107 protein-coding genes, 1 tRNA gene and 1 rRNA gene (1 of these 109 cut by a window edge) are annotated in these 113545 nt (G+C 66.0%); 55 read left to right on the forward strand and 54 right to left on the reverse strand.

Annotated elements, in window-relative coordinates:
* The 4 genes from CFB40_RS00005 to CFB40_RS00015 all read right to left on the reverse strand — a co-directional run.
* Positions 1-104: ribosomal RNA gene (locus CFB40_RS00005) — 16S ribosomal RNA — on the reverse strand; the annotation flags it as partial.
* Positions 105-280: 176 nt separating this feature from the next.
* Complete coding sequence (locus CFB40_RS37690; RefSeq protein WP_143329793.1) at positions 281-463, reverse strand: hypothetical protein; 183 nt, start codon at positions 461-463, stop codon at positions 281-283.
* A gap of 213 nt (positions 464-676) precedes the next feature.
* A complete protein-coding gene (locus CFB40_RS00010) occupies positions 677-1207 on the reverse strand; it encodes a cytochrome b (protein ID WP_175237668.1) in 531 nt (176 codons plus the stop codon).
* Positions 1207-2301: a catalase family peroxidase gene (locus CFB40_RS00015; protein WP_089430374.1), complete on the reverse strand. Its 1095-nt coding sequence runs from the start codon at positions 2299-2301 to the stop codon at positions 1207-1209. The genes CFB40_RS00010 and CFB40_RS00015 overlap by 1 nt, the downstream gene beginning before the upstream one ends.
* 156 nt (positions 2302-2457) lie before the next feature.
* On the opposite strand from CFB40_RS00015, the gene CFB40_RS00020 reads away from it, so the two are divergent.
* Complete coding sequence (locus CFB40_RS00020; RefSeq protein ID WP_089430375.1) at positions 2458-2979, forward strand: sigma-70 family RNA polymerase sigma factor; 522 nt, start codon at positions 2458-2460, stop codon at positions 2977-2979.
* Complete coding sequence (locus CFB40_RS00025; protein ID WP_089430376.1) at positions 2976-3734, forward strand: anti-sigma factor family protein; 759 nt, start codon at positions 2976-2978, stop codon at positions 3732-3734. Before CFB40_RS00020 ends, CFB40_RS00025 begins: the two co-directional genes overlap by 4 nt.
* Before the next feature lie 248 nt (positions 3735-3982).
* Here the strand turns inward: CFB40_RS00025 and CFB40_RS00030 are convergent, their stop codons facing one another.
* The 4 genes from CFB40_RS00030 to CFB40_RS37695 all read right to left on the reverse strand — a co-directional run bounded on the left by CFB40_RS00030 (position 3983) and on the right by CFB40_RS37695 (position 6698).
* Positions 3983-4543 (reverse strand): hypothetical protein, encoded by a 561-nt coding sequence (locus CFB40_RS00030; RefSeq protein WP_256976491.1) that lies wholly within the window; start codon positions 4541-4543, stop codon positions 3983-3985.
* A gap of 680 nt (positions 4544-5223) precedes the next feature.
* Positions 5224-5541, reverse strand: a complete 318-nt coding sequence (locus CFB40_RS00035) for a hypothetical protein (RefSeq protein WP_089430378.1) — start codon at positions 5539-5541, stop codon at positions 5224-5226.
* A 76-nt stretch (positions 5542-5617) separates the two neighbouring features.
* Positions 5618-6334 carry a hypothetical protein gene (locus tag CFB40_RS00040; RefSeq protein WP_143329794.1) on the reverse strand — a complete coding sequence of 239 codons (717 nt, stop codon included), beginning with the start codon at positions 6332-6334 and terminating at the stop codon, positions 5618-5620.
* 70 nt (positions 6335-6404) lie between these two features.
* Positions 6405-6698, reverse strand: a complete 294-nt coding sequence (locus tag CFB40_RS37695; RefSeq protein ID WP_143329795.1) for a hypothetical protein — start codon at positions 6696-6698, stop codon at positions 6405-6407.
* A gap of 479 nt (positions 6699-7177) precedes the next feature.
* Between CFB40_RS37695 and CFB40_RS00045 the strand changes: the two genes are divergently transcribed.
* Positions 7178-7254 (forward strand) — tRNA-Val (locus tag CFB40_RS00045).
* A gap of 308 nt (positions 7255-7562) precedes the next feature.
* Positions 7563-8066 carry a DUF2628 domain-containing protein gene (locus CFB40_RS00050; RefSeq protein ID WP_089430380.1) on the forward strand — a complete coding sequence of 168 codons (504 nt, stop codon included), beginning with the start codon at positions 7563-7565 and terminating at the stop codon, positions 8064-8066.
* 100 nt (positions 8067-8166) lie between these two features.
* On the opposite strand, the gene CFB40_RS00055 is transcribed toward CFB40_RS00050, so the two are convergent.
* Together CFB40_RS00055 and CFB40_RS00060 are read right to left on the reverse strand one after the other, a co-directional pair.
* Positions 8167-9048 (reverse strand): sigma-70 family RNA polymerase sigma factor, encoded by an 882-nt coding sequence (locus tag CFB40_RS00055; protein WP_089424105.1) that lies wholly within the window; start codon positions 9046-9048, stop codon positions 8167-8169.
* On the reverse strand, positions 9048-9524 hold the full coding sequence (locus CFB40_RS00060) for a carboxymuconolactone decarboxylase family protein (RefSeq protein ID WP_089430381.1): 477 nt from the start codon (positions 9522-9524) through the stop codon (positions 9048-9050). The genes CFB40_RS00055 and CFB40_RS00060 overlap by 1 nt, the downstream gene beginning before the upstream one ends.
* A gap of 562 nt (positions 9525-10086) precedes the next feature.
* Here CFB40_RS00060 and egtB point away from each other — a divergent pair.
* The 5 genes from egtB to CFB40_RS00085 all read left to right on the forward strand — a co-directional run bounded on the left by egtB (position 10087) and on the right by CFB40_RS00085 (position 13776).
* A complete protein-coding gene (gene egtB / locus CFB40_RS00065) occupies positions 10087-11310 on the forward strand; it encodes an ergothioneine biosynthesis protein EgtB (protein ID WP_089430382.1) in 1224 nt (407 codons plus the stop codon).
* Positions 11294-12307 (forward strand): L-histidine N(alpha)-methyltransferase, encoded by a 1014-nt coding sequence (gene egtD / locus CFB40_RS00070; RefSeq protein WP_089430383.1) that lies wholly within the window; start codon positions 11294-11296, stop codon positions 12305-12307. The genes egtB and egtD overlap by 17 nt, the downstream gene beginning before the upstream one ends.
* Before the next feature lie 296 nt (positions 12308-12603).
* Positions 12604-12906, forward strand: a complete 303-nt coding sequence (locus CFB40_RS00075; RefSeq protein ID WP_046550033.1) for a hypothetical protein — start codon at positions 12604-12606, stop codon at positions 12904-12906.
* A gap of 43 nt (positions 12907-12949) precedes the next feature.
* Positions 12950-13204, forward strand: a complete 255-nt coding sequence (locus tag CFB40_RS00080) for a hypothetical protein (RefSeq protein ID WP_089430384.1) — start codon at positions 12950-12952, stop codon at positions 13202-13204.
* A 188-nt stretch (positions 13205-13392) separates the two neighbouring features.
* Positions 13393-13776 (forward strand): hypothetical protein, encoded by a 384-nt coding sequence (locus CFB40_RS00085; protein WP_089430385.1) that lies wholly within the window; start codon positions 13393-13395, stop codon positions 13774-13776.
* A 256-nt stretch (positions 13777-14032) separates the two neighbouring features.
* Here the strand turns inward: CFB40_RS00085 and CFB40_RS00090 are convergent, their stop codons facing one another.
* The 8 genes from CFB40_RS00090 to CFB40_RS00125 all read right to left on the reverse strand — a co-directional run bounded on the left by CFB40_RS00090 (position 14033) and on the right by CFB40_RS00125 (position 25781).
* Positions 14033-17059: a type III restriction-modification system endonuclease gene (locus tag CFB40_RS00090; RefSeq protein WP_089430386.1), complete on the reverse strand. Its 3027-nt coding sequence runs from the start codon at positions 17057-17059 to the stop codon at positions 14033-14035.
* Complete coding sequence (locus CFB40_RS00095) at positions 17059-19077, reverse strand: site-specific DNA-methyltransferase (RefSeq protein ID WP_089430387.1); 2019 nt, start codon at positions 19075-19077, stop codon at positions 17059-17061. The genes CFB40_RS00090 and CFB40_RS00095 overlap by 1 nt, the downstream gene beginning before the upstream one ends.
* A 334-nt stretch (positions 19078-19411) precedes the next feature.
* Positions 19412-20542 carry a porin gene (locus tag CFB40_RS00100; RefSeq protein WP_089424113.1) on the reverse strand — a complete coding sequence of 377 codons (1131 nt, stop codon included), beginning with the start codon at positions 20540-20542 and terminating at the stop codon, positions 19412-19414.
* Positions 20543-20815: 273 nt separating this feature from the next.
* Positions 20816-21493, reverse strand: coding sequence for a response regulator (locus CFB40_RS00105; RefSeq protein ID WP_041492705.1), 678 nt, complete (start codon positions 21491-21493; stop codon positions 20816-20818).
* Between the two features lie 13 nt (positions 21494-21506).
* Entirely contained in the window at positions 21507-22874 is a 1368-nt protein-coding gene (locus CFB40_RS00110; RefSeq protein ID WP_089430388.1) for a sensor histidine kinase, read from the reverse strand.
* 88 nt (positions 22875-22962) lie between these two features.
* On the reverse strand, positions 22963-23820 hold the full coding sequence (locus CFB40_RS00115; protein WP_089424115.1) for an ABC transporter permease: 858 nt from the start codon (positions 23818-23820) through the stop codon (positions 22963-22965).
* A gap of 37 nt (positions 23821-23857) precedes the next feature.
* The gene (locus CFB40_RS00120) at positions 23858-24655 is read right to left on the reverse strand and encodes an ABC transporter ATP-binding protein (RefSeq protein WP_039351969.1); all 798 of its coding nucleotides are present in this window, start codon (positions 24653-24655) and stop codon (positions 23858-23860) included.
* 121 nt (positions 24656-24776) lie between these two features.
* Positions 24777-25781 carry an ABC transporter substrate-binding protein gene (locus tag CFB40_RS00125; protein ID WP_089430481.1) on the reverse strand — a complete coding sequence of 335 codons (1005 nt, stop codon included), beginning with the start codon at positions 25779-25781 and terminating at the stop codon, positions 24777-24779.
* A 316-nt stretch (positions 25782-26097) separates the two neighbouring features.
* Between CFB40_RS00125 and CFB40_RS00130 the strand changes: the two genes are divergently transcribed.
* Positions 26098-26349: a response regulator transcription factor gene (locus CFB40_RS00130; protein WP_179255026.1), complete on the forward strand. Its 252-nt coding sequence runs from the start codon at positions 26098-26100 to the stop codon at positions 26347-26349.
* 19 nt (positions 26350-26368) lie between these two features.
* A complete protein-coding gene (locus tag CFB40_RS00135) occupies positions 26369-26833 on the forward strand; it encodes a CPBP family intramembrane glutamic endopeptidase (protein ID WP_256976493.1) in 465 nt (154 codons plus the stop codon).
* A gap of 132 nt (positions 26834-26965) precedes the next feature.
* On the opposite strand, the gene fliR is transcribed toward CFB40_RS00135, so the two are convergent.
* The 9 genes from fliR to CFB40_RS00180 all read right to left on the reverse strand — a co-directional run bounded on the left by fliR (position 26966) and on the right by CFB40_RS00180 (position 32905).
* Positions 26966-27748, reverse strand: a complete 783-nt coding sequence (fliR, locus tag CFB40_RS00140; protein WP_089430389.1) for a flagellar biosynthetic protein FliR — start codon at positions 27746-27748, stop codon at positions 26966-26968.
* Between the two features lie 23 nt (positions 27749-27771).
* Positions 27772-28044, reverse strand: a complete 273-nt coding sequence (gene fliQ / locus CFB40_RS00145; protein ID WP_039351961.1) for a flagellar biosynthesis protein FliQ — start codon at positions 28042-28044, stop codon at positions 27772-27774.
* Positions 28045-28064: 20 nt separating this feature from the next.
* Positions 28065-28826 carry a flagellar type III secretion system pore protein FliP gene (gene fliP / locus CFB40_RS00150; RefSeq protein WP_046550042.1) on the reverse strand — a complete coding sequence of 254 codons (762 nt, stop codon included), beginning with the start codon at positions 28824-28826 and terminating at the stop codon, positions 28065-28067.
* Between the two features lie 36 nt (positions 28827-28862).
* Positions 28863-29426, reverse strand: a complete 564-nt coding sequence (gene fliO, locus CFB40_RS00155) for a flagellar biosynthetic protein FliO (RefSeq protein ID WP_089430390.1) — start codon at positions 29424-29426, stop codon at positions 28863-28865.
* Positions 29423-29914, reverse strand: coding sequence for a flagellar motor switch protein FliN (gene fliN / locus CFB40_RS00160; protein WP_069246732.1), 492 nt, complete (start codon positions 29912-29914; stop codon positions 29423-29425). The genes fliO and fliN overlap by 4 nt, the downstream gene beginning before the upstream one ends.
* Positions 29907-30905: a flagellar motor switch protein FliM gene (gene fliM, locus CFB40_RS00165; RefSeq protein ID WP_089430391.1), complete on the reverse strand. Its 999-nt coding sequence runs from the start codon at positions 30903-30905 to the stop codon at positions 29907-29909. Before fliM ends, fliN begins: the two co-directional genes overlap by 8 nt.
* A gap of 22 nt (positions 30906-30927) precedes the next feature.
* Entirely contained in the window at positions 30928-31464 is a 537-nt protein-coding gene (gene fliL / locus CFB40_RS00170; RefSeq protein ID WP_089424119.1) for a flagellar basal body-associated protein FliL, read from the reverse strand.
* A 228-nt stretch (positions 31465-31692) separates the two neighbouring features.
* Positions 31693-32415 (reverse strand): LrgB family protein, encoded by a 723-nt coding sequence (locus tag CFB40_RS00175; protein WP_039351943.1) that lies wholly within the window; start codon positions 32413-32415, stop codon positions 31693-31695.
* A 13-nt stretch (positions 32416-32428) separates the two neighbouring features.
* Positions 32429-32905 carry a CidA/LrgA family protein gene (locus tag CFB40_RS00180; protein WP_089424120.1) on the reverse strand — a complete coding sequence of 159 codons (477 nt, stop codon included), beginning with the start codon at positions 32903-32905 and terminating at the stop codon, positions 32429-32431.
* Between the two features lie 140 nt (positions 32906-33045).
* On the opposite strand from CFB40_RS00180, the gene CFB40_RS00185 reads away from it, so the two are divergent.
* Positions 33046-33972, forward strand: coding sequence for a LysR family transcriptional regulator (locus tag CFB40_RS00185; RefSeq protein WP_085041246.1), 927 nt, complete (start codon positions 33046-33048; stop codon positions 33970-33972).
* Between the two features lie 39 nt (positions 33973-34011).
* Here CFB40_RS00185 and CFB40_RS00190 read toward each other — a convergent pair whose 3' ends face one another.
* Positions 34012-35571, reverse strand: coding sequence for a DHA2 family efflux MFS transporter permease subunit (locus tag CFB40_RS00190; RefSeq protein WP_089430392.1), 1560 nt, complete (start codon positions 35569-35571; stop codon positions 34012-34014).
* A gap of 177 nt (positions 35572-35748) precedes the next feature.
* Positions 35749-36240 carry a MarR family winged helix-turn-helix transcriptional regulator gene (locus CFB40_RS00195; protein WP_089424123.1) on the reverse strand — a complete coding sequence of 164 codons (492 nt, stop codon included), beginning with the start codon at positions 36238-36240 and terminating at the stop codon, positions 35749-35751.
* Positions 36241-36414: 174 nt separating this feature from the next.
* Between CFB40_RS00195 and CFB40_RS00200 the strand changes: the two genes are divergently transcribed.
* Positions 36415-36699, forward strand: coding sequence for a multidrug ABC transporter ATPase (locus CFB40_RS00200; protein WP_011350474.1), 285 nt, complete (start codon positions 36415-36417; stop codon positions 36697-36699).
* A 276-nt stretch (positions 36700-36975) separates the two neighbouring features.
* Positions 36976-38547, forward strand: coding sequence for an efflux transporter outer membrane subunit (locus CFB40_RS00205; RefSeq protein ID WP_089424124.1), 1572 nt, complete (start codon positions 36976-36978; stop codon positions 38545-38547).
* Positions 38548-38569: 22 nt separating this feature from the next.
* Here CFB40_RS00205 and CFB40_RS00210 read toward each other — a convergent pair whose 3' ends face one another.
* From CFB40_RS00210 to gspG, 8 genes are read right to left on the reverse strand one after another with little or no spacing between them, the layout of a single operon-like run.
* Positions 38570-39358: a type II secretion system protein N gene (locus CFB40_RS00210; RefSeq protein ID WP_089424125.1), complete on the reverse strand. Its 789-nt coding sequence runs from the start codon at positions 39356-39358 to the stop codon at positions 38570-38572.
* A 32-nt stretch (positions 39359-39390) separates the two neighbouring features.
* Positions 39391-39897, reverse strand: coding sequence for a type II secretion system protein GspM (gspM, locus tag CFB40_RS00215; RefSeq protein ID WP_069249188.1), 507 nt, complete (start codon positions 39895-39897; stop codon positions 39391-39393).
* On the reverse strand, positions 39894-41255 hold the full coding sequence (gspL, locus tag CFB40_RS00220) for a type II secretion system protein GspL (protein WP_089424126.1): 1362 nt from the start codon (positions 41253-41255) through the stop codon (positions 39894-39896). Before gspL ends, gspM begins: the two co-directional genes overlap by 4 nt.
* Positions 41256-41281: 26 nt before the next feature.
* Positions 41282-42412: a type II secretion system minor pseudopilin GspK gene (gene gspK / locus CFB40_RS00225; RefSeq protein WP_089430482.1), complete on the reverse strand. Its 1131-nt coding sequence runs from the start codon at positions 42410-42412 to the stop codon at positions 41282-41284.
* A 2-nt stretch (positions 42413-42414) separates the two neighbouring features.
* Positions 42415-43074 (reverse strand): PulJ/GspJ family protein, encoded by a 660-nt coding sequence (locus CFB40_RS00230; RefSeq protein ID WP_039351910.1) that lies wholly within the window; start codon positions 43072-43074, stop codon positions 42415-42417.
* A gap of 7 nt (positions 43075-43081) precedes the next feature.
* Positions 43082-43483: a type II secretion system minor pseudopilin GspI gene (gspI, locus tag CFB40_RS00235; RefSeq protein ID WP_046550081.1), complete on the reverse strand. Its 402-nt coding sequence runs from the start codon at positions 43481-43483 to the stop codon at positions 43082-43084.
* Between the two features lie 2 nt (positions 43484-43485).
* Positions 43486-44055 carry a GspH/FimT family pseudopilin gene (locus tag CFB40_RS00240; RefSeq protein WP_089430393.1) on the reverse strand — a complete coding sequence of 190 codons (570 nt, stop codon included), beginning with the start codon at positions 44053-44055 and terminating at the stop codon, positions 43486-43488.
* Between the two features lie 38 nt (positions 44056-44093).
* Positions 44094-44546 (reverse strand): type II secretion system major pseudopilin GspG, encoded by a 453-nt coding sequence (gene gspG / locus CFB40_RS00245; protein ID WP_011350483.1) that lies wholly within the window; start codon positions 44544-44546, stop codon positions 44094-44096.
* 175 nt (positions 44547-44721) lie between these two features.
* Here gspG and CFB40_RS00250 point away from each other — a divergent pair, with 175 nt between their 5' ends.
* A complete protein-coding gene (locus tag CFB40_RS00250; RefSeq protein ID WP_039351532.1) occupies positions 44722-45132 on the forward strand; it encodes a type II secretion system protein N in 411 nt (136 codons plus the stop codon).
* A 35-nt stretch (positions 45133-45167) separates the two neighbouring features.
* Here the strand turns inward: CFB40_RS00250 and gspF are convergent, their stop codons facing one another.
* From gspF to gspD, 3 genes are read right to left on the reverse strand one after another with little or no spacing between them, the layout of a single operon-like run.
* On the reverse strand, positions 45168-46385 hold the full coding sequence (gene gspF / locus CFB40_RS00255) for a type II secretion system inner membrane protein GspF (RefSeq protein ID WP_069246748.1): 1218 nt from the start codon (positions 46383-46385) through the stop codon (positions 45168-45170).
* A gap of 4 nt (positions 46386-46389) precedes the next feature.
* Positions 46390-47889 carry a type II secretion system ATPase GspE gene (gene gspE / locus CFB40_RS00260; protein ID WP_039351516.1) on the reverse strand — a complete coding sequence of 500 codons (1500 nt, stop codon included), beginning with the start codon at positions 47887-47889 and terminating at the stop codon, positions 46390-46392.
* Positions 47886-50228, reverse strand: a complete 2343-nt coding sequence (gene gspD / locus CFB40_RS00265) for a type II secretion system secretin GspD (protein ID WP_089430394.1) — start codon at positions 50226-50228, stop codon at positions 47886-47888. Before gspD ends, gspE begins: the two co-directional genes overlap by 4 nt.
* Positions 50229-50594: 366 nt before the next feature.
* Between gspD and CFB40_RS00270 the strand changes: the two genes are divergently transcribed.
* Both CFB40_RS00270 and CFB40_RS00275 read left to right on the forward strand, forming a co-directional pair.
* The gene (locus CFB40_RS00270) at positions 50595-51044 is read left to right on the forward strand and encodes a lytic transglycosylase domain-containing protein (RefSeq protein WP_069246751.1); all 450 of its coding nucleotides are present in this window, start codon (positions 50595-50597) and stop codon (positions 51042-51044) included.
* Between the two features lie 159 nt (positions 51045-51203).
* Positions 51204-52517 (forward strand): GTP-binding protein, encoded by a 1314-nt coding sequence (locus CFB40_RS00275; RefSeq protein ID WP_089424129.1) that lies wholly within the window; start codon positions 51204-51206, stop codon positions 52515-52517.
* Between the two features lie 118 nt (positions 52518-52635).
* On the opposite strand, the gene CFB40_RS00280 is transcribed toward CFB40_RS00275, so the two are convergent.
* Entirely contained in the window at positions 52636-52914 is a 279-nt protein-coding gene (locus tag CFB40_RS00280) for an HU family DNA-binding protein (protein WP_006401505.1), read from the reverse strand.
* 388 nt (positions 52915-53302) lie between these two features.
* Between CFB40_RS00280 and mnmC the strand changes: the two genes are divergently transcribed.
* The 7 genes from mnmC (at position 53303) to CFB40_RS00320 (ending at position 62190) form a co-directional block, all read left to right on the forward strand.
* Positions 53303-55249 (forward strand): bifunctional tRNA (5-methylaminomethyl-2-thiouridine)(34)-methyltransferase MnmD/FAD-dependent 5-carboxymethylaminomethyl-2-thiouridine(34) oxidoreductase MnmC, encoded by a 1947-nt coding sequence (gene mnmC / locus CFB40_RS00285; RefSeq protein ID WP_089430395.1) that lies wholly within the window; start codon positions 53303-53305, stop codon positions 55247-55249.
* Between the two features lie 671 nt (positions 55250-55920).
* A complete protein-coding gene (locus CFB40_RS00295) occupies positions 55921-57135 on the forward strand; it encodes a cation:proton antiporter (protein WP_089424132.1) in 1215 nt (404 codons plus the stop codon).
* A gap of 14 nt (positions 57136-57149) precedes the next feature.
* The gene (locus tag CFB40_RS00300) at positions 57150-58265 is read left to right on the forward strand and encodes a YbdK family carboxylate-amine ligase (protein ID WP_006490006.1); all 1116 of its coding nucleotides are present in this window, start codon (positions 57150-57152) and stop codon (positions 58263-58265) included.
* Between the two features lie 508 nt (positions 58266-58773).
* Positions 58774-59412 carry a MarR family winged helix-turn-helix transcriptional regulator gene (locus CFB40_RS00305; RefSeq protein ID WP_027788730.1) on the forward strand — a complete coding sequence of 213 codons (639 nt, stop codon included), beginning with the start codon at positions 58774-58776 and terminating at the stop codon, positions 59410-59412.
* Positions 59413-59440: 28 nt separating this feature from the next.
* Positions 59441-60151 carry a glutamine amidotransferase gene (locus tag CFB40_RS00310; protein ID WP_089430483.1) on the forward strand — a complete coding sequence of 237 codons (711 nt, stop codon included), beginning with the start codon at positions 59441-59443 and terminating at the stop codon, positions 60149-60151.
* A gap of 215 nt (positions 60152-60366) precedes the next feature.
* Positions 60367-61479 carry an NADH:flavin oxidoreductase/NADH oxidase gene (locus CFB40_RS00315; RefSeq protein WP_089430397.1) on the forward strand — a complete coding sequence of 371 codons (1113 nt, stop codon included), beginning with the start codon at positions 60367-60369 and terminating at the stop codon, positions 61477-61479.
* A gap of 180 nt (positions 61480-61659) precedes the next feature.
* Positions 61660-62190 (forward strand): SET domain-containing protein, encoded by a 531-nt coding sequence (locus CFB40_RS00320; protein ID WP_089424134.1) that lies wholly within the window; start codon positions 61660-61662, stop codon positions 62188-62190.
* A 136-nt stretch (positions 62191-62326) separates the two neighbouring features.
* Here the strand turns inward: CFB40_RS00320 and CFB40_RS00325 are convergent, their stop codons facing one another.
* Both CFB40_RS00325 and CFB40_RS00330 read right to left on the reverse strand, forming a co-directional pair.
* Positions 62327-63811: a sensor histidine kinase gene (locus tag CFB40_RS00325; protein WP_089424135.1), complete on the reverse strand. Its 1485-nt coding sequence runs from the start codon at positions 63809-63811 to the stop codon at positions 62327-62329.
* A gap of 118 nt (positions 63812-63929) precedes the next feature.
* Positions 63930-64622: a response regulator gene (locus tag CFB40_RS00330; RefSeq protein ID WP_006401494.1), complete on the reverse strand. Its 693-nt coding sequence runs from the start codon at positions 64620-64622 to the stop codon at positions 63930-63932.
* A gap of 122 nt (positions 64623-64744) precedes the next feature.
* Here CFB40_RS00330 and CFB40_RS00335 point away from each other — a divergent pair, with 122 nt between their 5' ends.
* Positions 64745-64975: a DUF3717 domain-containing protein gene (locus CFB40_RS00335; protein WP_039351485.1), complete on the forward strand. Its 231-nt coding sequence runs from the start codon at positions 64745-64747 to the stop codon at positions 64973-64975.
* 92 nt (positions 64976-65067) lie between these two features.
* Here the strand turns inward: CFB40_RS00335 and CFB40_RS00340 are convergent, their stop codons facing one another.
* Entirely contained in the window at positions 65068-65376 is a 309-nt protein-coding gene (locus tag CFB40_RS00340; RefSeq protein WP_089424290.1) for a 4a-hydroxytetrahydrobiopterin dehydratase, read from the reverse strand.
* Between the two features lie 175 nt (positions 65377-65551).
* Positions 65552-66445, reverse strand: a complete 894-nt coding sequence (gene phhA, locus CFB40_RS00345; protein ID WP_089430484.1) for a phenylalanine 4-monooxygenase — start codon at positions 66443-66445, stop codon at positions 65552-65554.
* A gap of 139 nt (positions 66446-66584) precedes the next feature.
* On the opposite strand from phhA, the gene CFB40_RS00350 reads away from it, so the two are divergent.
* A complete protein-coding gene (locus CFB40_RS00350) occupies positions 66585-67070 on the forward strand; it encodes an Lrp/AsnC family transcriptional regulator (protein WP_006408082.1) in 486 nt (161 codons plus the stop codon).
* 66 nt (positions 67071-67136) lie between these two features.
* On the opposite strand, the gene CFB40_RS00355 is transcribed toward CFB40_RS00350, so the two are convergent.
* Positions 67137-67670: a class IV adenylate cyclase gene (locus tag CFB40_RS00355; RefSeq protein ID WP_089430398.1), complete on the reverse strand. Its 534-nt coding sequence runs from the start codon at positions 67668-67670 to the stop codon at positions 67137-67139.
* A 236-nt stretch (positions 67671-67906) separates the two neighbouring features.
* Positions 67907-68806 carry a LysR family transcriptional regulator gene (locus CFB40_RS00360; RefSeq protein WP_089424136.1) on the reverse strand — a complete coding sequence of 300 codons (900 nt, stop codon included), beginning with the start codon at positions 68804-68806 and terminating at the stop codon, positions 67907-67909.
* Positions 68807-68975: 169 nt separating this feature from the next.
* On the opposite strand from CFB40_RS00360, the gene CFB40_RS00365 reads away from it, so the two are divergent.
* The 25 genes from CFB40_RS00365 (at position 68976) to CFB40_RS00490 (ending at position 98247) form a co-directional block, all read left to right on the forward strand.
* Positions 68976-70661, forward strand: coding sequence for a GMC family oxidoreductase (locus tag CFB40_RS00365; RefSeq protein WP_089430399.1), 1686 nt, complete (start codon positions 68976-68978; stop codon positions 70659-70661).
* Positions 70662-71129: 468 nt separating this feature from the next.
* A complete protein-coding gene (locus tag CFB40_RS00370; protein ID WP_021160426.1) occupies positions 71130-71909 on the forward strand; it encodes an ABC transporter ATP-binding protein in 780 nt (259 codons plus the stop codon).
* The gene (locus tag CFB40_RS00375; RefSeq protein ID WP_089424138.1) at positions 71906-72661 is read left to right on the forward strand and encodes an ABC transporter ATP-binding protein; all 756 of its coding nucleotides are present in this window, start codon (positions 71906-71908) and stop codon (positions 72659-72661) included. Before CFB40_RS00370 ends, CFB40_RS00375 begins: the two co-directional genes overlap by 4 nt.
* Positions 72662-72738: 77 nt before the next feature.
* Complete coding sequence (locus CFB40_RS00380; protein WP_089424139.1) at positions 72739-73938, forward strand: ABC transporter substrate-binding protein; 1200 nt, start codon at positions 72739-72741, stop codon at positions 73936-73938.
* A gap of 128 nt (positions 73939-74066) precedes the next feature.
* Positions 74067-74951 carry a branched-chain amino acid ABC transporter permease gene (locus tag CFB40_RS00385; protein ID WP_089424140.1) on the forward strand — a complete coding sequence of 295 codons (885 nt, stop codon included), beginning with the start codon at positions 74067-74069 and terminating at the stop codon, positions 74949-74951.
* On the forward strand, positions 74951-75925 hold the full coding sequence (locus CFB40_RS00390; protein WP_174974714.1) for a branched-chain amino acid ABC transporter permease: 975 nt from the start codon (positions 74951-74953) through the stop codon (positions 75923-75925). Before CFB40_RS00385 ends, CFB40_RS00390 begins: the two co-directional genes overlap by 1 nt.
* Before the next feature lie 1125 nt (positions 75926-77050).
* Positions 77051-78208, forward strand: coding sequence for an ABC transporter substrate-binding protein (locus tag CFB40_RS00395; RefSeq protein ID WP_089430401.1), 1158 nt, complete (start codon positions 77051-77053; stop codon positions 78206-78208).
* A 207-nt stretch (positions 78209-78415) separates the two neighbouring features.
* The gene (locus CFB40_RS00400; RefSeq protein ID WP_089424144.1) at positions 78416-79471 is read left to right on the forward strand and encodes a branched-chain amino acid ABC transporter permease; all 1056 of its coding nucleotides are present in this window, start codon (positions 78416-78418) and stop codon (positions 79469-79471) included.
* Between the two features lie 4 nt (positions 79472-79475).
* Positions 79476-81260, forward strand: a complete 1785-nt coding sequence (locus CFB40_RS00405) for a branched-chain amino acid ABC transporter ATP-binding protein/permease (protein WP_089424145.1) — start codon at positions 79476-79478, stop codon at positions 81258-81260.
* Positions 81260-82015, forward strand: coding sequence for an ABC transporter ATP-binding protein (locus CFB40_RS00410; RefSeq protein ID WP_089430402.1), 756 nt, complete (start codon positions 81260-81262; stop codon positions 82013-82015). Before CFB40_RS00405 ends, CFB40_RS00410 begins: the two co-directional genes overlap by 1 nt.
* 589 nt (positions 82016-82604) lie before the next feature.
* Positions 82605-84575 carry a tRNA uridine-5-carboxymethylaminomethyl(34) synthesis enzyme MnmG gene (gene mnmG / locus CFB40_RS00415; protein WP_089430403.1) on the forward strand — a complete coding sequence of 657 codons (1971 nt, stop codon included), beginning with the start codon at positions 82605-82607 and terminating at the stop codon, positions 84573-84575.
* Positions 84572-85258, forward strand: coding sequence for a 16S rRNA (guanine(527)-N(7))-methyltransferase RsmG (gene rsmG / locus CFB40_RS00420; protein ID WP_089424148.1), 687 nt, complete (start codon positions 84572-84574; stop codon positions 85256-85258). Before mnmG ends, rsmG begins: the two co-directional genes overlap by 4 nt.
* 56 nt (positions 85259-85314) lie before the next feature.
* On the forward strand, positions 85315-86094 hold the full coding sequence (locus tag CFB40_RS00425) for a ParA family protein (protein ID WP_089424149.1): 780 nt from the start codon (positions 85315-85317) through the stop codon (positions 86092-86094).
* 31 nt (positions 86095-86125) lie between these two features.
* On the forward strand, positions 86126-87019 hold the full coding sequence (locus CFB40_RS00430) for a ParB/RepB/Spo0J family partition protein (protein ID WP_027788713.1): 894 nt from the start codon (positions 86126-86128) through the stop codon (positions 87017-87019).
* Between the two features lie 10 nt (positions 87020-87029).
* Complete coding sequence (locus tag CFB40_RS00435) at positions 87030-88160, forward strand: SLC13 family permease (protein ID WP_089430404.1); 1131 nt, start codon at positions 87030-87032, stop codon at positions 88158-88160.
* A 566-nt stretch (positions 88161-88726) separates the two neighbouring features.
* On the forward strand, positions 88727-89251 hold the full coding sequence (locus CFB40_RS00445; protein WP_089430405.1) for an ATP synthase subunit I: 525 nt from the start codon (positions 88727-88729) through the stop codon (positions 89249-89251).
* A gap of 109 nt (positions 89252-89360) precedes the next feature.
* Entirely contained in the window at positions 89361-90212 is an 852-nt protein-coding gene (gene atpB, locus CFB40_RS00450) for a F0F1 ATP synthase subunit A (RefSeq protein ID WP_039351439.1), read from the forward strand.
* 75 nt (positions 90213-90287) lie between these two features.
* The gene (gene atpE / locus CFB40_RS00455) at positions 90288-90557 is read left to right on the forward strand and encodes a F0F1 ATP synthase subunit C (protein ID WP_006482730.1); all 270 of its coding nucleotides are present in this window, start codon (positions 90288-90290) and stop codon (positions 90555-90557) included.
* Positions 90558-90686: 129 nt separating this feature from the next.
* Positions 90687-91157: a F0F1 ATP synthase subunit B gene (locus CFB40_RS00460; RefSeq protein WP_039351436.1), complete on the forward strand. Its 471-nt coding sequence runs from the start codon at positions 90687-90689 to the stop codon at positions 91155-91157.
* A gap of 2 nt (positions 91158-91159) precedes the next feature.
* Positions 91160-91699 (forward strand): F0F1 ATP synthase subunit delta, encoded by a 540-nt coding sequence (locus CFB40_RS00465; RefSeq protein WP_011350524.1) that lies wholly within the window; start codon positions 91160-91162, stop codon positions 91697-91699.
* A gap of 44 nt (positions 91700-91743) precedes the next feature.
* On the forward strand, positions 91744-93285 hold the full coding sequence (atpA, locus tag CFB40_RS00470) for a F0F1 ATP synthase subunit alpha (protein ID WP_021160444.1): 1542 nt from the start codon (positions 91744-91746) through the stop codon (positions 93283-93285).
* A gap of 69 nt (positions 93286-93354) precedes the next feature.
* A complete protein-coding gene (gene atpG, locus CFB40_RS00475; protein WP_039351431.1) occupies positions 93355-94230 on the forward strand; it encodes a F0F1 ATP synthase subunit gamma in 876 nt (291 codons plus the stop codon).
* A 66-nt stretch (positions 94231-94296) separates the two neighbouring features.
* Positions 94297-95691, forward strand: a complete 1395-nt coding sequence (gene atpD, locus CFB40_RS00480) for a F0F1 ATP synthase subunit beta (protein ID WP_039322510.1) — start codon at positions 94297-94299, stop codon at positions 95689-95691.
* Between the two features lie 151 nt (positions 95692-95842).
* Positions 95843-96268, forward strand: a complete 426-nt coding sequence (locus tag CFB40_RS00485) for a F0F1 ATP synthase subunit epsilon (protein WP_006477288.1) — start codon at positions 95843-95845, stop codon at positions 96266-96268.
* A gap of 251 nt (positions 96269-96519) precedes the next feature.
* Positions 96520-98247 carry an AMP-binding protein gene (locus CFB40_RS00490; RefSeq protein WP_089430406.1) on the forward strand — a complete coding sequence of 576 codons (1728 nt, stop codon included), beginning with the start codon at positions 96520-96522 and terminating at the stop codon, positions 98245-98247.
* A 722-nt stretch (positions 98248-98969) separates the two neighbouring features.
* Here CFB40_RS00490 and CFB40_RS00500 read toward each other — a convergent pair.
* Positions 98970-99770, reverse strand: a complete 801-nt coding sequence (locus tag CFB40_RS00500; RefSeq protein WP_089430407.1) for a transporter substrate-binding domain-containing protein — start codon at positions 99768-99770, stop codon at positions 98970-98972.
* A gap of 149 nt (positions 99771-99919) precedes the next feature.
* On the opposite strand from CFB40_RS00500, the gene hemE reads away from it, so the two are divergent.
* From hemE to CFB40_RS00520, 4 genes are all read left to right on the forward strand, one after another.
* On the forward strand, positions 99920-101014 hold the full coding sequence (hemE, locus tag CFB40_RS00505) for a uroporphyrinogen decarboxylase (protein WP_278190121.1): 1095 nt from the start codon (positions 99920-99922) through the stop codon (positions 101012-101014).
* A 454-nt stretch (positions 101015-101468) separates the two neighbouring features.
* Positions 101469-103730 carry a primosomal protein N' gene (locus tag CFB40_RS00510; RefSeq protein WP_089430408.1) on the forward strand — a complete coding sequence of 754 codons (2262 nt, stop codon included), beginning with the start codon at positions 101469-101471 and terminating at the stop codon, positions 103728-103730.
* A gap of 383 nt (positions 103731-104113) precedes the next feature.
* Positions 104114-108046 carry a trifunctional transcriptional regulator/proline dehydrogenase/L-glutamate gamma-semialdehyde dehydrogenase gene (gene putA / locus CFB40_RS00515; RefSeq protein ID WP_089424157.1) on the forward strand — a complete coding sequence of 1311 codons (3933 nt, stop codon included), beginning with the start codon at positions 104114-104116 and terminating at the stop codon, positions 108044-108046.
* An 84-nt stretch (positions 108047-108130) separates the two neighbouring features.
* On the forward strand, positions 108131-109270 hold the full coding sequence (locus CFB40_RS00520) for a branched-chain amino acid ABC transporter substrate-binding protein (protein ID WP_089424158.1): 1140 nt from the start codon (positions 108131-108133) through the stop codon (positions 109268-109270).
* Between the two features lie 225 nt (positions 109271-109495).
* Here CFB40_RS00520 and CFB40_RS00525 read toward each other — a convergent pair whose 3' ends face one another.
* The 6 genes from CFB40_RS00525 to CFB40_RS00545 form a co-directional block, all read right to left on the reverse strand.
* The gene (locus tag CFB40_RS00525; protein ID WP_089430409.1) at positions 109496-109903 is read right to left on the reverse strand and encodes a hypothetical protein; all 408 of its coding nucleotides are present in this window, start codon (positions 109901-109903) and stop codon (positions 109496-109498) included.
* The gene (locus tag CFB40_RS37710; RefSeq protein WP_143329798.1) at positions 109900-110295 is read right to left on the reverse strand and encodes a hypothetical protein; all 396 of its coding nucleotides are present in this window, start codon (positions 110293-110295) and stop codon (positions 109900-109902) included. The genes CFB40_RS00525 and CFB40_RS37710 overlap by 4 nt, the downstream gene beginning before the upstream one ends.
* Positions 110296-110383: 88 nt before the next feature.
* On the reverse strand, positions 110384-111109 hold the full coding sequence (locus CFB40_RS00530) for a M35 family metallo-endopeptidase (protein WP_089424160.1): 726 nt from the start codon (positions 111107-111109) through the stop codon (positions 110384-110386).
* A gap of 4 nt (positions 111110-111113) precedes the next feature.
* On the reverse strand, positions 111114-111659 hold the full coding sequence (locus CFB40_RS00535) for a hypothetical protein (RefSeq protein ID WP_089424161.1): 546 nt from the start codon (positions 111657-111659) through the stop codon (positions 111114-111116).
* Positions 111660-111669: 10 nt separating this feature from the next.
* Positions 111670-112329, reverse strand: a complete 660-nt coding sequence (locus CFB40_RS00540) for a PAAR domain-containing protein (protein WP_089430410.1) — start codon at positions 112327-112329, stop codon at positions 111670-111672.
* Positions 112330-112501: 172 nt separating this feature from the next.
* Positions 112502-113545, reverse strand: partial view of a class I adenylate-forming enzyme family protein gene (locus CFB40_RS00545; RefSeq protein ID WP_089430411.1) — the 3' portion only. 465 nt of this gene lie beyond the right edge of the window; 1044 of the gene's 1509 nt are visible here — the last part of the coding sequence; its start codon lies off the right edge, out of view; it ends in the stop codon at positions 112502-112504.

Consider the following 113545-nt stretch of genomic DNA (forward strand, 5'->3'; position numbering starts at 1 on the left):
TCGCCACTCGCCACCAGGTGCAAGCACCCGTGCTGCCGTTCGACTTGCATGTGTAAGGCATGCCGCCAGCGTTCAATCTGAGCCAGGATCAAACTCTTCAGTTTAAACCTGTTACTGTTTTCGGTTCAGTTAAGAACCGGTCGCTCACTCAAAGCTGACAGGAATATGAATTGCTTCATAAACCTGACTTACTTTAGTGTGAGACTCTTGATACTTTCGCTATCTGATCCGAGGATCAGCTCGCTTTCATCAAGCGCCCACACTTATCGGCTGTTAATTTTTAAAGAGCATTCTGCGAGGAACTTCGTGTTTCCCAGCAGCGCTGCGTTTTCAGCAGCAGAGAAGCGAGATTATCAACCGTTTTTTTAAATCCGTCAACAACTTTTTTAACTACTTCGTTGCGACGACTGCGGTTTAATTCCATTTGCGCTGGAGTTGTTAAAACCGACATCAACAGCAGCACTTCTCTTTTCCCCCGCGCTGCGTTTCCGTTAGCGCGAAAGAGGCGTGATTCTAAGCACCCGCCCCAGTCTCCGCAACCCCTTTTGTGAAATTATTTTGACATGGGGTGCCGGAGGCCCTGAACGGCTCTATTAGTCATATATAAGCGGCACGGCAGGAGCCGCCCCGGTTGCCCGTGAACAGCCCCGCCGCATCGAACGCAACCCACCGTCGCTCACCGCCCTACCATCGCCCTCACCACGCCGTCCCGTCGAATCAGCCCGTGATACAGCGCCGCGGCAAAGTGCGCGAGGAACGTCGCGAAGAACAGATATGCCAGCACCCGGTGCGCGACCCGGAGCCAGGCAAACGTCACCGGATCAGCCGACACCAGCGCCGGCAGCTGCACACCGCCGCCCAACGTCACCGGATACCCGCCCGCCGACAGCATCGCCCATCCGATCAGCGGCATCGCGAGCATCAGCGCATACAGCACGAGATGCGACCCGTGCGCAGCAACCTTCTGCCACCACGGCAGATCCTCGGGCAATGCCGGCGGCTTCGACAGAATCCGCACCACGATCCGCACGCAAACCAGCACGAGCACGGCAATACCCAGAGGCTTGTGGATCGCCACCAGAAGCGCATGCCGCTCAGAGACAGACGCCACCATCCCCACCCCGATGAACAGCATCGCGATGATCATCGCGGCCATCACCCAGTGCAGCACCCGCGCCGGCAAGCTAAACGTCGTCGAAGCCTTCATCACCGTCCCTCCCCACTCAATCGCGCCACGCCCGCTACCCCGGCCTCTTCACTCGTCCTGCGCAGATACGAATCCGCGTAAGCCGCCGACCGCGCCGGCAGCAACGGATCTCCCGACACCTGAATCCCCTGCGGCAGCACCGTCGGGTCGTAATTCACGTCGCGGCACGGCCCGCTGTCCTGCGCCTCCACGTGGTCGAGCACGAGCGTGCCCGCATCGATCGTCGTGCGCTGCGCGGGCCAGACCTTCGTCGCGTCGTCCACCGGGTCGCCTGGCTCCGCCAGCGTGACCAGCAGCTTCCACTTCTGCGGACCGGCAGCGATCCGCTGCGTCACGTCCTGCTGCAGCACGTTCGGGTCCGCCGCCGTCGCGACGTCGCCGGCGCCGGCCGTCTGCTCCGGCACGACGCGCCATCGCACCGCCTGGCGCTTGCCCGCCGCGTCGACGAAGTAGAACGCGTTCAACCCGTAATAGCTCTCGGTGACGTAACTCGCGCTCGGCTTCGCACCTTTGATCCACTGCAGGAACGCGGCCGTCTCCGGATGCGCGCCGAAAAACGCCTTCACCTTCGCCGGGTCGGGCTTGCCCGTCTTCGGATCGGGCCGGGTCGCCATCAATTGCGCGTAGAACGCCTGCGGCGTCGCCACCGGAAACACGGGCATCGCGTTCATCCCGGTGCGCCATTGCTCGCCGTCCGGCGCGGTGAGCCTCAGCGCGAGGCTGCGGATCGGCACGCTGCTGTCGGGTGCATACGGATTCCCGCCCGGCAACGCGAACCGCCCGACCACCGGCGTGCGCACCGCCTTGAAGAACGGCGCGACCGAATACGCGCTCGCCGCACCGTTGCCTTCGAAGTAACCGGTCACGCACACGCCCTTCGCGTGATTGCGCCGGAAGCCCGGGTGAATGCCGCCGCCGGCCGTCTGCAACGCGTCGACGATCCGGTGCGGAGTCAGACGCGCCGGCGCGAGCCAGCCGCCGACATACCCGAACGCCACGGCCACGCCGGCCACCGCGCCGCCGATCGCGGCCCAGCGCCACCACCCGCGCCCGGGCTCGCGCCGCGGTGAAGAAGAGGAAGAAGATCGCTCCATATATAGACTCCCGACCATCAGGTCATTGTCGAACCCGCGTAGGACGCCGCCCACGCCGCTTTATTCCACGAAAAGTTTTTTCGTATGCTGGTGGAATAAGCGGCGCCCACCGGCGTCCTACGTGGCATCTCGACCCATTCGGCAACCGGCCCGGCCATGCCCTCCACCGCCCTCGACGACGAAGCACTGCGCGAACTCATCCCCAGGCTGCGACGCTTCGCGCTCTGGCTCGCGCGTGACGTCCACGCGGCCGACGATCTCGTCCAGTCGACGCTCGAGCGTGCGCTGTCGCGCTGGTCGAGCCGCCGCGACGACGCGTCGCTGCGCAGTTGGCTCTTCACGATCCTGTACCGGCAGTTTCTCGACGGCAAGCGCAGCGCGAAGCGCTACGCGTGGCTGCTTGGGCGCATCCGCGACGACGACGAAGCGCACTGGCCGTCCGCCGAACGCGAATTCGCGGCGCGCGCGACGCTCGAAGCATTCGGCCGGCTCCCCGACGAGCAGCGCAGCCTGCTGCTGCTCGTCGCGGTCGAGGGCTTCACCTATCAGGAAGTCGCCGACCTGCTCGACGTGCCGATCGGCACCGTGATGTCGCGGCTCTCCCGCGCGCGCCAGGCGCTGCGCCAGCTCAGCGACGGCGAGCTTCCCGCTCCTTCTCTCCGGTTGATGAAGAAATGAACACGCCTCCGAACGAACACGACCTCCAGGCCTACGTCGACGGCCAGCTCGACGACGATGCGCGCGCCGCGGTCGAGCGCTATCTCGCGCTGCATCCGGAGCGCGCGGAACAGGTCAGGCAATGGCAGCAGGATGCGCAGCGGTTGCGGGCCGCGCTCGAGAGCGTGCGGATGCCGGCGGATAACCCCGCGCTCGACCCGGCGGCGATTCGCGGACGGCGCATGGAGCGCACGCGGATGCGGTTCGCGATGGCGGCTTCGTTCGTGTTCTGCGTCGGGCTCGGGACGTTCGGCGGCTGGCAGGCGCGCGGGTGGAACGCGCCGCCGCCCATCGCGCCGATGAGCGATGCGGTCGAGGCTTACCGGATGATGGTGGTCGATCAAACGGCCAAGGTCGATTACCGGCCGACCGGTGCGGGAGATTTGCAGGGGTGGCTCACCCGGCGCGTGGGGGCTTCGGCGAAGCTGCCGGATTTGAGCGCGGCGGGGTTCAGGCCGGTCGGCGGGCGGTTGTTCACGACCGATAGCGGCGCCACGGCTGCAATGGTGCTCTATGAGGACGAGGCCGGAAGGACGCTGAGCTTCTATATGCGGCCAGCGGAATCGAAACATCGGCTGCTGCCGGCCGGGCAACGCGTAGATGGTGCGTTGCTCGCGCGATATGGATCGGTGAACGGGCTCAACTATGCGGTGGTCGGGCCGGCCGGGAGTCTCGCGGAGAAAGCGGTCGTGCAGGCGCTCGATCAGCAGACTTGAAGTGGCAGGATGCGCGCCCGGCTGGCGATTGGTGGCAGCCGCCGGCGCCTTTAGTGGGGCGGCCCGGCGGGCTTGAACGGGCGCCCGCTCACCATTCGCCTGCACAGCGTTTCGACTGGCTTTCCCGGGCTGTTATTCACACCGAGGCCACGCCGGCGCCCTCACCTTTGGAATCACAGGGTTTCGAGTCGCCGCGGAACAGGATATCCACATCGATCACCGGTAAGCGATCTGGTTTCCAAGGCGGGCTACGATCCTGTCCGTCCAGATAGAGTCGTCACCGAGACCTGGCTGCCGGCAAGCATCTTGTTCGTCCGGCGCACGAACACCCAGTGCCAAACCCAGAGGAAAACCGCGACGCCGCCAGCGATCGAGCCAATGGTATTGGGTATCAACGAAAGAACCTGGGCAAGACACCACCCGATGCCGCTGATCCGGCCGAACGAGCGCAACCCCGACAGAGCCGGATTGATACGAGACTCCGCTTCCAGGGACTTCGCAACGTTGGAAATAATGAAGAAGTCCTCGATGAAGTTGTAGGGCAAGAGGAACATCAGCCAGACGCTGTTGGGTTCGGCCGCACGCGATCCTCGGTTGACCGATTTCAGGGTCGTCCTGAGGTCGCTCGCGTAGGCATAGACCAGCGCCAGGAAAACCGCGATGACGACGATGCTGCCGATCGCCCCAAGCACCGCTATTTCGCCGAGAACGCCTCCGTCTTCGGAGGGATGGACAACGGGATAGGCGAGCCCAAAGGCAATGGGGATGCTCAGAATGGCCTTGAGAATGGTCCGTGCAGTTGCGCTCATGTGTATCGGCGGGAATCGGTGCGTTGTCACCGGCAGCATAGCGAACGGTCATCCTCGCCGGGCGACTTTGTCCTGGCATATGCCGCCTTCTCTCGCGACGCTCGCCGAGTCGGTGCCTGAACCGCACCGCGAATCGTGGAGTCGAGTTGTATGAAAGTGCGATATCCACGACCCGTGAGGTAACGCGAACATCCTCGCCGAATTCGCGTACCCTCACCCGTTGAATGCACAGGATTTCGAGTGCGTTGGCTGATCGATATCCACAAGGCATTCCATCACTACGGATCGCACGAGCACGCTCCACATCGCCTGCGCTATTCCGGAAAATCCCTGTCGGACAAGGCGTTCGGGCTGATTCGCATGGTCGAATGCATGGCGCTCACCTGTCTGACGCACAGCGATTCGACTCGTTGGGTGTGTGAGTTGTCCACATACACGCTGTGGACAAGCGCACAAACACGTTGCACGTTCCGCATGGACCCCGCTCTCAGGGCTTGCTTCTCTCCGTCCAGTTGCGTGCTCGAACATTCTGATCGGCTTGTCGAGGTCAACATTCACCGAGATCCGCACCCAGCTTGTGATTCGGGCAAACGCGCACCTTGTGTAAGCACAGCGTTTCGCATCGTTTTATGCCGCAGTTGTCCACACGTGAAGGCTGACGATCTTCATCACCTCCGAAGTCACTTGGTCAGATAAACCCCGAGAATCTCGCCGGTTTCCGGAGAAACGACGTACTTCATCGACGTCCCGAGCGGACTCGCGTTGCCGAGCCCGCGCATGCCCGGCGGCATCTTCGCCATGAACGTCACGCTGATGACCTGATCCTCAGGCGTCGGATCCGCCGTGGCTTCACTTTCGTCTTCGATGCAGATCTCGAAGTTGCGCAGGTCCTGACCGGTCTTCGCAAAATCCTCATAGGCGGACTTCAGGCCGAGCAACGTCGCTGTATTGAGCCGAACGGAACATCGATCGACCACGCCGAAATTCAGTTTGCTCATGGTGATCTCCGGATATCACGGGTTAGGGCCGATGTCGTACTGCGCGATCATGCCCATCACGATTGCCCTGTTGCGTTCACGTCCGCGTGTCGTCCTTGCGCAGACCGCTACGTTCCAGCACCTCTCGCAGGCACACCGGACACACGAGCTCACCGGCGTCCCACATCTGCACGAACGTCGCCCGCTCACCGATGCGAAACGTCGATTCAACGATGTCGATGTCCGGCCCGAGCACCTTGCGCAAGAACGCTTCGTCGAACCAATGCGTGGCCCCATGCTCCACGCTGGCATTGATCACCCGCACGACGTGACAATCGCGTATCACGTCGATCGACAAGATAGCGGCCTCGATATCCGGTGAGGTTCGCGTCGGTCGGATCAACCCGTGCAACTCGCAGCGCGCGAAGCCGCGGGGCCAATTCGCATTCGCCGCGACGACGGACGTGTCGAACGCCTGCTCTTTCGTCGTCGGTTTATAGGGCACCTCGCCGGAACGCACGAGCAGCTCGTCCAGGCATGCCGAACACAGACGCTCCCGCAAGCGCTCCAGCGCCGCGATCTTCGGAAACGCCGTCACGTGCGCAACGTCGTCGATAAAGGTCGCATCGACCTCGTGCTCGGCAAGTTCAGCACACAGCATCCACATTTCCAGGCTGTATTTCCGTCGGTCGAGCGAAACCTTCACGAGCTCGCCCGACATGAACTGCCCGCGCTGCCGGATGCGCGCGGCGATGCCCTTCGATGTCGTGATGCCGTTGTCGCGTCCGTGCCGACCGCAGTGCATGGGGCCCATTACCCGCTCCGGTTGCGGGCAGCGCTCGCGTTGCCCAAGTCTTGCTTCGGTTTCATCGTGTCGGTCGTCATCATTCCCTGTAGTCGAGATCGAACTTCACGTTGAATCGCTCGCCTTTGTAGCAGAAACACAGGACATCGGCTTCCGGCATCGACACGCGTTGCTCGAACACGATGTCGCACGGGTGTTGTTGCAACCGGCGTACGACGGCATCGATCTCGAGTGCGTCTAGCCGGGCCAACGAAGAAATACTCATCTGTCGTGAACCTGTGCGCCAGTCCTTCGCATCCTGAATGCCGGCGATTCTACAGACACAGCGGCTCGCGCATCGTCCGATGCCCTCATAGCTCGCCGCTTCGTTCATCCGATCACTGCACGCAGTGCATATCCTGCGCGGATCACAGTCGGCGGACTGTGCTTATCCAAAGGTGTTAACAGAGTTCGTATACATACGTAGTGATAGTTAACAAACCCGGTGCCTCACAGTGGATAACGTCCCTAACCCCATGAATTCTCGACGGGAAGCAGAATGCATAACCCTGGGTGCGCGACGTGAACAGCTCCCGGCAGCACAGAACAACTTTTCGTCGATTCACAGCCGCGGCGACATATCCTCAATCGTTCCACTGTGAATCCAGAGGCTTGCCGGAGGGTTATCCAGAGGGCTATGTGGATAACACCACAGCGCATCGACGCGTTTTGCTGTGATGCAAACAGGTGAAGCCAACGTTCCCGGCATCGCCACGCAACATCGATCGTCGGCCTCCGCGCACCTTGATTCAAAAAATTTTCACGAAGGGGCTTGTGCTCCTCAAAAACCCTCTCTATAATTCGCGGCTTCTTAGGCTCGTAGCTCAGTTGGTTAGAGCACCACCTTGACATGGTGGGGGTCGTTGGTTCGAATCCAATCGAGCCTACCAACGAACAAATGAAGGGGTCTGGCAGCACAACTTGCCTACAGGCAATGCGGCTCGTCAACATACAAACGCCACGCGGCAACATCGCGTGGCGTTTTTCTTTTTCCGGCCGAAACAACGCATGTCGCCCCGATGCGTTGCGCGATCCGCGGCATCGCATCCTTCCTCACCGACACCTCGATCCGCCATACAACGGCCACTGTGCTGCGCGTAGAATCGTGTGCGCATCGAAGCAGCGGTTCCGACCGTCGCCCGACCTCCAGCACATCAAAACAACGACGCGCGATCCGCGCGACTGAGAGCACACGACCATGTCCGACGTCACGACCGCCACGTCATCCGCGAGCAACGACGAGATCGCCGCTTACGTCGGAAAGAAAGCCGCCTGGTTCGAAAGGAAGTGGGAGATCGCCGCATCGCGAAAGAATCGGCAGTCGTGGAACTGGGCAGCCTGTTTCCTCGGCCCGGTGTGGATGGCGTATCGCTGCATGTACTGGCAGGCGGCGGCCGTCCTTGGCGCGACGCTCGCGATTACTCTGGTCGAGCTGCTGTACTTCCCGAGTTACTTCGAATCGAGCATGCTCGACCCGGTCACCATCGGGATCGCGGTCACGCTCGGCTGGTGCGGGAACAGCCTCTACAGGACGCACGTCGAACGCAGGATCGAAAAGCTGCGCCCGAGCGCGACGTCCCGCGAATCGTTGCTCGCGCTGCTGGAAGCGCAGGGCGGCACGAACTGGCTCGCAGCAGCCGGTTTTGCGATTGCAACGCCGTTGCTCGGCTTCCTGATCTACATCATGGCCGGAACGTATTGATCGCAGGAGCCGGCGGCCGGCAACGCAGGGCGAAGGATGAAGAAAAGGGCGCATCGCGGCCGCGCATGCGCACGGCACCCGACGCGTGATCCCATCACCCTCAATGCAGATGCTTCAACTTGTCAGGATTCCGCACGACATAGATCGCGACGATTTTCCCGTCCTCGATCTCGAGCGCCGTGGTCTGCAGCTCGCCGTCCGCTTCCTGCGTGACGAAACCCGGCAACCCGTTGATGAACCCCGCACGCACGAACGTCGACGCGTGCGTGGCGAACAGCTCGGCCAGGTACGCGTGCACCTTCATCACACGCTCGAAGCCGAACACCGGCGTGCCCGCGGCCGGGCGCTTGCCGCCGCCATCCGCGTGCAGGCTCACGTCCTCGGCGAGCATCGCGCCGAGCGCGCGCATGTCGCCGCTGCGTGACGCCGCAAAAAACGCCTCCGCCAATTCGATCCCGCGCTGCTTCTCGACATGGAAGCGCGGCCGCGCCTCGCGCACGTGCGTGCGGGCCCGCGCGGCGAGCTGCCGGCACGCGGCCGGGTCACGCTGGATCGTCGTGGCCACTTCGTCGAACTCGAGGCCGAATACGTCGTGCAGCAGGAACGCCGCGCGTTCGAGCGGCGAGAGCCGTTCGAGCGCGAGCAGCAGCGGCAGCGTGACGTCTTCCTGTTCGTCTTCCTCGACGACCGGCTCGGGCAGCCACGGGCCGACATAGGTCTCGCGCTGGTGCCGCGCGGACTTCAGCTGGTCGAGGCACATGCGCATCACCATGCGGCGCAGGAACGCTTCAGGCACGCGCACCTCGGTGCGGTCGACGTCCATCCATCGGATGAACGCCTCCTGCACCATGTCCTCGGCATCCGCGACGGAACCGAGCATCCGGTACGCGACGCGGATCAGCGTGCGGCGCAGCGGGTCGAAGCTCGCCGCCGCATCGGCCCGTGTTTCGGCGCTGCCGTTGGCCGGATCGAGGGTCGGCATCAGGCCACCATCTTCGCGGCGGCGGCCTTTGCATCGGCCGGTTCGATCCACAGCCCGAAGCCGACCGCGAGCCGGTTCCAGCCGTTGATCACGTTGATCATCAGCGTGAGTTTCACCTGTTCCTCCTGGCTGAAGTGGTCGTTCAGCGCCGCGTAGGCCGCTTCGTGCGCCGCGTGGCCCTCCGACAGTCGCGTGAGCGCGTCGGTCCAGCCGAGCGCCGCGCGTTCGCGGTCGGTGTAGCAGGGCGCTTCGCGCCACGCGGACAGCAGGTAGATGCGCTGCTCGGTCTCGCCTTGCTCGCGGGCTTCGGCCGCGTGCATGTTAATGCAGTTCGCGCATGCGTTGATCTGCGATGCGCGGATCTTGACCAGCTCGATGAGCGTCGGCTCGAGGCTCTGCGCGGCGGCGACCGAGACGGTCATCCAGTGCTTCATCAGGGCCGGCGCGGCGGCAAACGGGTTGAGTTTCGCAGTCATGGTCCTTCTCCTTTGGTGTGGGTTCCGGGGATATGACGAGCGAGCCCCCCGCGTATGTGACATCGACGCGAAATTTTTTTTGAAGCCGGTGAGCGGATCGGCGTGGAAGGCCGCGGGGGAAGGGCGGGCAGGGTGCTCGTCGAATGCAACAAACGCGGCGAGCATGCTTCGCGCGCAAGTGCTGGTCAGACGATTTCGCATTCACATCAGGGAGACGATCACGGCCGCGAACGCCCGCGGCATGAATCGAGCACAACGGCCGACGCCCGGGCCTCCACATGCCCCTCGATGCGCGCCGTTGTCAGCAATTGGCAACTGATCGGTTGCTTTCATTTACATTTATCTGGCGTTTCATCCGCATCTCGGTCAGCAACATTCACATTTCTGGCCCATACTGTTCTGCACGGGCAGATGAAGTGACGCCGCATCCGCGGCCCGGCGCGCGCGCCGGCTGCCCGACGACGCAGCAGCAGGTCGCACGTCAGCCGCGCGCATCACGCGCAAGGCTTTCCTTTTTCCGGCAACACGCAACGCAGCGAATCGCGACGTGGACGGTAAACCGATGAGCCTCCTTGCATCACAGCTTCAGCGCCGTTACCAGGACGTGCGCGCCCATAGCGTCGCGTTGACCGCGACGTTGTCCGCCGAGGACCAGGCCGTGCAGTCGATGCCCGACGCCAGTCCGACGAAATGGCACCTCGCGCATACGACCTGGTTCTTCGAAACCGTCGTGCTGATGCGACGCGTGCCCGGCTACGCGCCGTTCAACGCGGCATTCCAGTTCCTCTTCAATTCCTATTACGAAGCGCTCGGCCCGCGCCATCCGCGGCCGCAACGCGGGCTGCTCACGCGCCCGTCGCTCGACGAGGTGCATGCGTACCGGCAATACGTCGACGACGCGATGCTGCGCGCGCTGGCCAGCGCCGACGCGGCGCTGCTCGAGACGATCGCGCCCGAGGTCGAGCTCGGGCTCCATCACGAGCAGCAGCATCAGGAGCTGATCGTCACCGACATGCTGCACGCGTTCTCGTGTAACCCGCTGAAGCCGGCGTTCCGGCCGCGCAACGGGACGGACGCGGGCGCGATGGCCGCGGGCGACGCCGGCGCGCAGCACTGGCTGCATCAGCCGGGCGGGCTCGTCGAGATCGGCCACGACGGCGAGGCGTTCTCGTTCGACAACGAACGGCCGCGCCATACGGCGCTCGTGCGGCCGTACGAGATCGCGAGCCGCCTGGTGACGAATGCGGAATTCGCTGCGTTCGTCGCCGACGGCGGCTATACGCGCCCCGAGTTCTGGCTGTCGGACGGCTGGGCCACCGTGCAGCGGGAAGGGTGGCAAGGGCCCGCGTACTGGATGCCCGACGACGACGATGCGGCCGCCACGCGCGTACGGCGCACGTTCGGCCTGCACGGCGTCGAGCCGCTCGCACCCGACGCGCCGGTGTGCCACGTGAGCTTCTACGAAGCGGCCGCGTATGCGGAATGGGCCGGCGCGCGCCTGCCGACCGAATTCGAATGGGAAGCCGCGTTCCCCGCCGAAGGCATCCGGCAGATGCTCGGGCACGTGTGGCAATGGACGCGCTCGTCCTACGAGCCGTATCCGGGCTTTCGGCCGCTCGTCGGGGTAGCGGCCGAATACAACGGCAAGTTCATGGTCGGCCAGCAGGTCCTGCGCGGCAGCAGCATCGCGACGCCGCCCGGGCACGAACGGCCGACGTACCGCAATTTCTTTCCGCCGGCCGCGCGCTGGCAATTCACGGGAGTGCGACTTGCGCGAGACGTCTGACCAGACGGCCACGAGCGGTGGCCAGCAACCCGCCCGCGATTCGCGGCCGAGCGCGTTCGAGCGCGACCTGATCGACGGACTGTCGCGTACGCCGCGCAGCATTCCGCCGAAATACTTCTACGATGCGGCCGGCTCCACGTTGTTCGATCGCATCTGCGAGTTGCCCGAGTATTACCCGACCCGCACCGAGCTCGGCATCCTGCGCGATCGCGCGGCCGAGATCGTGCGGCGCGTCGGCCCGCATGCGGAACTCGTCGAATTCGGCGCGGGCTCGCTCGAGAAGATCCGCGTGCTGCTCGACGCGTTCGCGGGCAACTATGCGAACGCGCCGGCGCGCTACGTGCCGGTCGACATCTCGGCCGACTACCTGCACGGCGCCGCCGCGCGGCTGCGGGCAGCCTATCCGTGGCTCGACGTCGCGCCGATCGCCGCCGACTACACGAAGGCCGAGCAACTGGCCGAGCTGACCGCGACACCGGCGCGGCGCATCGGCTTCTTTCCCGGCTCGACGATCGGCAACTTCGCGCCGGAAGAAGCCGATGCGTTCCTGCGCGATGCCGCGCGGCTGCTGCGTGGCGGCGGCCTGCTGGTCGGCGCCGATCTCGTGAAGGATGAGCGCACGCTGCACGACGCGTACAACGATGCGCAACGCGTGACCGCGCAGTTCAACCTGAACCTGCTGGTGCGCGCGAACACCGAGCTCGGTGCGGATTTCAACGTCGATGCGTTCTCGCATTGCGCGTTCTACGACAGCGCACGGCAGCGCATCGAGATGCATCTCGTCAGCGACGTCGCGCAGATCGTGCACGTGCGCGGCCACGCATTCCGCTTCGACGCCGGCGAGCGCATCCACACGGAGAATTCGCACAAGTTCACGATCGACGGTTTCCATGCGATCGCGCGCCGCGCTGGATTCGTGCCCGATACCGTGTGGACCGACGCGGACAACCTGTTCAGCGTGCACTGGCTGCGCAGCGTCGACGATATTCGCGCGTGATGCACGTGCTTGCGAACCGCTCGCGTGCGGTGCGGGCGGTTCGCTTTCGGCGCTTTCCAATGCTCGCCGGCGCGTGCCGATCGCCCGGTTTCGTGCCGAAAATCCCTTTTTTACCGCTCCGATGCACCGCTGCAACGGTGTTTGGAATGCGGCCTCTTCCTTGTCCCGCAAGGCTTTTCGGGAACCCGTAAACGTCCGTTACCTGTCTCGCATACCCGTTTCACCTGTGTCTGTGTCCGGTGCCTAGACTCCGAACCGTATTCACATGACGCACGACACGTGCAGGGAGTTGCGAGATGAACAAGAAACTCATTCTCGGTGCAGTTCTCGGTGTAGCGGCGCTGGCAGCTTCGGGCGTCGCCTCGGCCCACGTCGACCTGTCGGTCGGCATCGGCGTACCCGCCTATGCGGCGCCGGCGCCCGTCTACGTGGCGCCGCCTCCGCCCGTCATGTACGCGCCGGTCGGCTATCGCGACGACGGTTGGCGTGGCGACGGCTGGCGTCAGCGCGAATGGCGCGAACATGAGTGGCGCCGCCGTGAATGGCGCGAGCACGAGTGGCGCGATCGCGGCGGCTGGCGTGGCGGCCGCTGGGATTGAGCGAAGCGGCTCGACTTGATCTCCACACGAGGAGAATGAAAACATGATGCCCATTCGACACATCAGGCTGGGTGCCACCGCGGCCATCGTGGCGCTTGCCACGATCGGCAGCGCGCACGCGGCGGGCTGCATGAAGGGCGCGGTGGTCGGCGGTGTGGCCGGCCACTATGCGGGGCACCACGCGGTCGTCGGCGCGGTGGGCGGCTGTATCGTCGGCCACCACATGGCGAAGAAGCAGGCGCAGGAGCAGGCCGCGCAACACAGGGCCGCCGCGCAGGGCATGCAGCCGGCGCAGTAAGCATCATCGTCACCGGGGCGGCGCTGCGGCGCCGCGCCCACCTGCCTCGTTCCCCGCTCAAGCACGATCCGGATTGATCTGACGAATGCGCGCCGCGCGCCTCGTTACGATCATTTACAACGTCGCGTGGCGCGAATCCGGCGCGTTCATAAAATGCAGTCACACGAACGCGCTCCAGGGAGCACAAGATGAAACAGCAACGATATCTGTCCGTACTGACGGCCGCGCTGCTCGCGCTCGGCACGGTGTCCGCGTATGCCGCAGCCGGCGGCAATGGCGGTGGAAACGGTGGTGGCGGCGGAGGTCACGGTGCAGGCGGCCTGGGCGGCAATGCAGGCGGCATGTCCGCCGGCCACATGAGCGGCCATGCGCTGAGCAACTCGAACGGCATGCACGCGGGCGACCGCGACAAGGGCCTGTCGCGCGCGGCCGACCGCTCCGACACGATCGCCGATCGCGCCGGCGCGCAGCCGGGCCGCGGTCACACGCACGCACACGCGCATGGCCACACGACGCACGCGTCGACGGCCACGCATCATTCGCATCACCACGCATTGGGCCGCACGCTTTAAGCGCGGCGCGCAATCGTGACGGAAGGGCGCTTCGGCGCCCTTTTTTCATGGCGGGACTGCAACGCGGCTGTCGCGCGAAAACATCGTGCCGACCCGATTTGCAACCAGCCGTAACCGCGCCGCGAACGGGCGCGAATACGGATCGCTTACACGCGGGTAACAGACCGGAAATCGGCGCAAGGCGCGCGCATGGCGAGCGCGCCGGGCCGCGTCGAGAAAGCCGATAAAAAAGGGCGGCTCATCGCCGCCCTTCGTTTCAGCGCCCGGCGCTCGCCAGGGGCACTGCAGGTTCAAACAAAGCGTCCGCCTGCCTCACGCGCACGAAGCGCGCCGCGCCGTCGCCGTCCACCAGCGCCCGGAAGTGCGCTTCGCCGCACGCGAGCTTCGCCCGCTCGTGCTCGCTCGGCACGTGGCCGTCCGCATTCGGCGTATCGACGACGAAGTACAGCCGTTCGCCGCCGTCCTGTTCCGCGAGCACGGCCCAGTCCGGGTGATAGCTGCCGAGCGGCGTCTGCACGCGGAACCATGCAGGCAGCTTCGCGTACAGCTTCACGCCGTCGTGCGCCTCGAGCGCATCGGCGAACGCGCGTTCCGCGTCCGTCTCGCATACGACTGCCTCGTGGATCGACTTCTGCGCATCGGGCCGCAGGTTGCGCAGATAGCCGGTCAGCGCCTCGCTCTCGAACGATTCGAGCGCATGCACATGGCGCTCGCCGAGCTTGTGGTACGCGATGCCCGCGACGAGCGCGAGCCGCTTGCAGCGGTTGATCGCATCGGCCGCGACCGCGATGAACTGCTGCGGATTCACGCGGAAATCCTCGAGCCGGCCGCTGTCGGCCAGGATCGTCGCCAGCGAACGGCGCGTGAGCTGCGTGCGGTCCTGCAGTTCGGTGAGCAGGTCGGGCAGCGGCAGCTCGCCTTCGTCGAGCAGCACCGTGCCGGCGCCGGCCACCTCGATCGCCTCGATGCCGGCCTTGCCGATGTCGATCTCGGCCTTGCGCCACTGCAGCCGTGCGCGGGCGATGTCCGGCGCGTCGTGCAGCGCGGCCGCGCAGTCACGCACGAGCTTCGCGTTGTCGAACTCGACGCGGTACACGGTGCGATGGCGGATGCGGTCCCACAACGCGCGGAAATCCTCGCCGAACACGACGGCCTTGCCCGACGCATCGCGCCGCAGCGCGATCGCACGGCGCTCGTCCGCGTTGCGCACGGCGAAGCGGCCCGACAGCTTGCGCAGCGTCGCGACGATTGGCGCGCGCAGCACCTCGAACGCCTCCGGCAGCACCAGCGCGCTCTGGCGCAGCGCATCCTTCAGCCGGTCGAGCACCTTGCCTTGCGCGTCGACGTAGCCTTGCTCGTGCAGGTGGTTCCACAGCACGCGCGACAGCTCGACGCCGAGCGCATGCGCGGGCCCGTCGCCTTCCTGCACGGGCAGCGCCGCGAACTGGTGTTCCTCGACGATGCCGAAACGGATGCCCGTGTCGGCCTCGATTTCCTTCTGCAGGTTCTCCGCGAACGACTCGTAGCGTTCGGTCGCGATCACGGTGAGCGTGTTCACGCCCGGATCGCGCACGCGTTCGCCGTCCTGGTCGACGGCAAGGCGCAGCCCGCGGCCGAGCGTCTGGCGGCGCTCGCGCTCGGTCTGGATGTCGCGCAGCGTGCAGATCTGGAACACGTTCGGGTTGTCCCAGCCTTCCTTCAGCGCCGAGTGCGAGAAGATGAACTTCAGCGGCGTGTCGAACGACAGCAGCGCTTCCTTCTCGCGCATGATCAGGCCGTACGCACGCTCTGCGTTCTCGCGCGCCGCGGCGCTGCTTTCGCTCGTGTCGGTCCAGCCGCCCTTGCGGTCGATCGAGAAGTAGCCGTTGTGCGCGCGGCCGACTTCGAGCGCGACGTCGACGCCGTCGAACAGCGCGCGGTAGGCCGGCACGCGTGCCGCACGTGCGTATTCCTCTTCGAAGATCAGCGCGTAGTCGCCCTTCGCGGGCATGCCGTTTTCGTCGTAGCGGCGATAGCGCTCGACCGAATCGACGAAGAACAGCGACAGCACCTTCACGCCGCGTTCGGCGAGGCGCAGTTCCTTGTCCAGATGCTCGCGGATCGTGCGGCGGATCATCTCGCGCTGCACGGCGAGCGTGTCGATGTCGCCGAACGCCTCGCCGAGCGACAGGAACGCCTCGCCTTCCGGATGGCGCAGCTCGACGTATTCGGCGCCCTTCACCGCATGGACTTCGCCGATCCGCAGCCCCGCGTACAGCGCGCGCTTGGTCAGGCGTTCGAGATCGTCGCCGTCGGTGGCCGACACGATCTGGCGCTTCACGCCGGCCGTCGTCGCGACGTCGAGCTCGATGCGCGCGCTGATCGCGCCGCGCCGGTTCGACACGCCCACGAGCCGCACGTACGGCTTGTTGTGCGCATCCTCGACGATCGCCGACGCGATCTCGATCTGCTTGACCAGCTTGCGCTCGTACGCGTCGACCGCGTCGAGCCGGTACACCATGTGGTGGCGGTCGACGTGCGTGGCCGAATAGCGCAGCGTGCAGAGCGGCGCCATCGCGGCGAGCGCTTCGCGGCCGCGGCCTTCGAGCCCGCCGTCGACGCTTTGCGGCTCGTCGACGATCACGATCGGCCGCGTCGCGCGGATCAGGTCGATCGGCTTCTCGCCGCCGGTCTTCTCGCTGTCCTTGTAGAGGTTGTTGATTTCCTTCTTGTTGATCGCGGCCACCGTCATCACCATGATCTGGATCGCCGCGCTCGCCGCGAAGTGGCGCACCTGGCCGAGCTTTGCGGAGTCGTACAGGAAGTAGTCGTACGGCACGCCCGCGTACAGCGCGCGGAAATGATCCTCGGTGATCGAGAGCGTCTTGTGCACGCCTTCCTTGATCGCGATCGACGGCACGACGATCACGAACTTCGTGAAGCCGTAGCGGCGGTTCAGCTCGAAGATCGTGCGCAGGTACACGTAGGTCTTGCCGGTGCCGGTCTCCATCTCGACGGTGAAGTCGCGCGAGCCGGGCAGGCCGGACGGCGGCAGCCCGCCGCGCAGCTGTACGTCGGCGAGGTTGCGCGCGAGCGCGTCGTCGGTCAGCGACAGCCGGTTGCCGACGCCTTGCTCGGACACCGCGAAGCCGAGCGAGCCTTGCGCGGCGGCCGTCGTGCCGGGCGCGGCGTTCGCGAGCACGCTGAAGTCGCCGCGATACGATTCCTGGCCGCGAAACAGGTCGCAGACGGCGTCGATCGCCTCGCGCTGGTAGTCGAGATCCGCTTCGAAATGCAGCCGCATCACAGGCTCCGCACGCGCTTCACGCCGTGCTGTTCGAGCAGCGCGGCGAGATTGAGCTTCGCGACGTCGTCGACGAAGCCGCTGTCGCGGAACAGGCACGTGACGTCGTGCGTCGTGCCGGTCGCATCGAGCAGGTCGACGATGCCGTCGGCCAGCGGCCCCGCGTCGTCGCGCGAAATGCGCGCATCGAAGCACGCGACGATCGCGCGGCCGATCAGGTGCACGGTCTTGCCCGCCACCTGGTGATGCTCGACCGGCGTGCACAGGTCGAGGCCGAGCTTCAGCGTCAGCTCGGCGAGCAGGTCGTCCTCGGTGCGGCCGGTCTTCACGTGCTCGACGGACGCGAAGAGCGCGTGGTCGAAGTCGTCGCGGCGCGGGTCCCACTCGATCACGTTGGTCGTGTCGAGCCGGTACACGCGAAAGCCGAGGTCGCCATAGCTTTCCGGATAGTCGCGCGCGACCTGCTGCGCGGCGCGGCGCAGGCGTTCCTTCGTGATTTCGGCGAGCGTCAGCGGCTTCTTCAGCTTCGCGCAGAAGTCGGCGGCCGCCGTCTGCGTCTTGTCGCGGCGGTCGAGCGCCTCGGGCAGCTGCACGAGGATGTAGCGGCGCGCGCCGCCGTCGGTCGCGTTCACCTGCATCACCGCGTGGCCGGTCGAGCCGGAGCCGGCGAAGCAGTCGAGCACGATGTCGTCGCCGCGCGTGCACCAGCCGATCACGGCGGCCGCGAAATCGACCGGCTTCGGCAGGTCGAACGGGATGCCGAGCGTCTTCAGCAACGCGTCGTCGGAGCCGGCGAACGGCAGCACCGACGGCACGTTCTCGTACATGTTCTCGTCGAGGTAGTAGATCCGCTGCGGCTGCGTGGTTTCATCCGCGCCGAATTCGATCTGGCCGCGCTCGATCAGCGCCTGCATCGTCGCGGGCGGGTTGCGCCAGCCGCGCGCCGGCATCGCGCACGGCTTGCCGGTGACCGGGTGGATCAGCGGCGTGAAATACTCTTCGGGCGCCTTCTTCTTGTTCGGCCAGGCCATCGACACGAGGCGGTACACGCGGCCTTCCGGTGACAGCCGGTCGTACATCACCTCGCCGCCGGACAGGTTGGTCTGCGCCTTCATCCATGCGCGGTACGCCTTCTGCGCGTCCTTCGCGTTGCCGCTGCGGTAGACGGCGTCGTGCGCGGCGTCGAGCATGCGCTGCGCATTGCGCTTCGGACGCTTGAGCGGCGCCTGTTCGAGCAGTGTCTCGGCGTTGCGCGCGAACAGCACCAGCGATTCGTGCTGGTATGCGACGCCGCGCGCGTCGCCCTTCGGGTTGCGCTTGTCCCACACGGCCACGCCCAGCTCGTTCTCCTCGCCGAAGATCTCGCGCAGCATCAGCACCAGTGCGTGCACCTCATGCTCGTCGATGTGCACGGCGATCAGCCCTTCGTCGGACAGCAGCGCGTGCGCGAGCTTCAGGCGCGGATACATCATGTTCAGCCAGTCGGTGTGGAACCGGCCGTTCGCTTCGGTGTTGGTGCTGCGCTTCACGCCGCCGTGGGTCTGCCCGGTCATCGCCAGGTAGTGGCGGATGCTGTCGCTGAAGTCGTCCGGATAGACGAAATCGCTGCCGGTGTTGTACGGCGGGTCGATGTAGACGAGCTTCACCTTGCCCGCGTAGCTCTTGTGCAGCAGCTTCATCACGTCGAGGTTGTCGCCCTCGATCACGAGATGGCGCGTGTCGTCCCACGCGACGCTGTCGTCGGGGCAGGGCCGCAGCGTGCCCGTCGACGGCGTGAGCGCGGCCTGGCGCGCGCTGCGCTTGCCGTGCCAGTGGAAGCCGTAGCGCTCGTCGGCGTCGCCGACCGTGCGGTCGCCGACCAGCGCCTTCAGCACGTCGACGTCGACCGACGCGCCGTCCGGGCCTTCGGTCACGAGTTCGGGGAACAGCGCCTTCAGGCGCGCGACGTTGTCGGCGGTGAAATCCGTCGACATCGCCTGCGGGCTGGCCGCATCGAGTTTCTGCATCGTCTTTTCCATCGGAGCCCGGCCGCGCGCGCCAGGACATCGGGCGCACTCACGGCCCCGGCGGCAACGGCCACCCGGGCAAACCCGAAACGCTATCGAGTCACCCGGCCGAGGTCAAGCGCCGATGTGGGGCGAGCGTGCGGGCATCGGCCGCGATTGCCCGCCGGACGGGCCGCCAGCGGCTTCGGGCCGGTTGTCGCATGGCCGACGGGCGGGCGCCTGGCAGGCGTCCCGGGCGCGCTCGGGAAAGGACAAAAAAAGGGCACGGTCGGCGCCAAGCGCCGGCGTGCCCGCATGGAGAATCCCGGACGGAGGTGCGGCGGGGCCCGTCTGGCCCCGTTTCAGGTCAGAAGCGCGTGCGGATGCCCGACGTCAGTTCGAGCTGGTTCTTCGCGCCGAACGTCGACGACACCGTGTAGCCGCCATGCAGCTTCATGTAGTCGCCGGCCAGGTACACCTCGGTGCGCTTGCTCAGGTGGTAGAACACCGACCCGTAGATCGTCTCCTTGAAGCCGTTGGCGACGCCGTTGGTCAGGCTGAACGCGCCGAGGTTGGCGTTCGGCGTGAAGCCGTCCGCGTTGTTCGCGGCGTTCTTGATGCGCATCTGCTGGTAGCCGAGCTCGTAGTCGAGCGCGCCCTTCGGCGCGATCTTCATCGACACCGTCCACGAATCGTCGTGACGCTGGCCGAGCGGGCCCTGGTCGCCGTTGTAGCGGAAGTAGCCGGCATTCAGGCGCACGATGTCGAACGTGTAGTTGCCGCCGACCGAGAACGTCTGGTTCCGGAAGCCGTTGTGGTTCACGTGGTTGTAGAAGCCCGACACGTTGAACGGCCCGCCGTTGTAGCCGAGCGCGGCCTGATACGCGGAGCCGGTCGCGAACGAGGTCGAGTTGCTGAACTGGTAGCCGGCGCTCGCGAAGATGCCGTTGCTGAACAGCTTCTTCCACGCGACGCCGTTGTTGTAGCGCGTGCCGGTCGGGCCGGCCGCGTAGAAGATCATCTGCTTGAAGTTGTTCGAGTTGGTCCAGCCGCCTTCCTCGGTCGTCAGCTTCGAGGAACCGTACGCATCGCCGTAGATCGTGGCCGCATCGCGGGCGATCGTGTTCTGGAAGCCGGCCGTCAGCTTGCCGAAGCGCTCGTCCTCGACGCCCACCCACGCGTCGCGGTCGAAGATCTGGCCTTCGTCTTCCATCTGGCCGTTCGCGACCACGAATTCGCTTTCGAGGCGGAAGATGATCTTCGTGCCGCCGCCGATGTCTTCAGCGCCGCGCAGGCCCCAGCGGCTGCCGCTGAACCACGGTTCGCCTTCGTTGCCCATGCCGATCACGTGTTTGCCGTTCGCGTCGGCGTGGGTCCGGTAGGTCGGAAAGCTCAGGTCCATCAGGCCGTAGAGCTGCACGCTCGACTGCGCATGCGCCTGGGTGCCGGCGCACAGGCCAGCCGCCGCGATGGAAAGGGCAAGGGTTTTTCGTTTCAAGATCGTCTCCTCCGAGCTGCCGCATTGGAATCTGGTCGTTGGCAGTACGCAATGTATGCCGACTCTTGCCGGCCACAGCGAGAGGGCCGACGCATAACATCGTAGAGGGGGCAATCCTTCACGACGCTTTCCCGGAGGAAAGAATCGGATCGGTGAAAACACCGAACGCGCAACCATCACGGATCGGGCAGGCAGGCGGAAGCCGGGGGCGCCGGCATGCATCGATGACGTTTCGTGCTACGAATCGGCATTCAGGGCTCGCTACGCGGCCCGTCAGTCCTGCGTGCTCTTCATGCGCAGGATGTAACCGAGCCCGCGCAGCGTGATGATCTCGGCCGTGCTGCCCGCGAGATGCTTGCGCAGCCGGTGGATGTAGATGTCGATCGCGTCGGCGCTCGGTTCGTCGTCGAGCGCGAACACGCTGTCCATCAGGCGCGCTTTCGACACCGTCTTGTTCTGCTGCAGCATCAGCGTTTCGAGGATCGCGTGCTCGCGGCGGCGCAGCGCGAGCACCGTTTCGCCGCAGCGGAATTCGCGCGTGCCGAATGCGTAGACGAGATCGCCGCACACGAGCTGCGTCGTGCCGACGCCGGCCTGCCGGCGGATCAGCGCGCGAATCCGCGCAACCAGCTCGCGCGATTCGAACGGCTTCACGACGTAGTCGTCGGCGCCCGCGCCGAAGCAGTCGACCTTGTCGTCCACCGAGCCGTGCGCGGTCAGCATCAGCACCGGCACGTTGTCGTTGCGGCGCCGCAACCGCGCAAGCACCTCCTTGCCGCTGATGCCGGGCAGGCGCATGTCGAGCAGCACCGCGTCGTAGCGTTCGGTCTTCAGCACCGTGTCGGCGCGCTCGCCGTCGCCGACGGAATCGACCGCGAAATCCTCGCCGCGCAGCAGGTTCACGATCCAGTGCGCGAGTTCGGCGTTGTCTTCGACCAGCAGGAGTTTCATGACGGCGTTCTCTTCATTCGTAGGCGGGCAGCCGTACAGTCACGACGATACCGCGATTGCCGGCCCCCGGCGCGAGCGACACGCTGCCGCCGTGCGCCTGCGCGATTTCGCGGACGATCGCGAGCCCGAGGCCCGAGCCTTCGGTGTCGGCCGACACGCGGTAGAACCGCTTGAACACGTGCGGGCGCGCTTCGGCCGGGATGCCGGGGCCGTTGTCGACCACGTCGAGCACGATCGCGTCGCCGTCGCGGCGGCCGCAGACCGTCACGCAGCCGCCGGGCTGCGTGTAGCGCACCGCGTTGTCGACGAGGTTCATCACCAGCGCGGTCAGCAGGCTGTCGCTGCCCGCGACGTCGAGCCGTTCGCCGAGGTCGGCCCCGAGATCGATATCGCGCCGCTGCGCGAGCACGATCGTTTCCTCGAGCACGCTCGACACCACGGCCGCGAGATCGACGCGATGGGTCAGCAGCGTCGACGGCGTCGCCTCCGCATGCGCGAGCAGGAGCAGCTTGTCGGTCACGTCGGCCATCTTGCGGCTGCTGCGCTGCATGCTGTCGAGCACCGATGCGAGCTCGGGATCGTCGTGCCCGCGCCGCTGCGCGTACTGGATCTGCGTGTCGAGCACCGCGATCGGCGTGCGCAGCTGGTGCGCGGCATCCGCGATGAAGCGGCGCTGCGTGGCCGTATGCGTATTGAGCCGCGCGATGCACTGGTTGATCGCGTCGACGATCGGCCGCAGTTCGTGCTGCAGCCGCTCGGGGCGGATCGGCTCCAGCTCCATCGGCCCGCGGTCGGCCACGTCGTCCTTCAGCTGCATCAGCGGGCGCATCTCGAAGGTGAGGCCGAGGTACACGAGCCCCATCGCGAGCATCAGCATCAGCGACAGGCGCACCAGCTGCGGCCGCCAGATCGTCGCGACCATCGCGCCGTGCGAACGCGTCGTCTTCGCGACGACCACCGTCACCGTCTCGATCTGCCCCTCGTCGTACAGCTGGCGATCGTAGGCCACCGCGCGCAACGGCACGCCGTCGAGCGACGTGTCGTACAGCGTCGGCTCGACGCCATGCCGCGCGGGCACGTCGAGCGCCGGCGTGCCCGCGAGCAGGCGGTCGTGGCCGTCGATCACCTTGTAGAACACCGAATCGCGCGACGGCGATTCGAAGATCTCCAGCGCGGCCGGCGGCACGTCGGCGACCGGCAGCCCGTTGCGCCATTCGACGTCCTCGCCGATCGTGCGCGCGGACGCGACGAGCGCGCTGTCCTGCACGAGCGCGGCCGTGGTCCGCGCGGTGTCGTACGACATCGCGCCGGCGATCAGCACGAACACCGCGAGCGGCAGCAGCAGCCACCACAGCAGCCGTCCGCGCAGGCTGTGCGCCATCCTGTTGCGCTCCTTCTCCGAAATGCCGAACCGCGCCGGGAGCGCCGGCGCGGTCGGGGGTGTCATGTCAGGCGTCCGTCTGCGGCGTTCAGAACGCCGCGGGGCGCCACTTCAGCAGCCGCTTCTCGAGCCACGTCAGCAGGTAGTCGGCGGCCAGCGCAACCACCGCCAGCACGATCATCGCCGCGAACACGCCGCTCGCGTTGAACGCGCCCTGGGCGGTGGAGATTAGCAGGCCGATGCCCTGCTTGGAACCCAGGAATTCGCCGACGACCGCCCCGACCAGCGCGAAGCCGAAGCTCACGTGCAGGCTGGCGAGAATCCAGCTCAGCGCGGACGGGATCACGACCGACGTGGTGATCTGCCGGCGCGACGCGCCGAGGATCTGCGCATTCGCGATCAGGTAGCGGTCGGCTTCGCGCACGCCCTGGAACGCGTTGCCGAACACGACGAAGAACACCATCACGACGGCCAGCGCGATCTTCGACGCCATCCCGAGGCCCAGCGCGATCACGAAGATCGAGCCGAGCACGACGCGCGGAATCGAGTTCGCGATCTGGATGTACAGGCCGAACACGTCGGCCATCAGCTTGTTGCGGCCGAGCACGATCCCGCAGATCACGCCGGCCACCGAGCCGATCACGAAGCCGATGCCGGTTTCCTCGAGCGTGACCCACACCTGCGTGAGCAGCGGGCCCTGCGACGTGCCGTTGACGAACCAGTCCTGGATCTGCGCGAAGATCAGCGTCGGTTGCGAGAAGAAGAACGGATCGATCCACTTCAGCCGTGCGGCGAGTTCCCACCCGCCGAGCACGATCACGAGTACGGCGATCCGCAGGCCGATGATCAGTTGCCGGCGGCGGCGCAGGCGGGTTTGAGCGGCGCGCGACTCGTCCTCGAGCGTCGTTGCCGGAATGGCGGTGGGGGGAAGCGTCATGTCGGTCATGCTCCTGTCCTTGCGGTCCTTGCCTTGAGCGTATGCGTCAGCCGATCTGCACTTCTTCGCGCAGGTCGTGCCAGATGTCCTTGGAAATTTCGATGAAGCGCGTGTCGTAGCGGATCTCCGACGTGACGCGCGGGCGCGGCAGGTCGATCTCGTACACGCGCTTGAGCGTGGCGGGCCGCGCGGTCAGCACGAACACGCGGTCGGCCAGCGCGATCGCCTCCTCGAGATCGTGCGTGACGAACACCACCGAGCCCTTGTTCGCCGACCAGAGCTGCAGCAGCTCGTCCTGCATCAGCGTGCGCGTCTGCATGTCGAGCGCGGAGAACGGCTCGTCCATCAGCAGGATTTCCGGCTGGTTGATGAAGGTCTGCGCGAGCGCGACGCGCTTTCTCATCCCGCCGGACAGCTGGTGCGGGTAGTGCTTCGTGAACTTGTCGAGGCCGACCTTGCGGATCCATTCCTCGGCCTGCGTGTACGCGACGTCCTTCGAGCGGCCGCGAAACAGCGGGCCCGCCGCGACGTTGTCGATCACGTTGCGCCACGGGAATACCGCGTCGGCCTGGAACACGAAGCCGATGCGCGGGTCGATCCCGTCGACCGGACGGCCCATCACGCGCACTTCGCCCGTTGCGGGCTTGAGCAGCCCGGTGATCAGGTTCAGCGTCGTCGACTTGCCGCAGCCGGTCGGGCCGACGATCGCGATGAACTCGCCGCGCGCGACGCTCATGCTGAAGTCGCGCAGCGCGACGGTGGCCTTGCCTTCCGGCGAAATGAAGCGGCACGACACGTTGCGAAACTCGATCGCCGGTGTGCTCGGGGAGACTGCCTGGTTCATCGCATTGATCCTGCGGGTGAGGAGAGCGTCGCAGCGTGGCGGCGCCGGGCCGGTCAACCGGGCCGGAACGGGGCGCGCACGGCGGCGGGATCGCCGCCGCCGGCGCGACTGCCGAGTTCGATTACTTCGCGTTCACGAAATCGTTCGTGTAGGTGCGCGCCAGGTCGATGTGCTTGCCCTTCACCGACGGGTTGAACGCCGACAGCACCTTCAGCACGGTGGCCGGGCCATCGGCCGGCATCTTGCCGTCGGCCGTGTACATCGGCAGCGACGCCTTCAGCGCGCTCACGTACAGCGCCTTGTCCTTCTGGTAGTCGGCCGGCATCTTCGCGGCGATCTCGTCGGCGCTGTGCGTGTGGATGAACTGCATCGTCTTCGCGAACGCGTGCGCGAGCTTGGTCGCCTGATCCTTGTGCGAATCGGCCCACGCCGACTGCACGTACAGGCTCGCGGCCGGGTAGGTGCCGCCGAGTGCGGCGCGCGTGCCTTCGAGCGTGCGCAGGTCGACCAGCACCTTCGCGTCGCCCATCTTCTCGAGCGCGGACACCGTCGGCTCGGTCGTCATGCCGGCGTCGATACGGCCCTGCTTGATCGCTGCGATGAAGCTCGCGTCGGCGCCGACCGGCAGCATCGTGTACTGGGTCGACTGCACGCCGTGCTGGAGCGCAAGGTATTGGGTGAGGAAGCTGGTCGACGAGCCGAGGCCCGTCACGCCGAGCGTCTTGCCCTTCGCGTCGGCCATCGACTTGAAGGTCGGCGCGGCCTTGGTCGACACCATCTCGACTTCGCCCGGCACCTGGCAGAGCACGGCGATCGCCTTCACGTCCTTGCCCTTGCTCTGCAGGTCGACCGTGTGGTCGTAGAAGCCGACCACGCCCTGCACGGCGCCTGCCAGCAGTTCGTTCTCGGCGTCGACGCCGGCCGGCTGCGACAGCAGCTCGACGTCGAGCCCTTCGGCCTTGAAGTAGCCGAGTTCCTGCGTGAGCCGCGCGGGCAGGTAGATCAGCTTCGCGATCCCGCCGACCATGATCGTGATCTTGCCGCCGTCGTCGGCGAAAGCGGGGTGAGCGGCGAGCGCGCAGCTGAGGCTGGCTGCAATGGCGAGGGTGCGCAGGATGGGTCGCATCGGGATCGTCTCCTTCGTTGTATTCGTATGGCGCGATGCTTGATGCATCGTCACGACGAGTATAGGGAGGCGAAACCTTCTGCAACCTTTCGCGGGTTGGCGGTTCCTTTAGGGGTTTTCCACGAATCCGACGCGAATGCTCGAAGAGCGCCCCCCAGCCGGATTGCGCCGGAGGTTGGAATGGCAATAGGCCTATCTATGCTGATTTCTCGGCATTACGCTTTGGCAAGCACGAAGAGGATCATCCATTGCGCCCAGATCAACTACGGAAGCATGACATCACGACAATAGCCTTGGTCGACGAGGACGCATCGCGTTGCGCAACGTGCCGCCTCTGATTTCTCATAATCTGTTCGGTTCGCTTTCTGACTTGATATTTCATTTCGACGATCCAATGAGTCTAACCACCATCGCCATTGCCGACGACCATCCGGTCGTAATCGAAATGCTGAAGCGTCTGCCTCAATGGGAACCGGATTTCCTCATCTCGCATTGCTGCAATAGCGGGGAGGGGCTGATTGACGCATTGACTCGCTCCCCGGTCGATCTCATCGTCGTCGACTATTAAAGACTGCCCTGATAACAGCGTGATTCGCACTATCTCGCATAGCCCGGTACTCGTTTCCGCGCTTCTGACTTGCGTTCTCACATACGTCGCTGGTGTTTTTGTCTGGGGTGGCCAATTTGTGTTCGGATTACCATTCAGCCCGTCCTCCGGTGCGCTGCCTGAGATAGTGAAGTACGACCTATTGATGCGCCTGTTTGTTGGCTCGCTCGCTGCACCAATAGTGGAAACATTTCTCTTCCAGTGGCTTCCCATTCGGTTGCTTCGCCGCACATTCGGAGGGAACGTTTGGTCAGCGATCGGTGTTTCCACTCTTGTGTTCGGTGCAACGCACGGCTACAGCATCCTGTACGTGGCAGTCGCTTTATGGGGCGGGCTGATTTTCGCAACGGTCTTCGTGCTGCGTGATTACCCTGGTGGTCGTCCCTTTTTGGTCGTCGCCACCGCCCATGCCGCCCGCAACACGCTGGCAAGTATCCTCATCTAACGCGAACGCATTGTTCCCGGGTCAATCCGTAGATTCGTCGCCAATTGGCCGGATGAACGGCCCCTGAACCCACACGAAATCTTGATGACTCGGTCGAGGCAACGCCTGTACGTCGGGACGAATGACCCGCGCTCAGCGCCAGCCCGTCAGCACCCGCCCCATCGCGTCGAGCCCCATGTCGAACAGGTGCGCCACGAACGGCACGAGGTTCGGGATCATCAGTTGCACGAGCAACAGCCCGACGAGCATCGTGACGGGAAAGCCGACCTGGAACACGCCGATCTGCGGCGCCGCGCGGTTCAGGATGCCGAGCGCGAGGTTCGCGATCAGCAGCGCCGCGATCACCGGCAGCGCGAGCAGCAGCCCCATCTCGAACACCGTCGTGCCGAACGACGCGAGCGTGCGCCAGCCGGGCGCGTGCAGCAGGTCGGCCGACACCGGCAGCGACTGGAACGACGCGGTGAGCGCGGCGAACACCTGCAGGTGACCGTCCACCGCGAGGAACGCGAGCATCGCGATCGCGTTCAGGAAGCGGCCCATCGCGGGCGTCGCGCCGCTCGTGTGCGGATCGAAGAAGGTGGCGAAGCCGAGCCCCATCGACAGCCCGATGAAGTCGCCGGCCGCCCCGACCGCCGCGAACACGATCTGCATCGTGAAGCCCATCGCGACGCCGATCAGGAACTGCATGACGACGATCCAGATGCCCTGCGCGGAGAACACGGTGACGTCCGGCATCGCGCCGAGCGTGGGGGCGACGACCAGCGCCATGAACGCGGCGAGGCCGATCTTCACGCGGATGGGCACCGCCGCATGGCCGACGACGGGCGCGGTCGCGACGAGCGCGAGCATCCTCACGAACGGCCACAGGAACGCCGTGAGCCAGCCGTTGAGCTGCGCGTAGGTAACCGAGAACATCGTCGCCGGGTGGTGCGCGCGGCTCAGCCGACGCCGAGCGTCGCGACGTGCAGCAGCGTCTGCCGCAGGTAGTCGAGCATCGTCGTCATCATCCACGGGCCGGCGATCACGAGCGTCGCGGCGACCGCGAGCAGCTTCGGGATGAACGACAGCGTCGCCTCGTTGATCTGCGTCGCGGCCTGGAACAGGCTCACGACCAGGCCGACCGCGAGTGCGACCAGCAGCAGCGGGGCGGCCAGCAGCAGGCCGACCATCATCGCGTGGTGCGCGAGCGTCATCACTTGTTCGGGCGTCATCGTGCGTGTTCCTCCGCGGCTTACGTAAAGCTCTGCGCGAGCGAGCCGATCAGCAGCTGCCAGCCGTCGACCAGCACGAACAGCATCAGCTTGAACGGCAGCGACACGGTGGACGGCGACACCATCATCATCCCCATCGACATCAGCACGCTCGCGACGACCATGTCGATGATCAGGAACGGGATGAACACCGTGAAGCCGATCTGGAAGCCGGTCTTCAGCTCGCTCGTGACGAACGCCGGCACCAGCAGCGACAGCGGCACGTCCTCGGGCCCCTGCATCGGCGCGGCCTTCGAGATCTTCGCGAACAGCGCGAGATCGGTCTCGCGGGTCTGCTTCAGCATGAAGGTCTTGAACGGCGCGACGCCGCGCTGCACCGCCTGCTCCATCGGCATCGAGCCGTCGGAGAACGGCTTGTAGCCGTCGTTGTACGCCCGGTCGAGCACCGGCGACATCACGAAGAAGGTGAGGAACATCGCGAGGCCGACGAGCACCTGGTTCGGCGGCGTCGTCGCGGTGCCGAGCGCCTGGCGCAGCAGCGACAGCACGATGATGATGCGCGTGAAGCTCGTCATCATCAGCAGCATCGCCGGCAGGAACGACAGCATCGTGAGCAGCAGCATCGTCTGCACGCTCAGCGAATACGTGGTGCCGCCGTGCGGGCCCGGGCTCGCGTTGAACGCGGGCAGGCCGTTCGCCTGCGCATACGCGAGCGCGGGGGCGAGGCAGAGGATCAGCACGGGCGCGAAGCGCGCCGCGCGATGCAGGAAGGCGTGTTTCATCGGAATGCGGGGTCGGAAAGAGGGCGCGGCGCCATGTCAGCGGTCCTTGCCGCGACCGAGGCGCTTCGCGGCTTCGCCCGCGAGCGCGTCGCGAAACCGCGAGCCGAACGTGCCGGGCAGGCCGCCGTCGGACGGGGCGGCGCCGGCGGGCGCGTCAGCGGAAACCGGGGCCGCCGCCGAACCGGCCGGCAGCGTGTGCAGCAATCGCACGTTGCCCGGCGCGACGCCGAGCACGAGCCAGGTGTCGCCGATCTCGACGATCGTCGCGCTTTCCTTCGCGCCGACCGCGACGCTCGACACGACCTTCAGCGGGCCGCCGCGGCGGGCATGCTGGAAGCCGAAGCGGCGTGCGAGCCACGCGCACGCGAACACGAGACCGATCACGACCGCGAGCCCGACCAGCGTCTGCAGCACCGCGCCGAAGCCGAGCGACGGTGCGGCCGAGCCGACCATCACGCTCGATGCGATCGACCCGGGGTGGTTCACCGCGTTCATGTCGGCGGCGCCGGCCGGTACGCAGGCAAGCGACGCCGCAAGGGCCGCGGCAGCCGCTGCCACGCTTGCGACGCGCACGCGGCGGCCGGGCTTTACTACGTTCATCGATTCAGTTTCCGGATGCGTTCGGCCGGCGTGATGATGTCGGTCAGGCGGATGCCGAACTTGTCGTTGACCACCACGACCTCGCCCTGCGCGATCAGGCAACCGTTCACGAGCACGTCCATCGGCTCGCCGGCCATGCCGTCCAGCTCGACGACCGAACCCTGCGCGAGCTGCAGCAGGTTGCGGATCGCGATCTTCGTGCGGCCGAGCTCCACGGTCATCTTGACCGGGATGTCGAGAATCATCTCGATGTCGTTGTGCGTCGTGTTTGCCGCGGCCTTCGACAGCGGCTGGAACACGCCGGCGCCTGTCGCACCGGCCGGCACCGGCTGCTCGTTCTGCTCGGCGAGCGCGGCCGCCCAGTCGTCCATGCCCGGATCTTCCTCCGCCGCGGCCGGTGCCGCCTGTGCGGCGGCGGCCGATGCCGCGAGGGCCGCGTCGGCCATCGCTTGTGCGTCGTCCTCGGGCGTCTGGTTCAGCTCACTCATATCCACCTTCCTTCATCGAATCGCCCGCGCTGATCATCTTCTGCACGCGCAACGCATATTGACCATTGAAAATTCCGTAGCCGCATTCCATCACCGGCACGCCGTCGACCTTCGCGGTGATCGTGTCCTCGATTTCCAGCGGCAGCACGTCGCCCGCGCGCAGGTTCAGGATCTTCTCGAAGTTCGACGAGATCTCGGCGAGGTTCGCGGTCAGCTCGACCTCGGCGGACTGCACCTGCTGCGACAGCACGCGCACCCAGCGGCGGTCGACTTCGAGCGCCTCGCCCTGGATCGGCGACGCGAGCACGTCGCGGATCGGCTCGACCATCGAGTACGGCATGCAGATGTGCAGCGTGCCGCCCGTCGGCCCGAACTCGATCGAGAACTGCGTGACGATGACGATCTCGTTCGGCGTCGCGACGTTCGCGAACTGCGTGTGCATTTCCGAGCGCACGAACTCGAACTGCAGCGGCCGCACGCTCTTCCAGGCGGTCGTGTAGTGCTCGAACACGAGGTTCAGCAGCTTGCCGATGATCCGCTGCTCGGTGGCCGTGAAGTCGCGGCCCTCGACGCGCGTGTGAAAGCGCCCGTCGCCGCCGAACAGGTTGTCGACGACGAAGAACACGAGGTTCGGGTCGAACACGAACAGCGACGTGCCGCGCAGCGGCTTCACGTGCACCAGGTTCAGGTTCGTCGGGATCGGCAGGTTGCGGGTGAACTCGCTGTACTTCTGCACCTTCACCTGGCTGACGGAGATTTCCGCCGTGCGCCGCATGAAGTTGAAGATGCCGATCCGCAGCAGGCGCGCGAAACGGTCGTTGATGATCTCGAGGCCGGGCATCCGGCCGCGGACGATCCGCTCCTGCGTCGCAATGTTGTAGGGGCGGACGCCCGATGTGTCGCGCTGTTCGTCGACTGAATCGGCTTCGCCTGTGACGCCCTTAAGGAGGGCATCGACCTCCTCCTGGGACATGAACTCCTCGTGACCCATACGCGCTCCTTTCGCGGCCGCGTTACTGGACGACGAACTCGGTGAACAGCACGTCGTCGACCTTCGCGCGCTGGTTGCCCGGCTGCGTCGGCTGCTCGATCAGCTCCCGCAGTTCCTTCGCGAGCGAACGTTTGCCGTCCGGCGTCGCGAGTTCCTCGGGATGCTTGTTCGACAGCGCGAGCAGGATCCGGCTGCGGATCTCCGGCATCCGCGCGGTCAGCTGCTCCTGCGCCTTCGAGTCGGTGAGCTTCAGCGACAGGCCGACGCGCAGGTAGTGCTGCGCGCCGTCGTCGGACTGCAGGTTCACGGTCAGCGGGTCGAGCGGGAAGAACACCGGCGCGGCCAGCGGCGCCGGCTCGGCGGGCTTGCTCGCATGGCCGACGCCTTCCTTGCTCAGGAACACGTACATGCCGCCGGCTGCGGCGGCTGCCGCGCCCAGCGCGATGACGGCGATCAGCGCGATGCGCTTGAACTTGCCGGAGGAAGCCGGCTTGTCGGCGGTCGGGTTTGCGGTCGTGGAGGCCATGTGAATGCGTGCGTGATGTCTCGTAGCATGCATTGTTCGGCATCCGGGCCGAGCCCGATGGGCGGAAAAGAGGGGGGATTTGCGGCTATCTCAGCCGATTGTCGGCCGGGTGTCGGCCCGATGCAGGGTAAGTGGGGGCGGAAAGGGCCGCCGGGGCGGGCGGTTGAAGCGGGTGGGTGGGGTGGGTGGCGTGGGGCGTGAGCGCCGTACCCGCCGCTCGGCGCCTGCCGCGCCGGCGCCTGGCGGGCGTCCGCCGCCCGGTCAGATCGGCAGCAGCGTCAGGAGCGGCGCGATCAGCACCATCGCGACGCCCGCGATCATCATCGTCAGGCTCGACACGACGCCTTCCTCGCTGCCGATCTCGCGCGCCTTCGCGGTGCCCACGCCGTGGGCGGCCGCGCCGAACAGCGCACCGCGCGCGAGCCGCGTGCGCATCGGCACCAGCGCGAGCACCAGCTCGCCGAGCAGCATCCCGCAGATGCCGGTCGCGATCACGAACAGCGCGGTGAGATCCTTCGGCGCGTGGATCTTGTCCGACACGGCGAGCGCGAACGGCGTCGACACCGAGCGCGTCATCAGCGAGCGCTGCAGCTCGGGCGACAGGTGCAGCAGCTTCGCGAGCAGCAGCGACCCGCACACGCCTGCACAAATCCCGACCGCGACGCCGACCGACAGCGACAGCCAGTGGCGACGGATCAGGTCGCGATAGTCGTAGATCGGCACCGCGAACGCGATCGTCGCCGGGCCGAGCAGCCACATCAGCCAGCGCGTGTCGTGGAAGTAGACCGAATACGGGATGCCGGTCAGCAGGACGAGCAGCACCAGCACGCCCGGCACGAACACGAGCGGCGAGAACAGCAGCGTCTTCTTGTATGCGTAGAGCCGCTTCGACGCGAAATACAGCACGACCGTCAGCACGAAGCAGCCGAACGAGATCGCGGTGTTCGCCTGGTCGGCGGACAGGTTCGACAATGCGGCAAGCATGGCAGGCTCCGGCTCAGTGGGCGGACGCGGCGGTGAGGCGCGTGCGGCGGCGTTCGGCGAACACGCGCTGCACGGCGAGCCGGCGCTCGAGCTTCGCGGCGAGGTCGACCGCGACGGCCACCGCGACCATCACGAACGCGGTGCCGGCGAGCATCACCAGCGCGATGCGCCAGCCGTCCTCGCGAAACAGCCCGCCGTACTGCACGGCCGCGACGGCGGCCGGCACGAAGAACAGCAGCATGTCGGACAGCAGCCAGTTCGCGCCGTCCTTCACCCATGCGGGCGCGACGCGGCCCGAGAACAGCAGCACGAGGAGCACCGCGAGGCCGATCACGCCGGACGGAATCGGCAGCCCGATCTTGCGCACGGCCCAGTCGACCGCCATCCACAGCGCACCGAGCGCGGCGGCCTGCAGCGCGATCCGGCCCGTGCGGGCCAGGCTGCCCGAAGCGGCGGGGCGGGCGGCGAGTGCGGCGGTCGGCTTGGTCATGGCGGGCTCCCTACAGATATTCCGTTGATGGTGGGAGTATAGGGTTTCCCCTAACCATAAATAAAATGACTTGTCTCTATCCTTGTCATTCCAATTCGGAATTCGCTTTCTGATCGCCGCACCACTTTGGGGAGTCATCGATGGAATTGCGCGCGTTGCGGTACTTCGTCGAGGTGGTTCGCCAGCAGAGTTTCACGGCGGCCGCCGACAAGCTGTTCGTGACCCAGCCGACCATCAGCAAGATGGTGAAGGCGCTCGAGGACGAGATCGGCTCGCCGCTGCTGCTGCGCGACGGCCGGCAGATGGTGCTGACCGACGCGGGGCGGATCGTGTTCCAGCGCGGCCAGGACGTGCTCGCCGCGCAGGCGCAGCTGCAGTCGGAGCTGAACGATCTCGGCACGCTCGGGCGCGGCGAGCTGACGATCGGCATCCCGCCGCTCGGCGGCTCACTGTTCACGCCGATCATCGCCGCGTACAAGCAGCGCTACCCGAACATCGAGCTGAAGCTGTTCGAGCAGGGCGCGCGGATGATCGAGGCCGCGCTGACGTCGGGTGAGCTGGAACTCGGCGGGCTGCTGGAGCCGGTCGATCCCGGCACCTTCGAGCGGCTGCCGATGGTGCGCGCGCCGCTGTGGCTCGTCGCGCCGCGCGAATCGCGCTGGGAGGATCACGCGGCCGTGCCGCTCGCGGATCTCGCGCGCGAGTCGTTCGTGTTCTACGCGGAAAGCCTCGCGCTGCACGACGCGGTGCTGGATGCGTGCCGGCAGGCCGGCTTCACGCCGTCGATCGTGAGCCGCAGCGGCCACTGGGATTTCATGGCCGCGCTCGTGCATGCGGGGGTCGGCATCGCGCTGCTGCCCGAGCCGTATTGCCGGCGGCTCGACGCAGGCCAGTTCACGTGCCGGCCGATCGTCGAGCCGGAGATCACGTGGGCGATCGCGCTCGGCTGGCTGAAGAAGGGGTATCTGTCGCACGCGGCGCGCGCGTGGCTCGACGTGGCGCGGGCGACGCTGCCGATCGCGCCGGGTGACGATCTGGCGTTTGGTGGGTTGCGGGCAAGGGAGTGAGGCCCGCCGAGGCGGGCGCAACAGCCGCCCGCCGCGCGGTCAATGCCCCATCGCCGGCCCCGCCCCCTTCCTCGGCTTGGTGACCCACACGAGCGCCGCGAGCGCGCCGAACATGAACGCGGACAGCAGGAAGAAGTCGTTGGTCGCCATCATGAAGCCCTGCTGCGTGACGAGCTGGTTGAGCTGCGCATTGGCCGTCTGGCCGACGATGCCGAGCTGCGACAGCGCGCCCTGGTAGTCGGTCGTGTTCTGCGCATACACGCTCACCGATTCCGACAGTCGCGCGTGGTGGTAGATCGCGTCGTTCTCCCAGAACGTCGAGCTCGCCGCGGTGCCGATCGCGCCGGACAGCGTGCGCAGGAAGTTCGACAGCCCCGACGCGCTCGCGAGCCGGTCGTCGGAGATGCTCGACAGCGTGATCGTCGTCATCGGCACGAAGAAGCACGCGACGCCGATCCCCTGCACGAGCCGCGGCAGGATCACGTGGTTGAACGGCACGTCGAGCGTAAACGTCGAGTTCCAGATCGACACGCCGGCGAACACGATGAACGCGAAGCTCGCGACCATCCGCAGGTCGAGCCGGTGCATGTTGCGGCCGATCAGCGGCGACAGCACGAGCGCGAGCAGCCCGACCGGCGCGGTCGCGAGGCCGGCCTTGCCGGCCGTGTAGCCCATCACCGTCTGCAGCCACAGCGGGAAGATCACGACCGAGCCGAAGAACGCCATGAAGCCGAACGAGATGATCATCGCGCCGAGCGCGAAGTTGCGGTCCTTGAACAGCGACAGGTCGACCACCGGCTCCTTCTCGGTCGCCTCCCACACGAGCATGAACGCGAGCGACACGACCGCGATCAGCGCGAGCGCGACGATGAACGTCGAGTTGAACCAGTCGCGATCCTTGCCGAGGTCGAGCATCATCTGCAGGCACGACACGCCGATCACGAGCAGTGCCAGGCCGATCGCGTCGATCCGCTGCTTCGACGTCTTCGTCTCGCGCCCGCGCAGCAGGAAATACGCGCAGGTCGCCGAGAAGATGCCGATCGGCAGGTTGATGTAGAAGATCCACGGCCACGTGTAGTTGTCGCTGATCCAGCCGCCCAGCAACGGGCCGAAGATCGGTGCGACGATCACCGTCATCGCCCATAGCCCGAGCGCGAGCCCGCGCTTCGCGGGCGGGTAGCTGCGCATCAGGATCGTCTGCGACAGCGGCACCATCGGCCCCGACACGAGGCCCTGCAGCAGCCGGAACGCGATCAGCGTCTCGAAGTTGGTCGCGAGGCCGCACAGCGCCGACGCGATCGTGAACGCGAGCACCGACAGCGTGAACAGCCGCACCTCGCCGACCCGCCGCGCGAGCCAGCCGGTGAGCGGCACCGCGATCGCGGACGCCACCGAGTACGACGAGATCACCCAGGTGCCTTCGCTCGTCGCGACGCCGAGGCTGCCGGAAATGGTCGGCACCGCGACGTTCGCGATCGACGTGTCGAGCACTTCCATGAAGGTGCCGAGCGCGAGCCCGACGGTGAGCAGCGCGAGCGCACCGCCGGACAACGGCGCGGGTTCGGCGGCGGGGGCGGCGGATACCGTGGTGGCGGACATCGGAATCTCCTAGACGCGGCGCGCGCGACGCGCCGGCACAACGCACGGGTGTGCGCCGCAGCGCAACCCGGCCGGGTGGAACGGATCAACGGAAAAAGGGAGCGCGTGCCCTGTCATCTTCTGCCCAGACAGATAAATAAGCGAGTGTTTAACCTAGACATAGGGCCTCCGCGCACATCAGCTGTCCGCTTCGTCGTCGGGTTTCGGGCACCCGGCCGAGCCGGGCCCGTTGGCGATGAAGCGCTGCAACAGACCGGTGAGCGTCGCGAGCTCGTCGGCCGAGAAGCCGTCGAGCTGCGCGTTGAGCGCGGTCGCGATCAGCGACGGCAGCGCACGCGCGGCTTCGGCGCCGCGTTCGGTCAGCGTCAGCTCGATCATCCGACGGTCCTGCTCGCTGCGCGAGCGCGCGACCAGCCCCTTGCGTTCGAGCCGGTCGAGCATCCGCGTCATCGACCCGCTGTCGTACGACATCTTGCGGGACAGCTCGAACGGCGTGCGCGCATAGCCACGCGACAGCAGCAGGATCACGCCGATCTGCTGCGCGGTGAGGTCGAGCGGCTCGAGCGCACGGTCCATCCGCTCGACGAGCGCCTGCTTCGCCTTCGACAGGTAATAGCCGAGGCTCGTTTCCAGCGCGATGTTCTCGGGATCGTAGAGGCCGCCGGTCATGCGATTGCGCACGCAGCAATAGTGCGTTTCAGATTTGGACGCGCCCAGTATCTTGAAAATTGATTGCATAGTCAATATTATTTGAGGCAACCAGTTACGACGTGCATGTTGCACTGCCGGAGACTATGTTCTGACCGATGCGCCCGCGCTGCGGGCACCCCGAGGATGTTCGCGATGCTGTTCCTGAAAAATGCCGCCGGCGCGCTGCGCCGCAACCTGACCGATACCGCTCATCATGCGTTTTCCGGGCCGCACCGCGGCTGGAAGATCGCGCTGTACGTGACGATGCTGGTGGTCCCGGGCGGCTCGCTCGCGGCGCTCGGGTTCGCATGGTTCGATCATCGCCGGCAGCGCAACGCGAAAGACGGCGCTCGCCGCACGGGCCAGCCGGCCGCGACGGAGCCGTCGACATGGCGGTCCGCCGCCGAACCGCTGCCGCTGCCCGCGCGCTGCCACTGACCGCTGACCGTGTGCGTCTCCCGCCTTCCTGACTGCGCCGCCTGAGCGCCGGCCGCGCCCCGCACGGCCGGCGTCGCATCCCTGTCTTCCCGTCAACTGGCCGTAATGGCCGGTAAACCGGCCGCTCGCGCCGGTAACACATTCCTGTCCTTGTGCACCGTACCCTTGGGGCTGCGCAGCTTTCCCGCCGTCAGTTACCATTTGTCCGCCAGCGGCACGACGACCGCATCGCGCGACGCCGCTCGCCGGACGTCGCGCCCAGACAGGAAAACCACCATGCCGTACGCCTCCCTCCCGCGCGCCCTTCGCCCGCTGAGCGCCGCCGTCGCCGTCGCGACGGCCGTGCTGCTCGCCGGCTGCGCCGTCGGGCCCGACTATCACCGGCCCGACACGTCGATCCCCGCCGCCTACAAGGAAGCGCCGGCCGGCTGGAAGGTCGCGCAGCCCGCCGACCGCACCGACCGCGGCGCGTGGTGGACGGTCTACAACGATCCGCAGCTCGATGCGCTGATCGGCAGGCTCAACGCGTCGAACCAGACCATCGCGCAATCGGCGGCCGCGTACCGGCAGGCGCGCGCGCTCGTCACCGAGGCGCGGGCCGCGTATTTCCCGACCGTCGGGCTGACCGCGTCGGGCTCGCGCGCCCGCACGCCGCGCACGTCGGTGTCGTCGGGTTCGTCGTCGAGCTTCGGCAGCGGTTCGTCCGGCTCGATCAACAACAGCTACAGCGTCGGCCTCGACGCGAGCTGGGAACCGGACCTGTGGGGCAAGGTGAGTCGCACCGTCAGCGCGCAGCGTGCCGGCGAAGCGGCCGCCGCGGCCGATCTCGCGAACGCGCGGCTGTCGCAGCAGGCGCTGCTCGCGCAGACCTATTTCCAGCTGCGCACGTCCGATACGCTGCAGAAGCTGCTCGACGACACCGTGAAGTCGTACGAACAGTCGCTGAAGCTCACGCAGAACCAGTACGCGCAGGGCGTTGCCGCACGTGCGGACGTGATCCAGGCGCAGACGCAGCTGCAGAGCGCGCAGGCCGCATCGATCGACAACGGCGTGGCCCGCGCGCAGTACGAGCATGCGATCGCGACGCTGATCGGCGAACCGGCGTCCACTTTCTCGCTGCCGCCGAATCCGCTCACCGCCGAGCCGCCGATCACGCCGGTCGACGTGCCGTCCGCGATCCTCGAGCGCCGGCCCGACATCGCGGCGGCCGAGCGCCGTGCGGCGGCCGCGAACGAGCAGATCGGCGTCGCGATCGCCGCGTTCTTCCCGACGCTCACGCTGTCGGCCACCGGTGGCTTCCAGAGCTCGGTGTGGTCGCAGCTGTTCACGCTGCCGGCGCGCTTCTGGACGGTCGGCCCGCAGCTCGCGGCCACGCTGTTCGACGCCGGTCTGCGCGCCGCGCAGACCGACGCCGCGCGTGCGACCTACGACCAGGACGTCGCCGCGTACCGCCTCGCGGTGCTCACCGCGTTCCAGGACGTCGAGGACAACCTCGCGTCGCAGCGCATCCTCGCGCAGGAAATCGACGTGCAGCGGCAGGCCGTCGACAGCGCCGAGCATTCGCTCGCGATCGTCACGAACCAGTACAAGGCCGGCACGGTCGCCTACCTGAACGTGCTGACCGCGCAGACCACCGCGTTCACCGCACAGCAGAAGCTCGCGACGATCGCCGGGCAGCGGATGACGTCGTCGGTCGGGCTCGTGAAGGCGCTCGGCGGCGGCTGGAACGTCGCGGAGATGGCGCGCGAGAACGGCGACGTTGCGGCGCCTGCACCGGTGCCGGCGTCCGGTGCGGCCGCGCCCGCGGCCACCGCACCGGCGGTCGCCGCGCCGCTCGCGCAGAAGTAGGAAGGGAAGGGCGACGCGCGCGTCAGCGCTGCGCGTCGCCGAAGATCAGCGATACCTCGTTGTTGCCGATCGGGTGACCGAGCAGGTTCAGCAGCCCCGCGAGGTTCGCCTGCTGCTCGGGCGCCGAGTGCGCGGTGCCGCGGAACGAGCCCTGGCCCGGGCCGAAGGTGCCGTGGCCGTCGAGGAACAGCGGGCCCTGCGTCGTCGACAGGTCGAGATCGGCGGCGGCCCCCTTCGCCTGCAGCACCGCGCGGTACGAACCGAGCGGCTTCACGCGCGAGACGCGCGAACTCATCGACTCGATCGTCACCGTCAGCTGGCCGAACGCGTTGTTGCCGATCAGGCGCCAGTCGCTCCAGCCGAGCCGCACGTCGCCCTGCAGGTCGAGCGTGTTGAACGGTGTGCCAAGCCCCGCGAGCAGCGACGCGGGCACGGCCATCGTGCCCGCCGACAGCACCGCGCCGCGCCACGTCGCATCGAGCGTGACCGCGTCGGGCATCGCCTCGGTCTGCCGCATGCGCATCTGCACGCGCCCGGTCAGCAGCGGCCAGAAGCGCGTGGTCCATTCGACCCGGCCGGGCAGCAGCGTCGCCGCGCTCTGGTCGGCCCCCGGCGCAAGCATCAGCGTGCCCGAGCCGTGCCACAGCGACCCGTCGGGATCGACGAGATTCACGTGCCCGCCGGTCGCACGCGCGAACTGCGGCGCGATCCACGCGGCCGGCGCAAGTGCGACGAGCGTCACCGCCGTCGCCAGGCCGCCCGCCAGTACCCACGGCAATGCGGTGGCGAGCCGCTTGATCCCCGGCCTCATCGGCCGACCGCCACTTGCGTCGTCCAACTGCGTCATTTCTGCGTAGACGGTTGCATCACGGCCGTCAGGTCGACCTGACCATCGTCCTTCAGCGCGGTGGCATGCGCCTCGCCGACCTGCACCTTGAACTGCCGGCGCGCATCGTCGAGCCACTGCGTCCACGCCGGGAACGACACGTTCTTCATCTGGATCTGCACGCCGTTGCCGACGATCTGCACCTGCGCGCCCTGCAGCCCGTGATCGGACAGCGACGCGGTCAGCGCGTCCTTCAGCGCGAGGCCGGTCGGCGCCACGCCCTGTGCGGCGGCCGTCAGCGACTTCGCCTCGTTCGCCTGCGCGGTCATCTGCGCCAGCTCGCGGCGCATCGTCGGCAGCTCGCGCTGGATCCGCGCGCGGCCTTCCTGCGCGGGCGACCACAGCACCGAATACGCGATCGCGACCGCCAGCACGGCGCCGCCCCAGCCGAGCAGCATCTTTTCGCGCTGGGAGCGCTCGCCCCAGAACTGGGCCAGCGTCTGGTTCAGTTGTTCCGTCTTCATGAGCGGCTCCGGATCGTCCATTTGCCCGTGTTGCTGTCGACTTCGCCGGACAGTCCGTTACGCGCGAGGCGCTGCGTGAAATCGGGATCGACCTTGACCTCGGGCTTGAAGCCGACGTCGAGCCGCCGGTCGTGATAGTCGAGCGACGCGATGCCGTTCAGCGGCAGTGCGCCCATCGAGCGCGACAGCCCGCTCGCCAGCGCGAGGAAATCGTTCGGCGACAGTTCGCCGGCCGCGAGACGCAACTGGTCGAGCTGGCGCTGCATCTGCGCGGGCGGATCGAGCACCGTCGTCGTTTTCGGGAATGCGGACAGCAGCGTCTCGGTGATCTGCGCGGACAGCGCATCGCGCTCGCGCGACAGCTTCCACCAGTGCAGGTTCATCCCGATCACCGCCACGCCGAGCGTCGCCGCGACGAGCGCGAGCGGCACGCGCAGGCGCTTCACCGTCGCGCGGTCGAAGCGCCACGGCTGCGATTCGAATTCGAACTGGCACAGGTCGAACTTCTCGGTCAGCGCGCGCCGCGCGAACGCGTCGAACGACAGCGGCGCGGCGCCCGGCAGCAGCGGGCCGCCGTCGGTGCGTCCGACCGATGCCAGGCGCGGCTCCGCGCCCGGTTCGCCGAGTTCGTACAGTTCGACGTCGCCGCCGCCTGCCAGCGCAGCCAGTGTGCCGGCAGCACGCGACGCGGGCGCCGCGAAGCCTTCGCCGAGCGCACCGCGCGCGACCGCGAGTTCGAGGCGCGGCGCACCGGCCGCAGCCGGCAGCGCGCCGGCTTCGACGAGTACCGGCTCGACCGCTGCCGCGAGGCCGAGCACCGCGGCCACCGTCGCCGGACGGGCGGGCGGCGCCTCGACGGCGTCGGCAGCAACCGCGGCGGCATCGACTTCGCTGTCGGCCGGCGCGGCGGTGACGTGCGGCGCCGGCAGGCAGCGGGTCGCGGGCACCGCGCTCAGGTGCCGGTGGCCGGCCGCCGTGAACGCGTCGCAGATCGTGCGGAACCACGCGCGATCGACGACGGCCAGCACGCGGCGCCCGTCGGGCAGCGCGTCCGGATCGAGCGCGATATGGCAGCCGAGCGGATCCTGAATCAGCTGATCCTCGACGATGTTGGGCAGCGCCTGGCGCAGCTTCGGTCCCTTCAGCGGCGGCACGGTCGCGGCCAGCAGCAGCACGTCGCGCGCGGCGACGATCAGCACGGTCGCATTCGCGCGCGGCAGCAACGCAAGCGCGGCGCGTCCGGCGCGCTGCACGTGGCCGGCCTTGTCTACGAGCGTGAACGGCAGCTCGGGCCACTGCCATTCCTGCAACGGCACGGCAGGCTCGCGCGGCGGCAAAGAAACAATCAACGTGCTCACAAGAGCTCCTCTCCCGATTGGCGTCGTTATAGCTGGTCGCGAATGCGCACGACCCGTGTCGAGTGCGTGGTCGGATCACGATACACGAGCGAGGTGCGATCAACCTCCGCCCGGTCATGCTGGATCCGGCCATGCACGATGAAATAGCTCGAATTGACGTCGATGACGCTCGAGTCGAGCGTCACGTTCGGCGCACCGGCGCCGCGCAGCGCGAGCTGCACGTCGCCGACGTTGCGGAAAAACACGGTCTCGCGGCGCGACACGAGCGCCTGCGCGGACGATACGCTCATCCCCGGCATCAGCGCCGCGATCACCTCGGCCGGCGCGGTGTTCATGTTCACGGGCGTGGTAGTCGGCAGCACGGTGACGAACGGGCGCAACCGCGCGACCATCTCGGGCGTCACGCCGTCGACGTCGAGCAGGCTGTCGACGCCCGTCATCATCAGCGGCGCGGGCCCGCGATCGCCGCCCGTCATGCCGGGATCGTCGGTGAAGCCGCCGCCGCCTTGCTGATCGGTCGTCACCGGCGCGGTGACCGGCGGCGCCGTACCGCCACCCGGCAGCGTCGGCATCTGGAAACGCGTCGCCGAATTCAGCAGGCTCGCGCGCACCTGCAGCGCGATGCGCTTCGCGAACGCGCCGTCGTAGCCGAGCGTCGTCAGCAGGCGCTGGAACGCCTGGACCTGCGTGACGTTCAACTGCAGCACGCCGGGCGCCGGCGACGCCACGAGGTTGCGCAGGTTGAACTTCGCCTGCGCGTCCTCGATCGAGCCGGAGAGATAGGTGTCTTCGCCGCCGGCGTCGTTGGGCGCACCGATCCGGCCGAGGAAGTCCGACAGCTTCGTCTTCGCGATCGGCACGCCCCAGATGCCGCCGAGATACGTGATGCCGGGCGCCGTATCGCCTTCGGAACGCAGGATCATCCGGGTCCAGTCGAGCGCGCCGCGCGCGACCCACTGCGCCTGCGCGATCACGCGCTGGTTCTCGATCCGGCGGATCTGCACCTGCTGGCGCCACAGCATCCCCGAGACGAGGATCGCCGACAGCGCGACGACCAGCAGCGCGGTGATGATCGCCGCGCCGCGCTGGCGGCCGCGTGCCCGTGCGCGACCGGCGGCACGGGCAACCAATAATGAGCGGAGAGGGCGCGCGCGCATCGTCATTCCCCGACGAGGAAGATGCGCGTGACCGGCACGCGCAGCGACGTCGCGCCGATGCTGACCTGCAGCCCCGTCACCGCGCGCGCAGGCGGCGCGTTGCCGATTTGCGGCACCTTGAGCGCATCGTTGTTCTGCGCGAGCGCGTCGTTGGCCGTCTGCAGGTTGGTGGTCCAGCCCACGCGCGGCACGTACAGCTTCGCGTCGATCGCGCCGACGCCGCCCATCAGCGCGACCCAGCTCCAGCCTTCGACGCTGCTGTCCTTCAGCATGTTGCGCAGCCGGTTCGCGTCGTCGATCGGCGGCGATGCATAGCGCACGACGCGCCCGCCGGCGATCCGGTAGCGCACCACCTGCAGCCGCGGCGCCACGCCCGGCACCTCGAGTTCGCGGACGATCTGCAGCGTATTGCCGGCCACGCCGATCGCCGGCTGGCCGGCTTCGTCGTCGGTCGCGGCGAGCCGCGCGTCGATGCGCATCTGGTCGAACATCTGCGCGAACACGCGCTCGTCTTCCATCGCGGCCGCGACCTTGTCGCGACCGCGCATGATCTGGTCGAGCCCGCGCCACGCGAGGATCGCGACCACCGCGAGGATCGCGATCGCGATCATCAGCTCGATCAGCGTGAAGCCGCGGGCGGGGCGGGCGAGCGGGCGTCGCATCGGCGCGTCAGAGCGGACGGCTGGTTTCATTCGCGACCACCGTCACCATTTGCGCGAGCACGCCGGTGTGCCCGGGCATGCTCACCGAAATCCGCACGCGCCGGAACACCGGGTTGGGCGTGGTGCTCACGCGCTGCGTGCAGACGAGCTGCACGTTGCCTTGCGAGCAGTCGAAACTCTGTTCGCCGATCTCCGGCCACGCGTGCGTGAGCCGCATCTGCGCGAGCGCGTTGTCGGCGCTCCAGCCGGCGAGCAGGCGGCGATGAAGATCGGACGCGTTGGTCGCCATCGTGCCGACCGCGCGGATCGATGCGGCGAGCGCGACCGCGATGATCGCGAGCGCGACCAGCACCTCGATCATCGTGAAACCGCGCGATGAAGAAACGGAAGAGGGCAGGCGACGACGCATCGTCATTGCACCTCGTAGCGGCCGTTGCCGGTGCCGACGATCGTCGCGCTGCCGACCGCCGAATGCAGCGTCACGCGCACCGGCGTGTCGATGCTCTCGGTGCCGAACACGACGCGGTTCGCATGCGTGTCGGACCCCGGATAATCGATGTCGGCGCCCGTGACGCCACCGTCCCAGTCGCGCGGGCGCAGCAGGTCGTCGCGCAGCGTGCGCCAGCCGTCGGGCGAGCTCACGTCGAAACGGAAGCCGTGCGCGGTCGGCTGCCACGCGATCGGCCGGGCACGCACCTGCGCTTCGTCGCCGGCCGTCTCGAACAGCAGCGCGATGCGCTGCGCCTCCTCGCGCAGGTCGGTGCGCGGATTGCGCGTGAGCGACAGCGACGCGAGCGACACGAGCAGCCCCGCGATCACGAGCACGACCAGCATTTCGAGCAGCGTGAAGCCGCGCGCGCGGTGGCGCCGCGCCTCATGCAACGCCTGTCCGCCGTCGGCACGCACCGGTGCGGACGAAGCCGCGCCGCGACGCACACGGCGATCGCGGCCGCAGCGGAAGGTCGTGCGAGTGGCGAGCATGAAGAAGGGGACGAAGCGTCGGGCCGGTCAGTGAGCGCTTATTGCCACGAACCGATGTCGGTGTCGTTGCCTTCGCCGCCTTCCTTGCCGTCGGCGCCGTAGCTGAACACGTCGATCTCGCCGTGCACGCCCGGGTTCAGGTACTTGTAGCCGTTACCCCACGGATCGTTCGGCAGGCGCTCGAGATAGCCGCCGTCCTTCCAGTTGTTCGGGATCGGATCGGTGGACGGCTTCTGGATCAGCGCGTTCAGGCCCTGATCCTGGGTCGGGTAGCGGCCGTTGTCGAGACGGTACAGCTTGAGCGCCTGCATGATCGTGCCGATGTCCTGCTTCGCGGCGATGCGGCGTGCCTCGTCCGGGCGGCTCATGATCTTCGGCACGATGAGCGCCGCCAGGATCCCGAGGATCGCGACCACCACCATGATCTCGATCAGCGTGAAACCGCGCTGACGACGCACGGCCGCGTTGCGGCGAGTGATCCACGTTTGCATGACTGACTACCTCTTTCCAAAAAATGTCGTTGGTCGGGTGACGCACCCGGCGCACCGGACGATTGCCTGACGGCAACCTTCCGAACCCGCGGGCGCGGAGCACGCATTGTAAGGCGCGCATTGCCGAGGGCTTTCACCCAACGCAAATTTCATATACATCCGTACAATAGCGCGCATGAACGCGCTCTCGATCCGGATCCTCTCCCTAGCCCTCTTCGCGGGTTTGTGCGCGACGGCCACCTACTGGGTCGTCACGCTGTCCGCCCGCGAAGCGCCGCTGCCCGCCGCTGCCGCGCGGCTGCCGATCCGCACCGAGGACGCCGCGGCGCTCTTCGGCGGTCAGCTCGACAAGAATGCCGTGCAGGACATCCACCTGTTCGGCATCCTCGCGCTCGACCACGGCGGCGCCGCGATCATCGGTGTCGGTGGCGAACCGCCGCGTGCCGTGTCGCTCGGCGCGGACGTCACGTCCGGCGCGAAGCTCGCCGAAGTCCGCCCCCGCTCGATCATCGTCGAGCGCAACGGCGCCCGCACCGAAGTCCAGCTGCCCGCCAACACGCCGTCCCCGGCGATCTACGTGCGCTGAAGCCGAAGGCGACGGCCCGCCCCGCGGTCAGGCCGTCACTGCACCATGTTGTTCAGCTCGATGATCGGCAGCATCACGGCCAGCACGATCACGAGCACGATGCCGCCCATCGCGAGGATCAGCAGCGGCTCGAGCAGGCTCGTCAGGAACATCGTGCGACGCTCGAGCTCGCGCGCTTCGCCTTCGGCCGCGCGATCCAGCATCGTCGTCACGTCACCCGTCGCTTCACCGGAACGGATCAGGTGCACGAGCACCGGCGGAAACGTCTTCACGTTGTTCAGCGCGCGCGACAGCGCGGAGCCTTCGCGCACGCGCACGATCGCGTCGTCGATGTTCGCGCGCATCGCGCGGTTCGACAGCGTCTCGCCGGCCGCCTGCAACGCGCGCAGGATCGGCACGCCCGCCGCGGTGAGGATGCCGAGCGTGCTCGCGAAGCGCACCGTGTTGTAGCCGCGCACGAGCTTGCCCGCGAGCGGCGCGGTGAGCACCCAGCGGTCGAATGCGAGGCGCGGCCCGTCGCGCGACAGCGTCGCCTTCACGAACCACACGACGAGCACGACGGCGATCAGGATCGCCCACCACCAGTGGCGCACGAAATCCGACAGCGCCATCATCACGATCGTCAGCACGGGCAGCTGCTGCTTCGTGCTCGCGAACACGTTGACGACCTGCGGCACGACGTAGCTCAGCAGGAACGTGACGATGCCGAATGCGATCAGCGTGACGATCCCCGGATACGTGAACGCGAGCAGGATCTTCTGCTTCAGCGCGTTGCTCTGCTCGATGTAGTCGGCCAGGCGCGACAGCACGATGCCGAGCTTGCCGGTGTGCTCGCCGGCCGCGACGAGCGCGCGGTAGATTTCCGGAAAGTCGCGCGGATGCTGGCCCAGCGCATTCGCGAGCGAATGGCCGCCGAGCACCTCGGCGCGGATCGCGGCCATCAGTTCGCGGATGTAGTCGCGCTCGGCCTGCTCGGTCAGCACGCCGAGCGCCTCGTCGAGCGGCAGCCCGGCGATCAGGAGGCTCGCGAGCTGGCGCGTGAGGATCGCCTGTTCGCGCTGCGACAGCTTGCGGCCGAACGCGAGCCGCTGCGAGCGCGCCCCGCGCGTCGCGCTGGCGGCCGGCTCGACGACGAGCGGCGTGAGCCCCTGCGTACGCAGTTGCCCGCGCGCGGCACGTGCGCTGTCGGCATCGATGACGCCTTTTTGCGCGCGTCCCGCCGAATCGATTGCTTCGAAACGGAATGCCGGCATCGCGCTATGCGCCTCCCGTGACGCGCAGCACTTCCTCGAGCGACGTCGCGCCGGACGCGAGCCAGCGCTCGGCGTCGTCGCGCAGCGTGCGCATCCCTTCCGCCCGGCCGGCGGCGAGAATCTCCGCATCGGCCGCGTTGCGGTGGATCAGCGAGCGGATCGACTCGTCGACCAGCAGCAGTTCGTATACGCCGCGCCGGCCCGAATACCCCGAATGCCCGCACTTGTCGCAGCCGACCGGATGCCACACGGTGCGGCCTTCTTCCTGGCGTTCTTCCTTGCAGACGGGGCAGAGCTGCCGCACCAGCCGCTGCGCGAGCACGCCGAGCAGCGACGACGCGAGCAGGTAGGGCTCGACGCCCATGTCGGTCAGCCGCGTGACGGCCGAGGCCGCATCGTTCGTGTGCAGCGTCGCGAGCACGAGGTGGCCCGTCAGCGATGCCTGCACCGCGATCTGCGCGGTTTCGAGGTCGCGGATCTCGCCGATCATGATCACGTCCGGATCCTGACGCAGGATCGAGCGCAGCGCACGGGCAAAGGTCATCCCGATCCGCTCGTTCACCTGCGTCTGGCCGATGCCGCCGAGGTCGTATTCGATCGGGTCCTCGACGGTCATGATGTTCGTCGTCGCGGTTTCGAGCCGCGACATCGACGCATACAGCGTGGTCGTCTTGCCCGAACCCGTCGGGCCCGTGACGAGCACGATGCCGTGCGGGCGTGCGATCAGCTTGTCGAACTGCACGAGCGTGTCGCGGCCCATTCCGAGCGCCTCGAGGTTCAGGCGCTGCGCATCCTTTTCCAGCAGACGCAGCACCGCGCGCTCGCCGTGCCCGGTCGGCAGCGTCGACACCCGCACGTCGACCGGCCGGCCGCCGACGCGCAGCGTGATGCGGCCGTCCTGCGGCAGGCGCTTCTCGGCGATGTCGAGCTGCGCCATGATCTTGATCCGCGAGATCAGCGCGCCGTGCAGCGCCTTCTTCGGCCGCACGACGTCGCGCAGCGTGCCGTCGACGCGAAAGCGCACGACCGACGCGTTCTCGAACGGCTCGATGTGGATGTCCGACGCCTGTTCGCGTGCCGCTTGCGTGAGCAGCGCGTTGATCATCCGGATGATCGGCGCATCGTCTTCCGATTCGAGCAGATCCTCGACTTCGGGGATGTCCTGCATCAGCCGCGACAGGTCGACTTCGCCCTCGACTTCGCCGACCACCTGCGCGGCGCTGCCGTCCTGGCGTGCGTACGCATGGTTGATCGCCTGCGCGAGCTCGTCGGCCGGCACGCGATGCACGGAGATCGAGCCGAAGTTGCGCGCGATTTCCGCGAGCGCCGCATCGCTCGTGCGTTCGCTGATCCACACCTCGAGCGTGTCGTCGAGCTGGTGCGCGATCAGCACCTGGCCGCTCTTCGCGAAGCCGTACGGCAACAGTCGCGCGGCGAGCGGCGACGGCGGCTGCCGTTCGCCCGGCGCGCCGTCGTGGGTGGAAGAGGCGTGCACGTCGCTCACTGCGACGCTCCCGGCGTGGCCGTCAGCGGCTGTTGCGGCACGGCCTGCTGCGGCACGCTCTGCGGCTGCGCGGGCGTCGCTTCCGGCAACGGCTGGGCCGGCACCGGCGCCACCTGGCGCTGCAGCTGCTGGCGACGCATCTTGTCGAGATCGAACAGGTTGCCCGCGGCCGTGCCGCCCTGGCTCGGGCCGATCGGCATCGGCGGGACGACCGGATCGTCCTTGTCGCGGATCACGTTGTTGTCCGACTTGTACGCGCCCGTCACGCCCTGGATGTAGTCGTAGCGGTTGGACGTGACTTCCTGCGCGGTACTGCGATCGGAGATGATCACCGGGCGCAGGAACACCATCAGGTTGGTTTTCGCGCGCACCTTCGATTCGGAACGGAACAGCTGGCCGATCCACGGGATGTCGCCGAGCAGCGGCACCTTGCTGTTCGACACCTGATAGTTGTCCTGCATCAGGCCGCCGAGCACGATGATCTCGCCGTTATCGGCCAGGATCGTCGACTGGATCGAGCGCTTCGTGAAGGTCGGGCCGGTCTGCGCGCTCGTGGTGCCCGCGACGACCGCCGAATCCTCGGTGTAGAGCTGCAGCTTCAGGATCCCGCCGTCGGTAATCTGCGGCTTCACGTGCAGCGTCAGGCCGACGTCGCGGCGATCGTAGGTATTGAACGCGTTGTTCGTATTGCCGCTCGTCAGGTTCGAATACGAACCGGTCGCGATCGGCACGTTCTGGCCGACGACGATCTTCGCTTCCTCGTTGTCGAGCGTGATCAGGTTCGGTGTCGACAGCACGTTCGCGTCGCTTACGCCCGCGAAATACTGCAGCAGTGCACCGAGCCCCTGCACGCCGAACATGTTGTGCAGCCAGCCGATGTTGAGCCCCTGGCTCAGCGCCCCGAGATTGTTGGCCAGCCCGCCGCCGGTGATGCCGCCGGCGGCGTTGGTCACGCCGCCCGCCGTCAGGTTGATGATGCTGTTGCCCAGGCCCAGCCCGGGGTTCAGGTTCGTGCCGCCGAGAAACTGGCCGCTCGCCACCTGCCACTGGATGCCGAGGTTGCCCTGCGTCGTCGAGTTCAGCTCGACGATCAGCGCCTCGATATAGACCTGCGCGCGCCGCGCGTCGAGCTGGTCGATCACCGAGCGCAGGTTCCGGTAAACCGGATCCGATGCGGTGATGATCAGCGAGTTGGTTGCCGCATCGGCCTGGATCATCCCGCCGGGCTGGTTGTCGTCGCCCTTGTCCTTGTCGCCGCCAAGCAGGCCGCCGCCGCCGAGCCCGCCGCTGCTGGACGTGCCGCCGTACGAAGACGACGAAGACGAGCCGCCGAGGCCGCCCGACGGCAGCGGCGGGGTGCCCGACGTGCCGGTCGAGAAGTTGCCGCTCGACGACGAGCCGCCGTTCTGGTTGAAGCTGTTCGCATCGTTGGACGACGCCGACGAGCCGCTGTCGCTACCGCTGCCCTTGCCGAGCATCCCGCGCAGCGTCTTCGCGAGCTTCACCGCATCGGCGTTGCGCAGCGGCACGACGTGCATGTTGCCGGGCACCGCGCTCGGCGCATCGAGCTGCTGCACGAGGCGCTTCGCGGCCGCGAGGCGCGACGCGCTCGACGCGCGCAGCATCAGCGAGTTGGTGCGCGGGTCGGCCGTGACCGACACCTTCAGCGTCGCGTCGCTGTTGCCGATCGCGCCCGGGTCGAGCATTTTCTGCAGCTGCGCGGCGAGGTCGATCGCGTTCGCGTTACGCAGCGGAACGACCTGCACCTGCGCGCCCGCGGCGCTGTCCACGCCGGCGATGATCTGCGCGATGCGCCGCACGTTGTCCGCGTAGTCGGTCACGACGATCGTGTTGTTCGCCGGATAGGCGGTAACCGTGTTGTTCGGCGAGATCAGCGGCCGCAGCACGGGCAGCAGGTTGTTCGCCGATTCGTTGTGCAGCTCGAACACCTGCGTGATCACCTGGTCGCCGCGCGCCTGCGGCGCATTGCCGACGTAGGTCGGCACGCCTTGCAGCTTCGCGTCGGCCTCGGGCACGACCTTCAGCACGCCGTGGTCCTGCACGAGTGCGAAGCCCTGCATGCGCAACGCCGACTGCAGCGTCTTCAGCGCCTGGTCTTCCGGCACCGGCCGTTCGGCCACGAGGTTGAGCTGCCCCTTCACACGAGGGTCGACGATGATGGTCTTGCCGGTTGCGGCGCCGATCGCCTTGGCGACCTGGTCGATATCCGCATTCACGAAATTGAGCGTGACCTGAGCGTAGGCGGCCTGCGAGACGATGATGCCGGCGACGATCAGGGTCGTGGCGACACGCCGCATAACGAAGCGATTTCTTGTCATGGATGAATGGGTCGATGCCGGCTCAGGCCACTTCCGGCGGTAGTGCTGGGATCCAAGTCCGAAAGAGGCGACATTAGCAGTTTTTCATGTCCGAAATATCACATTGATCCGAGGACTGTCTCACATACGACATGTATCCGGCGAACCGTATGCAATCTGTAAGATTCGGCATTATTCTCGGCATGCGGCCATCGCTCCCGTTTCACGATGACCCGACACGGAAATGCGGTATAACCGGGCGGCCGTATTCCTGACTGTCGCAAGCTGACGGACTGTCGGTATGATACGGGCGGCACGATTCTCGTCGCACGAATAACAGGCACGGGTTTTCCCGACCCTCACGCATTTTCTTGTCGATTTCGCACCATGAACAGACGGTTCGTTTCGATCGTGTTGATCGCCGCCGGCGGGTATTTCGCCAGCGCGAACGCTCGCGCGGACTGTTTCGACGAGGCCGCTAAATATCAGCAGGTCAATCCGCTGATCCTGCGCGCGATCGCGTGGCAGGAATCGCGCAACCGGCCCGGCGCGCTGAACAAGAACACGAACGGCTCGGTCGACTACGGCCTGATGCAGATCAATTCGATCCACCTGCCCACGCTGTCGCGCTATGGAATCGGCCGCGACACGCTGATGGAGCCGTGCAAGAACGTCTATATCGCTGCGTGGCATCTCAAGCAGAAGATGAACCGTTACGGCAACACGTGGCAGGCGGTCGGCGCCTATCATTCGGAAACCCCGTCGCTGCGCGACAAGTATGCACGGCAGATCGCCGGCATCCTGACGCAGTGGAAGCTGCTGCCGCCCGTGCAGTGACGCCGCGCCGCAGCGCGGCCTGATGCCGTACCGGCCGGCCGGCGCGCGTTTGATGCACAATGCGGATCTCACGCCGCAATTTCGCCCGTCCGCGGGACGATCGCGCCCCGGAAGGGCGTCGCGGCCGCTTTTTCAATTTTTCCGTTGGTGCATATCGCTATGAATCCGGCAATGAACCAGCCGTTGCCCGTCACCGTGCTGTCCGGCTTCCTCGGCGCCGGCAAGACCACGCTGCTCAATCACGTCCTCGCGAACCGCGCGGGCCTGAAAGTCGCCGTGATCGTCAACGATCTCGCGGCGGTCAACATCGATGCGTCGCTCGTGCGCGACGCGCAGGCACTGTCGCACGTCGAGGAACGCCTCGTCGAGATGTCGAACGGCTGCATCTGCTGCACGCTGCGCGACGACCTGCTCGTCGAGATCCGCACGCTCGCATCGGAAGGCCGCTTCGACGCGATCATGATCGAATCGACCGGCATCGCGGAGCCGATGCCGATCGCCGAAACCTTCACGTTCGTCGACGATGACGGCACGTCGCTGTCGACCATCGCGCGGCTCGACACGCTCGTCACCGTGGTCGACGCGTACAACTTCCTGCGCGACTACGGCTCGGACGATGCGCTCGCGACGCGCGGCATCGCCGCATCGGAAGAGGACGACCGCACGCTCGTCGAGCTGCTGATCGAGCAGATCGAATTCTGCGACGTGCTGGTGATCAACAAGGCCGACCTCGTCGCCGCGGACGACCTTGCCCGCCTGCAGCACATCCTCGCGCGACTCAATCCGCGCGCGCACCAGGTCGTGTCGACGTTCGGCAACGTGCCGCTCGACGAAGTGCTGAACACGGGCCGCTTCGATTTCGACGAGGCCGCGAACGCGCCGGGCTGGCTCGCGTCGCTCGATCACGATCACACGCATTGCGACGACCCCGACTGCCATGACGAACATCATGCGCACGTGCACGGCGAAGCCGACGAATTCGGGATCGGCAATTTTGTCTATCGCGCGCGCCGGCCGTTTCATCCGGCGCGACTCTGGGCGCTGCTGCATCAGGAGTGGCCGGGGGTGCTGCGCAGCAAGGGCTTCTTCTGGCTCGCGACGCGCAACGACATCGCGGGTTCGCTGTCGCAGGCGGGCGGCGTATGCCGACATGGCCCGGCGGGACTTTGGTGGGCGGCGCAGGATCGCGCCGAATGGCCGGACGACGACGAGCTGCTCGGTGAAATCCGCGCTGAATGGCACGGCGACATCGACGATCGCACAGTGGGCGATCGGCGGCAGGAACTCGTGCTGATCGGTATCGCGCTCGACGCGGATGCATGGCGCGAGAAGCTCGATGCGTGCCTGCTGACCGATGCGGAATTCGCGCTCGGCGCGGCCGGATGGCACGCGTTCGACGATCCGTTCCCGGCGTGGGATGTCGATTCGCACGACGACGACGATCACGGCGACACGCAGATCGTGCACGCGTAACGCGTTGTAAAAACAACCGTTAAATCTTGCAAGAGGGGCGCGGACTGTGGCGAAAATGCTGCGCGCGCCCAACAAAAAACCCGCCGAAAGGCGGGTTTTTCTTGGAACAGGCGCTGGTTTAACGCTTGTTGACGGCGTCCTTGAACGCCTTGCCAGCCGTGAACTTGACCGTCTTGGCTGCCGGGATCTTGATGGTTTCGCCGGTCTTCGGGTTGCGGCCCGTACGTGCTGCGCGCTTGCCCGAACCGAAGCTGCCGAAGCCGATCAGCTGAACCGCATCACCCTTCGACACGGCCTTCTTGATGACTTCGAGCAGCGTGTCCAGCGTTTCGCCGGTTTGAGCCTTGCTGGCGCCCGTTTGGGCGGCGACGGCGTCGATCAGTTCCTGTTTGTTCATTAAGGTTCCTTTATCAGGTTAGGTTGACACGAACAGCGCGAACGCGCCGATTATACGTGCGCGAACCGTGCCGTCGAGAGTCAGACTCCGACGACACAGCGCCGAATCCTGGCCCGCGCGACGCGCCCTCCGGTGAGCCGGTGGCCACCCCGCGGTACGGCGTTGCTATGATAGCGCAGCGCAAACCCAATAACGACAAGGGTTTCAAAGATTTTCATCGGTATTTCGCCGAATGAATCACCGACTGCCCGTTTTTTGACCAGCGCCAACCGGACAGGATACGCAGCGCGGTCCGCCCGTGCGCCGCGCCGTTGGCTTTTTCCAACGACCGGTCGGACGGCCCCGCGCAATCCCTTGCCAGGCTTGGCTGCCACGTTTTTTGTTTCGCATGACCGACCGACTTGTTCCCGCCACGCTCGCGCGCCGCGACGACGGCACGCTCGTCTCGCCCGAGTTCGGCGATCTCCATCGCGGCGCATCAGGCGCGCTCGCGCATCGCGTGTTCGTCGCGGGCAATGGGCTGCCGGCACGCTGGCAGGGCCGCCGCACGTTCACGATCGTGGCGACCGGATTCGGCGCGGGCGGCAGCTTTCTCGCGGCCTGGGCCGCCTGGCGCGACGATCCCGCGCGCTGCGAGCGGCTGCATTTCGTCGCAGTCGAACCGCATCCGTTCTCACGCGACGACCTGCGCCTCGCCGCTTCGTATATCGTTGCGGACACAACCATATCGGCGGATGTCGATGCCCTTGCCGACGCGTGGCCGATGCGCGTGCCGGGCCTTCATCGGCTCGAATTCGACGAAGGACGCGTGGTGCTCACGCTCGCGTTCGGCGATGCGATCGACATGCTGGGGAAGATCGTCGCGCGCGCCGACGCGTTCTGTCTCGACCGCTTCGCGGCATCGAACGACGCGGATCTCCAATCGGCCAACGTGATCCGCGCGCTGTCGAAAATCGCCGGGGAACACGCCACCTTTGCAGCGCATGCGAGTTCTGACGCGTTGAAACACGCCCTCGACAAATCGGGTTTCACGTATCGCGAGGTCGACGATCTGCTCGTCGGCGAATATGCGCCGCGCTGGCGCGCGCGCCGGCACGAGCCGCCGCTCGCACTGCCCGTTGCGACGCGCCGTGCGATCGTGATCGGCGCGGGGCTGGCGGGCTGCGCGGTCGTCGAACGCCTGGCCGCGCGCGGCTGGGAAGTCACGCTGATCGAGCGGCACGAGCGGATCGCGAGCGACGCGTCGGGCAATCCGGCCGGTGTATTCCATCCGCTGATGACACGCGACGACAACGTCGCGAGCCGGCTCACGCGCGGCGGCTTCCTGCACGCGCTCGCACGCTGGCAGGCACTCGAACGCGCAGGCCACGCATTCGCGCGCAGCACGCACGGGATGATCCATCTCGCCGAATCGGCCGGCGACTTCGAACGGATGCGCGAAGCATTCGATGCGTTCGGTGCGCCGTCCGACTATGTCTCGCTGCTCGACGTCGAGGCCGCGCGTGCGCATCTGAACCTGCCGGTCGCGCAGGGCGGCCTGCTGTTTCCGCACGGCGGCGCCGTCTGGCCGGCCGGCCTGTGCGCGGCCCAATATGCGGCGGCCGGCGAGCGCGTGCGCTTGCTCGCGTCCACCCGCGTTGCCAAGCTCGAACGGCGGGGCGACGCATGGCATGCACTCGACGATGCGGGCAACACGCTGGCAGAAGCGCCCGTCGTCGTGCTCGCGAATGCCGGCGACGCCGCGCGGCTCGCCGGGCTGCACCATGTCGCGTTGCAGCCGGTGCGCGGCCAGCTCACGTTGCTGCCGGCCGGCAGCACGGCACCGCTGCCGTGCCCGACGATCGGCGACGGTTACGCGGTGCCGCTCGACGACGGCACGCTGCTGATCGGCGCGACGTTCGAACCCGACGACGTCGATCCCGCGATGCGCGCGGCCGGCCACCTCGAAAACATCGAGCGCGTACGGCATCTGCTACCGGGCCTGATCGGCGACCTGCCGGACCCCGACACACTGCGCGGCCGCGTTGCGTTCCGCTGGGTCGTCGGCGACCGCCTGCCGCTGCTCGGCCCGCTCGCGGACGAAGCAGGCGCCATCGCCAATGCCCGCGCGCTGAGCGGTGCGCAGGCACGCGACCTGCCGCGCATGCCCGGGCTCTACGGCGCATTCGGCTTCGGCTCGCGCGGCCTCGTATGGGCGGCGCTCGGCGCCGAATTGATCGCGTCGCAACTCGAAGGCGAGCCTTGGCCGCTCGAGCGCGAACTTGCCGATGCCGTCGACCCTGCACGCTTCCTGATCCGCGCGTTGCGCGCGCGCCGCGTCGGCCAGCCCGGCTGACCGTTCACCCAAGCTGCTCACAGTTTCCCGATTTTTTCGCGCAAGGTTATCCACTCGACGCTGTGGATAACCGCGCGAAATCCACGCGCACTTCGTGTGTAATCACAGTGGACGTAAACTGGGCAACTCGGCACAGCTGTGAGGCGGCCCGAAAGTTGCTCAACTCAAACCTCTGTGCGCGAACAGCCTGTGCAACGGGTTATGGGTTCTGCAACGCCTTGATCTGTCGACGTAAACCGAAGTTATCCACAGAACTGTGCGCCCTTTGTTAACTTCTACTACGTATATATACAAGTAAACCTTTGAAACCAAAGACCTGCGGTACCGCACAGCGCCGCGAGTCGATTCAATGGGTTCCAGACCGAAAAAGCTGTGGCACAATCGGTTTCCTTCGCGTTCATCCGGCCAGGCGCCGGACATGCTTCAATGGAACGGTCGGCACGATTTCGAATCTGAATCATCGAGACCGCGCAGTCCGTTCACACACCAGGCCGACAATCCAGATCGGCAACCTGAACGACTTTCCGCCCTGTGGTGGAAAAGGCGGATCCCATGTCCCGCCGTCGTCGACACAACAATCACATTCGGGGCGATACCCAGCCGGCGCGCATCCATTTCTGACGCTTGACCCCGTGTCGCTGGCGGTCGCTTCCAAAGGAGAAGTCACCACGATGAAGTCGGCGTTCTCATTCCTGCCCAACTGGCCGCTTACGCCGGATGCCGTGTTCTGGGCCGGGCTCGCGTTGTTCGCGGCCGGCCTGTGTGGCGAGCTTTGCTATCGCGCATGGCGTCTGCCTCGCATCACCGGCTATGCGGTGATCGGTCTCATCGCCGGGTCGTTCGGCTTCGGCGTGATCGATGCAAGCACCGACGAAACTTCGCGGTTGCTGATCGACGTCGCGCTCGGCCTCTTGCTGTTCGAGCTCGGCAGCCGTCTCGACCTGCGCTGGATCCGGCGCAATCCGTGGCTCGTCGCGTCGAGCCTCGCCGAAGCCACGCTGACGTTCGTGCTGGTGCTGTTCGTGATGCTTGCGCTCGGTGTGTCGGGGATGGTCGCGTTGGTGCTGTCGGCGATCGCGATCGCGACGTCGCCGTCGATGGTGATCCAGCTGAAGACCGAACTGCGCGCGGAAGGGCAGGTGTCGCAACGCCTCATCACGCTCACCGCGCTCAACAGCGTCTATGCGATCGTGCTGACCAAGCTCGTGACGAGCTGGCTCCACCAGGAAGCGTACGGCAACGTGTTCGCGACGATCCTGCAGCCGCTCTACCTGCTCGCGGGTTCGTTCATCGTCGCGTATGTCGTCGCGCGTTCGTGCAACTACCTGTTCCGCCACATGACCGCGACGATGCGCGACGAGCATTCGTTCGTCGCGTTGTTCGGGCTCGTGATGCTCGCGATCGCCGTCGCCCAGGCGCTGAAGCTGTCGACGCTGCTCACGCTGCTGCTCGCCGGCATCATCGTGAAGAACCTCGAGGCGCGCCCGCAACTGTGGCCCGAGCACTTCGGCACGGCCGGCTGGCTGCTGACGGTGACGCTGTTCGTGCTCACGCTCACGTCGTTCACGTGGGGCGACATCGCGCTCGGCGGGCTGCTCGCGATCGTGCTGATCGTCACGCGGCTCGTTGCGAAGCTGGCCGGCGTCGTCGCGTTCGCGAAGCCGAGCGGCATCGGCATGAAGCAGGGCGTCGCGCTCGGCATCGCGCTCACGCCGATGTCCGCGCTGTCGTACCTGCTCGTCGATGACACCTACCAGCTCTATCCGAATTTCGACCCGCACCTGCGCGCGATCGTGATGTGCACGATCGTGATCCTGCAGCTCGTCAGCCCGTTCATCGTGTACCGCTGCCTGTCGGCGGTCGGTGAACGCAGCGACGGCAACTGATTCCGGAACCTGCCATGGCACTCGAAACCTTCGTCAATTCCGAGCCGTTTACGTTCGGCGTCGAACTGGAGATCCAGGTCGTCAACACGCACAACTACGACCTGACCAAAGCGGCCTCCGACCTGATGCGCCTGATCCAGGGCGAGACCTTCCCGGGCAACATCACGCCGGAAATCACCGAGAGCATGATCGAGCTGTCGACCGGCATCTGCCATTCGCACGAGCAGGCGGTGAGCGAGCTGCATGCGATCCGCGACGTGCTGGTGAAGGCGGCCGACCAGCTCAACGTCGGGCTGGCCGGCGGCGGCACGCATGCGTTCCAGCAATGGAGCGACCGGCAGATCTACGATGCGCCGCGCTTCCAGTACATCTCCGAGCTGTACGGCTATCTCGCCAAGCAGTTCACCGTGTTCGGCCAGCACGTGCACATCGGCTGCCCCGATCCCGACAGCGCGTTGTTCCTGCTGCACTCGATGTCGCGCTTCATTCCGCACTTCATCGCGCTGTCCGCGTCGTCGCCGTTCGTGCAGAACGTCGACACCGGCTTCCATTCGGCACGCCTGAATTCGGTGTTCGCGTTCCCGCTGTCGGGACGCGCGCCGTTCGTGCTGACCTGGGACAGCTTCGAGGAGTACTTCACGAAGATGGTGAACACCGGCGTCGTCAACTCGATGAAGGACTTCTACTGGGACATCCGGCCGAAGCCCGGCTACGGGACGATCGAGGTGCGCGTGATGGACACGCCGCTGTCGGTCGACCGCGCGGCGGCGATCGCCTGCTACATCCAGACGCTCGCGCGCTACCTGCTGACCGACCGGCCGCTGAAGCTGTCCGAGGACGACTACCTCGTGTACACGTTCAACCGTTTCGAGGCGTGCCGCTTCGGGCTCGAGGGCACCTGCGTGAATCCTCAGACGGGTGAGCGCCGCACGATCGCCGAAGACATCCTCGACACGCTCGACCGGATCGCGCCGCATGCGGCCGCGCTCGGTTCGCGCGCGGCGCTCGACGAGATCGGCGCGCTCGCGAAGGCGCGCGTGAACGACGCATCGTGGTTGAGAACCGTTTTCAAACAGGAAAAATCGCTCAATGAGACGGTCCGCCAGCAGTGCTTACGTTGGCGCGAGTGAAAAAATGTTTTGCAGATTACGGGGTCGACCGAGTCGCGATTCACTGAATGACCGGCGGCCCCGATTGCCGCCGAAATCGTTGCCGGTTGTCCCGAAAATCTGTGGATAACCGGATATTCCGCTGCAAAGTCAACGATCTGTGCACGGGATAACCCGGTGGATCATTGCGGTGGGCCCGATGGCCGATCCGAACAGGAAAATGCCGTTGCGCACCGTTTGGCGGTCGTTCGACATTGCTGGCACAACGAAAAATCTTGGTTATCCAGTGATTTTCCACAGAATGAAGGGGATAACTTAGCTGTGCGATTTTCCGCTCTCGCTTAGAATGTCGGCTTTGCGGACACCGGAACGTCGAGTGTCTTACCGGTCGCCGCGAACGCGACCGCCGCGTGTGCCCTCGCGACGGCCGTGCTGACATACTCGCAAGAGCATGTCTGTTTTGAGATAGACATTCGATCTCCACACTACGGCCGCTCGGCAAACCGGGCGGCGGCAAAGCGAAAAGACTATGAGCGAAGGCGTTTACGGGAATCAGGCTTCGGGACGTGTGACCCACAGCCTGCTGCGGTTGAGTACGGCCATGCGAAGCCAGGCATGGGATTGGGCGGAAGGCGCAGGCCTCACGCCGACGCAGGGCGAGATTCTCGTGCTGCTGCTGCAGCGCAAGGGCCCGATGCGGCTCGGCGAGATCGCGCGCGAGACGCAGCTGACCGCGGCGACCACGAGCGATGCGGTGAGCACGCTCGAAACGAAGGGTCTCGTCGAGAAGCGCCGTGCGCTGGACGACGGCCGCGCGCTGGCCGTGCGCCTGTCGGCCCGTGGCCGGACGGCCGCGAAGAAGGCGCTGCAATGGCCTGAATTCCTGACGAAAGCGGTCGGCAAGCTCGGCGCGGACGAGCAGGGCGCACTGTATCGCGCGCTGCTGAAGACGCTGCGCGAACTGCAGGTGGCCGGTGCGACGCCGCCGCAGCGCATGTGCCTGACGTGCGCTCACTTCCAGCCGGGCAAGCTGTCGAAGAAGACCGTGCATCACTGCGCGGCGCTCGACATCTCGATGTCCGACAGCGATCTGCGTCTCGACTGCTCGGTGCAGGAAGAGGCCGACGCGGCGACGCAGAAGAAGACCTGGAAGATTTTCGCAGGCTGACGTCCGTCGATCGACCGGGAGGCCGATGATGAACGCTGAAGTCGTGGCGATCCGCCACGTGCATTTCGAGGATCTCGGGAGCTTCGAGCAGGTGCTCGGCGAACGGGGCCGGCGGGTGCGCTACGTCGACGTCGGGTCGTCGCGGGTCGAGGTGCTCGACGTGCTCGAGCCGTCGCTGCTCGTCGTGCTCGGCGGGCCGCTCAGCGTGTACGACGATGCGCAGTATCCGACGATCGCGCCGCTCGCGGCGCTCGTGCGCAAGCGCATCGACGCCGGGTTGCCGATCCTCGGGATCTGTCTCGGTTCGCAGTTCATCGCCCGGGCGCTCGGGGCGCGTGTCTATCCGGCTGCCCAGCACGAACTCGGCTGGACGCCGCTGACGCTCACCGATGCCGGCCGCGCATCGCCGCTGCGCCATCTCGATGGTGCGGCGACGTCGATGCTGCACTGGCATGGCGACACGTTCGACCTGCCGGGCGGGGCGATTCATCTCGCCTCGACCGCGGCCTGCCGTCACCAGGCATTCGCATGGGGCCAGCACGTGCTGGCGCTGCAATGCCATCCGGAAATCCGCACCGACCGTTTCGAACCGTGGCTGATCGCGAACGCCGGCGAAATCGCGGCGACGCCCGGCATCGACGCGTGCCAGTTGCGCGCCGATACCGCGCAGCACGGCCCGGCGCTCGAGGCGGCCGCGCGACGCATGTTCGCGGAGTGGCTCGACAGCGTCGGACTCTGACGCCGCCAGCGGCGCCGCCGCTGGCCGTGAACAGGATGCCCGGCCCGCATGCGTTGCAGGCCGGCGCATCGCCGTATGCGCCGCCTTATCTCCATTGCCGGCCACCTGCCGCGTGCCGTACCTGACCATCCGCTTACTGCCGGACGCGCCATCTGCACGCTGGCCGCCTGCGTGCTACGCTCGTTCGCTCTTTCCCTTCCTGGCGAGCGGCTTCCATGACTGCGCTGTTTTCCCCGTTCACGCTGCGTGGCGTGACCCTTCCGAACCGGATCGTGATCTCCCCGATGTGCCAGTATTCAGCCGAACGCGGCGAGGCGACCGACTGGCACATGATTCACCTCGGCCATCTCGCGCTGTCGGGCGCGGGGCTGCTCTGCATCGAGGCGACCGCGGTGGAACCCGACGGGCGCATCACGCATGGCGACCTCGGCCTCTGGGACGACGCGGCCGAAGCCGCGCTGAAGCCGGTGCTGGCCGCGATCCGCAAGCATTCGCCGATCCGCATCGCGATGCAGTTGTCGCATGCGGGGCGCAAGGCGTCGAGCAACGTGCCGTGGCAGGGCGGTCAGCTCGTGTCCGTCGCCGACGGCGGCTGGTTGCCGCATGCGCCGTCGGCCGTGCCGCACAAGGATGGCGAGACGCCGCCGCTCGCACTGGATGCCGCGGGCCTGAACCGGATCCGCGAAGCGTTCGCGGCGTCGGCGAAGCGGGCTGCACGGCTCGGCATCGACGCGATCGAGGTGCACGCGGCCCACGGCTACCTGCTGCACCAGTTCCTGTCGCCACTCGCGAACCAGCGCACCGACGAATACGGCGGCTCGCTCGAAAACCGCATGCGCTTTCCGCTCGAGATCTTCGAGATCGTGCGCGCGGCGTTTCCAGAGGATCGGCCGGTCGGTGTGCGCGTGTCCGCGACCGACTGGGTCGAAGGCGGCTGGGAACTCGACGATACGATCGCGTTCGCGCACGAACTGAAGCGTCGCGGCTGCGACTGGATCGACGTGTCGTCCGGCGGCGTGTCGCCGCTGCAGAAGATTCCGCTGTCGCCCGGCTACCAGGTGCCGTTCGCGCAGGCGGTGAAGCGCGCGGTCGGCATGCCGACGATCGCCGTCGGCCTGATCAACGAGCCCGCGCATGCGAACCGGCTCATCGAGGCAGGCGATGCCGATTTCGTCGCGATGGCGCGTGCGATGCTGTACGACCCGCGCTGGCCGTGGCATGCGGCGGCCGAGCTCGGCGCGCAGGTGACGGCGCCGCCGCAATACTGGCGCTCGCAGCCGCGCGAGCACAAGGCGTTGTTCGGCGACATCGCATTCGGCCAGCGTTGAGCACCGCGCGCGCAATATTGCGTGTGATGTTGAACGAAGCAATCGTGAACGTGTAGGATGCGGGTGATTCGCCGCATGCCCCGACGCGGCACCCACCGGTGCCGCGTTTTCGTTTTGCGCGACGCCAGGCCGTGACCACGGCCGTCTTCCATTCAAGTCGTCTTCACAAGGATTCGTTCGATGAGTTCACGCAGGATCGCGGTGCGCCGCTCGGGAGTACACGGCAAGGGCGTGTTCGCCGTGGCGCCGATCAAGGCCGGCGAGCGCGTAGTGGAATACAAGGGCGAACGAATTTCGTGGAAGGAGGCGCTGCGCCGCCACCCGCACGACCCGAGCGAACCGAACCATACGTTCTACTTCGCACTGGACGAGGGCGGGGTGATCGACGGCAAGATCGACGGCAACAGCGCGCGCTGGATCAATCACTCGTGCGCGCCGAACTGCGAAGCCGAGGAAGTCAAAGGCCGCGTGTACATCCACGCGCTGCGCGACATCGGGCCGGAAGAGGAACTGTTCTACGACTACGGCCTCGTGATCGACGCGAAGCTGACGAAGACGCTCAAGCGCGAGTACGCGTGCCATTGCGGCGCGGCGTCGTGCCGCGGCACGCTGCTCGCGACGTCCGACGAGGGCGGCAAGAAGAAAAAGAAGAAGGACAAGAAGGACGGCAAGTCCGAGTCCCGGTCGAAGGACAAGAAAAGCAAGAAGTGACGCAGGCGGCGGCGCATCGTGCGCTGCCGTTGTTGTTTCAGCGGATGGCTGCGCGCGTCGCGCAGCCGTGTTTTCCGCCTTCCTCATCCGGCGTGCGGCCCGCTCGGCGGCCGCCCGCCGCGAGTCCCTCAGATCCTTAGTGCGTCGACGCGGCGGCCGGTGTTTCGCTGGCCGGCTTCTCGGTGTGCGCAACCAGCGGCACCCTCACCACGAAGCGCGAGCCGCCTTCCGATGCATCCTCGTACGAGACGGTGCCGCCGTGCATCGCGATGATGTCGTGCACGATCGCGAGGCCGAGCCCGGCGCCCGTCTCGACGCCGTTGCCGCTTTGCGCGTCGCCGCGGAAGAAGCGCTTGAACAGGTCGGCCTGCTGATTGGCGGGCACGCCGGGGCCGTTGTCCTCGACGACGATCTCGGCGGCCGGCTGGCCGTCCTCGAGTGCGCCGCGCGCAACGTTCACCGTGATCCGTGCGCCGTCCGGCCGCGCGAGCGGCACGTACTTCAGCGCATTGTCGAGCAGGTTTGCGATCACCTCGCGCAACAGCACGGGGTTGCCGCGCACGACCAGCTTCTCGTCGTCACCCGGATCGTCGGTGCGCTGGAAGCCGAGGTCGACGTGCGACGCAAGCGCGCGCGGCACCCACTCGGCACCCGTCTCGAACGCCATCGCCGCGAGGTCGACGTCGACGAATCGCGCGGCCTGTTCGCCTGGCTCCGCCCGGGCGAGTGACAGCAACTGGTTGGACAGCCGCACCGCGCGGTCGGCAGCCGCGCGCAGTTCGCGCACCGCGGCGAAGGTCTGGTGCGGGTCGCGCGCGACGGCTGCCTGCTCCGCGTGCAGCTTCACGGCCGTGAGCGGCGTGCGCAACTGGTGCGCGGCATCGGCGATGAACTTGCGCTGCGCGTCGAGCGCGGTCTTCAGGCGGCCGAGCAGCGCGTTCATCGCACTCGTCAGCGGCCGGATTTCCAGCGGCACCTCGGTTTCGTCGACCGGTTCCAGCGACGTGTGGGTCTGCCGGTTCAGCGAATCGGCCAGGTGCGTGAGCGGGCCGAGCTGCTGGTTGACGACGCGCCACACGATGCCCCAGCCCGCGAGCAGCAGCAGCAGCAGCGGCATCATGATCGCGACGAGGAATTCGGCCGCGATCCGGTAGCGGTGCCGCACCGGCTGCGCGACCTCGACGACCATCGGCTTGCCGCCTTCGACGTCGTCGACGCGCACCTGCGCCACCCGCACCGCGCGGTTGTCGTATTCGGCCTCGAACACGTACGCGTGATGCATGCGGCGCACGTTGATCCCCTGCAGCGGCAGCTTCGGATCGCCAGCGAGTTCCTGTTCGCCGTCGCTGATCCGGTAGATCAGTGCTTCGGCGGGATCGGAGAACATCGCCTGCGCGAGCGGCGGCACCGTGAACGGCGCGTCGGGGCCGGCGATCTGGATCTGTTTGGAGATGGCGGTCGCGAGATCGGCGAGCGAGCGGTCGATCACGTGCTGCGTGTATTGCCACGCGAGCCAGTAGGCGATCAGGCCGCTCATCAGCGCGAGCATCGACAGCGGGGCGGCGAGGCGCCGAAGCAGCGAGCGGCGCAGGCTGGTGGTCACAGCCGGATCAGGAGACATTTGGACGGGCAAATGGATAAGCGCCGCTCACGAGGAGCGGCGCGGTCGTGCGCCGGGCGGCGACGCGGAGCAGCGCGCACACGCGGGCGGCACGCGGCCACCCGGCGTGCGGTGCCGCTCAGACGCTCGCCGTCTGGCGGATTTCCTGCAGCAGGTAGCCGAAGCCGCGCACCGTGACGATTTCGACACGGCACTGCTCGAGTTTCTTGCGCACGCGGTGGACGTAGACTTCGATCGCGGTGTCGCCGAGATCGCCGCCGAAGTGCGTGAGGTGATCCTGCAGCTGGGCCTTGCTGACGACGCGGCCGTGACGCAGCAGCAGCATCTCGAGCACCGCGAATTCACGCGGCGACAGTTCGAGCGGCTTGTCGTCGTTGAAGATGCGGCGGTCGACGCCCGACAGGCGGACGCCACCGAGCGACACTTCCGGACGCGGCATGTCGCTGTGCGGGCCGCTGCGGCGCATCACCGCGCGGATGCGCGCTTCGAGCTCGGCCGGCTCGAACGGCTTGAGCATGTAGTCGTCGGCGCCGGAGTTCAGGCCCTGGATCCGGTCGTTCAGCTCGTCGCGTGCGGTCAGCACGATGACGGGCGTGTGGCGGTTGGTCTGGCGGAAGCGCGTGAGCAGCGTCATCCCGTCGATGCCCGGCAGGCCGAGGTCGAGGATCACGAGTTCGTGGCGGTTCTGTGCCAGCGCCTGTTCGGCAAAGATGCCGTCATGCACCATGTCGACGGTGAAGCCAGCCTGCTCGAGGCTGCTCTGGATACCGCGTGCGATGGGGCGGTCGTCTTCGATCAGAAGGAGTCGCATGAAGTTCGCTCAAGTACAATGGGTTGGCGGTTCAGGCACGCGGACAGCACGACGCCGTTTCCACAGGGGCGCCGCAACACCTGACATCAAGCATGGCGGCCAGCGAACGATTAAATCCAAACATGTCCGATATTTCGATCAACGACCTAGAAGCCGCGATCAATTTCTGGCGCGCCCGCTCGCCGTCGAGCGGCGACGAACTCAAACTCTGCGAAGAGGCCAGCGCGCTCTCCAAGCCGTATGCGCTGCTGATTGTACAGCGCGAAAGCGCGCTACAACTGGAAGGATTGGACCCCAAGGCACGGAATGCGTACGAGACTTACGTGCGCCTTAAGGATGGCTTGGAAAGCTGAAGGCTTTCGCTGACTACATCCTAGAAAACGTTCATCGAAATGAAAAGTTGACGCGCCGCGCATCGAAAGACGCGCGGCGGTAGAGGAAGGCCTCAGGCGGCCGGTTGCGCGTGCGCGCCGGCACGGTCGATGAACAGCGCCAGTTCGATGTCGCGATCGGTCAGGCCGTCGGCATCGTGGGTCGACAGCGTGATGTCGACGCGGTTGTACACGTTGAACCATTCCGGATGGTGGTTCATTTCCTGCGCCTTGATCGCGACGCGCGTCATGAAGCCGAATGCTTCGTTGAAATCGGCGAAGCGCAGGCTGCGCTGGATCGCATCGCGGCCCGGTACGGCCGTCCAGAGCGGCAGGCCTTCGAGCCGGGTCTTGCGTTCTTCTGATGTGAGCTTGTGGATCATCTTGCACCTCTCGGTCGGTAACGGCGCCCGCGCGCGGCTGCGCCGCGCGGCGAAGCCGGCATCGGTCATTGTTTCATAGTTGTGGGACGGGCATCCGGGGACGGGCGACCGGCGACGGGTATCCGGGGAAGGCGATCGGGAGGCCGGCAGAGGCTGGTTCCGGCCCCCTCGAGCGTCACGCGTCCGCGTCGTCGGGCCAGCCGTCGCCCGTGCCGCGATGCAGCACGCGATCGGTCTCGAGCACCGCGCCGGCCGCGAACTCGGGCAGTGCCGCCAGCCGGTCAGCCAGCGCACGGCCGTCGACGTCGGCGAGCGCGAACAGCTGCGCGAAATCGTCGATCACGAAATAGGTCTTCTGGAACGTGTCGATCCGGTACTTCGTGCGCATCACGCGCTCGAGGTCGAAGCCGAGCCGGTTCGGCGCCGCGCTTTCGAGGCTGTACAGGCTTTCGCCCTTGCTCGACACGATCCCGGCGCCATAGATCGACAGCCCGTTCGTGCCCCGCGCATCGCGGATCAGCCCGAATTCCACCGTATACCAGTAGAGTCGCGCGAGGCGCGCCAGCGCCGCTTCATCGTCGGCGACCGCGAGCGCGGTGCGGCCGTACGCCTGCATGTAGTCGGCGAACACCGGGTCGATCAGCAGCGGCACGTGGCCGAACAGGTCGTGGAAGCAGTCGGGTTCCTGCAGGTAGTCGAGCTGGTCGGGACGGCGCATCCACCAGGTGACGGGGAAGCGCCGGTTCGCGAGATGCTCGAAGAACACGCGGTCGGGCACGAGGCCCGGCACCGCGACGATCTGCCAGCCCGTTGCCGGCTTCAACTGGCGGTTCACGTCAGCGAACGACGGCACGCGATCGGCCGGCAGGTCGATCTTCCCGAGCCCCGCGACGAATGCGTCGCAGGCGCGCCCGCGCAGCAGCGCCGACTGGCGTGCATAGAGCTGCTTCCACACCGCGTGGTCGACCTGGCCGTAACGCGCGAGCGGCTGGTCGATGGTGAAATCGGCGCGGGTTTCGAGGCCCGCATCGAACTGCTCCTGCAGTTTCGCGGTGACGACGGTGGACATGATCTGGCTCTGCACGTGGCGGTTGGGAACCATGCAAGTGTAGAGCGGGCTGCGCGCGGAATGGGCGCATAGTTGGCGTTGATTCGCTCGATGATGCGATAATCGCGCATCAAATCACGAATCAATGCGGAGAATGCTCATGCTGGAACTCGATCACTTCGATCTCGCGCTGCTGGACGTGCTGCAGCGCTTCGGCCGCGCGACGCATCAGCAGCTCGGCGAGGAGGTGCCGCTGTCGCCGTCGCAGATCGGCCGGCGGCTGCAGCGGCTCGAGGCGGCCGGCGTGATCGAAGGCTACCGCGTGATGTTGCGCCCCGAAAAACTCGGGCTCGGCGTCACCGCGTTCACGAGCCTCAAGCTCAAGCACCACGGCGACTCGATCATCGAGCAGTTCCAGCAGCAGATCGACGTGCTGCCCGAAGTGCTCGAATGCCATGCGGTGGTGGGCGATGCCGACTACCTGCTGCGGATCGTCGCGCCCGACCTGAACGCGCTGTCGCAGTTCGTGATGAAGAAGCTGATGCGCGTGCCGGGTGTCGACAGCGTGCGCTCGAACATCGTGCTGACGACCTTCAAGCGCAACGGCGCGCTACCGCTCGCGCACCTGGCGCCCGGCGCCGCCTGACGCGGCCACCGCGCGGCGGCAAGGGTTAAGGCGGCGCGGGTTGCGCCGCCTCGGGGCAGGGCCGGATCAGGCCGCTTCTTGCGGCGTGTCGGCGTTCAGCAGGTCGACGTACGCGACGGCGACGAGGTCGTCCTGCGACACGCCGAGCTTCGCGAACACGTCGTGCGCTTCGGCTTCGCCGCCGGCTTCGTCGTCATCGGGGCCGAGCACGACTTCCAGCTCGATGAAATCGCCGAGGCCGTCGACGCGGTCGAGGTGGATGCGCGTGCGGCCCGCGAGGTACACGTGCCGTTCCTTCGTCACGATCCCGCGCGTGGTCAGCGCGGTGGCGAGCAGGGCGTGCATCGCGTCGGGGTTCGTCACCGGGCTGCGCGTGTAGTACGACGCCTTCGGGCCGTCGCGGTCGTCGCGCTGGTAGAAGATCAGTTCGGCCGGCGTGCCGTCCTCGAAGCGGCGCAGCTTCAGCCGGCCGCGCGGCACGTCATAGAAGAAATCCTGCTGGCGATAGAACAGCGGCGCTTCGGTCGCGAGCCTGGCCGCCTGTTCGCGCAGCTGGTCGAATTCGCGGGCGCGGGCTTTGATCTCGATGTTGCGGGCCATGCGGGTCTCCTTCAATCGGGGTCTCGCGGTGTGCGAACGCACAATCTAGCAAAAAGCCCGCGAAGGTGGCGTGACGACCGGCGGGACGCGGCGACACGCCGCGGCCGGGAGGCTCGGCCCCCGTGATTTCCCCATTCATGCACGCGTGAGGGCCTGCACGGTCGCCGGCTGCCGACCAGCGATGTGTCGGGTGTTGACGCCCGGTGCGCGGCCAGCCGCAGCGCTATCAGCAGCACTCATATCGCCCACTGCGCTTCGATCAGTCGCAGCGCCGCCGCGATCGCCGGTTCGTCGCGCCGCTCGGCGAGCGTCACGAACGTCAGTTCGGTCGGCACCGTCACGGGCTCGACGATCGTCAGCGCATGCGCGTGCGCTTCGGCCAGCGCGGTCGAGTCGCGCGCGAGGGTCAATCCGATCCCCGATTTGACGAGGTCGAGCATCGATTGCTCCTGGTCGACCTCGGCCACCTTGAGCGGCTGCGCGCCGGCCTCCGCGAAGCGCCGCGACAGCAGCCGGTGGTGCGCGGACGCCGGCGGCGTCCAGATCCACGGCAGCGTGGCAAGCGCGCGCCAGTCGTGTGCGCGCTGCACGCGCTCCTTCCAGCCGGCCGGCGCGAGTACGCGGTACTGGAAATGCGTGAGCGTGACGGTGTGGAACAGTGCGCCGTCGAGCGGATCGTCCTCGCCCGGCCGGCCGATGTAGTAGCCGACGTCGAGCGCCTGCGTGCGCACCTGTTCGATCACCCAGCCCGACATCCCGTGCCGCAGCGCCGTCTCGATCTGCGGATGCGTTTCGACGAGCGCGCGCAGGAAGCCGCCGAGCCGCAGGAAGCCCGGGTCGAGGATCGTGCCGATCCGCAGCCGGCCGCGCACCTCGTGCCGCAGCGCAGCAGCGGCGCGCTGCACGTCGGCGGCCGCGGCGAGCGCACGTTCCGCATGCGGCAGCAGCGTCTGGCCGTCGCGCGTGAGCGCGAGGCCGCGCGATGTGCGCGTAAACAACGTGACGCCGAGCGTTTCCTGCAGATGCTTGATCTGCAGGCTGACCGCCGGCTGCGTCAGGTGCAGCTGCGCGGCGGCGCGCGTCAGGTTGCCTTCGCGCGCGACCGTCGCGAACGCGCGGAGCAGGGTGAGATCCATCGTCGTGATATGAGCGCAGCTTATAACGCAGTTCAGCATAACTCATTGGATCGGCGGCCGGCGGCCGGAGTACGCTTCATCGGTCGTGGCGCGGGGCCGCAAGCGCGGCTCGCGGCGCACTATGCTGAAAATGACGCGCGGCGTTGCCCCGCGTGACAGGAGACAAACCGTGACTACCCAACGCACGCTAGAAGGCGAATTCGATTACGTGATCGTCGGCGCGGGCACCGCGGGCTGCGTGCTCGCGAACCGCCTGACCGAGGATCCCGACATCCACGTGCTGCTGCTCGAAGCGGGCGGCAAGGACGACTATCACTGGATCCACATCCCGGTCGGCTATCTGTATTGCATCGGCAATCCGCGCACCGACTGGCTGTACAAGACGCAACCCGAAGCCGCGCTCAACGGGCGGGCGTTGTCGTATCCGCGCGGCCGGGTGCTCGGCGGCTGCTCGTCGATCAACGGAATGATCTACATGCGCGGCCAGCGCGAGGATTACGACAGCTGGGCGCAGGAAACCGGCGACGCCGGCTGGTCGTGGGACAGCGTGCTGCCGATCTTCAAGCGCAGCGAGGATCACCATGCGGGCGCGAGCGACGCGCACGGCGCGGGCGGCTACTGGCGTGTCGAGAAGCAGCGGCTGCGCTGGGAGATCCTCGAATCGTTCGCGCAGGCCGCGCAGCAGACGGGCATCCCGGCAACCGACGATTTCAACCGCGGCGACAATGCCGGGGTCGGCTATTTCGAGGTGAACCAGAAGCGCGGCGTGCGCTGGAATACGTCGAAGGCGTTCCTGCGGCCCGCGATGGCGCGCCCGAACCTGACCGTGATCACCGGCGCGCAGGCGCAGCGCGTGATCTTCGACGGGCGGCGCGCGGTCGGCGTCGAATACCACGGCGGCGGCACGGATTACGTCGCGCGGGCGCGTTCGGAGGTGCTGTTGACGTCCGGCGCGGTGAATTCGCCGCAGCTGCTCGAACTGTCGGGTGTCGGCGATGGCCGGCGGCTGCAGGCGCTCGGCATCGACGTCGTGCAGGATCTGCCGGGCGTCGGCGAAAACCTGCAGGATCACCTGCAATTGCGGATGGCGTTTCGCGTCGAAGGCGTGCGCACGCTCAACACGCTGTCCGCGCACTGGTGGGGCAAGCTGATGATCGGCGCCGAATATGCGTTGCTGCAGCGCGGGCCGATGTCGATGGCGCCGTCGCAGCTCGGCGCGTTCGCAAAATCCGATCCCGACGATCCCGCGCTCACGCGCCCCGATCTCGAATACCACGTGCAGCCGTTGTCGCTCGAGCGCTTCGGCGAGCCGCTGCACAGCTTCAACGCGTTTACGGCGTCCGTGTGCCATCTGCGGCCGACGTCGCGCGGCAGCGTGCATATCGCGAGCGCCGATCCGGGCGCGGCACCCGCGATCGCACCGAACTATCTGTCGACCGATCACGATCGCCACGTCGCCGCGAACGCGCTGCGGCTCACGCGCCGGATCGCGTCCGCGCCGGCGCTCGCGCGCTATCGGCCGGCGGAAATCCTGCCGGGCCTGCAGTATCGAAGCGAAGCCGAGCTGATCGAGGCGGCCGGCGCCGTCGGCACGACGATCTTCCATCCGGTCGGCACCTGCCGGATGGGGCGTGCCGACGATGAGCGCGCGGTGGTCGACAGCCGGCTGCGCGTACGTGGCGTCGCCGGGCTGCGAATCGTCGATGCATCGGTGATGCCGTTCATTACGTCGGGCAACACTAATTCGCCGACGCTGATGATCGCCGAGCGCGCGAGCGACATGATTCGTGCCGATCGCCGCGCGGCGCGCGAAGCGACACCGGTGCGCACGGAGCAGGCGGTGACAGCCGCGTGACGGAACGCTGACACGCACGACAGCGGGCTGTCATGATGACGCCCGCTGATTCGATATGCGAAACAAACTGCTGTTGCAGCAGCGGTGCGAGGGTGCCGATAGCAGCGAATACCGTCGGTTCGTCCCGCAAGATCCATGCAAGCCGTGCAGCCGCACGGCTTTTTTGTTGCATGCGAGCCGGGCCGTGCGGATGGTCAACGCACGATGATGCACGTGTCAAAAAAACAGCGTGCAAAACCGTGCACAGCCGCGTGCGACAGGGCGGCCAGCCCTATAAGTGCAAATCCCGATGATTGCACTGCACCAACGGCGAGACAATGTGGCGCAGTGTGCATACGCGTCGGCGCGGGAGACCACCCTCGAGGCGTAACACGGCGCCCGGGGCAGCCCGCTCATCCGCTGACCTGTTTCGCGGACGCTTCTCGCGAATCTTCCCGGTGCTTCGCCTGACTTCGTACGGAAGGGAACATGATTCTCGGCGACACGATTCTGGAAACACGCGGACTGACCAAGGAATTCAGGGGTTTCACGGCCGTCAACGGCGTGAACCTGCGTGTGCGTCGCGGTGCGATCCATGCGCTGATCGGACCGAACGGCGCGGGCAAGACCACCTGCTTCAACCTCCTCACCAAATTCCTGACGCCGACGGCCGGCCAGATCGTCTTCAACGGCATCGACATCACCGACGAGCGGCCCGCGCAGGTCGCGCGGCGCGGCATCATCCGCTCGTTCCAGATCTCGGCCGTCTTTCCGCACCTGACCGCGCTGCAGAACGTGCGCATCGGCCTGCAGCGCGCGCTCGGCACCGAATTCCATTTCTGGCGCAGCGAACGCACGCTGAAGCGGCTCGACGACCGCGCGATGGACCTGCTCACGCAGGTCGGCCTCACCGATTTCGCGCAGGTGCCGACCGTCGAGCTCGCGTACGGCCGCAAGCGCGCGCTGGAGATCGCGACCACGCTCGCGATGGAGCCCGAACTGATGCTGCTCGACGAGCCCACGCAGGGGATGGGCCACGAGGACGTCGATCGCGTGACCGCGCTGATCAAGAAGGTCGCGAGCGGCCGCACGATCCTGATGGTCGAGCACAACATGAACGTGATCGCGGGCATCTCCGACACGATCACCGTCCTGCAACGCGGCGAGGTGCTGGCCGAAGGCTCGTATGCGGAAGTGTCGAAGAATCCGCTCGTCATCGAGGCCTACATGGGCAGCGCCGACGCGGCGCTCGCGGGGGCGCACGCATGAAGCACAGCGAACGGGAGGAACGCGAATTGAGCGGCGTCGAAAGCGGTACGCCCGCGCTGGAGATCACGGGCCTGGAGGCCTGGTACGGGGAATCCCACATATTGCACGGTGTCGACCTGACGGTGCATCGCGGTGAAGTCGTCACGCTGCTCGGCCGCAACGGCGCGGGCCGCACGACGACGCTGCGCGCGATCATGGGCCTCACGGGCCGCCGCAGCGGGTCGATCAAGGTCGCGGGCAACGAGACGATCGGCCTCGCGACGCACCGCATCGCGCATTACGGCATCGGCTACTGCCCGGAGGAGCGCGGGATCTTCTCGAGCCTGTCGTGCGAGGAGAACCTGCTGCTGCCGCCGCTGATCGGGCCGCGCGAGCACGCGATGCCGATCGACGAGATCTACGCGATGTTCCCGAACCTCGCGTCGCGCCGGCAGAGCCAGGGCACGCGTCTGTCCGGCGGCGAGCAGCAGATGCTCGCGGTCGCGCGGATCCTGCGCACCGGCGCGAACCTGCTGCTGCTCGACGAGATCTCCGAAGGCCTCGCACCGGTGATCGTGCAGGCGCTCGCGCGGATGATCGTCGCGCTGAAGGCGCGCGGCTACACGATCGTGATGGTCGAACAGAATTTCCGGTTCGCCGCGCCGCTCGCCGACCGGTTCTACGTGATGGAGCACGGCAGCATCGTCGAGCATTTCCAGGCGGCCGAACTGGAAAGCAAGATGCCGACCCTGCACGACCTGCTCGGGGTGTGACGCCGCCCCGTTTCCCTTGCCGCTAGCCGTGGCGGCCCTCGAACAACCACAACGCATCAGAACAACAGGAGACGTCAATGAAAATGAAGACCCTCGCACAGGCCTGTCTCGCACTCGCGACCGCCGCGCTCACCGCCGGCGCCGCACACGCGGCGGATACCGTGAAGATCGGCTTCATCACCGACATGTCGGGGCTTTACGCGGATATCGACGGGCAGGGCGGCCTCGAGGCGATCCGCATGGCAGTGGCCGACTTCGGCGGCAAGGTGCTCGGCAAGCCGATCGAGGTCGTCTATGCCGATCACCAGAACAAGGCCGACATCGCCGCGTCGAAGGCGCGCGAATGGATGGACCGCGGCGGGCTCGACCTGCTGGTCGGCGGCACGAACTCGGCCACCGCGCTGTCGATGAACCAGGTCGCGGCCGAGAAGAAGAAGGTCTACATCAACATCGGCGCGGGCGCCGACACGCTGACCAACGAGCAGTGCACGCCGTACACGGTCCACTACGCGTACGACACGATGGCGCTCGCGAAGGGCACCGGTTCGGCGGTGGTGAAGCAGGGCGGCAAGTCGTGGTTCTTCCTGACCGCCGACTATGCATTCGGCAAGGCGCTCGAGAAGAACACGTCGGACGTCGTGAAGGCGAACGGCGGCCAGGTGCTCGGCGCGGTGCGCCACCCGCTGTCGGCATCGGATTTCTCGTCGTTCCTGCTGCAGGCGCAATCGTCGAAGGCGCAGATCCTCGGCCTCGCGAACGCGGGCGGCGACACGATCAACTCGATCAAGGCCGCGAAGGAATTCGGCATCACGAAGACGATGAAGCTCGCCGCGCTGCTGATGTTCATCGACGACGTGCACAGCCTCGGCCTCGAGACGACGCAGGGCCTGGTGCTGACCGACAGCTGGTACTGGAACCGCGATGCGGCGTCGCGCCAGTGGGCGCAGCGCTACTTCGGCAAGATGAAGAAGATGCCGTCGAGCCTGCAGGCGGCCGATTACTCGTCGGTGACGACCTACCTGAAGGCAGTCCAGGCCGCCGGTACGACCGACTCCGACAAGGTGATGGCCGAGCTGAAGAAGATCAAGATCAACGACTTCTACGCAAAGGGCTATATCCGCACGGACGGCAGCATGATCCACGACATGTACCTGATGGAAGTGAAGAAGCCGGCGGAATCGAAGGAGCCGTGGGATTACTACAAGGTGCTCGCGACGATTCCGGGCGAGCAGGCGTTCGGGACCAAGCAGGAAACGCGCTGCGCGTTGTGGAAGTAGGCAGGGCGTAGCGGCGCGCGCGGGCGCGCCGCTCGGTGGCGGCCGCAGCGATGTGCCCGCTGCGCCGCCCGCGCACGCGCTGCATGAAGGTTGCGCGCGCAACGAAACTCATTCTGACGGCTAAGTCGATGGAAATCTTTGGCATTCCGTTGCCGGCGATGCTGAGCCAGTTGCTGCTCGGGCTCGTCAACGGCTCGTTCTACGCGATCCTGAGCCTCGGGCTCGCGGTGATCTTCGGGCTGCTCAACGTGATCAACTTCGCGCACGGCGCGCTGTTCATGCTGGGCGCGATGCTCGCGTGGATGGGCCTGTCGTATTTCGGGCTGCCGTACTGGGCGATGCTCGTGATCGCGCCGCTGCTGGTCGGTGCGTTCGGGATCCTGATCGAGCGCTCGATGCTGCGCTGGCTGTACAAGCTCGATCACCTGTACGGGCTGCTGCTCACGTTCGGGCTCACGCTGGTCGTCGAAGGCGTGTTCCGGTCGATCTACGGTTCGTCCGGCCAGCCGTACGACGTGCCGTCGCAGCTGTCGGGCGCCACCAACCTCGGCTTCATGTTCCTGCCGAACTACCGCGCGTGGGTGGTGGTCGCGTCGCTCGCGGTATGTCTCGCGACGTGGTTCGTGATCGAGAAGACGCGCCTCGGCGCGTATCTGCGGGCGGGCACCGAGAACCCGAAGCTCGTCGAGGCATTCGGCGTGAACGTGCCGATGATGATCACGCTCACCTACGGCTTCGGCGTCGCGCTCGCCGCGTTCGCGGGCGTGCTGGCCGCGCCGGTGATCCAGGTGTCGCCGCTGATGGGCCAGCCGATGATCATCACCGTGTTCGCGGTGGTCGTGATCGGCGGGATGGGCTCGATCCTCGGCTCGATCGTCACGGGCCTGCTGCTCGGCGTGATCGAGGGCTTCACACGCGTGTTCTACCCCGAAGCGTCGGCCACGGTCGTGTTCGTGATCATGGCGATCGTGCTGCTGTTCCGCCCGGCGGGCCTCTTCGGCAAGGAAAAATGATGCAGAGAAAAGTGCTCTACGGCGTGCTGCTCGCCGCACTGCTCGCCGCGCCGTTCATCGGCGCGTATCCGGTGTTCGTGATGAAGGTGCTCACGTTCGCGCTGTTCGCGGCCGCGTTCAACCTGCTGATCGGCTATACGGGGCTGCTGTCGTTCGGCCATGCGATGTTCCTCGCGACCGCCGGCTATGCGACCGGTTATTCGATGCAGACGCTCGGTTTCACGCCGGAGCTCGGCGTGCTGGTCGGCACCGTTGCCGCGACGCTGCTCGGGCTCGTCGTCGGGCTGTTCGCGATCCGGCGGCAGGGGATCTACTTCGCGATGATCACGCTCGCGTTCGCGCAGATGGTCTACTTCATCTACCTGCAGGCGCCGTTCACGCACGGCGAGGACGGGCTGCAGGGCGTGCCGCGCGGCCGCCTGTTCGGGCTGCTCGACCTGTCGAACGACGTCGCGCTGTACTACGTCGTGCTGGCCGTGGTGGTCGCCGCGTGCGCGTTCATCGTGCGGGTCGTGCATTCGCCGTTCGGCCAGGTGCTCGTCGCGATCAAGGAGAACGAAGCGCGCGCGATCTCGCTCGGCTACGACACCGACCGCTTCAAGCTGCTCGCGTTCATCCTGTCGGCGGGCATCGCGGGGCTGGCCGGCTCGCTGAAGGTGCTCGTGCTCGGCTTCGAGACGCTGTCGGACGCCTACTGGACGATGTCGGGCCTCGTCGTGCTGATGACGCTCGTCGGCGGGATGGGCACGCTGTTCGGGCCGCTGCTGGGCGCGGCGCTGATCGTCGCGCTGGAAGACCGGCTCGGCGACATCGGCGAATGGCTCGCGTCGACGACGGGCGTCGGGTGGTTCCATTCGCTCGGCGAATCGGCGACGATCGTCACCGGACTGATCTTCATCGCATGCGTGCTCGCATTCCGGCGCGGCATCGTCGGTGAAATGGTCGCGCGGATCAAGCCGCTCAGGGCGTCCTGAATGCGTGCGGCGCGCGTCACCGGGCGTTGATGCGAAGCACCATCCGGCATGCTCCGGAAGGGCGCAGGAGCGGGCTCGGGCCGGTGCCGTGCGGCAGACTAGTGCCCCATTTTCGTGCGGCGATGCACCATAGGGGTAAATGCTAAGTTGTCGTGGTGCTTAAGCCTCTTTAAGATTCACCCTAGTTCTGATGCACCGCGAAACGAATTTGCAGGTGGAGAACGAGGAGACAATCGAGGCACAAAGTGCCCGGACCCCAAAGCGCTGTTGGACGGAATCCAACAGCGCTTTTTCATTTGCGTGCACGGATTTGCGCTGTTGGTGCAGCGGCCTGCGCGGTGGCCGTATTCCGCGCTTGCGTTCGCACCGCGCTTCTTCCGCGCTTCGCCGCGTCCCCCGTTTTCCAGATTTCCGCTTTCCCACGATTCGTTCGCCAACGATGCGCAGCCGTGCGCCGGCCGTTCGGGCTAACCCGGTTGGCGTGCGCAAAACGCGTCCGTTACACTCAGCTTTCGCCGACCGCGCGGTCGGGAAAATCGGTCGGCAGTTCTCCTACAAGCAGAATGCAGAAGAGGGAGTACGGTTGGATGAGCAGCGCAGGACGATGGATCGGGGCAGGAAGGGCGGCGGGTGCCGTTCGTTCGTCGTGGGGTTGGGCTGCTGTCGCCGCGGCCTTCCCGAGCCGTTCTGCGGCCTGTAGGCGCGTTCCGGCGTCATCGCCGGTCGTTGCGTGCGCATCCGTGTCGATATTCGCATCCGCATTCGCATGAGCGGCCGGCTTCCCGATCGTGCGCCGCTCGCGAGCCTGGCCGCGTCAGGCCGGATCGACGTGCTTTTCCTTGATTGTTGCGCATACATCGATTGCGCACACGATTCCGCCTTTCTCCGCTTTCTTCATCCAGACGACACCGCCGCTGCGCATCGTGACGGTCGAACGACCGTTTCGACCGCCGGCCGGTGCGTCCGCGCGTGGTGCCGTCCGGGTGCCGTTGAAGATGGGGTGTTTCACGGGAAAACGAGCGTAGACGCGGTATGGCGAGATAGTTAATTTATTAACTTGTTTGGGGACCGGGAGCCGCCCGAGCGACCCGAGGCTTTTTCGAGCAGCGTTTGGAGACAACGTAAATGAAGATGAATCGATGGATGGAGGCCGCGCTCGCCGCGGGCCTCGTGTGCGCGGCGGCAACGGCGTCGGCGCAGGTGAAGATCGGCGTGACGCTGTCGGCCACCGGGCCGGCCGCGTCGCTCGGGATTCCGGAAAAGAACACGATCGCGCTGCTGCCGAAGGAAATCGCCGGCAAGAGCGTGCAGTACATCGTGCTCGACGACGCATCCGACACGAGCCGCGCGGTGCAGAACGTGCGCAAGCTGATCGATGAAGATCACGTCGACGCGATCATCGGCTCGTCGGTCACGCCGAACTCGCTGGCAATGCTCGACCCCGTGTCGCAGGGCAAGACGCCGACGATCTCGCTCGCGGCGAGCGCCCAGATCATCTCGCCGATGGACGCGAAACGCGCATGGATGTTCAAGGTGCCGCAGAACGACCAGCTGATGGCCGACGCGATCGCCGGCTACATGGCGAAGCACGGCGTGAAGACGGTCGGCTTCATCGGTTTCGCCGATGCGTACGGCGACAGCTGGTACAAGACGTTCGACGCGGCGGCCGCGAAGAACGGGCTGAAGGTTGTATCGAACGAGCGCTACAACCGCACCGACGCGTCGGTGATGGGGCAGGTGCTGAAGCTGATGGGCTCGAATCCGGATGCGGTGCTGATCGCCGGCTCGGGCACGCCGGCGGCGCTGCCGGCGAAGACGCTGAAGGAGCGCGGCTACAAGGGCAAGGTGTACCAGACACACGGCGTCGCGAACAACGACTTCCTGCGCGTGTGCGGCAAGGATTGCGAAGGCGAGATCCTGCCCGCCGGCCCGGTGCTCGTGACCGACCAGCTGCCCGATTCGAACCCGGTGAAGAAGCCGGCGCTCGGCTACAAGGCCGCGTACGAGAAGGCGTACGGCGCGGGCTCGCTCGCGACGTTCGGCGGCCATGCGTGGGATGCCGGGCTGCTGCTGCAGCGTGCGATTCCGGAAGCGTTGAAGAAGGGCCAGCCGGGCACCGAGGCGTTCCGCGAGGCGCTGCGCGCGTCGATCGAGAACGTGAAGGACCTGCCGGTGTCGCACGGCGTGATCAACATGACGCCGACCGACCACAACGGCTTCGACACGCGTGCGCGTGTGATGGTGCAGATCGTCGACGGCAAGTGGAAGCTGCAGGCCGAGTAAGCATCACGTGAAACCGGCGTGCGCGGCGCGAATGGCGCCGTGCATGCCGTCGGCAGGGCGCCGGGCCCGACGGGCCGCGACCATGCCCATGTCGTGTGGAACCGCAGGGGCTCGCTGCATGGCGCCTGACGTGTCGATCTTGCGGCTCGTGCGCCCCGGCCGTTCCTGTCTTTCGTTTCACCGCAGCATTCTCGATACACGAAACGTATGGATCTCTCGATTGCAGCGATCCTCGCGCAAGACGGCATCACGACCGGCGCCATATATGCATTGCTGTCGCTGGCGCTCGTACTGGTGTTTTCCGTCACGCGGGTGATCTTCATTCCCCAGGGCGAATTCGTCGCCTACGGTGCGCTGACGCTTGCCGCGTTGCAGGCGCAGAAATTCCCCGCCACCTGCTGGCTGCTGTTCGTGATGGGCATCGCGTGCTTCCTGCTCGAAGTCGGCGGCCTGATCCGGCATCGCGAACGGCGCCATCAGCTCGGCCGCACGCTCGCGACACTCGGCAGCCGCTACATCCTGCTGCCGCTCGCCGTGTTCGCGATCACGCGCAGCTTCGCCGTGCAGCCGCTGCCGATGCTCGCGCAGATCGCACTGACGCTCGCGATCGTCGTGCCGATGGGGCCGTTCGTCTACCGGCTCGTCTACCAGCCGATCGCGGAAGGCACGACGCTGCTGCTGCTGATCGTGTCGGTCGCCGTCCACTTCGCGATGGTCGGCCTGGGGCTCGTGATGTTCGGCGCGGAAGGCTCGCGCACCAACGGCTTCTCGGATGCGTCGCTGTCGATCGGCAGCATGACCGTGTCGGTGCAGAGCATCCTGGTCGTCGTGACGGCGCTCGTGCTGATCGGCGCGCTCTACGTGTACTTCGGCCGCACGATCGCCGGCAAGGCGCTGCGCGCGACGTCGGTGAACCGGCTCGGCGCGCGGCTCGTCGGCATCGGCACGACCGAGGCCGGGCGGCTCGCGTTCACGTTCGCGGCGGGGCTCGGCGTGCTGTCCGGGATCCTCGTCGGCCCGCTGACGACGATCTACTACGACTCGGGCTTCCTGATCGGCCTGAAGGGTTTCGTCGGCGCGATCATCGGCGGGCTCGTCAGCTATCCGCTCGCGGCCGCCGGCTCGCTGCTCGTCGGCGTGCTCGAATCGTATTCGTCGTTCTGGGCGAGCGCGTACAAGGAGGTGATCGTGTTCACGCTGATCATTCCGGTGCTGCTGTGGCGGAGCTTCGCCACGCCGCACGCGGAAGAGGAAGAGGAGTGACACGATGAAGACGATGGTACGCAACAAGACCTTCTGGGTGTTTCTCGTGGTGCTGTTCGCGCTGCCGGTGCTGCCCGGCGCGCTGCAGGTGCCGGAATACTGGATCACGCTGCTGAACTACATCGGCCTCTACGCGATCGTCGCGATCGGGCTCGTGCTGCTCACGGGCGTCGGCGGGATGACGAGCTTCGGGCAGGCCGCGTTCGTCGGCATCGGCGCGTATGCGACCGCGCTCCTGACGACGCGCTACGGCGTGTCACCGTGGCTTGCACTGATCGTCGGTGTCGTGCTGACGGCGCTCGTCGCGCTCGTGCTTGGCGCGGTCACGATGCGGCTGTCCGGCCACTTCCTGCCGCTCGGCACGATCGCGTGGGGCCTCGCGCTGTTCTACCTGTTCGGCAATCTCGAACTGCTCGGCAAGTACGACGGGATCAACGGGATTCCGGCGCTGAACCTGTTCGGCATCACGCTCGACAGCGGCCGCAGCCTGTATTTCCTGATCTGGGCCGTCGTGCTGGCCGCGATCGTGTCGGTGCAGAACCTGCTGAACAGCCGCCCGGGTCGCGCGATCCGTGCGCTGCGCGGCGGCGGCGTGATGGCCGAGGCGATGGGCGTGAACACCGCGTGGATGCGCGTCGTGATCTTCGTCTATGCGGCCGTGCTCGCGGCCATCTCGGGCTTCCTGTACGCACACCTGCAGCGTGCGGTGAACCCGACACCGTTCGGGCTGAACCACGGGATCGAGTTCCTGTTCATGGCCGTGGTCGGCGGCGTGTCGCACGTGTGGGGCGCCGTGCTCGGCGCGGCGATCCTGACCGTGCTGCAGGACTACCTGCAGACGCTGTTGCCGAAGCTGCTCGGTTCGGAAGGCAACTTCGAGATCATCGTGTTCGGCGTGCTGATGGTGCTGCTGCTGCAGTACGCCCGCCAGGGCGTATGGCCGTTCGTCGCCAGGCTGTTCCCGCGCGGGCCGCGTGCGCATGTACCCGAGCACGCCGACCCGTTGCCGCAACGCGCGAAGCCCGCGGCCGGCGAGCCGCTGCTCGTCGTCGACAACGCGCGCAAGCAGTTCGGCGGCCTCGTGGCCGTCAACGACGTCAGCTTCGACGTGAAAGCGGGGCAGATCATCGGGCTGATCGGCCCGAACGGCGCCGGCAAGTCGACCACGTTCAACCTCGTGACGGGCGTGCTGAAGCCGACGGGCGGCACGATCACGTTCCGTGGCGAGCGCATCGACGGGCTCACGTCGCGCCAGATCGTCCGCCGCGGCATTGGCCGGACGTTCCAGCACGTGAAGCTGTTGCCGGCGATGACGGTGCTCGAGAACGTCGCGATCGGTGCGCACCTGCGCGGCCATACGGGCGTGTGGCGCAGCGTCGTGCGGCTCAATGCCCACGAGGAAGCGCAGTTGCTGGCCGAGGCTGCACAGCAGATCCGCCGCGTCGGGCTCGAAAAGCACATGTACGACGAAGCGGGCAGCCTCGCGCTGGGCCAGCAACGGATTCTCGAAATCGCGCGGGCGCTGTGCTGCGACCCGACGCTGCTGCTGCTCGACGAGCCGGCCGCCGGGCTGCGTTACCAGGAGAAGCAGCAACTCGCCGACCTGCTGCGGCGGCTGAAGGCGGAAGGCATGAGCGTGTTGCTCGTGGAACACGACATGGATTTCGTGATGAATCTCACCGACCGGCTGGTGGTGATGGAATTCGGCACGCGGATCGCGGAAGGGCTGCCGCAAGACGTGCAGCAGGATCCGGCGGTGCTCGAAGCGTATCTGGGCGGGGTGGAGTGATGACGGACACGACGATGCCGATTCTCGACGTGCGCGGGCTGGCGGTCCGGTACGGGAAGGTGGAGGCGCTGCACGGCGCGGCGATCAAGGTTGGTGCGGGACAGATCGTCAGCGTGATTGGGCCGAACGGGGCCGGAAAATCGACGCTGCTGAACGCGATCATGGGCGCGCTGCCGGTGACCGGGCATGCGTCGGGCGCGGTCGTGTATCGCGGTCACGATGTCGGTGCATTGCCGGTCGAGCAGCGCGTCGCACGCGGGATGTGCCTCGTGCCGGAAAAGCGCGAGCTGTTCAGCACGATGACGGTTGAGGACAACCTCGTGCTGGGCGCGTATCGACGCAAGCTGGCGGGTGAAGCGAACTTCCTCGACCAGCTCGATCACGTGTTCGCGCTGTTTCCGCGTTTGAAGGAGCGGCGCAAGCAGGCGGCCGGCACGCTGTCCGGCGGCGAGCGGCAGATGCTCGCGGTTGGCCGCGCGCTGATGGGCAAGCCCGACCTGCTGATGCTCGACGAGCCGAGCCTCGGGCTGGCGCCGCTGATCGTGAAGGAGATCTTTCATATCATCAGCGCGTTGCGCGGGACGGGCGTGGCGACGCTGCTGATCGAGCAGAATGCGCGGGCTGCGCTGCAGATCTCGGACTACGGCTACGTGCTGGAGACGGGCGAGTTTGCGCTGGAAGGGCCGGCGGCGGAACTCGCGCAGAATCCACGTGTGATCGAAACCTACCTCGGGTTAGCGAAGAAAACGGCTTGATCGGAGGCGCGGTGGGTGGGGAACGGGCGGCGTGTTTCACGTGAAACACGCCGCTTTTGTTTTTGGGTGGAGGTCTGACTCCCATGCATCGGCGGTTAACAGCCAGGGGATAAGTACCGGAGGAACAATCAAAAGCTCTGTGCAGTGGCGGTGGGGGAGGTATCTCAAGCGCAAATGGCGATCCGGTTTGTCGATCGGAGTTGGCTGCCACTCGTTCCACAGAATGATGATGTGCCGGGTCACAGGGGATAAGTGTCGAGCGTACCGACGGAAATTCTGTGAGGAAGGGGGCACAGGGTGTTCCGCCTAGGTATTGGGCGGGACACAGGCCTCGAACGGGTTATATGTTCCACGTGAAATTTCTCGACCCATTGATCCCTGCACAGGCGTAACGATGTGCGGCGGGCGGGCCGGATTATTCGCAGGCGTAGGCGCGGAACCACAGATTCATCGGTCCAACGCCGAAAAATCGTCGAAATGCACAGACCCTACCATTCGGACGGCATTCGGGTGAAAAGCGAACCCGCTATAATTCGCCCCATACATTTCTCTGATAGGTTCGTGCGCAGCCCTGCGTGCGGAATCCACCATGCTTTTTCCCACAGAATTTGACGTCATCGTCGTCGGTGGCGGTCATGCCGGCACCGAAGCCGCGCTGGCGTCCGCCCGCATGGGCGCAAAGACACTGCTGCTGACCCACAACATCGAAACGCTTGGGCAGATGAGCTGCAATCCGTCGATCGGCGGCATTGGCAAGGGCCATCTGGTCAAGGAAGTCGATGCGCTGGGCGGCGCAATGGCAGCCGCGACGGACGAGAGTGGTATCCAGTTCCGGATCCTCAATTCGTCGAAAGGGCCGGCCGTGCGCGCGACGCGTGCGCAGGCCGACCGTATCCTGTACAAGGCCGCGATCCGCCATCGGCTCGAGAACCAGCCGAACCTCTGGCTGTTCCAGCAGGCCGTCGACGACCTGATGGTCGAAGGCGACCGTGTGGTGGGTGCCGTCACACAGATCGGCATCCGCTTCCGCGCTCGCGCGGTCGTGCTGACCGCCGGGACGTTCCTTGACGGCAAGATCCACGTCGGCCTGAACAACTACACGGGCGGCCGCGCGGGCGATCCGGCGGCCGTGTCGCTGTCGTCGCGCCTGAAGGAGCTGAAGCTGCCGCAGGGCCGCCTGAAGACCGGTACGCCGCCGCGTATCGATGGCCGCTCGATCGATTTCTCGCAGCTGACCGAGCAGCCGGGCGATCTCGATCCGATCCCCGTCTTCTCGTTCCTGGGCCGCGCGGAGCAGCATCCGCAGCAACTGCCGTGCTGGGTCACGCACACGAACGAGCGCACGCACGACATCATTCGTGGCGGTCTCGACCGTTCGCCTATGTATACAGGCGTGATCGAGGGCGTCGGGCCGCGCTATTGCCCGTCGATCGAGGACAAGATTCACCGGTTCGCGTCGAAGGAATCGCACCAGATCTTCCTGGAGCCGGAAGGGCTGACGACCAACGAGTTCTACCCGAACGGGATCTCGACGAGCCTGCCGTTCGATGTCCAGCTCGAGCTCGTGCATTCGATGCGCGGCCTCGAGAACGCGCATATCCTGCGCCCCGGCTACGCGATCGAGTACGACTACTTCGATCCGCGCGCGCTGAAGGCATCGCTCGAGACGAAGGCGATCAACGGACTGTTCTTCGCGGGCCAGATCAACGGCACGACTGGCTATGAAGAAGCGGCCGCGCAGGGCCTGCTGGCCGGCCTCAATGCGGGCCGTTACGTGCAGGAGAAGGACGCATGGTGCCCGCGCCGTGACCAGGCCTACCTCGGCGTGCTGGTGGACGATCTCGTGACGCGCGGCGTGGCCGAGCCGTACCGGATGTTCACGAGCCGCGCCGAGTATCGCCTCAGCCTGCGTGAAGACAATGCCGACATGCGCCTGACCGAGATCGGCCGCGAACTGGGCCTCGTCGACGACGTGCGCTGGGACGCATTCAGCCGGAAGCGCGACGCTGTTTCACGTGAAACCGAACGCCTGAAGTCGACGTGGGTCACGCCGAAGACGTTGCCGGCGGAAGAGGCGACCGCGCTCCTCGGCAAGGCGATCGATCACGAATACAGCCTCGCCGAGCTGCTGCGCCGCCCGGGTATCAGCTACGACGGCGTGTGTGGACTGAAGGGCGGCGAGTGCGGCCCCGCAGAGCCGCTGGCCGACGATCCGGTGATGCTCGAGCAGATCAAGGAGCAGGTCGAGATCGGTATCAAGTATCAGGGCTATATCGAGCGCCAGGCCTCCGAGATCGAACGCAACGACGCGAACGAGAACACGCGCCTGCCGGACGGTATCGATTACCGCGAAGTCCGCGGCCTGTCGTTCGAGGTGAGCCAGAAGCTCAACGAGTTCCGGCCGGAGACGATCGGGCAGGCATCGCGCATCTCGGGTGTCACGCCGGCAGCGATCTCGCTGCTGATGGTGCACCTGAAGCGCCGCGGCCTCGGGCGCCGTAATGGCAGTGCCGCAGAGGCAACGGAGCAGGGGGGCGGCGCCGTCCCGACGCAACAATGACGGCGCGTCGCGCGCCGGCGGTTAATCGGGACGTACTGGAGCAGATGCTCGTCGAAGGCACGACGGCGCTCGACCTCACCCTGACGGATGCGCAACTCAACCAGCTGCTCGACTACGTCGCGCTGCTCGGCAAGTGGAACGCGGTCTACAACCTGACCGCGATCCGCGACCCGAAGCAGATGCTGATCCAGCACATCCTCGATTCGCTTTCCATCGTCCCGCATCTGCGCGGCCGTGCATCGGCCCGCGTGCTCGACGTCGGTTCGGGCGGCGGGTTGCCCGGTATCGTGCTGGCGATCGTCGAGCCGGATTGGCAGGTCACGCTGAACGATATCGTGCAGAAGAAGTCTGCCTTCCAGACTCAGATGCGCGCGGAGCTGAAGCTCGCGAACCTGTCGGTGGTCACCGGTCGGGTCGAATCGCTGCAGCCGGGTGTCGAAGTGCCGGAAAAATTCGACATGATCGTATCCCGCGCTTTCGCGGATCTGTCCGACTTCGTTAAACTTGCTCGACATCTGGTCGCGCCGGGCGGATCGATCTGGGCGATGAAGGGCGTCCATCCGGACGACGAGATTGCGCGATTGCCGGAAGGCAGCCGCGTGAAGCAGACGATACGGCTGGCGGTGCCGATGCTCGATGCCGAACGGCATCTGATCGAAGTGGCCGTCGACGAAGCGAATTGAAGGGCAGGCGCGCAGTAGCGCGCCGTTTGTTTGAAGGTAAAGGGAACACACCAACGATGGCAAAGATCTTCTGCGTTGCGAACCAGAAGGGGGGCGTCGGCAAGACGACGACATCGGTCAATCTCGCCGCAAGCCTTGCAGCGCAGGAGCAACGAGTCCTGCTGATCGATCTCGACCCGCAGGGTAACGCGACGATGGGCAGCGGGATCGACAAGGCTGCTTGCGAAGCGACCGTGTACGAGGTGCTGGTCGACGGCGTGTCGGTGACCGATGCGCGCATCCGTCCGGACGGCGTCACCTACGACGTGCTGCCCGCGAATCGCGAGCTGTCCGGTGCCGAGATCGAACTGATCAGCATCGACAACCGCGAGCGCCGGCTGAAGGCTGCGCTCGAGCGCGTGTCCGACGACTACGACTTCGTGCTGATCGACTGTCCGCCGACGCTGTCGCTGCTGACGCTGAACGGGCTGTGCGCGGCGCACGGCGTCGTGATTCCGATGCAGTGCGAGTACTTCGCACTGGAAGGGTTGTCGGACCTCGTCAACACGATCAAGCAGGTTCACGCGAACATGAACCGCGACCTGAAGATCATCGGCTTGCTGCGCGTGATGTTCGATCCGCGCATCACGCTGCAGCAGCAAGTCTCCGATCAACTGAAAGCGCACTTCGGCGACAAGGTGTTCGACGCGGTGATTCCGCGTAACGTGCGCCTGGCGGAAGCGCCGAGTTATGGGCTGCCGGGCGTCGTGTTCGACCGCAGCTCGCGTGGTGCGCAAGCGTATCTCCAGTTCGGTGCCGAAATGATCGACCGCGTTCGCGCGTTCGAGGTGTCGTGATCCGGACATGAGCGAAGCGAGGAAGAAAGACATGAACGCGGTACCAAAGAAGAAGGGCTTGGGACGTGGCCTCGAAGCGCTGCTCGGCGGCAGTGCCGATATCACCGAAGCGGTGAAGATCGAAGGGGCACCGAACACGCTCGCGCTCGGCAAGCTGCAGGCCGGCAAGTACCAGCCGCGTACGCGGATGGACGAAGGCAGCCTGCAGGAGCTCGCGGCAAGCATCCGCGCGCAGGGCGTGATGCAGCCGATCCTGGTACGGCCTATTTCATCAGACAAATACGAGATCATCGCGGGTGAGCGCCGTTTCCGTGCGGCGCGCCTGGCGGGTCTCGATGAAGTGCCGGTGCTCGTGAAGGACGTATCGGATCAGGCCGCCGCGGCGATGGCGCTGATCGAGAACATCCAGCGCGAGGATCTGAACCCGCTTGAAGAAGCGCACGGCATCCAGCGCCTGCTCGACGAGTTCGGTTTCACGCACGAACAGGCGGCCGAATCGGTCGGCCGCTCGCGCAGCGCGGTATCGAACCTGCTGCGCCTGCTGAACCTGGCTTCGCCGGTGCAGACGATGCTGCTGGCCGGTGATCTCGACATGGGGCATGCGCGCGCGCTGCTCGCCGTCGATGCGGCCACGCAGATCACGCTTGCCCATCAGGTCGTCAACAAGCGCATGTCGGTGCGCGAGACCGAAAAGCTCGTCACGCACACGACGAAGGAAGCGCCGGCGGTGAAGGCGCGCGCGAAGGACGATGGCGGTCGCGATACGCGCCGTCTCGAGGAGGAGTTGTCCGACCTGCTCGCGTCGACGGTGAAGATCAAGCTTGGCCGCCGCGGGCGAGGGCAGGTGACGATCGACTTCGGCAACCTCGACGCGCTCGAGGGCATTCTCGTGCGACTGCGCGGCAACGTCGCAACCGAAGAGTAAAGGGCGGCGCATGGCGGAGACGGACGCACCGGCGCCGCGCCGGTGGTTGGGGTGGCTTGCGCAGGAGCCCGTGCTATCGGTGCTTGTGCTTGGGCTGATCGTGCTGCAATGGGTGCGTCCGCAACCATTTTCCGTGTTGGCCGATCGGGTCGACTGGCAGACGGTCGCGACGCTCGCGGGCCTGCTGATGCTGACCAAGGCGCTCGAGTTGTCCGGCTGCCTGATGTGGCTCGCACACCGCATCGTGCATCATGTGCACTCCGAACGCGGGCTCGCGATGCTGCTCGTCGGGTTCGCCGCGTTGCTGTCGATGTGGCTCACCAACGACGTCGCGCTGTTCGTCGTCGTGCCGCTGATGGTGTCGCTGCGTGCGCTGACGCCACTGCCGTTCCGGCGGCTCGTGATCGTCGTCGCGCTGGCCGTCAACGCAGGGTCCGTCGCGACGCCGCTCGGCAATCCCCAGAATCTTTTCCTGTGGCAATTGAGCGGCGTGTCGTTCGGCCGCTTCGTGGTCACGCTCGGGCCGCTCGCGATCGCGCTGATGGCGCTGCTGCTCGTGCTGACCGCGTGCGCGTTTCGTGCGAAACCGCTCGACCTGTCCGGCGACGTCGTCGCCATTCCCGTACAACGCCTGCACGCGCTGATCGCCGCAGTGCTGTTCGCGGCCTTCGTGCTGCTCGCTGATGCGCACCATCCGCTGCCGGGCCTGCTTGCCGTCTCGATCGTGCTGCTCGTCGCCAAACGTGACGCAGTCCTGAAGATCGACTGGCTGTTGCTGCTGATCTTCGTGCTGATGTTCGTCGTGCTGCGCAGCGCGGCTGCGCTGCCCGTCATCCATGACACGATTGCGCATGCGAATCTCGATTCACCGCTGCGCATCTTTGCGGCCGGTGCCGTGCTGTCACAGGGCATCAGCAACGTGCCGGCCGCGATCCTGCTGTCCGAGTTCACGCATGATTGGCGCGCGCTCGCGTTCGGCGTATCGGTCGGCGGATTCGGTTTCGCGATCGGCTCGCTTGCGAACCTGATCGCGGTGCGTCTCGCGAAGGAGCCGCGCATGTGGCTGCCGTTCCACCTGGTCTCGATTCCGTTCGCGCTCGCCAGCGCGGCACTCGGTGCGTGGCTGCTCGTTCATGGTTGAACGATGTGGTGCGTGTGGCACAGGCGTGCCATTCGGGCGGCGGGGAGGGTGCACAGCATTCGCGCTGGTGCGGGTTGTTGATAAGTGCCGCAATCCACCGTCGATCGACTGTGGTGGCATGACAACTGATTGGATAATTCGTTGCGTCAGCATCAGTCTGGATTTCGCGCATCCGGCGCGGCCGGGTGATCACAGTGTTTCGTCTGTTCGGGGTTTCGTGCTGAGCTCGGGCCCGGAGCCGCGTCACAGCGCGGGCTCCAGGTGGTGATCGTGCCGCCCCGACGGCACCCGCGCCGGGCATCGTTTCCTCGCCATTTCCTCGTCGCCGGATTTTTTCGAGCAAGAAATACCGGTGCAAAAAAGCGACCTTACAACTGTCATCGTACGTCGTCGAATCGCCCGTTTTTTCACATGATGAGGCGTCGTTTTACGCAGGTTTTTGTCGCGTCTAAAGCCTTGAATCACTTGCAACTATCGCTTACAATCGCCCGGATTTGTTAGCTAGGCACCCCTGAAAGCTTTCAGAAAGCTTGGGGCCGGGTTCAAGGATTTTGCGGAAGATTGCGATGGCGGGTCAGGCGCCGGACGGCAGGCACGATGATCAGCGCACGCAACGCACCGCTTCAGCGGCCGGCGAGCGGCGCGAATTCGACGATGACTGGGACGCCGAGCAACAAGATAACAACATCGTTCCGCTCACGCGGGCAGACGCCGAAAAGCTGTTCGGCCCGAACGTGAGCAAGCCCTCGCGCGTGACCCCCTATAAGGTGGTATTCGCGCAAGTGGTTCTGTCCCTGGTTGCAACGCTGGCGTGGTGGCTGTTTTCAAAGTCGCCGGGCGCCGCTGCGCAATCCGCGTTTCTGGGCGGAGCGATCGGCTGGGTGCCCAGTGCGGTATTCGTGGCACGACTGAAGGCAGGTGGCTCGGCCACCGTGATGAGCTGGGTGATGGGCGAAGCCCTGAAGCTCGCTCTGACGATCGGGATGTTCACTGCAGTGGCGTTCGGCTGGTCCGGCGTGCACTGGGTGCCGTTCCTCGTCACGTACCTCGTCGTGCTGAAGACGTACTGGATCGCGCTGGCCTGGCGGTAAGGAACAAGCAGCGTGCGGTTTCGACAACGAACCGCACCAGCCCGTTCCCGCAATAGCGTGTTGCGGAACGGGCAAAACGATTTTCGACAATTTGGGTGGCATTAACGATATGGCAGCTAGCGAAGGCACGCGCGGTCCGGATCCGTCCGAGTACATTGCGCACCACTTGCAGAATTTCTCCACCTCGCATCAGACGTCGATTTTCGACATCCACGTCTGGAATCTCGACACGCTGTTCTGGTCGATCGTTTGCGGCATCGTGACGATCCTCCTGCTGCGTCTGGCCGCCCGCAAGGCGACGTCGGGCGTGCCGGGCCGTTTCCAGTGCGCGATCGAGATGCTCGTCGAGATGGTCGAAGACCAATCGAAGGCCATCGTTCACGGCAATCGTACCTTCATCGCTCCGCTCGCGCTCACGGTGTTCGTGTGGGTCGCGCTGATGAACTCCCTCGACTTCCTCCCGGTCGACCTGCCGGGCCGCGTGATCGGCCTGCTCGGTCTGTCGGACGTGATTTCCCACCATCGCATCGTCCCGACGGCCGACCTGAACGGCACGCTCGGCATCGCGCTCGGCGTGTTCGTCCTGATGATCTACTACAGCATCAAGATCAAGGGCGCGGGCGGCTTTGTGCATGAGCTGCTGTCGGCACCGTTTGGCGCCCACCCGCTGCTGTGGATCCCGAACCTCGCGCTCAACATCGTCGAATATCTCGCGAAGACCGTCTCTCTCGGTATGCGGCTGTTCGGCAACATGTACGCGGGTGAGCTGTTGTTCCTGTTGATCGCCCTGCTCGGCAGCATGTGGAGCTTCGGTGGCGACGCAACGTTCCTCGGCTTCGTTGGCCATGTGATCGCGGGTAGCGTCTGGGCAATCTTCCACATCCTGATTGTTCTGTTGCAGGCATTCATTTTCATGATGCTGACGCTGGTGTATCTCGGCCAGGCGCACGACAAGCACTAAGCGCGGCGTGCAAGAAAGAGTTTCCGTTTTAGTTTTTTAAATCTCAGTTCCAAGTCTTTTCACAAAGGAGTGATCATGCAAGCTTACATCGCCAACATCCAGGGTCTGACCGCCATCGGTATCGGCATCATCATCGGCCTGGGTGCAATCGGCGCCTGTATCGGTATCGCGCTGATGGGTGGTAAGTACATCGAAGCCTGCGCACGTCAGCCGGAACTCATCAACCCGCTGCAAACGAAGATGTTCCTGCTGGCTGGTCTGATCGACGCGGCATTCCTGATCGGCGTGGGTGTTGCAATGCTGTTCGCGTTCGCGAACCCGCTCCTGTCGAAGCTCGCAGGCTAAGGTTCCTCGGAAATATGCGTCCGGCGCAAGCCGGCGCAGGGCGGAACGGAGACTTGGGGCGCTGATCGAATGCAACTCGATGAGCGCCTTACCGTTTCATTTTTCCGGAATAGCAGATAAGGAAACACCGTGAATCTCAACGCAACTCTGTTTGCGCAAATGGTCGTGTTCCTGGTCCTCGCGTGGTTCACGATGAAATTCGTGTGGCCGCCGTTGATCAACGCCCTCGACGAACGTTCGAAGAAGATCGCCGACGGCCTCGCCGCCGCCGAGAAGGGCAAGGCAGAACTCGACGCAGCGCACAAGCGCGTGGACCAGGAACTCGCGCAGGCCCGCAATGACGGCCAGCAGCGCATCGCCGACGCTGAAAAGCGTGCCCAGGCGGTCGCCGAGGAAATCAAGGCCAACGCCCAGGCTGAAGCCGCCCGCATCATCGCCCAGGCGAAGGCGGAAGCAGAACAGCAAATCGTGAAGGCGCGCGAAGCGCTGCGTGGTGAAGTCGCTACGCTGGCCGTGAAGGGCGCCGAGCAGATCCTGAAGCGCGAAGTCGATCAAACGGCCCACGCCCAACTGCTGAATCAACTGAAAGCCGAGCTCTGATCATGGCCGAACTTGCAACCATCGCCCGCCCTTACGCAGAAGCGCTGTTCCGCGTGGCCGAGGGCGGTGACATCGCCGCCTGGTCCACGCTCGTGCAAGAGCTGGCCCAGGTTGCGCGTCTGCCGGAAGTCTTGTCGGTCGCGTCGAGCCCGAAGGTGACGCGCACGCAAGTAGCCGAGTTGCTGCTTGCTGCGGTGAAGTCGCCGCTCGGAGCTGGCGCCGAAGCGAAGAACTTCGTGCAGATGCTGGTCGACAATCATCGCATCGCGCTGCTGCCGGAAATCGCCGAGCAGTTCGAGGCGCTCAAGAACGAACGTGAAGGTGCAGCCGACGCCGAGATCGTGAGCGCGTTCCCGCTGAACGGCGCGGATCTCGAGAGTCTCGTCTCGGGCCTCGAACGCAAGTTCAAGCGCAAGCTGAAACCGACGGTCGCAGTCGATTCGTCGCTGATTGGCGGCGTGCGCGTGACGGTCGGCGACGAAGTGCTCGACACCTCGGTTCGCGCGCGCCTCGCATCGATGCAGGCTGCGTTGACCGCCTGAGCGCCACGCCGGCACGCAACAGAATTGACTATCAGGAGCGAATAATGCAACTCAATCCCTCTGAGATCAGCGAGCTGATCAAGAGCCGGATCCAGGGCCTTGAAGCGAGCGCAGACGTTCGCAACCAGGGCACCGTGATCTCCGTGACCGACGGTATCGTGCGTATCCACGGCCTGTCGGACGTGATGCAGGGCGAAATGCTCGAGTTTCCGGGCAACACGTTCGGCCTCGCGCTGAACCTCGAGCGCGACTCGGTCGGCGCGGTGATTCTCGGCGAATACGAACACATCTCGGAAGGCGACATCGTCAAGACGACGGGCCGCATTCTCGAAGTCCCGGTTGGTCCGGAACTCGTCGGCCGCGTGGTCGATGCGCTCGGCAACCCGATCGACGGCAAGGGCCCGGTCAACGCCAAGCTGACCGACGCGATCGAAAAGATCGCCCCGGGCGTGATCTGGCGTAAGTCGGTGTCGCAGCCGGTGCAGACGGGCATCAAGTCGATCGACGCAATGGTGCCGATCGGCCGTGGCCAGCGTGAGCTGATCATCGGCGACCGTCAGTGCGGCAAGACCGCGGTGGCGCTCGACGCGATCATCAACCAGAAGGGCAAGGACCTGATCTGTATCTACGTCGCGATCGGCCAGAAGGCTTCGTCGATCATGAACGTGGTTCGCAAGCTCGAAGAAACGGGCGCGATGGAATACACGATCGTCGTCGCCGCTTCGGCTTCGGATTCGGCAGCGATGCAGTACCTCGCACCGTACGCCGGCTGCACGATGGGCGAATACTTCCGCGACCGTGGCCAAGATGCGCTGATCATCTATGACGACTTGACCAAGCAGGCTTGGGCATACCGTCAGATCTCGCTGCTGCTGCGCCGCCCGCCGGGCCGTGAAGCGTACCCGGGCGACGTGTTCTATCTCCACTCGCGTCTGCTCGAGCGTGCTGCTCGCGTGTCGGAAGAGTACGTCGAGAAGTTCACGAACGGCGAAGTGAAGGGCAAGAGCGGCTCGCTGACGGCACTGCCGGTCATCGAAACGCAGGCTGGCGACGTGACCGCGTTCGTTCCGACGAACGTGATCTCGATTACCGACGGCCAGATCTTCCTGGAAACTGACCTGTTCAACGCAGGCATCCGCCCGGCAATCAACGCCGGCGTGTCGGTGTCGCGAGTCGGTGGCGCCGCTCAGACGAAGGTCGTGAAGAAGCTGTCGGGCGGTATCCGTACCGACCTCGCGCAGTATCGTGAACTGGCGGCATTCGCCCAGTTCGCATCGGACCTCGACGAAGCGACCCGCAAGCAGCTCGAGCGCGGCCGCCGCGTGACGGAACTGCTGAAGCAGCCGCAGTACCAGCCGCTGCAGGTGTGGGAACTGGCCGTGTCGCTGTACGCCGCAAACAACGGCTACCTCGACGACCTCGACGTCAAGCAAGTGCTGTCGTTCGAGAAGGGCCTGCGCGAAAACCTGAAGACCAGCCACGCTGACCTCATCAAGCGCATCGAAGACACCAAGGATCTCTCGAAGGACGACGAAGGCGCACTGCGCTCGGCGATCGAATCCTTCAAGAAGTCCGGTGCCTATTGATCCGCGAGTGACACACTGAGGCCGCGCGGGTGCTGATGCGCCCGCGCCGCTTCGGTCAAGGAGCAAGCTATGGCTGGAATGAAGGAAATTCGCGGCAAGATCAAGAGCGTGCAGAACACGCGCAAGATCACGAAGGCGATGGAAATGGTGGCCGCATCGAAGATGCGCCGCGCGCAGGAACGCATGCGCGCCGCTCGTCCGTATGCGGACAAGGTCCGTGCCATCGCCGCGCACATGAGCCGCGCGAACCCGGAGTACCGCCACCCGTTCATGGTGGCGAACGAAGGCGCGCAGACGGCCGGCATCATCCTTGTCACGACGGACAAGGGTCTGTGCGGCGGTCTGAACACCAACGTGCTGCGTGCGACGGTGCAGAAGTTCAAGGAGCTGGAAGAGAAGGGCCAGAAGGTCGAAGCCACCGCGATCGGTAGCAAGGGCCTCGGGTTCCTGAACCGCTTCGGCGCGAAGGTGATGTCGCAGGTCGTGCACCTCGGCGACACCCCGCATCTGGACAAGCTGATCGGCGCCGTGAAGACGCAGCTCGACCTGTACTCGGAAGGCAAGCTGTCGGCGGTTTATATCGCTTACACGCGCTTCGTCAACACGATGAAGCAGGAAGCCGTGATCGAGCAGCTGCTGCCGCTGTCGTCGGAACACTTCGAAGCCGATGATGGTACGCCGGCCACGTCGTGGGACTACATCTACGAGCCGGACGCGCAGGCAGTCGTCGACGAACTGCTCGTGCGTTACGTCGAGGCGCTGGTGTACCAGGCCGTCGCGGAAAACATGGCGTCCGAGCAATCGGCGCGCATGGTCGCGATGAAGGCCGCGTCCGACAACGCGAAGACGGTGATCAGCGAACTGCAGCTCGTATACAACAAGAGCCGTCAGGCCGCGATCACGAAAGAACTGTCGGAGATCGTCGGCGGCGCAGCCGCTGTTTAAGCGCGCGCCCGGGACGACAACTGCGCCTTTGCGCGAGTAAAGAATCAGGTATTTAAAGGAAAAGCGATGAGTACTGCTGCTTTGGTAGAAGGCAAGATCGTACAGTGCATCGGCGCCGTTATCGACGTGGAATTCCCGCGCGACAGCATGCCGAAGATCTACGACGCGCTCATTCTCGATGGCTCGGAACTGACGCTCGAAGTCCAGCAGCAGCTGGGCGACGGCGTTGTCCGTACCATCTGTCTGGGTGCATCCGACGGCCTGCGCCGCGGCCTGACCGTGAAGAACACGGCAAAGCCGATCTCGGTGCCGGTCGGCAAGCCGACCCTCGGCCGAATCATGGACGTGCTTGGCCGTCCGATCGACGAAGCCGGCCCGATCGAAAGCGACGTGACGCGTTCGATCCACCAGAAGGCTCCGGCGTTCGACGAACTGTCGCCGTCGACCGAACTGCTCGAAACGGGTATCAAGGTCATCGACCTGATCTGCCCGTTCGCAAAGGGCGGCAAGGTTGGCCTGTTCGGCGGTGCTGGCGTGGGCAAGACCGTCAACATGATGGAGCTCATCAACAACATCGCGAAGGAGCACGGCGGTTACTCCGTGTTCGCGGGCGTGGGCGAGCGTACCCGTGAAGGGAACGACTTCTACCACGAAATGAAGGACTCGAACGTTCTCGACAAGGTCGCGCTGGTGTACGGCCAGATGAACGAGCCGCCGGGCAACCGTCTGCGCGTCGCGCTGACCGGCCTGACGATGGCCGAGCACTTCCGTGACGAAGGCCTCGACGTGCTGTTCTTCGTCGACAACATCTACCGTTTCACGCTGGCCGGTACCGAAGTGTCGGCACTGCTCGGCCGTATGCCGTCGGCAGTGGGCTATCAGCCGACGCTGGCTGAAGAAATGGGCAAGCTGCAAGAGCGCATCACGTCGACCAAGAAGGGCTCGATTACGTCGGTCCAGGCCGTGTACGTCCCTGCGGATGACTTGACCGACCCGTCGCCGGCTACGACCTTCGGCCACCTGGACGCAACCGTCGTTCTGTCGCGTGACATCGCTTCGCTGGGTATCTACCCGGCGGTCGACCCGCTCGACTCGACGTCGCGCCAGATCGACCCGAACGTGATCGGTGAAGAGCACTACTCGATCACCCGTCGCGTTCAGCAGACGCTGCAGCGCTACAAGGAACTGCGCGACATCATCGCGATTCTGGGCATGGACGAACTGTCGCCGGAAGACAAGCTGTCGGTCGCGCGCGCGCGTAAGATCCAGCGTTTCCTGTCGCAGCCGTTCCACGTTGCTGAAGTGTTCACGGGCTCGCCGGGCAAGTACGTGCCGCTGAAGGAAACGATCCGCGGCTTCAAGATGATCGTCGACGGCGAGTGCGACCACCTGCCGGAACAGGCGTTCTACATGGTCGGCACGATCGACGAAGCCTTCGAAAAGGCCAAGAAGATCTCGTAAGGGTCGGGCGTAACGCAGCGGGTGCCGTTGGCGGTTGATTCTCCTATAGCACTGGCGATAGGGGACACGGCACCCACGCAATATGCTCAATCCGCCGTGCATGGGATCGAAGTGGGCGTTTTAGCGCCCGCTCCGATCGACAGGAGTCGATATGGCAACCATCAAAGTAGACGTCGTCAGCGCGGAAGAGCAGATCTTCTCGGGCGAGGCGAAATTCGTCGCGCTGCCGGGCGAAACGGGTGAGCTGGGCATTCTGCCGGGCCACACGCCGCTGATCACGCGGATTCGTCCGGGTGCGGTGCGCATCGAAGTCGAGGGCGGCAACGACGAATTCGTGTTCGTCGCGGGCGGCATTCTCGAAGTGCAGCCGGGCGCCGTGACGGTGCTCGCCGATACCGCGATCCGCGGCAAGGACCTCGACGCGGCGAAAGCCGAGGAAGCACGCAAGCGTGCCGAGGAAACGCTGCAGAACGCGAAGTCGGATCTCGACCTCGCGAAGGCGCAATCCGAGCTCGCGACCGCGATGGCGCAGCTCGAGGCGATCCAGCGTCTGGCGAAGATTCGCAGCCGGCACTGAGCCGCGCCGCGTATCCCGCGAAAGAAAGCAGCCTTCGGGCTGCTTTTTTTCGTCCGTCGTGTTCGTCTGATTTTTGCGGGCCGGATCATTCCGTCCGGTCGTGCTATTTCATCCGTTCGCCGTGATTTGCTGTCAGAGTATCGTCAGCCGCGCGCGTCATCATCCGGGTTGAGGCCATTCGTCGCGAGTGCGCGGCGGAGGCGGGCGCAGGAAGCGCGCAGGCCGATCAGACAAAAAGGACGGAGACATTCATGGCAGCAGACCTTGGCGTGGGCGCGCTGATCGCGCCCGAAAACGGCTTGTCGTATGTGCGCGGCACGACCGATGTGCCGCTCTCCGAAGCGACGATCGGCCGGTTCCTGCTCGACACGGCCGGGCGCTTTCCCGATCGTCCGGCCGTCGTGTTCCGCGAGCAGCAGGTGCGCTGGACCTGGCGCGAGTTCGCGAACGAGGTCGACGTGCTGGCCGCGGGCCTGGCCGCGCTCGGCATCGTGAAGGGCGATCGCGTCGGCATCTGGTCGCCGAACCGCAGCGAATGGCTGCTCACGCAGTTCGCGACCGCGCGGATCGGCGCGGTGCTCGTCAACATCAATCCGGCCTACCGGCTGTCGGAGCTCGAATACGCGCTGAACAAGGTCGGCTGCAAGGCCGTGATCGCCGCCGAGCGCTTCAAGACGTCCGCGTACGTCGAGATGCTGCAGACCATCGCGCCGGAGCTCGCGACCGCGACGCCGGGCGATCTCCATGCAGCGCGCGTGCCGAGCCTGCGCACGGTCGTGTCGATGGGCGACGTCGCGCCGGCCGGCATGTTCCGCTTCGCGGACCTGATGGCGCGCGGCCGCCAGGCCGTCGATCCCGCATTGCTCGATGCGATCGGCGCGACGCTCTCGGCCGGCGAGCCGATCAACATCCAGTTCACCAGCGGCACGACCGGCAGCCCGAAGGGCGCGACGCTCACCCACCGCAACGTCGTCAACAACGGGCGCTCGATCGCGACAGCGATGCGTTTCACCGAGCAGGACACGCTGTGCATCCCGGTGCCGCTGTATCACTGCTTCGGGATGGTGCTCGCGGTGCTCGCATGCGTGTCGAAGGGCGCAACGATGGTGTTCCCCGGCGAAGCGTTCGACCCGGTCGCGACGCTCGCGGCGGTGGCCGACGAGCGTTGCACCGCGCTGCACGGCGTGCCGACGATGTTCATCGCCGAGCTCGATCACCCCGAGTTCGCGAAATTCGACCTGTCGACGCTGCGCACCGGGATCATGGCCGGCTCGCCGTGCCCGATCGAGACGATGAAGCGCGTCGTGTCGCAGATGCACCTGTCGGAGATCACGATCGCGTACGGGATGACGGAAACGAGCCCCGTGTCGTTCCAGAGCTCGACCGACGATCCGCTCGAGAAGCGCACGACGACGGTCGGACGCATCCAGCCGCATCTGGAAGTGAAGATCGTCGATCCGAGCGGCGCCATAGTGCCGGTCGGCGTGACGGGCGAGCTGTGCACGAAGGGCTATTCGGTGATGCTCGGCTACTGGGACGACGACGCCAAGACGCGCGAGGTGCTGGTGGACGGGTGGATGCATACGGGCGACCTCGCGACGCTCGATGCGGACGGCTACTGCAACATTGTCGGCCGGCTGAAGGACATGGTGATTCGCGGCGGCGAGAACGTCTATCCGCGCGAGATCGAGGAATTCCTGTTTCGGCATCCGAAGATTCAGAGCGCGCAGGTATTCGGCGTGCCCGATGCGAAGTACGGCGAGGAGCTGTGCGCGTGGATCGTGCTGCGCGCGGACGAGCAGATGACGGAGGACGACGTGCGTGCGTTCTGCAACGGGCAGATCGCGCACTACAAGATCCCGCGCTACATTCGCTTCGTCGACGAGCTGCCGATGACGGTCACGGGCAAGGTGCAGAAGTTCGTGATGCGCGACCGGATGATCGAGGAGCTGAAGCTCGACGTGCAGAAGACCGCCTAGCGCGGCATGACGGCGGGAAAAACGCGGCGGCCTGCGGGCCGTTGCGTTTTCGATGGACGAAAAAAAGCGGGCTTATTAGCCCGCTAAAAACCACACGCTACGGGGTTAGCGCGAGGAGACCAAAGATGAAACCGAGTCCGGCGGGGGGCCGGAAACGACTCCAACAGGGATGCCCCTCGGAAGGGCTTCGGTACGTGACCGACTGGCTCGCAGCGCTTCGCGTCCGCTCACACTTGGCACACGAGACCGCATCCGTGTTGAAACCGTTGAGGCCATTGTGGGCGAATTAATGACCCGTCGCGGTAACAAAGTGTTTCAGGTTGTAACGCCCGCCAGATAAGGCTTTCCGGGATTTTTTGCTGTTTTTGAGGGGTCGAAAAAGGTCATTTTTACCCATATTTTCCGCAGCGTTTTCAGCACATGCGCACGATGCGTTTTTCATGCGTATCAGGCGCGACGAATTGCCGATTTGCACGCGAGAAAATGCGCCGTCCGGCCGATACCGCGCATGACGATTCATTCGTCAGAAAGATTTTGAAACGTGATTGGCAGGCGCGGAAGTCGGCCGTTCGGCCAATTCGGTGGCTTCGCGCCGATTTTCCGGGCGTCGGCACGCTGCAGCGAAGTGTAACGGCGATGATGGGGCCACCGCCGCGCAGCGACTTTTGCAGGCGGCTGATGCGCGGTCGGTGCCCGCTATCGGCCGCCACGCACGAGCTTGCTTACTTCAGCCATTTATCCGAAATCGCCTGGTATTCGCCGGTCGACAGCGCGAGATGCAGCCACTGATCGACGTACTGCTGGAACGCGACGTCGCCGCGCGGCACCATGTACGCCTTCTCGCCGAACTGGAACGGCTTGTCCGGATGCACCGAGCACAGGCCGGGATTCAGCTTTTGCTGCAGCTGCGTCTCGGATGCATCCGTCACCATCACGTCCGCCTTGCCGGCGAGGATCTGCTTGAAGATCGTTACGTTGTCCGGATAGACGGTGAGGTTCGCGTGCGTGAAATACTGCTTCGCGAAACGCTCGTTGGTGCCGCCCGGGTTCACGATCACGCGCGTTTCCGGCCGGTCGATCAGCGCGACGGTCTGGTATTTGTCGACGTCCGCGCAGCGCACGATCGGCGTCTTGCCGTCGACCACGTACGGCTGCGTGAAGAACACGCGCTTCTGGCGCTCGAGCGTGGTCGACATGCCACCCACCGCGATGTCGCATTTCGCGACGAAGTCGCCGGTCAGGTTCGGCCAGCTCGTCTTCATGTAGTCGGTCTTCACGCCGAGCGACTTCGCGAGCGATTCGGCCATGTCGATGTCGATGCCCTCGAAGCGGCCGTCCGCGCGGTAGTACGAATACGGCTTGTAGTCGCCCGTCGTGCACACGCGCAGCGTGCCGCGTGCGAGCACGTCGTCGAGCCGCGAGCCGGCGCCCGGTGCGGCGGCAGCGGCGAGCGCGCCGGTCTGCGCGTGCGCGGCGGCGCAGCAAAGCAGCGCGGCCGAGGCGAGCGTGGCGAATGTCTTCATCGGTCTCCTCCTTCGTTTCGTTCGATATGAGCGTCCGATCATAACGGAGCCATCGCGCGCGTCATATGGCCGCCATCGCGTCGGCATGCGCAGCGTGAGGGCGGCTGTCCGGTAAAATGCCGCTTTGCCCTCGCATCGTCGCTCCTACCGTGGCCCATACCCTGCTCAACGACACCTTCCTGCGTGCGCTTCTGCGCGAGCCGACCGACTACACGCCGATCTGGCTGATGCGCCAGGCCGGCCGCTACCTGCCCGAATACAACGCGACGCGCGCCCGCGCCGGCAGCTTCCTCGGTCTCGCGAAGCATCCCGACTACGCGACCGAAGTGACGCTGCAGCCGCTCGAGCGCTTTCCGCTCGACGCCGCGATCCTGTTCTCGGACATCCTGACGATTCCGGACGCGATGGGGCTCGGCCTCGACTTCCAGGTGGGCGAAGGGCCGAAGTTCGCGCATCCGGTGCGTACCGAGGCCGACGTCGCGAAGCTCGCGGTGCCGGACATCGAGGAAACGCTCGGCTACGTGACGGGCGCCGTGCGCGAGATCCGTCGCGCGCTGACCGACGGCCAGGGCCGCCAGCGTGTGCCGCTGATCGGTTTTTCGGGCAGCCCGTGGACGCTCGCGTGCTACATGGTCGAAGGCGGCGGGTCGGACGACTTCCGCACGGTAAAGTCGATGGCGTATTCGCGCCCCGACCTGATGCACCGGATCCTCGACGTGAACGCGCAGGCGGTGGCCGCGTACCTGAACGCGCAGATCGAAGCGGGCGCGCAGGCCGTGATGATCTTCGATACGTGGGGCGGTGCGCTGGCGGACGGCGCGTACCAGCGCTTCTCGCTGGACTACATCCGCCGCGTGGTGTCGCAGCTCAAGCGCGAGCACGACGGCGAACGCGTGCCGGTGATCACGTTCACGAAGGGCGGCGGGCTGTGGCTCGAGGAGATCGCGGCGACCGGCGTCGACGCGGTGGGGCTCGACTGGACGGTCAACCTCGGCCAGGCGCGCGAGCGCGTTGCGGGCAAGGTCGCGCTGCAGGGCAACCTCGACCCGACGATCCTGTTTGCGCCGCCGGCCGCGGTGCGCGAGCAGGCGCGTGCGGTGCTCGACAGCTATGGCAACCATCCGGGCCACGTATTCAACCTCGGGCACGGCATTTCGCAATTCACGTCGCCCGATCACGTCGCCGAACTCGTCGACGAAGTGCATCGCCACAGCCGCGCGATCCGTAGCGGAGCCGCCGGCTGAACGCAAGCGCTGTCATGCTGCACTGCGGCGTGACAGCGTTTCGCTATTGGCACTAAACAGGGCGCAACCCCGCACCGGTTGCCGATTCAGTGCTTGTCAAGACTTGACTTATACACATTTTCCACGTTGCAGCGCGGTAGAGCCCTGTATCGGTCAATCTGTCTCGCTATGGTTCGGTAATTTGAATAGCAGCCTTATGGCATAAGGCTCCGCGGGGCACCGTGGCAAGCGGTGAAAATCAGCGGAAAGCGCGGCCCCGCGCGCGTTGCGGCCATTGAGCGGCGAGTTCTCAACAAAGTTATCCACAGGCTGGGCAGGGTATACGGCGATTCCTAATGCGAATCCAAAACTTAGCGCCGAAACTGAAGTTTTACTTTAAGTTCGCTGCCCCGAGGCGGGCGCGGATGTCGGCCGTCCATGCCCATGCGGCGCATCCCGCCACCGGAGCGCCGGGATGAGCGGCACCTATCTGCGCGTCGCGCTCGACCATCCGCTCGCCACCCTGTTCGATTACCGCTGCGACGCGCAACCGGCGCCCGGGCCCGGCACGCTCGTGCAGGTGCCGTTCGGCAAGCGGCAGGCCGTCGGGCTCGTCTGCGAAGTGACGACTCACACTGACGTGCCGCCGTCGCGGCTGCGTGCGGTCGACGCAATCTGCACCGACCTGCCGCCGTTGTCGCCGGACTGGCTCGCGCTCGTGTCGTTCGCCGCGGATTATTACCAGCGCGGGCGTGGCGAGGTCGCGTTGCCGGCGCTGCCGCAGGCGCTGCGCGATGCCGGGCGCTGGGGGCGGCTGCTCGCGCCCGAGGTGCGTTACCGGCCGACGGAAGCGGGCCGCGCGGCGCTGCCCGATGCATTGCCCGCGCGCGGCGCCGCGCTGCGTCGGCTCGCGCAGGCGCTGGTCGACAGCGGCTCGCTGGCGCTGCCCGAGGCGCGCGCACTGCACCCGAAGGCGGCGGCCACGCTTGACGACTGGGCGGCGCGCGGCTGGGTCGACGTCGAGGAGATCGGCTGGGCCGATGCGCCTGTGCCCAAAGCTGTGGATAACCTGTTGGCAGCCGGTGGACGAACTGTGCCGCCGGCGCTCACGGACCAGCAGGCCGAGGCGCTCGACGCGATCCGCGCCGCGCAGGGCTTCGCGCCGTTCCTGCTGCACGGCGTGACGGGCAGCGGCAAGACCGAGGTCTATCTGCATGCGCTCGCGTCGTTGCTCGACGCGCGACCGGATGCGCAGGCGCTCGTGCTCGTTCCCGAAATCAACCTGACGCCGCAGTTCGAGGCCGCGTTTCGCGCGCGCTTCGCGGGGGCGCTCGCCGACGACGCGATCGTCACGCTGCACAGCGGGCTCGCCGAGGGCGAGCGTGCGCGCAACTGGCTCGCCGCGCATACGGGCCGCGCGCGGATCGTGCTCGGTACGCGCCTCGCGGTGCTCGCGTCGATGCCGACGCTCGCGCTGATCGTCGTCGATGAAGAGCACGAGCCCGCGTACAAGCAGCAGGAAGGGCTGCGCTATTCGGCGCGCGACCTCGCCGTATGGCGGGCGAAGCAGCTCGGCATCACGGTCGTGCTCGGCTCGGCGACGCCGTCGCTCGAAAGCTGGTGGCAGGCCGAGCAGGGCCGTTACACGCGGCTCACGCTGTCGCGCCGCGCGGTGGCCGACGCGACGCTGCCGACCGTGCGGCTGATCGATCTCGAAGAGGAACGGCGGCGCGGGCGCGCGTCGATGGGCGGGCTGTCCGGGCCGCTCGTCGCGGCGCTGAAGGCGCGGCTCGAGCGCGGCGAACAGAGCCTCGTGTTCCTGAACCGGCGCGGTTATGCGCCGCAGCTCGCGTGCGACGCCTGCGGCTGGGTCGCCGGCTGCCCGCGCTGCAGCGCGTACGTCGTGCTGCACAAGCCCGAGCACGCGTTGCGCTGCCATCACTGCGGCTGGGAATCGCGCATTCCGCGGTCGTGTCCCGAGTGCGGGAACGTGGACATCGCGCCGCTCGGGCGCGGCACGCAGCGCATCGAGGAGGCGCTCGCCGAGGCCGTGCCGGGCGCGCGCGTGCTGCGGATCGACGCGGACAGCACGCGCCGCAAGGGCAGCGCACAGGCGCTCTTTTCCGATGTGCACGCGGGTGAGGTCGATATCCTCGTCGGCACGCAGATGATCGCGAAGGGGCACGACTTCCAGCGCGTGTCGCTCGTCGGCGTGCTCAATGCCGATACCGCGCTGTTCTCGCACGACTTCCGCGCGAGCGAACGGCTGTTCGCGCAGCTGATGCAGGTGAGCGGCCGCGCGGGCCGCGCCGGGCTGCCGGGCGAAGTACTCGTGCAGACGCGTTACCCGCGCCACGCGCTGTACCACGCGCTCGGGCGGCAGGACTACGTCGGCTTCGCGAATTCGACGCTCGGCGAGCGCCGCGACGCGCACCTGCCGCCGTTCGTCTACCAGGCGCTGCTGCGCGCCGAAGGGCGCACGCTGGACGCCGCGCTCGCGTTCCTGCTGCAAGCCGCGGCCGCGTTGCCGGGGCTGCCGGGCGCCGATCGCGTGACCGTCTACGACGCGGTGCCGATGACGATCGTCAAGGTCGCGAACGTGCATCGCGCGCAGTTGCTGCTCGAAAGCGCATCGCGGGCGGCGCTGCAGCATGCGCTGCGCGCATGGCAGCCGGAGCTGCGCGCGTTGAAAGGCGTGTTGCGGTGGAGCGTCGAGGTCGATCCGCTGGATATCTGAGCGGCGCGGCATGCGGCTGCCGGGCCGCGTACCGCTGCGTTGCACCCCCGGCCACCGGGCCGGGTACCCCTGAATCGTCTCTTGCCGCCCGGCCGCGCCCGGGCGTCCCGCCTTCCGCCGCACCCAGTGCAACCCGTTTTCGTCCGCCGCGACCCGCGCGGAAGGTTGCGCACGCCCGTCAAACCGGCCCGCTCAGGGAAAACACCGATCCTCCGACCACGGGCAACTCCTAGGTTGCAACCGCATAAGTGGCTGATTATATTGAGTAACCTCTGGGTGCAACCTGTCTCGTAATTTGGTTGCACCTTTTTATTGCGTGCCGTAGGATTTCGCGCATCCTCTCACACCACATTGCCGGGCTCGCACCGGCGCACGAACCCACCATGGCAAGCACGACTCTCGGCGTCAAAGTCGACGACCTTCTCCGCTCGCGCCTCAAGGACGCCGCCGCGCGTCTCGAGCGCACTCCCCACTGGCTGATCAAGCAGGCGATCTTCGCGTATCTCGAGCGGATCGAGCACGGCCAGTTGCCGCCCGAGCTGTCGGGCCACAGCGGCGTGACGGAGCTCGCCGACGGTCAATCCACGGACGGCGACGACGACAACTCGCCGCATCCGTTCCTCGAGTTCGCGCAGAACGTGCAACCGCAATCGGTGCTGCGCGCGGCGATCACGGCGGCGTACCGCCGCCCCGAGCCGGAATGCGTGCCGTTCCTGCTCGGCCAGGCGCGCCTGCCCGCGAACCTGCAGGCGGACGTGCAGGCGCTCGCGACGAAGCTCGTCGAGGCGCTACGCGAGAAGAGCTCGGGCGGCGGCGTCGAAGGGCTGATCCACGAGTTCTCGCTGTCGAGCCAGGAAGGCGTCGCGCTGATGTGCCTCGCCGAAGCGCTGCTGCGCATTCCCGATCGCGCGACCCGCGATGCGCTGATCCGCGACAAGATCAGCAAGGGCGACTGGCGCTCGCACGTCGGCCACGCGCCGTCGCTGTTCGTGAACGCGGCCACGTGGGGGCTGATGATCACCGGCAAGCTCGTGACGACCAACAGCGAAGCCGGGCTGTCGTCGGCGCTGACGCGCCTGATCGGCCGCGGCGGCGAGCCGCTGATCCGCAAGGGCGTCGACATGGCGATGCGCCTGATGGGCGAGCAGTTCGTCACCGGCGAAACGATTTCCGAAGCACTGGCGAACAGCCGCAAGTACGAAGCGCGCGGCTTTCGCTACTCGTACGACATGCTCGGCGAAGCGGCGACGACCGAAGAGGACGCGCAGCGCTACTACGCGTCGTACGAACAGGCGATCCACGCGATCGGCAAGGCGGCCGGCGGCCGCGGCATCTACGAAGGCCCGGGCATCTCGATCAAGCTGTCCGCGCTGCACGCACGCTACTCGCGCTCGCAGCAGGACCGCACGATGAGCGAGCTGCTGCCGCGCGTGCGCGCGCTCGCGCTGCTCGCCCGCCGCTACGACATCGGCCTGAACATCGACGCCGAAGAGGCCGACCGCCTCGAACTGTCGCTCGACCTGCTCGAGGCGCTGTGCTTCGATCCGGATCTCGCGGGCTGGAACGGCATCGGCTTCGTCGTGCAGGGCTACCAGAAGCGCTGCCCGTTCGTGATCGACTACCTGATCGATCTCGCGCGCCGCAGCCGTCACCGCCTGATGATCCGCCTCGTGAAGGGTGCTTACTGGGATACCGAGATCAAGCGGGCGCAGGTCGACGGCCTCGAAGGCTATCCGGTCTATACGCGCAAGATCTACACGGACGTGTCGTACCTCGCGTGCGCGAAGAAGCTGCTCGCGGCGCCGGATGCCGTGTACCCGCAGTTCGCGACGCACAACGCGTACACGCTGGCCGCGATCTACCAGCTCGCGGGCCAGAACTATTACCCGGGCCAGTACGAATTCCAATGCCTGCACGGGATGGGCGAGCCGCTGTACGAGGAAGTCACCGGCCGCGACAAGCTGAACCGGCCGTGCCGCGTGTACGCGCCGGTCGGCACGCACGAGACGCTGCTCGCGTACCTGGTGCGCCGCCTGCTCGAGAACGGCGCGAACACGTCGTTCGTGAACCGCATCGCGGATAAGACCGTGTCGGTGAAGGAGCTGGTCGCCGATCCGGTCGACGAGGCATCGAAGGTCGTGCCGCTCGGCGCGCCGCATACGAAGATCCCGCTGCCGCGCAACCTGTACGGCGACGAGCGTCCCAACTCGATGGGCCTCGACCTGTCGAACGAACACCGTCTCGCGTCGCTGTCGTCCGCGCTGCTCGCGAGTGCGCATTTCCCGTGGCGCGCGGCGCCGATGCTCGCCGACGACACGCTCGCCGACGCGCCGGCCCGCGACGTGCGCAACCCGGCCGACCAGCGCGACCTGGTCGGCACGGTCAGCGAAGCGACGGCCGAACACGTGAGCGCGGCGCTCGCGCACGCGGTGGCCGCCGCGCCGATCTGGCAGGCGACGCCGGTCGATGCGCGTGCCGATTGCCTGGTGCGCGCGGCCGACCTGCTCGAAGCGCAGATGCACACGCTGATGGGCCTGATCGTGCGCGAAGCCGGCAAGTCGCTGCCGAACGCGATCGCCGAGATTCGTGAGGCGGTCGACTTCCTGCGCTACTACGCCGCGCAGATCCGCGACGAATTCTCGAACGACACGCACCGCCCGCTGGGCCCCGTGGTCTGTATCAGCCCGTGGAACTTCCCGCTCGCGATCTTCATGGGCCAGGTCGCCGCGGCACTCGCCGCCGGCAACACGGTGCTCGCGAAGCCGGCCGAGCAGACGCCGCTGATCGCTGCGCAGGCCGTGCGCCTGCTGCGCGAGGCCGGCGTGCCGGCCGGTGCGGTGCAACTGCTGCCGGGCACGGGCGAAACCGTCGGCGCCGCGCTGGTGGCCGACGCGCGTACGCGTGCGGTGATGTTCACCGGCTCGACCGAAGTCGCGCGCCTGATCAACAAGACGCTGTCCGCGCGCCTCGACCCGGACGGCAAGCCGATTCCGCTGATCGCCGAAACGGGCGGCCAGAACGCGATGATCGTCGACTCGTCGGCGCTCGCGGAGCAGGTCGTCGCGGACGTGATGCAGTCGTCGTTCGACTCGGCCGGTCAACGGTGTTCGGCGTTGCGCGTTCTGTGTCTGCAGGACGACGTTGCGGACCGCACGCTGACGATGCTCAAGGGCGCGATGCACGAGCTGGCGCTCGGCAACCCCGACCGGCTGTCGACCGACGTCGGCCCGGTGATCGACGCCGAAGCGAAGCAGACGATCGACACGCACGTCGCGGCGATGAAGGACAAGGGCCACGGCGTCACGCAGCTGCCGATGCCCGAGGCCTGCGCGCACGGCACGTTCGTGCCGCCGACGCTGATCGAGATCGGCAGCATCGACGAGCTGAAGCGCGAGGTGTTCGGCCCGGTGCTGCACGTCGTGCGTTATCGCCGCAGCCAGCTCGACAAGCTGCTGGAACAGATCCGTGCGACCGGCTACGGCCTGACGCTCGGCATCCACACGCGGATCGACGAGACGATCGCGCACGTGATCTCGAATGCGCACGTCGGCAACATCTACGTGAACCGCAACGTGATCGGCGCGGTGGTCGGCGTGCAGCCGTTCGGCGGCGAAGGGCTGTCGGGCACGGGCCCGAAGGCCGGCGGCGCGCTGTACCTGCAGCGCCTGCTCGCGACGCGTCCGTCGGGCCTGCCGCGTTCGCTCGCGCAGGCGCTGATCGCGGACGGCGCGGTGGAAGGCGACGCACGCGGCAACCCGGCGGCGGCGCTCACGACGCTGCGCGACTGGCTGATCGAGCAGCGCGAGCCGGCGCTGGCTGCGCGTTGCGACGGCTATCTGGCTCAGGTGCCGGCCGGTGCGACCGCGGTGCTGACCGGTCCGACGGGCGAGCGAAACACGTATACACTCGGCCCGCGCGGCACGGTGTTGTGTGTCGCGGCGACGCCGGGCGGTGCGCGCGCGCAGTTCGCGGCGGTGCTGGCGACCGGTAACCGCGCGCTGTTCGCGGGTGCCGCTGGCGAGGCGCTGGTGGCCGCGCTGCCGGCATCGCTGAAGGCGCACGCGACCGTGCGCAAGCAGGCCGACGCGCCGTTCGACGCGGTGCTGTTCGAAGGCGACAGCGACGAACTGCAGACGCTCGTGAAGGACGTCGCGCAGCGGCCGGGCCCGATCGTGTCGGTGCAGGGCGTGTCGGTGGGCGCGTTCGAGAACGGCGATGCGGAAGATTACGCGCTGGAGCGGCTGCTGACGGAGCGCTCGGTGAGCGTGAACACGGCCGCGGCGGGTGGCAATGCGAATTTGATGACGATCGGCTGATCATCCTTGCCGTTCGGATCAAACATAGGAAGCGGCAAGGCGATCCCGAAGCCGCTCCATTTACCCTGGTACCAAGGAGATGCTATGCAACACACGATGAAAAAGCTGGCAGGCGCGACGTTTGTCGCGGTCATGTCGCTGGCGGGGACGGCCCATGCGGATGACGTGAAGATCGGTTACGCAGGGCCGATGACGGGCGCGCAGGCGCACTACGGCAAGGATATGCAGAACGGGATCGCGCTCGCGATCGAGGATTTCAACGCGACGAGCCCGAAGATCGGCGGCAAGCCGGTGAAGTTCGTGCTCGACACGCAGGACGACCAGGCTGACCCGCGCACCGGCACGACGGTCGCGCAGAAGCTCGTCGACGACGGCATCAAGGGCATGCTCGGCCACTTCAACTCGGGCACGACGATTCCGGCTTCGCGCATCTACGCGAACGCGGGCATTCCGCAGATCGCGATGGCGACCGCACCGGAATACACGCAGCAGGGCTACAAGACGACCTTCCGCATGATGACGTCCGACACGCAGCAGGGCTCGGTGGCCGGCACGTTCGCGTCGAAGGATCTCGGCATGAAGAAGATCGCAATCGTCGACGACCGCACGGCCTACGGCCAGGGTCTCGCCGACCAGTTCGAGAAGGCCGCGAAGGCCGGCGGCGCATCGATCGTCGACCGTGAATTCACGAACGACAAGGCGGTCGACTTCAAGGCGATCCTGACCAAGCTGAAGGCGGCGAAGCCGGATCTCGTCTACTACGGCGGCGCGGATTCGCAGGCGGCACCGATGGTCAAGCAGATGAAGGCGCTCGGCATCACCGCCCCGCTGATGAGCGGCGAAATGGTGAAGACGCCGACGTTCCTGAAGATCGCGGGCAACGCGGCCGACGGCACGATCGCTTCGCTGGCGGGTCTCCCGCTGGAAGAAATGCCGGGCGGCAAGACGTACGCCGACAAGTACAAGAAGCGCTTCGGCGAAGACGTGCAGACGTACTCGCCGTACGCGTACGACGGCGCGATGGCGCTGTTCAACGCGATGAAGAAGGCCGATTCGACCGATCCGGCGAAGTACCTGCCGCTGCTCGCGAAGACCGACATGGCCGGCGTGACGTCGACGCACGTCGCGTATGACGCGAAGGGCGACCTGAAGAACGGCGGCATCACGATGTACAAGGTCGAGAAGGGCGAGTGGAAGCCGCTGAAGAGCATCGGCGGGAAGTAAGCAGCCTTTGACGTGACGAACGGGCGGCGGCGCATGTCGCCGTCCCGTCGATCATGCGAAAAAGCCACCTGGCCGTCGGGCCGGGTGGCTTTTTCTTTGGCGGTGCACGGCCAGGTAGTACATACGGCTCTTGCCGGCGATGATTCAACGGTTTGGGTATGTTCCGAGGGGGGCGCCGCGTGTGTACGTCAATGCCTCATCGATGCGACTGGCGGCAGTGCGAGGTTACTTATCTTCACAGCACTTGTTGGGGCAATCGGGCAGGAAGGAAATTTCCACACGCCGCCCATTATCCACGTCCCCATGCGAATAGACGCGGGCGCTCGTCTTAATGGTTCCGCGTAGAAAACCGAATTGCTTCAGCAGCGCATACGCGGTTTGCGTTCGCGATTGTGCAAGGGGCAGTGCGCTCTGTTCGCTTTCCTCGGCATGGCCGCTAATCAGCGTTGTTTCCTTGGTTACGTGACGTGCGTAGGCGATTTTCTGGTTTGCTGTCCAGTTTGCAGTGCGGACGATTTCAGAATTCGATACATATGAACTGTTTTTCGGAAAATGGATATCGAAATTTTCGCTTGGGACACACGCAGATGCATGGCTAGACGCGACGACGCATAGGCCAGCAATTAATTTCATAGTTTATTATTTGGTGAGTTTTGTTGTCGGCGAGACGCCGGAGCATCGCATAAATTTCCACATCCATTTTTGCAGAAAGGCAGAAGACTCACGCCGAGCTGCAAGTATCCTCCATGGCCGGTGCTATCGATTGGGTATGTAATTCGATTGACGTGCGTGTCAACATAGATATATTGAGGCTTGATGCCAAGCTGTATCAGGAAGTCTTTCAGCTGGTCACCTCTTGACTTTGCCAGATTCAAGGAGTTGCGTTCGCCGACATATGCGCTGGCGATGATTTGCGCCTGCACTTCAACATCGGGCCATTGCCGCGCAGCCAAAACCATATCGACTATCTTTATTCGATATGTATTTGGAATGCCGGGATAATTCAGAGGCACGCTTTCGAGCATGTGTTCCGATATCGTACAAGCGCTTGCGTGTTGAATAAAAACGGTACTAGCAAGCGCGGCAACGGGAATCAGAAATTTTATCATTCAATCACCAAATATTCTTTTTTAAGAATTCACTTATGTCATCAAAGTGCGCGATGTAGCATGCAATGCTGTCTGCATTCCTATGTGCACCTTCTGGATGGGCTTGTGCCCAATACCCGATCCCTCGAGCAAACCCATAGTTGACGTCGTCCGCATCGAATGTGTCAATGTAATGGGAACATTCGTGAATGAGAATTTTCAATTTGCAGTTTCCAGCAACGTAAACATCCTCGACAGTGCAGAAATGCGGGTAAATCGCGATTATTCGACGTGCCGAATCGGGCTTGCATACAGCCGCGTCATTTGCGCCAGTATCAGGGGCCACTGAGCATGTAAGTTGCCGCTGGCTTTGTTCGTCCCATCTGATGATCTTCTCGGGCTGTAGTTCGCACATAGCCGCAGCGAGCCTGGGGAGGCCGAAACAGAGTTTTTGACGTATCGCTTCGTCGCTTCGGCCAAACCAGAATTGCACTCTATCTCGGGCAATTTTATCCCATCGTGCCAGATCCGATATGCGTTCCTCAATTAAGATCACCGCGGTGTCCCGTAGTCGCATTATTAGGGATCTGAACGCCTTGTTACTCATGTTGGGGCAAATTGGCATCGTGTTGATTGATATATAGACCATGGACCCCGGATTGGTGTTGGTGACGGCCCCCGAATGGACGAGGACCCATTCTTCGTTTTCCTGAGCTTCGAAGTCGTATTTATTTCCCGAAAAACCGCTCATCGCGTCAATGCCCCTTCGTATAGATTTTCAGAGATGCTGCGGCGTCGGTGGCAATTCGATCTGTTTGCCCGGCCGCGTCCGTGATGCCTGCGAAGATCTGCCCGGTGTCGGTGATGATTCGATAGCGAACGTTGGCGAGCGGGCGGTGTGCATCATCGAGCAAGGTAAATTGCTCGTCATGTACGGCATCCGATGAGGCAAACGGCAGATGGGCTGCACCAGGTTTGCGCCCATCCAGCGTCAAAATTTCGCCCGCAGTAAAAGTCATCCGCATGCCGCGCTCAGCGTAGAAGATCGGCGGTGGGTTGCATCCGCAGACATTGATATCCCCGCTCAATGCCCACTGTTTGCCGTTCGGGCCGGTGCCTGGCCAGCGCGGCCCTTGCGGTGCGATATACCCTTCACGCTTACAGGCCGAACAGTAGGTCTTCATATCCAGCGTGGCGATATGAACCATCGGCGGCGGATTGGAACAGGTCACGCGGTCGAGGCCTTCGACAATGACCGCTTCCCCGGCGCGGTCGCCTTTGGCAAGAAAGTAGCGGATCATGAGCGCTACCTCAGCGGGGCATGGACGAGCGGGTGACGATGCCAAATACAACGGACGACGCCACGCCTTGTCGCTCGGGACTATCGGTGATCGTGTCGCCGTTATCGAGTTCGCTGCCAACGAAGGCGAGCGGCGCGAAGTCGGCCCGGTCGGCCAAACCCAGACCGGTCGTAACGCGCGCGGTGGAGCCGTCGGGATAGAGGATCAGGTCGCCCACCGTGGCAGCTTTGCCCAAGTGCGGCGCTACTTCCCATGTGCCGGACGGTTCGCGTAATGCACCGCCGCGCGCTGTTGTCGCGCCACGTACCGCCAGTCTGTAGGCAGGCGGTGCGGGTGGCGGCACATAGGTCGGATCGAACAGGCCCGAAACGCATCGCCCATCCCCTGCGTGAATGCCCCACGAAGTGCGCAGCGTTTCGGTAATGCGGTCGCCGTTGCTCAACCGGCTGCCCACTAACGCGAATGGCTTGCCTCCGCTATGGTTGTTTCCCGCGCCGTCGATAATCGCGGCCTCGCTACCGTCGTCGTAGGTCACTACATCGCCGACGCAGGCGACTTCCAATCCGGCCAATGTCAGGCCGCTGGTTGCGGTGGTGACGCGTCCACCGCGTTCCGTGAGTGCGCCAACGGTGGCGAAAAGATGGGTCGGTCCTTTGGGTTCGTTTTTCATCCGGCTTCCCTGTCTCAGTAAATGGAATGGCTGCCTAGAGACGCTATTCCAGATAAGAAACGTCGATCAATCGGACGAATATGATTCAGAGCTGGTAACTTCTATTACTTGTTCCGTTCTGCCTGTTGCATTGACCGCGCGTGCGCGAATCCGCTAGCTCAATCGCGGATACTCAGTCCCTGCGCACCCGCAGCAGGAACTTCTGCAGCTTGCCCGTGGGCGTGCGCGGCAGCGCCTGCGCGAACGTGAATTCGCGCGGGATCTTGTACGCGGCCAGCCGCTCGCCGCAGAACGCGCGCAGTGCATCCGCGTCAGGCACGCTGCCCGCGCGCAGCACCACGTGCGCGACGACCGTCTCGCCCCAGTCGGGATGCGGGACGCCGACGACGGCCGCCTCGGCGATGTCCGGATGCGCGCCGAGCACGTCCTCCACTTCCTTCGAATAGACGTTCTCGCCGCCCGTCACGATCATGTCCTTCAGCCGGTCGACGATGAACAGGTAGCCGTCCTGATCGATCCGCGCGATGTCGCCGGTGCGATACCAGCCGTCCGGCGCGAACGCGGCGCGCGTCGCGGCCGCATCGTCGAGATAGCCGAGCATCATGCTGTCGGTCTTCAGCCAGATCTCGCCGGTCTCGCCCGGCTGCGCGTCGAGGCCGTCCATCCGCACGACGCGCAGGTCGACGCCCGGGCCGCCGGTGCGGCCGATCGAACCGGCCTTCGCGATCTGCTCGTCCGGATACAGCGTGGTGCCGGCCGGGCCGGCTTCCGTCATGCCGTACACCTGGAAGAACGCGTTGCTGCGATACGCGCGCGTGAGACGTTCGGCCTGCGCGGGGCCGATCGGGCCGCCGCCGTACAGCCACGCGCGCACGCTCGACAGGTCGAACGCCGCGAAGCCGTCGATCGTGTCGAGCGGCAGCAGGTACGACACCGGCGCGCCGAAATACAGCGTCACGCGCTCGCGCTCGACGGCCTGCAGGAACCGCAGCGGATGGTATTCGCGCAGCAGCACGACGGTGCCGCCCGCGTATAGCGTGCCGCCGAACCAGTTGTTGAGCGGCGACGAATGCCAGATCGGCATCGCCATCAACGTGCGCTCGTGGCGGCCGATGCCGGTCGCGAGCGCCGCCTGCATCGCCGCGAGCGTCACGGTGCGGTGGCTGTGCACGCAGCCTTTCGGGTGGCCGGTCGTGCCGGACGTATAGAGGATCTG

Origin of the sequence: Burkholderia sp. AU31652 (genome assembly GCF_002223155.1) — a bacterium.
Classification (GTDB): Bacteria; Pseudomonadota; Gammaproteobacteria; order Burkholderiales; family Burkholderiaceae; genus Burkholderia.

Bases quoted from the DNA above. Each gene is read 5' to 3' on its own strand.
- CFB40_RS00015 (WP_089430374.1), bottom strand. From the start codon at position 2,301: ATGGAGCGATCTTCTTCCTCTTCTTCACCGCGGCGCGAGCCCGGGCGC.
- fliR (WP_089430389.1), bottom strand. From the start codon at position 27,748: ATGTTCTCGGTTACCTACGCGCAGCTCAACGGCTGGCTCACGGCGTTC.
- putA (WP_089424157.1), top strand. From the start codon at position 104,114: ATGGCAAGCACGACTCTCGGCGTCAAAGTCGACGACCTTCTCCGCTCG.
- atpE (WP_006482730.1), top strand. From the start codon at position 90,288: ATGCAAGCTTACATCGCCAACATCCAGGGTCTGACCGCCATCGGTATC.
- CFB40_RS00095 (WP_089430387.1), bottom strand. From the start codon at position 19,077: ATGGAAAAGACGATGCAGAAACTCGATGCGGCCAGCCCGCAGGCGATG.
- rsmG (WP_089424148.1), top strand. From the start codon at position 84,572: ATGACGGCGCGTCGCGCGCCGGCGGTTAATCGGGACGTACTGGAGCAG.
- gspI (WP_046550081.1), bottom strand. From the start codon at position 43,483: ATGCGTCGTCGCCTGCCCTCTTCCGTTTCTTCATCGCGCGGTTTCACG.
- CFB40_RS00430 (WP_027788713.1), top strand. From the start codon at position 86,126: ATGAACGCGGTACCAAAGAAGAAGGGCTTGGGACGTGGCCTCGAAGCG.
- fliQ (WP_039351961.1), bottom strand. From the start codon at position 28,044: ATGACGCCCGAACAAGTGATGACGCTCGCGCACCACGCGATGATGGTC.
- CFB40_RS00030 (WP_256976491.1), bottom strand. From the start codon at position 4,543: ATGAGCGCAACTGCACGGACCATTCTCAAGGCCATTCTGAGCATCCCC.
- CFB40_RS00305 (WP_027788730.1), top strand. From the start codon at position 58,774: ATGAGCGAAGGCGTTTACGGGAATCAGGCTTCGGGACGTGTGACCCAC.
- CFB40_RS00195 (WP_089424123.1), bottom strand. From the start codon at position 36,240: ATGACCGGCGGCCTCTACGATCCCGAGAACATCGCGCTGGAAACGAGC.
- CFB40_RS00185 (WP_085041246.1), top strand. From the start codon at position 33,046: ATGGAATTGCGCGCGTTGCGGTACTTCGTCGAGGTGGTTCGCCAGCAG.
- CFB40_RS00080 (WP_089430384.1), top strand. From the start codon at position 12,950: ATGATGCCCATTCGACACATCAGGCTGGGTGCCACCGCGGCCATCGTG.
- gspD (WP_089430394.1), bottom strand. From the start codon at position 50,228: ATGACAAGAAATCGCTTCGTTATGCGGCGTGTCGCCACGACCCTGATC.
- CFB40_RS00115 (WP_089424115.1), bottom strand. From the start codon at position 23,820: ATGACCGACATGACGCTTCCCCCCACCGCCATTCCGGCAACGACGCTC.
- gspK (WP_089430482.1), bottom strand. From the start codon at position 42,412: ATGCGCGCGCGCCCTCTCCGCTCATTATTGGTTGCCCGTGCCGCCGGT.
- CFB40_RS00110 (WP_089430388.1), bottom strand. From the start codon at position 22,874: ATGGCGCACAGCCTGCGCGGACGGCTGCTGTGGTGGCTGCTGCTGCCG.
- atpD (WP_039322510.1), top strand. From the start codon at position 94,297: ATGAGTACTGCTGCTTTGGTAGAAGGCAAGATCGTACAGTGCATCGGC.
- CFB40_RS00175 (WP_039351943.1), bottom strand. From the start codon at position 32,415: ATGCTTGCCGCATTGTCGAACCTGTCCGCCGACCAGGCGAACACCGCG.
- CFB40_RS00335 (WP_039351485.1), top strand. From the start codon at position 64,745: ATGTCCGATATTTCGATCAACGACCTAGAAGCCGCGATCAATTTCTGG.
- gspF (WP_069246748.1), bottom strand. From the start codon at position 46,385: ATGCCGGCATTCCGTTTCGAAGCAATCGATTCGGCGGGACGCGCGCAA.
- CFB40_RS00205 (WP_089424124.1), top strand. From the start codon at position 36,976: ATGCCGTACGCCTCCCTCCCGCGCGCCCTTCGCCCGCTGAGCGCCGCC.
- CFB40_RS00055 (WP_089424105.1), bottom strand. From the start codon at position 9,048: ATGCCGACCCTCGATCCGGCCAACGGCAGCGCCGAAACACGGGCCGAT.
- CFB40_RS00530 (WP_089424160.1), bottom strand. From the start codon at position 111,109: ATGAGCGGTTTTTCGGGAAATAAATACGACTTCGAAGCTCAGGAAAAC.
- CFB40_RS00350 (WP_006408082.1), top strand. From the start codon at position 66,585: ATGCTGGAACTCGATCACTTCGATCTCGCGCTGCTGGACGTGCTGCAG.
- CFB40_RS00275 (WP_089424129.1), top strand. From the start codon at position 51,204: ATGAATCCGGCAATGAACCAGCCGTTGCCCGTCACCGTGCTGTCCGGC.
- CFB40_RS00310 (WP_089430483.1), top strand. From the start codon at position 59,441: ATGAACGCTGAAGTCGTGGCGATCCGCCACGTGCATTTCGAGGATCTC.
- CFB40_RS00085 (WP_089430385.1), top strand. From the start codon at position 13,393: ATGAAACAGCAACGATATCTGTCCGTACTGACGGCCGCGCTGCTCGCG.
- gspM (WP_069249188.1), bottom strand. From the start codon at position 39,897: ATGAAGACGGAACAACTGAACCAGACGCTGGCCCAGTTCTGGGGCGAG.
- CFB40_RS00500 (WP_089430407.1), bottom strand. From the start codon at position 99,770: ATGAAGACATTCGCCACGCTCGCCTCGGCCGCGCTGCTTTGCTGCGCC.
- CFB40_RS00270 (WP_069246751.1), top strand. From the start codon at position 50,595: ATGAACAGACGGTTCGTTTCGATCGTGTTGATCGCCGCCGGCGGGTAT.
- CFB40_RS00090 (WP_089430386.1), bottom strand. From the start codon at position 17,059: ATGCGGCTGCATTTCGAAGCGGATCTCGACTACCAGCGCGAGGCGATC.
- CFB40_RS00060 (WP_089430381.1), bottom strand. From the start codon at position 9,524: ATGACTGCGAAACTCAACCCGTTTGCCGCCGCGCCGGCCCTGATGAAG.
- CFB40_RS00200 (WP_011350474.1), top strand. From the start codon at position 36,415: ATGCTGTTCCTGAAAAATGCCGCCGGCGCGCTGCGCCGCAACCTGACC.
- fliO (WP_089430390.1), bottom strand. From the start codon at position 29,426: ATGAACGTAGTAAAGCCCGGCCGCCGCGTGCGCGTCGCAAGCGTGGCA.
- CFB40_RS00520 (WP_089424158.1), top strand. From the start codon at position 108,131: ATGCAACACACGATGAAAAAGCTGGCAGGCGCGACGTTTGTCGCGGTC.
- fliM (WP_089430391.1), bottom strand. From the start codon at position 30,905: ATGGGTCACGAGGAGTTCATGTCCCAGGAGGAGGTCGATGCCCTCCTT.
- phhA (WP_089430484.1), bottom strand. From the start codon at position 66,445: ATGTCCACCGTCGTCACCGCGAAACTGCAGGAGCAGTTCGATGCGGGC.
- CFB40_RS00370 (WP_021160426.1), top strand. From the start codon at position 71,130: ATGATTCTCGGCGACACGATTCTGGAAACACGCGGACTGACCAAGGAA.
- gspG (WP_011350483.1), bottom strand. From the start codon at position 44,546: ATGCAAACGTGGATCACTCGCCGCAACGCGGCCGTGCGTCGTCAGCGC.
- CFB40_RS00125 (WP_089430481.1), bottom strand. From the start codon at position 25,781: ATGCGACCCATCCTGCGCACCCTCGCCATTGCAGCCAGCCTCAGCTGC.
- CFB40_RS00210 (WP_089424125.1), bottom strand. From the start codon at position 39,358: ATGAGGCCGGGGATCAAGCGGCTCGCCACCGCATTGCCGTGGGTACTG.
- CFB40_RS00250 (WP_039351532.1), top strand. From the start codon at position 44,722: ATGAACGCGCTCTCGATCCGGATCCTCTCCCTAGCCCTCTTCGCGGGT.
- CFB40_RS00040 (WP_143329794.1), bottom strand. From the start codon at position 6,334: ATGGGCCCCATGCACTGCGGTCGGCACGGACGCGACAACGGCATCACG.
- CFB40_RS00325 (WP_089424135.1), bottom strand. From the start codon at position 63,811: ATGTCTCCTGATCCGGCTGTGACCACCAGCCTGCGCCGCTCGCTGCTT.
- CFB40_RS00330 (WP_006401494.1), bottom strand. From the start codon at position 64,622: ATGCGACTCCTTCTGATCGAAGACGACCGCCCCATCGCACGCGGTATC.
- CFB40_RS00240 (WP_089430393.1), bottom strand. From the start codon at position 44,055: ATGCTCGCCACTCGCACGACCTTCCGCTGCGGCCGCGATCGCCGTGTG.
- CFB40_RS00035 (WP_089430378.1), bottom strand. From the start codon at position 5,541: ATGAGCAAACTGAATTTCGGCGTGGTCGATCGATGTTCCGTTCGGCTC.
- CFB40_RS00540 (WP_089430410.1), bottom strand. From the start codon at position 112,329: ATGAAAAACGAACCCAAAGGACCGACCCATCTTTTCGCCACCGTTGGC.
- mnmC (WP_089430395.1), top strand. From the start codon at position 53,303: ATGACCGACCGACTTGTTCCCGCCACGCTCGCGCGCCGCGACGACGGC.
- CFB40_RS00230 (WP_039351910.1), bottom strand. From the start codon at position 43,074: ATGCGACGCCCGCTCGCCCGCCCCGCCCGCGGCTTCACGCTGATCGAG.
- CFB40_RS00050 (WP_089430380.1), top strand. From the start codon at position 7,563: ATGTCCGACGTCACGACCGCCACGTCATCCGCGAGCAACGACGAGATC.
- CFB40_RS00010 (WP_175237668.1), bottom strand. From the start codon at position 1,207: ATGAAGGCTTCGACGACGTTTAGCTTGCCGGCGCGGGTGCTGCACTGG.
- fliL (WP_089424119.1), bottom strand. From the start codon at position 31,464: ATGCATGCTACGAGACATCACGCACGCATTCACATGGCCTCCACGACC.
- CFB40_RS00120 (WP_039351969.1), bottom strand. From the start codon at position 24,655: ATGAACCAGGCAGTCTCCCCGAGCACACCGGCGATCGAGTTTCGCAAC.
- CFB40_RS00510 (WP_089430408.1), top strand. From the start codon at position 101,469: ATGAGCGGCACCTATCTGCGCGTCGCGCTCGACCATCCGCTCGCCACC.
- CFB40_RS00395 (WP_089430401.1), top strand. From the start codon at position 77,051: ATGAAGATGAATCGATGGATGGAGGCCGCGCTCGCCGCGGGCCTCGTG.
- CFB40_RS00020 (WP_089430375.1), top strand. From the start codon at position 2,458: ATGCCCTCCACCGCCCTCGACGACGAAGCACTGCGCGAACTCATCCCC.
- CFB40_RS00485 (WP_006477288.1), top strand. From the start codon at position 95,843: ATGGCAACCATCAAAGTAGACGTCGTCAGCGCGGAAGAGCAGATCTTC.
- CFB40_RS00280 (WP_006401505.1), bottom strand. From the start codon at position 52,914: ATGAACAAACAGGAACTGATCGACGCCGTCGCCGCCCAAACGGGCGCC.
- fliP (WP_046550042.1), bottom strand. From the start codon at position 28,826: ATGAAACACGCCTTCCTGCATCGCGCGGCGCGCTTCGCGCCCGTGCTG.
- CFB40_RS00360 (WP_089424136.1), bottom strand. From the start codon at position 68,806: ATGGATCTCACCCTGCTCCGCGCGTTCGCGACGGTCGCGCGCGAAGGC.
- CFB40_RS00435 (WP_089430404.1), top strand. From the start codon at position 87,030: ATGGCGGAGACGGACGCACCGGCGCCGCGCCGGTGGTTGGGGTGGCTT.
- CFB40_RS00340 (WP_089424290.1), bottom strand. From the start codon at position 65,376: ATGATCCACAAGCTCACATCAGAAGAACGCAAGACCCGGCTCGAAGGC.
- CFB40_RS00385 (WP_089424140.1), top strand. From the start codon at position 74,067: ATGGAAATCTTTGGCATTCCGTTGCCGGCGATGCTGAGCCAGTTGCTG.
- atpB (WP_039351439.1), top strand. From the start codon at position 89,361: ATGGCAGCTAGCGAAGGCACGCGCGGTCCGGATCCGTCCGAGTACATT.
- CFB40_RS00190 (WP_089430392.1), bottom strand. From the start codon at position 35,571: ATGTCCGCCACCACGGTATCCGCCGCCCCCGCCGCCGAACCCGCGCCG.
- CFB40_RS00295 (WP_089424132.1), top strand. From the start codon at position 55,921: ATGAAGTCGGCGTTCTCATTCCTGCCCAACTGGCCGCTTACGCCGGAT.
- CFB40_RS00180 (WP_089424120.1), bottom strand. From the start codon at position 32,905: ATGACCAAGCCGACCGCCGCACTCGCCGCCCGCCCCGCCGCTTCGGGC.
- CFB40_RS00400 (WP_089424144.1), top strand. From the start codon at position 78,416: ATGGATCTCTCGATTGCAGCGATCCTCGCGCAAGACGGCATCACGACC.
- CFB40_RS00315 (WP_089430397.1), top strand. From the start codon at position 60,367: ATGACTGCGCTGTTTTCCCCGTTCACGCTGCGTGGCGTGACCCTTCCG.
- egtB (WP_089430382.1), top strand. From the start codon at position 10,087: ATGAGCCTCCTTGCATCACAGCTTCAGCGCCGTTACCAGGACGTGCGC.
- atpA (WP_021160444.1), top strand. From the start codon at position 91,744: ATGCAACTCAATCCCTCTGAGATCAGCGAGCTGATCAAGAGCCGGATC.
- fliN (WP_069246732.1), bottom strand. From the start codon at position 29,914: ATGAGTGAGCTGAACCAGACGCCCGAGGACGACGCACAAGCGATGGCC.
- CFB40_RS00300 (WP_006490006.1), top strand. From the start codon at position 57,150: ATGGCACTCGAAACCTTCGTCAATTCCGAGCCGTTTACGTTCGGCGTC.
- CFB40_RS37710 (WP_143329798.1), bottom strand. From the start codon at position 110,295: ATGCTCGAAAGCGTGCCTCTGAATTATCCCGGCATTCCAAATACATAT.
- CFB40_RS00490 (WP_089430406.1), top strand. From the start codon at position 96,520: ATGGCAGCAGACCTTGGCGTGGGCGCGCTGATCGCGCCCGAAAACGGC.
- CFB40_RS00375 (WP_089424138.1), top strand. From the start codon at position 71,906: ATGAAGCACAGCGAACGGGAGGAACGCGAATTGAGCGGCGTCGAAAGC.
- CFB40_RS00320 (WP_089424134.1), top strand. From the start codon at position 61,660: ATGAGTTCACGCAGGATCGCGGTGCGCCGCTCGGGAGTACACGGCAAG.
- CFB40_RS00105 (WP_041492705.1), bottom strand. From the start codon at position 21,493: ATGAAACTCCTGCTGGTCGAAGACAACGCCGAACTCGCGCACTGGATC.
- CFB40_RS00525 (WP_089430409.1), bottom strand. From the start codon at position 109,903: ATGAAATTAATTGCTGGCCTATGCGTCGTCGCGTCTAGCCATGCATCT.
- CFB40_RS37695 (WP_143329795.1), bottom strand. From the start codon at position 6,698: ATGAACGAAGCGGCGAGCTATGAGGGCATCGGACGATGCGCGAGCCGC.
- CFB40_RS00355 (WP_089430398.1), bottom strand. From the start codon at position 67,670: ATGGCCCGCAACATCGAGATCAAAGCCCGCGCCCGCGAATTCGACCAG.
- CFB40_RS00025 (WP_089430376.1), top strand. From the start codon at position 2,976: ATGAACACGCCTCCGAACGAACACGACCTCCAGGCCTACGTCGACGGC.
- CFB40_RS00075 (WP_046550033.1), top strand. From the start codon at position 12,604: ATGAACAAGAAACTCATTCTCGGTGCAGTTCTCGGTGTAGCGGCGCTG.
- mnmG (WP_089430403.1), top strand. From the start codon at position 82,605: ATGCTTTTTCCCACAGAATTTGACGTCATCGTCGTCGGTGGCGGTCAT.
- CFB40_RS00465 (WP_011350524.1), top strand. From the start codon at position 91,160: ATGGCCGAACTTGCAACCATCGCCCGCCCTTACGCAGAAGCGCTGTTC.
- atpG (WP_039351431.1), top strand. From the start codon at position 93,355: ATGGCTGGAATGAAGGAAATTCGCGGCAAGATCAAGAGCGTGCAGAAC.
- CFB40_RS00390 (WP_174974714.1), top strand. From the start codon at position 74,951: ATGCAGAGAAAAGTGCTCTACGGCGTGCTGCTCGCCGCACTGCTCGCC.
- CFB40_RS00535 (WP_089424161.1), bottom strand. From the start codon at position 111,659: ATGATCCGCTACTTTCTTGCCAAAGGCGACCGCGCCGGGGAAGCGGTC.
- CFB40_RS00445 (WP_089430405.1), top strand. From the start codon at position 88,727: ATGGCGGGTCAGGCGCCGGACGGCAGGCACGATGATCAGCGCACGCAA.
- CFB40_RS00410 (WP_089430402.1), top strand. From the start codon at position 81,260: ATGACGGACACGACGATGCCGATTCTCGACGTGCGCGGGCTGGCGGTC.
- CFB40_RS00380 (WP_089424139.1), top strand. From the start codon at position 72,739: ATGAAAATGAAGACCCTCGCACAGGCCTGTCTCGCACTCGCGACCGCC.
- CFB40_RS00425 (WP_089424149.1), top strand. From the start codon at position 85,315: ATGGCAAAGATCTTCTGCGTTGCGAACCAGAAGGGGGGCGTCGGCAAG.
- CFB40_RS00405 (WP_089424145.1), top strand. From the start codon at position 79,476: ATGAAGACGATGGTACGCAACAAGACCTTCTGGGTGTTTCTCGTGGTG.